We start from the raw sequence: 111,300 nt of genomic DNA on the forward strand, positions 1-111,300 counted from the left end.
GTGCCGCCGGGACGTTGCGGCGCCGGGTTGTGGCAGAATGCGCCGCACAGGGAGGTGCCACGATGCCTTTCGGAAGCTTGTGGGTCCCCGTCATCGTCTCCGCGATCGTCGTCTTCGTCGCCAGCTCGATTCTCCACATGGCGCTCAAGTACCACAAGGCGGACTACAAGGTCCTCGCGAACGAGGACGCCGTGCGCGAGGCGATCTCCAGGGGAAACCCGTCACCCGGGATCTACGTGACGCCCCATTGCGCCGACATGAAGCAGATGAAGGACCCGGCGATGCTGGACAAGTACGCGAAAGGGCCCGTCGCGATCCTGTCCATCCTTCCGAAGGGCGCGCCGAACATGTCGAAGCACCTGTCGCTCTGGTTCGGGTTCTGCGTCCTGGTGAGCTTCGTGTCGGCCTACGTCGCCCGGCACACGCTGACGCCAGGCGCCGACGGGATGCTGGTGATGCGGATCACCGGCACGGTCGCCTTCGCGGGCTACGCGCTTTCCGAGCTGAGCGCCTCGATCTGGAAGGGGCAGCCGTGGGCCAACACGTTGCGGCACGCCCTCGACGGATTGATCTACGCTCTTCTGACGGGTCTGACGTTCCGTCTCATGTGGCCGGGGGCATAGCCCCGGCCACAAGCCGTTGATTGGCCCCCCGGCAACGGGCGCCGTGTCCATGCGATCGACACTTTCTGTACGGCGTCTGGACGGCTCCCGCTAAGGGCAATCCTCGCTGCAGTTAGGGACCCCCTGGAAGCGTCCCCCGCCCCCGGTTTGTCGGGAATCCGCACAGATCAGGCTATTCAGGTGGGTCTCGCATCCTGCGCGGCCCGCCCCCTGAAGCCCATGCGCGCCAAGGAGTTACGCGAGGCTTCGGGTTGAACGCAGCGCTGGCAGGGGCCTTGCAGTTCCTCAGGGCGCATGACACCTCACCGCCGCATGCCATCGAAGCCAGCTGTCTTCAGGGTCATCGCCCTGATCGTCACGCTCCTGTTCGGCCAGCCGGCACAGGCGGGTCTGCTCGACCCGCTTTTGGACACCACGCAGCAGCTCCTGTCGCCTCTGGACCCCCTGCTTTCCGGCGTGACGGGGATCCTCGGAAAGTTGTCGGGTGACCTGCTGGCGATCCTCGACGGGCCGGCCGACGAGCAGATTCCGGTCGTCGTGCAGACCTATTCGGCACCCGACTCGGGCACGCTGAATCTCCTGGGGCTCCTCGGCGGCGTGCTGAAGTCGAGTTATTCCGCCATTCCGGGATACTCCGGCACGGTCCCGCGAGGTTCCCTCCAGCAGCTGGCCTCCGATTCGAACGTGGAGCGGATCTCTCTCGACGCCCCCGTCAAGGCCCACCTGGACGTGGCGGCCCGCGTCGTCAGGGCCGACCGCGCCGCCACGCTGTCGGGGTGGTGGGGCGCCGGGCTGACCGGCCGCGGGATCGGGATCGCCGTGGTCGACTCCGGAGTGCAGCTGCACCAGGACTTCAAGCGCCCGTACGGCGCGAAGCAGGCCATCGAGGTGGAGGTCGTCGGCCACGAATCCGGCCTCGCCGACTATTTCGGCCACGGGACGCACGTCGCCGGAATCCTGAACGGCAACGGCGCCGCGTCGAGCGATGCCCTGTCGTTCCGCACCTTCAAGGGGATCGCGCCCGGGGCCCAGCTGATTTCGGTGCGCGCCCTGTCACCGGACGGCACGGGCTACACGTCCGACATCATCGCGGGCATCGACTGGGTGGTGAAATACAGGAGCAGCTACAACATCCGGGTTCTCAACCTGTCGCTCGGGCACCCGGTCTACGAGTCGTACAGGACCGATCCCCTGTGCCGGGCCGTGGCGGCGGCGGTCAGGAAGGGAATCGTCGTCGTGGTCGCCGCCGGCAACGACGGATCGGTCGGGACCGGGTTCGGCACCATCACGAGCCCCGGCAACTCCCCCACGGCCGTCACGGTCGGCGCGCTGGACGACAAGAATACCGTCCCGACGACCGACGATGTCCTGGCCTGGTACTCGAGCAAGGGCCCGAGCCTGGTCGACTTCGTCGTCAAGCCGGACCTGGTCGCCCCCGGGACGTGGATCGTCTCCGCACGCGCGGTCTCCTCGTGGCTCGACACAGCGCACCACGAGCTGACCCTGCAGATCGCCGACTACAAGAACGATCCGGCCCATGCCGCGCAGGACGGCGCCTACTACACCCTGTCGGGGACCTCGATGGCCGCCCCGATGGTCGCCGGCACGGCGGCCCTGATGCTGCAGAAGGACTCGACCCTGTCGCCCGCGACCGTCAAGGCGCGGCTGATGAAGTCGGCCGTCAAGGACACCCGGCTCGTCTTCCAGACCGGCGCCGGCATGCTCGACGCCTACGGCGCCCTGAATGCGACCGGCACCGCGCAGAACTCCCCCTCGCCGCTCGCCATGGCGGCCAGCGACGGCTTCGTGTACATCCAGGACACCGCGATCCTGTGGGGATCGACCTGGTCGCAGGGGGCCATCTGGGGCGGCGACAAGGGCAAATCCTACGGCGTGACGCTGACCCCCGTGCCGCAGGCGATCACGTCCGGCAGCGGCGCCATCTGGGGCGGCGGCGCGGGCGCCAAATCGACCCTCGACAACGCGGCCGTCACCGGCTCCGGGGCCATCTGGGGCGGCGACCGCTGCTCCCTCGGCTCCACCTTCGGCTCGGTCGAGGGGGACGGGGCGATCTGGGGCGGCGACAACCGCAAGTGAGCGCCCGCTCGGATATCCCCCTGGCCGACTGACACCACCCGCAAAGCGAAATCCGGAACCACGTTCCCCGACGACACCCCCCCGGGCCGCCCTGTCGGCGGGTCGGCGGGTCTCTTCCTTCGAAAGGACGCTTGGTGATACTCTTTTCGCGGCGTCCGGGCCTCCTCCGCCTCAGTTTCCACCGAGGCAACCGGGTTTTCGGAACGACCTCGAGGATGCTCGACGCCTTCTCTGCGTTTGCGGGATGCGGGCCAGACGGCGGGAGAGTCCACGGCCATGAAGATCGTCGCTCCACGGGAGACGCGACCGGGAGAGCGCCGGGTGGCGATCGTTCCGGAGTCCTGCAAGAAGCTGGCCCAGGCGGGCTTCGCGGTTTCGATCGAGAGCGGCGCCGGCGATGCGGCCATCTACCCGGACGAGGCCTACCGCGAGGCCGGCGCCACGGTGGAGACGAATCCCGCCGCCCTGCTCGGCTCCGCGGACGTCGTGCTCAAGGTCAATCCCCCCGCCGACACGGCGGACCGGACCGAGATCCAGTGGATGCGGCCGGGGGCGATCCTGCTGGGATCGCTGATGCCCCTGCGCCATCTGGAGGCCGTCCGGGCGCTCGCGGCGCGCCGGATCACCGCCTTCTCGACCGACGCCATCCCGCGCACCACCCGGGCCCAGGCGATGGACACCCTCTCCTCGATGGCCAACATCACGGGGTACAGGGGGGTGCTCCTGGCCGCGGCGGATCTCGGCAAGTACTTCCCGATGTTCATGACGGCCGCCGGAACGGTCTTCCCCGCGCGCGTCTTCGTCATCGGGGCGGCGGTCGCCGGCTTGCAGGCGATCGCCACGGCCAGGCGGCTGGGCGCGAACGTCCTGGCCACCGACGTGCGGCCCGAGGTCAAGGAGCAGATCGAGAGCCTGGGCGCCAAGTACGTGGGGGTCGAGCTGAAGGAGAACGCCTCGGCCGGCGGCGGCTACGCCCGCGAGCTCACCGACGAGGACAAGGCCCGCCAGCGGACCGTGCTCGCCGAGCAGTGCGCCGCCGCCGACGTCGTGATCACCACGGCGCTCATCGGCGGGGTCCTCGCGCCGAAGCTGATCACCGCCGAGATGGTGCGGCGGATGCGGCCCGGCTCGATCCTCGTCGACCTGGCCGCGGACGGCGGAGGCAACTGCGAGCTGTCGCGGCCCGGTGAGACCGTCGTCGAGAACCGCGTCCGGATCCTGGCGCCCTTGAACCTGCCGTCCTCCATGCCCACGCACGCGAGCCTCCTGTTCTCGCGCAACCTGGCCGCCTTCGTCCTGGCGTTCACCCGTGACAAGGCGTTCCATCTGGATCTGGGAGACGACATCCAGAAGGGCTCCATCATCACGCACGAGGGCGAGATCGTCCATTCCAGGACCCGGGAGGCGGTGCAGACCGCCAGCGCCGGCGGCCTGCGGAGCTGAGAGCCCGCAACCCGGCTGCCGTGGCAGCGGGTCCGAGTCCTGCCGATCGGAAAGGAGACGAACACGAATGTCCGGACAGCAGATTGCAAGGCTGGCGGTCCCGCTGATCGCCGCGGCCCTGGCCGTCGTGGCCTTGGCGCAGGGGCCTGCGCAAACAGGGACCGCGCCGGCGGCCGTCCTCGCCTCGGCCCCGCTGCCCGACGCCTCCACGCCGTCCCCGGCGGAGGCGGCCGCCGAGCCTTCCGAGGGGGCCCGGCAGCCCCTGGACTACTGGTCCATGCTGTTCGTTTTCATGCTGGCCACGTTCATCGGGGTCGGCGTCATCCGGCGCGTCTCGCGGCTCCTGCACACTCCGCTCATGTCGATCACCAACGCCATCTCGGCGATCGCGGTGGTCGGATCGATCATCGTGACCGGCTCGGATCACCCCCTGTACATTCGTGTCCTCGGGGCGGTCGCGCTGTTCGCCTCCATGACCAACATCGTGAGCGGATTCCTGATCACGGACCGCATGCTCAAGATGTTCAAGCGCGACGGAGGGCGGAAGTGATCAACGCGCTCACCCAGCTGTCGTATCTCCTGGCGACGGCGCTCTTCGTCCTGGCCCTCCACTGGATGAACGATCCGAAGAGCGCCCGCCGCGGGGTGTTCGCCGGCGTCATCGCCATGCTGATTGCCATGCTCGCCACCTGGGCGCAGCCGCAGATCATCGTGCACCACGTCTGGATCGTCCTGGCCATCGCCGCGGGATTCCTGGTCGGCTGGCCCCTGTCGCGGGTCCCGCTGACCGCGGTGCCGCAGCGGACCGCGCTGTCGCACGCCTTCGGCGGCCTCGCGGCCGGCCTGGTCGGGACGGCGGAGTACTTCCTCTGGCTGGGCGAGAACCAGGCCCACCTGACGCCCTTCCGCATGACCGCGATCCTCGCCGAGATCATCCTCGGCTACCTGACCTTCACCGGCAGCCTCATGGCCGCCGGCAAGCTGCAGGAGATCCGCTGGGTCCCCCAGAGGCCCGTGACCTACCCGTTGCAGAACGTCACGAACATCGCCCTGTTCCTCCTGGCGCTCGGACTCGGCGTGGCTCTCGTCCTGAACCCCGCGGCGCCGTGGTCGTCCGCGATGTTCCTGGCGGTCATCGGCCTGGCGCTCCTGTTCGGCGTGCTGCTGATCATCCCGATCGGCGGAGCCGACATGCCGACGGTCATCTCGATCCTGAACTCCTACGCCGGCCTCTCGGCGGTGGCCATGGGATTCGTGCTCGACAACAAGCTGCTGATCACGGCGGGCGCGCTGGACGGATCGAGCGGCCTGATCCTGTCGATCATCATGTGCAAGGCGATGAACCGCTCTTTCGCCAACGTGCTCTTCGGCGCCTTCGGCTCGGTCGAGGCGGCCAAGGCCGGAGGCGAGCAGAAGGCCTACAAGTCCGAGACGATCGACGGCGCGGCCCAGCTTCTCGAGCAGGCCAGCCTGGTCGTCATCATCCCCGGGTACGGCATGGCCGTGGCCCAGGCGCAGCACAAGGTGCGCGAGCTCTACGACCAGCTCCGGAAGCGCGGGATCACGGTGAAGTTCGCCATCCACCCGGTGGCCGGGCGGATGCCCGGCCACATGAACGTCCTCCTGGCCGAGGCGGACATCCCCTACACGGACCTGGTGGAGATGGACGAGATCAACCCCGACATGCCGCAATGCGACGTCGCCCTGGTGGTCGGGGCCAACGACGTCGTGAATCCCAAGGCGCGCTACGACAAGGGGAGCCCGATCTACGGCATGCCGATCGTCGACGCCGACAAGGCCCGCACCGTGTTCGCCATCAAGCGCAGCAAGAACCCCGGCTTCGCCGGCATCGACAACGAGCTCTACTTCGCCGACAAGACCTTCATGCTGTTCGGCGACGCCAAGGCGGTCGTCGGGGAGTTGGTGAAGCAGCTGTCGGGCGGCTCCGGCATGCACTGAGACGGGAGTCCCCTCCGCGTTTCTCCCTCGATCCGGAATCGGTAGTAAAATCCGCTCGCTCCGTCGGACGGAGAACCGATTCAAGGGAGGACTCCATGAAGCACGGACGCCTGCGTGTGTTTCTGCCTGCGCTAGGATGCGCGGCGATGATCGGGCTCTTCGTTGCGACTCCGGCGTCGATGATGCGCGACGGGGAGTCCGGTTTCGTCTACTCGACCCCCCGGTCGATCGCCGAGGCCCAGTCGATCCTCGTTCAGGCCGGATACCTCAATGCCTCGGCGTACAGGCAGGGGGAGCTCGACAAGGCGACGGTCTCGGCCCTCCTGGACTTCCAGCGCGTCCACAGCCTGCGGCGGACCGGCGTGGTGGATTGGGAGACGATGAGCCTGCTCCCGGCCCACGCCCATGGGAAGGGCGCGCGCCTCTTCGAAGGCAGCAAGAGATCCCTTGTCCTGGAAGGCGTGAACTTCGAGACGGACAGCGACACGCTGACGGCGTCCTCGCACGCGACCCTCGATCGCGTGGCGCAGTCGCTCAACGCCTACCCCGACATCCGCGTCGAGATCGCCGGGCACACGGATTCGCTCGGGGGCGCCGACCACAACATGCAGCTCTCCGCAGCGCGGGCCGACTCGGTCAAGCGGTACCTCGTGAGCCGGGGCGTCGACGGCTCGCGCCTGGTCGCCAAGGGGTACGGCGACAGCATGCCTGTTGCCGACAACGACACCGCCTCCGGGCGAGCGAAGAACCGCCGCGTCGAGCTGAAGCGGATCGACTGATCGGCACGGGAGCGTCGAGAGGGCGGGCTACCTCAACTCCAGCAGCCTGAGGAGGAAGCGGGCCGCCGCGATCCGCGGCACGTCCCCCTTCGGGTCGAAACTCACGGCCCCTCCCGAAACGACTGTGTCGATGAGGCCCCGCTCCACCGCGACCGCGACGTAGCCGCGGAGCGCCAGGGGGATCTTGTTCTGGTCGAGGAAGCCGAGGGACTCGCCGGCGCGAGCCTCGGCCTCGGCCTGGAGACCGGCGCCTCGCACGAGCGCGACCGCGAAATCGAGGCGGCTGACTCCGGCGATCGGGGCGAAGGAGATGGCGTTCTTCGGATCGATGAGCTTCAGCCGGGCGCGCGAGCCGGCAACGCTTTCGATGTAGGGAAAGAGGGGGTTCCCCGTGCCGACGTCGTTGAACGAAGGCCTGACGGGAATCCTCTGCGGCCGGCCGGCGGCCAGCGCGAGGGCGCGCGCCAGCTCGCCGCGCGTCAGGTCGTCGTAGGCGTCGAAGACGTTTCCGCGCCCGATCAGGACGTTCCGGCCCACCGCGCGCGTGACCGTGTCGCGGTCGTCGGGCGGAAGCCCCGCGACGTCGGTGTAGTCGGTCACCACGGCCACGGCGTTCTCCTGGCGCATCTGGAACTCCTGATCGGCGAGCCCGCTTCCGGGCTTGAAGTAGGTTTCCACGTCGAGCGTCTCGGGAATCGCGCCCAGAAGGTGCGCCCCCTCGGCACGACCGAAGAGCGACAGGCCGTCGAAGGAGTCGCCGCGCGCCAGCTCCCGCCCGGAGGGATCGAAGACGACCAGATCGAGATCGTTCAGGCCGGGGAGCGTCCCCCAGGCGAGGAGCGCCTGCCAGGACAGGGCGCCCGGCTCCACGGTGACCGGAAGCGACAGCCGCCCTCCCGCGGGCAGGACCTCGCGGGTCACGATCGCCGGCCGGTGCTCGATGCGGTAGGGACGCTCGTCGAGCCAGCCGGGGATGTGGGTTCCGAACGGCCTCGCCGGATCGACTCCTCCCGTGATGGCGGCCCAGGCATCGAGCAGGCCGGCTCCGACCTCCGAGCGGTCACGGACCAGGACCGGAGTGGCCGTCGCCTGCAACAACCGCTTGATCGCCCCCGGGGTCAGGTCGGGCCGTGCTTGCAACATCAGCGCCACGACCCCCGCCACGTGCGGGGCGGCGAACGACGTGCCGCTCTCGGTTGCATAGTAGGCTCCGCCATTGAGCACCACGGGGCTTGCGACGGTGATCGCCTCGCCCGGCGCCATGATCGTCGGGTGGTAGAGCACCTCCTCGAAGATGCCGCGCGAGGAGAATGCCGACAGCCGGCCGTCCTTGCGCGACGAGGCGACGCCGATGACCCAGGGGGCCGCCGCGTAGGGATTGAGGGTGTCGGCGGCGGGTCCCTGGTTGCCCACGGCGAAGACCACGGTGATTCCGGCGTCGTACAGAAGGCGCGTGGCGATGTTGACCGGATCGTCGGGATCGAACCAGCCCTCGGTGCCCCACGAGCAGTTCACCACCCGCACGCCGTAGCGCGCGGCGTTTTCCAGGATGTAGTCGAACCCCTCCAGGACGTGCACGATGAACAGGTCCCCGGCGGAGAGCCCGAGGATCGACGCTCCGGGAGCGACGCCCCGATGGACCCCTCCGCTCGCCAGCCCCGTCCCCGCCGCCACCGAGGCGACCGCGGTGCCGTGGCCGAGCACCAGGTCCGTGTCGGGGAGCCCCTCCACCGCCACCGGGTAACTGAAGCCAAGGCCGACGCCCGTGGCGGGGGCCAGACGCACGTTCCCGGTGACCTTGCTCCCGAACGGCAGGTCGGGGTGCGTCGCGTCCACTCCGGAGTCGAGCACCGCGATGGTGACGCCCGCGCCCGACAGGGGCAGGCCCCCCGGCCGGGGAAGGGACAGATCGGCCGCGACCTCGTCCAGGCCGATGAGCGCCCGGCTTTCCGCGTCGAGCCACGACAGCGTGCGATCCGCGAACACCGAACGGACCGCCGGCAGGGCCGCGATGCGGACAATCTGATCGCGCGTGGCGTTCACCACGACCATCGGAAGCCGGCGGAACCGGGTACCGCCCAGGATCCCCAGGGCCTGGAGATCGGCCAGGTCGGACGCCGTCGGCGCCGAGCGGTAGGTGACGATGACGTTGAGCCAGGATGTGTCGGGCAGGAACGACAGCCGGCTCAGGAGCTCCAGGTCGATGCTCGCGATTCCGGTCTGAAGGGCGCCATCGAACAGGAGCGCGCCGACGTCGTTCCAGCGGATTCCTCCAGGATCGTTCCAGTGAAGGCCCGTCGCGTCGCTGAACAGGAGACCCCCGGTGTCGTTCCAGCGAATCCCTCCGGTGTCGTTCCAGCGGATGCCTCCGGCGTCGTTCCAGCGGATCCCCCCGGTATCGTTCCAGCGGATCCCTCCGGTATCGTTCCAGCGAATGCCGGACGTCTCGGTGACATAGGGCCCGGCCAGTGTCGGCGGGGCGAACAGCAGGAGCGAGGTGAGCAGGTGGCCGAGCACCAGGGCCCGACCACGCGAGCACAAGCGAAGCATCATGGTTCCGCCATCCACGCCGTCTCGGTAGGCAAGACGGCCGTCAGGTCCTGGCGCCATCCGGGCGTCTGCGGAGCGCTGGGCGCGCCGGCTTCCGGGCCGCGGGCACCGATCGGCCCCGTCCCTCCCTCATTCTCTTCAGCACGTCCTGGTAGGCGCGGCGTGTCCCGGCGCGCGGCCCCGCGCCCCGGTCGTCGGCGAGGGCCTGCCTGAGCCGGCTGAACTCCCTGTCCAGCCCCTCGCGGTCGCCGATCTCTCCGAGGGCCCGCATCAGGCGACACGAGACTCGCTCGTCGAGCGGGTTCCGCTCGACGATGATGCGGAAGCAGGCGGCCTCGCGCTCGGCATCCTCGCGCCGCAGACGAAGGGCGGCCGCCTCCCCCAGGGCGGCAAAATACAGGGTCTCGTAGAACGCCCTCGGCGCCCCGATCCAGTCGTCGCGCTCCCCGTCCATCAGCGGACCGCGGTGAAGCGCGATCGCCGCCGCATAGTCGGCGAGCGCCCCCGCCGCGTCCTGGCTCGACGCGTTGCGGCGGGCGGAGCGCACGAGCTCCTCGAAGGTCTCGACGTCGATGTCGTAGCGGTAGGCCGGGTTCAGGAGATAGGCCCCCTGCTCGCAGCGGATGAAGTTCTTCGGAACATGGTGACCATGGTTGAGCGCCCGGCGCAGCAGGGAGATGGTCGAGTGGAAATTGCGCTCGATCGCGGATGGCCGCGCATTTCCCCACAGGGCCTCGGCGAGCTGTTCCCGGGTGACGCGATGGTCGCGAGCCACGGCGAGGCAGCAGAACGCCCCGAGCGCGCGCCGGACGCCCGGGTCCCCCGGGATACGGTGAGCCGCGTCCCGGTACACCTCGATCGGCCCGAGCAGCCGCACCGTCAGGTCGACGGCCCCGACGGCATCCGCCACCATGACGATCGCGCCGGGCACGCCGGATGATGGAGTCGCCACAGGCCTCGCGGCGCCGGCTTCCCAAAGGCCTCCGGCCGAAGCCATCTGGAGGTAACCCGGCGCATCCGCGAGCGACGCCAGCAAGTCACGGAAATCGGCGTCCTGGGCCGCGATCCGCAGCACCTGCGCCCGATAGTCATAGCGCGCGGCGATCTCCAGCGCCCTCAGGGCCTGCGCGACGGCGCGGTGCCGATCGCGCTCCAGCTGGCGGGCCAGCGCGAGCCAGAGCCGGGCCATGCATTCCTGGTACGCCCGGCCGCTCGCGGAGAAGTAAGCGGCCGCTTCGGCGAGCACCCGGATGGCTCGCGAGGCCGCACGGGCGCAGACGCGCACCTCGCCCAGCGCCAGGAGCGCGGCGGCCACGCCCTCCTCGTCACCGGCGGCGCGCCGGCGGGCCACCGCCTCCGCAGCCAGCGTTTCCGCCTCGCCATGGTTGCCGCGTCGGGCGGCCAGGATCGCCTCCTCGCCCGCGAGGCTGTCGAGCAGGTCCTGCCGTCCGAGGTCCGACAGCGCGGCCCCTGCCCGGGCGTACCGCTCGCTCGCCGATTCCAGGTCGCCGCGGTCGCGACAGAGGTTCCCTTCCTCCTCGAGAACGTCGGCGAGCAGCCCCTGAAGCCGTCGCATCTGGGCGATCTCGCGCGCGTCGCCGAGAAGCGTCGCCGCGCCGACGTAGTCCCCCTGGAGCCTCGCGATGCGGGAGAGGTTCAGGTAGGCCGCCCCCTCCTCCGGCCCCAGCCGCGGATTGTCCGGGCCAGTCAGGCTGCGGAAGCACTCCCTGGCGCGGCTGAAATCGCCGGCCGCCGCGTGCGGCAGGCCGAGATTGTGGGCGATCATGAGGACGAGATGGTCATCCGCCGCCTGCCGCGCGAGGACCAAGGCCTCCTCCCAGAGCGCGAGGGCCTCGGTCAGGCGCTTCTGCCGCCAGCGGACGAGGGCCAGCGTGTTCAGGACGCGAGCCCGCAGGCCGGGGTCCTCGCTCCCGACCTCCGCCAGGGCCTGCGCGGCGCTCACCTCCGCGCGCGCCATCTCGCCGAGCCTCGACAGGGAGTAGGCCAGCCCCTGGAAGGCGGCGGCCCGATCGTGGCCGGTGATCTCCCCGGCTCCTTCGCCGCGCGCATCCAGGGCGGCCTGGAAGTGCGCGATGGCGGCGGTGTGGTCTCCCGCCAGCCGGCAGGCCTCACCCAAAAGCGCCGCCGCGATCGGCGGTCGCGCGCCGCGCAATGAAAGAAAGAGCGCCGCCTCGCGGACCGCTCCCGACATCCCGGCGCGCAGCAGAGCATCGCCCCGGCGTTGCAGGAGATCGGCGGTCTCCTTCAGGCTTTCGGCCGCCAGGAAGTGCGCCAGGGCCCGGGGAAAGTCGCCGCGCTGCGCGAACGCCCTGCCATAGCGCAGCTCGAGCGCCCTGCTCCCTTCGGGGCCGCGCGCGGCGCGGAGCTTGCGGCGCAGGAAATCGTGGAACAGGGGATCGTAGGCGTAGTAGCTTCCTCGGCCCTCCAGGGCCGAGATGAACATGTGCCGGCGCGCCAGATCCGCGAGGAGGCTGCCCGCCTCGAATTTCTGGAGGACCTCGGAGCAGACCTCGGGGTCGACGACCTGGGGCGGGCAGGATCCCAGCAGGAACTCCCGCACCTCGACGGTCTCGGAGGCGAAGACCTCCTCGCTGAAATAGTCGAAGATCTCCGATTCCGTGCGCGCGAACAGGCCCTCCGGCGGGTCGGTGGCGCTCGCTTCGAGCCGTGCCGTCTGCCGCAGGAGCTGCAGGGCCGTGACCCAGCCGCGGGTGCGGGCGTGGATCCGGCCGACGGTGTCCGGCCGCACCCGGAGGCCGAAGGCGTCCCGCAGCAGCGTGCGTGTCTCGTCGAGCGTGAACAGCAGCTCGTCTCCTTCGATCCGAGTGACCGCGTCTCCCGCCGACCCATTCTCGATGCCGACGTCCGGCAGCGAGCGCCCCGCCAGGACCAGGTGAATGGCGCCGGGCAGGCAGAGGGCGAGCCGCCGCAGCGCCTGCACGCAGGATGAGGAGCCCTCGAGGTGCTCGACGCCGTCGACCACCAGGACGATGCGTCCGCCGAGCAATTCCTCCGCGTCGTCGATGAAGACGTCGGCCAGGCGCTCGGCTTCCAGCGGATGGGACCGCAGGTCTTCATAGGCTCTCAGGCTGCGCTCGCCCATTTCCGGCACGTGTTCCGCAAACCCCTGCACGATGTTGCGGAAGAATACGAAGGGGTCGCGGTCGGACGGGTCGAGCGAGAGCCAGACCGAATCCTCACCGGATTCCCGGAGGAAGAGCGCCAGGAGAGCCGTCTTGCCGTACCCCGGCCCCGCCAGGACGACCGTGGCCCGCTTCTCGAGCCCGGCGTGCAGCCGATCCATGAGCCGCGGGCGGCGCAGGTGGAGGGGGCCGGTCGCGGGAGGCTGGAGCTTGGCGACGGGCCGGGTCGAGGATTCGCTCATGGGTGCGGCTCCTCGGTCGCCTCGAGCGACCACTCCTCCAGCCCGGCATAAAGGCTTCGCGGGCTGACGCGGGCCAGTCGCAGGCGGCGATCGACCGCGTGCAGCCGATCGCGCTCGAAGAGGAAGGTGTACGGCTGATCGCGGACGATGATGCGCTGCGCCGCGATCCAGAGGGGCCGCGCCGCCCGGGGATCGCGCTCGGCGCGCGCCCGATCGATGAGCCGATCGAGGTCCGGGCTCGAATATCCGCCGTAGTTGTATCCGGCGTCGCGCGAGGCGCTGTGGAAATTGCTCTTCAGATCGACCTTGGTCGACTCGCGCCACGATCCGACGAAGGCATCGAATTCGTGCGCCTCGTGCCGCGCGACGAAGGCCCCCGATTCGAAGAGTCGCGGCACCGCCTCGACTCCGATCCTGCGGAGCTGGGCGACTGCCATGCGGGCGACCGCCGACCGCTGGCCGGAGGCCTGGTCGGTCTCCAGCTCGAAGCGGAACGGCCGGCCGTCGCGATCGATCAGGCCGTCGCCGTCCCGATCCCGCCAGCCCGCCTCTTCGAGAAGGCGCCGGGCGGCGTCGGGATCGAACGGCACGGGCTCGAGCTCGGGATCGCGCGCCCACATGAAGGACAGCACCGGCCCGGCCGCCGGTCGTCCGACTCCGGGCAGAAGACCCTCGATGATCGCCTCGCGGTCGATCGCCATGGTCAGCGCCCGGCGCACGCGGGAATCCGAGAACAGGGGCCGGGCCGTGTTCCAGCAGATGAACGTGTACGACAGGTCGGGGACGCGCACCAGGCGGAGCCGGGGGGACGCCTGGACGCGGGCGGCGGCGCCGGGGGGCACGTTTTCCATCACATCGATGCCGCCGGAGACGACTTCATTGAGGAGGGTCTCCTCGTCGGGAATGACGCGAAAGACGACGGAATCGAGCCGAGGCAGCGGAGCCCTGAAATACAGGGGGTTGCGCGCCAGCTCGATCAGCGCGCCACGCTCGTAGCGCTTCAGGACGAACGGGCCCCCGGCGACCGGAGCCTCCAGGAAGGCGCGCTTCGGCCATTCGGAGAGGGGCGTCTGGTCGAACACGTGCGCCGGGAGGATGTTCCCCTCCACCGCGTCCATGAGCTCGTACGGGTAGTCCCGGACGAAGCGGTAGGTGACGGCCCGCGGATCGGGGGTGGCGACGCCGTCGATGAACTCCTTCACGTCGATCCCGGCCCAGGCGACGTCCGGACTGCTGGCCGCGCGATGCGACAGCAGGACGTCGTCCGCGGTGATCGGCCGCCCATCGCTCCAGACGGCCCGCGGATCGAGGTGGAAAGTGAGGCGCGTGCCGTCGGGAGACTGGTCCCATGACGACGCCACCCCGGCGCGGAAGGTCGGCGGCCCCTGCCGGAAATCATCCTCCTCGTAGGCGAGCCTGGGATAGAGAAGATCGGCGATCTCCTGGTCGAAGGCGCTGGCCGCGGTGTACACGTTGAGGGACGTCACGTCGCCGCGCACCCCGATCACCAGGCGGCTGGGCCCGGGACGGCGCGCCGCGGGACCGCCCCCGATGCCGGCGAGCAGCACCGCCGCGAATCCCAACACCAGCAGGATCCCATACCGTCGCATCGACATCCCCGCGTTCACCCCAAAGAATGCACCGGAGATTCCCCGGGGGAAATCAGGTGAACTCCCGAAAAGACCTCGGGGAGATCATGGATGGGTCCGGATCTGCGGGCGGGGCGCCCCGGACGCACCTTGACGGCAGGCGGCCTGTGCGCCGAATATCTCCGCGTGATCGGGTTCGTGGCTCGCCGGCTGCTGTCGACCATTCCATTCGTCTGGGCGGCCACCACCCTCGTTTTCCTCCTGGTCGAGGCTGCGCCCGGCGACCCCTTCGACAGGCTTCGCGAGCCGGGCGTCAGCGTGAGGACGGCCGCCCGCCTGCACGAGGCCTTCGGCACCACCCGACCCTTCCACGTGCGATATCTCGATTGGCTCGGGGGCCTGCTCCAGGGGGACCTCGGTACCTCCTGGTCCTATCGACAGCCCGCAGCCGGCCTGGTCCGCGACGCGGCCCTCAACACCCTGGTGCTTGCCGGACCGGCGCTCGTCCTGCAATTCGCCCTGGGGCTCGCCGCCGGCGTCGCGGCGGCCCGCTCGCGCTCGGGCTTCGCCGACCGCGTCGTGTCGCTGGCCGCTGCGGCTCTCTACGCCGTCCCCTCCTATTGCCTGGCGCTGCCGCTCGCGTGGCTCATGGCCGTGAGGCTCGGCTGGCTCCCCGCCTCCCAGATGCATTCGATCGATTCCGTGGATCTTCCGGCCCTGTCGCGGCTCCTCGATACGCTGCGCCACCTGGCGCTTCCCTGCCTGGCTCTCGTCCTGCCGGCCGCCGGCGGGATCGCCCTGTACGTGCGCGATCAGATGCGCGACGCGCTCGGGCGCGGTTTCGTCAGCGCCGCCCGCGCCCGCGGCCTGGGAAGCAGGCAGGCGGACATGCGGCATGCCCTGCGGGCCGTCCTGCTTCCGGTCGCGGCGCTGCTCGGCGTGGCGCTTCCGGGGCTCCTCGGAGGAAGCGTGGCGATCGAGGTCCTGTTCGCCTGGCCCGGGCTGGGGCGCCTGGCCTACCAGGCGGTCCTGGCCCGCGACGTGCCGCTCATCCTCGGATGCACGTGTCTTTCGTCGCTCCTCGTCGCGGCCGGTGGCCTGCTGGCGGATCTCGCGGCAGCCGCCCTCGATCCGCGGGCGCGGGAGGCCCAGACGTGAGTCCGGGGCCCGTGACACACGGCGCCCGGCGTCTCCGCCGGAGGAGCCCCTGGACGATCACAGTGGTGGCCCTCCTCGCCCTCGCCGGGCCCTGGATCGCGCCCTATCCGCCGGAAGAACAGGAAGACGTCGCGGGGGCCCGCCTGCTTCGGCCGTGGACCCGGGCCCAGGCTCTCGCGGCGGGACCGCACCGCACGCTCATCGTTACCGGCCTGCACCAGACACCCGACGGCTGGGCCTTCGACCGGGCCGGTCGAAGGCAGACGCTGCCCGCTGCGGACGTCACGGAGAAACCTTCGCCGCGCTTCTATCTGCTGGGAACCGACGCGCTGGGACGGGACCTCCTGAGCCGGCTCCTTTACGGCATGCGGCACTCGGTCGGTCTCGCCGCCCTGTGCGTCATGCTGGCCCTTCTCGTCGGAATCGGCGCCGGCGCGCTCGCCGGGCTCGCCGGGGGGCTGTGGGACGAGATGCTGATGCGCGGCGTGGAGGTCCTGATGTCCATTCCGCGACTGCTCCTGGTTCTGGTCTGCGCCGCCCTCTTTCGACCCTCGATCCCGGTCCTCGTCCTGGTTCTGGGCGGAACGACCTGGACGGGGCTCGCCCGGATCGTCCGCGCCGAGGCCCTGGCTTTCCGGGAGAGCGGCCCGGCGCAGGCGGCCCGCGCCGCAGGCAGCTCGGTCCCGCGCCTGGTCCTCCGGTACCTCGTGCCTCAGATCGCCCCGGTGCTCGCCGTGTTCGCCGCGCTCCGGCTTGCCGACACGATCGTGCTGGAGTCGGCGCTCTCGTTCCTGGGCCTCGGGGTCCCGCCGCCCGCCGTCTCCCTCGGAGACATCCTGGCCTCGGGTCGCGAGGTGCTCCAGGAAGCCTGGTGGGTGGCGGCGGCGCCGGGAGCGATGATCGCCGCGATCATCCTGATCGTGCGCTCGGCCTCCCGCGATCTCGTCCGCCTGCAGGATCCGCCTTCGATGACCTGACGGCCGCGTGGGCATCACGGCCTCAAGGACGACTATCCGCGCACGGTCCGGTCGAGTAACATGGCGGCTTTCCCAGGAGGACAGGATGCGCCGACACTCCGCGGTCTGCACCATGCTGCTCTGTCTCGTGCTTGTCTTCGCCGTCTCGAGCTCGACCGCCGCCGGGACGAGGCCGATCACGGAACAGGATCTTTTCCGTTTCGTCTGGATCGCCGACCCGCAGATCTCGCCCGACGGCTCGCGCGTGGTATTCGTGCGCGTGCAGGTGAACGAGAAGAAGGACGGGTACGCGACCGAGATCTGGACGGTCTCGACGAAGGGGGACGCGCCGCGACGGCTGACCGGCGGCCCCCGGGACGGCGGCCCGCGCTGGTCGCCGGACGGCACCAGGCTGGTGTTCGCGCGCTCGGCTGAGAAGGACGGCAAGCCGCAGCCCCCGCAGCTGTTCGTGCTGCCGATGAGCGGAGGGGAGGCGTGGCCGCTCACCTCGCTTCCCAAGGGGGCCGGGGCGCCCGCCTGGTCCCCGGACGGCCGGACGATCGCGTTTCTCAGCAGCACCACCGACGAGGACCTCGCGAAGGAAGCGAAAAAGAAGAAACTCGGGGACGGTGAACCCGAACGGGAGAGCGACGTGCGGGTCGTCACCCTGGCGGTCTACCGCGAGGACAACGACGGGTACTTCGATCCCGATCGCCACTCCCACATCTGGACCATCGCGGTGCCGGCCGCCCCCGGCGCGGACGCGTCGCCGAAGCGGGTCACGTCCGGTCCCTACGACGAGGGGCCCCCCGTCTGGTCGCATGACGGGTCCCGGATCCACTTCACGTCCGATCGCAGCCTCGAGCCGTACTACCAGCTTCCTTCCTCGGCCCTGTACTCCGTGCCCGCGTCGGGCGGAGAGGTCTCGCGCCTCGTCTCGATGGACGGGACCGTGGGGGCGTTCCGCTTCGATTCCGGCGGACGCCGGGTCGCCTTCGTCGGAGAGATCAACCGTCCGCCCCGGTCCTACGATCAGTCGAAGTTGTTCGTGGCGGAGCCGGGGCCGGGCTCCAGGCCGAAGGCGGTCGCTCCCGGCCTGGATCGGGAGGTGGGAGGGGGGATCATCAGCGATCAGCACGCGCCGCGCGGCGGGGCGCAGTCCCTGCCGTTCTGGGCCGACGAGGGGCGCTCGGTGATCGCCCGGGTGGCCGACCAGGGGACCGCGAATCTGCGGCGTTTCGACGTCCGTAGCGGCCAGGCGCAGATGGTCACCGCCGGCAGGCAGGAGGTCTCCGCCTGGACCGCCACGCCGGACGGCTCCCGGATCGTCGCCCTCATCACGACGCCGACCGATCTCGGGGACCTCCACCTCGTCGGGGGGGACGGCAAGCTCACCCGCCTGACCCGCGTCAATCAGGAGCTGTTCTCCGGGCTCCGCGTCACCGAGCCGGAGGAAATCTGGTACCCGAGCTTCGACGGCACGAAAATCCAGGCCTGGGTGCAGAAGCCGCCGGATTTCGATCCCCGGAGGAAGTATCCGCTGATCCTGAACATCCACGGCGGGCCGCACGCCGCCTACGGCTTCAACTTCTTTCACGAGATGCAAACGATGGCCGCCCGGGGCTATGTCGTCCTGTATCCCAATCCCCGGGGCAGCACGAGCTACGGCCAGGAGTTCGGCAACGTCATTCAGTATCGCTATCCCGGCGACGATGCCCGGGATCTGCTGGCGGGCGTGGACGACCTGGTCCGGCGCGGCTACGTCGACGAGCGCCGGGTCGGGGTCACCGGTGGCAGCGGAGGAGGAGTCCTGACCAACTGGCTGATCGGCCACACGTCCCGGTTCGCCGCGGCGGTCTCGCAGCGCTCCATCGCCGACTGGTCGGCCTGGTGGTACACCGCCGATTTCACGCTGTTCCAGCCGACGTGGTTCAAGGGGGCGCCCTGGGAGCAGGCCGACGATTACCGCGCCCGTTCGCCGCTGAGCTACGTCAACGACATCAAGACGCCGCTGATGCTCATCGAGGGGGAGGCGGATCTTCGAACGCCTCCGGCCACGGGGGGGGAGCAGCTCTTCCGCGCCCTGAAGTACCTTCGCCGCCCCGTCGTCATGGTCCGCTTTCCGGGCGAGTCGCACGAGCTGTCGCGCTCGGGCGATCCCTGGCATCGCGTCGAGCGCCTGGAGCACATCACGAACTGGTTCGACATCCATCTCCAGGGCAAGGAGCTCCACGTCTACGACCTGCCCGGGAGCGCGGCGGGATCGAAGACGGCGACCTCCGCCACGGGCGATCGGCGGGGGGATGGGGCGGCCGATCTCCCTTGAGGGGGCCAGCCTGCCCTCTGCTCCGCCCCAGCGCGAGGGGCGCTCGCTGGCCCACTTGACAATTCACCGGGCGGGCCTTACATCTGACGCATCATGGGGCGGACGCGGCGAGGGCATGGCCTGGGGCGGGCCGGAGCTATCCTGCTCCTCCTGGCGGTCACCGCGTCACCAACATTCGCCGCCGAAAAGCCGGTCAAGGTCGACGTGGGTGGCGGCGTGGCCATCCAGGACTTCGCGAGCGACAGCGGGGGGGTCGGCCCCGATCCCCGGGGCATCTTCATGACGGTCGGCCTGGTCCAGCGGCGCGGCATCTACTTCCGTGTGAATGCGGGCATCTCGTCGGACGAGGTGTTCGCCTTTACCGACCTGGGCCTCGGCGCCGAGCCGGCCGTCGACTCCTACGACCTGACGCGCCTCGAAGCCAGCGTAGGCTACGTGTTCAACCAGCGCGGCGTGGTCCGCCTGTTCGTGCACGGCGGCTATTCCCTGATCAGCGTGCAGGAGAAGCTCAAGGGGAAGCTGTCGGGTCTCGGCCGGACGCAGATCGACGACAGCGCCACCGCGATCAGCCTGGGGGCGGGAGTCGAGATCGGCGACGGGCACCACATTCTGATCTTCGACCTCGGCGCCGATCCGCAGCTGGAGTTCAAGACCAGCCAGGGCACGACGGCCAAGTTCAGCATGGGCGGCGTCTACGCCGGCTACGTCTATCAGTTCTGAGTCGCCCGCCAGCCTCGACACGGCACCAGGGGCCCTGCAGCAACTCTCCCTGCTGAAAGCGAGGCCGGCGGCACCGCCGGCCGCTTCTCGCGCCCCGGCGCCGAGCCGACCGTCGACGCCGGACCAGGCAGCACGATCGGCGCGCGCAGACACCCGTCTTGCAGTAGCATGGGCGCCAGTCGAGGCGCTCCAGAAGCAGCCCTTCCTTCCAAGTCTTCGGGAGCAGCGCCTGTTCACGTCGGGAATCGCTGGTCCACCGAGGCGATCGCCGGGATGACACGGGACCTCTCATCGCCGTCACACTCCGAGCCCGCCGGCGTCGCCCTGATCGAAGTCCTCATCATGATCCTCGTCATCTCCATCATGACCTCCCTCGCGGTGAACGCGGCCATGACAAAGCTCCAGAAGGCGCAGCTGGCGCGCTGCTTTGCCGAGCTTCGATCCATCCAGGCCCGGATCGATGCCGACCTTCTCGAAGGCGGCCTTCCGGCTCCGGACACCTTCTGGAAGGTGTACTGGCACGGCGTGAAGCCGGGCCCCTATTACTAGCTGATCGATGACAACGATCCCGGCAGCGGACAGGGTGGCGATCTCGACGCGTTCAACGAGAAGGCGCCGGGAGGCGCGCCCCGATCGGGGAAGGACATCCGGTTCGTCGTGCTCTGCCAGCACGACCATGGCGACCTGGCTCTGTACGTCTATGTCGAGGACGACGGCCCGCCGACCGTGGCGGATGCGGCCCACAATCCGCACTACGACCTGCACATTCCGAAGGCCAGCCGATGAGGAGGACACCATCGATTCGATCGAGCGAGACTGAGGCGGGCGCCTCGCGAGCGGCGGGACCCGATCGGCCCGCGGACAGTCGCCTGTGGAGCTGGCTCATCCCCCGAAGACGACGCTACATCGTGAACTGGAAGTACCAGCTGCGGGCCACCCTTTTCATCGTGAATCTCGCCCTGATCATGCTCTTCCTGGTCAACCTGAACGTCCATTTCACGAACAGGGCGAGCACCGAGTCCATCCTGGTCGTCAATCCGGAGCTGCGACCCTCCCTCGAGGCGAGAGACCGCCGTCAGGGCTTGGAGCTGGCTCTGGGTTCCGTGGTCATGATCCTGGGCGTCTTCGCGCTCGGTATCTTCCAGTCCCACAAGACGGCCGGCGCGGGGTTCAGCCTCCGGCGGACGTTGCTCCAGCTGCGTGACGGCCGCTACGACGCGGCCCCCCGGCTGCGGCGCGACGACAACCTCCAGGAGCTGCTCGCACCGATCAACGACCTGGCCCGCGCTCTCCGCGAAATCAACGCGTCCGAGATGGAGACCCTGCAGGCTGTCGTGGAGACGCTCCGGAGAACGACCGCCGATTCGTCGGGGCGCGAGGTGACATCGAAGCTGCTCGACCTCATCCGGGCGAAGCGGGACAGGATCGCCCGGCCCGGCCCCGGCAGCCAGGCTCCGGCCGGCGCCCCGGGCGCCGGGGGCGGGCGAGGCGCAATCTCCTCATCCTGACCGTGGGGTTCCGGCGCGCGGCGAGGAACTGATCAGGGCTGCCGCCTGGCGACCTTGAGCTCCTCCAGCTGCCTGGCCACGTCCTCACCCGCCGACGAGGGCTTCACGCTGCGGTCGATGCGCAGGATGCGGCCATCCACGCCGATATAGAAGGTGCGCCGCGCGGCATAGCCGTCCTGCAGGACGCCGTAGGCGCGGGCGGTCTCCTTGCCCGGGTCGCTCAGGATCGGGTAGTCCAGGCCGAGCGACTCGGCGAACTTGCGGTTGGTCTCGGCGTCGTCGATGCTGGCCGCGAAGTACGCGACCTCGAACGACCGGATTTTGTCGCCGCTCGCACGGAGCGCCGCGCATTCGGCCGTTCAGCCACCCGTGAACGCCTTGGGAAACCAGGCGAGGACGACCGCCTGCTTCCCCTTGAAGTCCGCGAGACTGTGGCTCTTCCCGTCCGAGCCGGGGAGGGAGAACGCCGGCGCGACGTCCCCCACACCCGGCGCCTTCGCCGCCGCGCCGAGGGCGGCTGCGGCGAAGCCGAGTCCGACGAGCGCCATCCCCGCCATTCTCATGAGTGATCCTCCTCGTTTCGTCCGCATCATGCACCCTCGGCCGGAGCTTACGGGCTCGGAGTGAATTTATCCCGGGCACGATCGCGTTCGGCTTTCCGCGTCACCTCGCAGGGAGGATGCATGGTCCTGCCCAGGCGTCGGTCCGAAAAGCCCAGCCTGAGGTGACACACTTCGCAGATCATCGTTCCTTCGAGTCAGGATTGGAGGCGCCGCCGGGATCGGGCCAGCTCCTTGGCGCGCGAGATCGCCACGGCAATCCCCTTGGCATCACGGACCTCCCTCACCTGCGCCTTCTGTCTCGGCTTCAGCTGCCGCATGTAGCCCATGTAGCGGCCCTGCAGGACCATGGAGGCGCGGGCCTTGGCGGAGAGGCGGGGGCGGGAGCGCCCATTGTCATTTGCCGAACCGTTCAAGGAAGCCCCTGCCGACAGCAAGGGCGTCAGGCGACGAAGAGAACGGTCGAACGCCTTGAGTGTCTGACGCAGGGTCATGAGTTCGCTGCCGACACGACGATGCAGACTGGCCAAGGATCATCCTCCTATTCACGCGACGAAGTATTTGGATCCCTACACGCCGAACCGACATTGATAGTGTACACGCAATCGAGCTGCAGCATCGGCGCGGGCGCGATGGGCGAGGTGTATCGCGCGAAGGACACGGGACTGGGTCGCGACCTGGCGATCAAGCTCGTGAACGAGAGCGAGTAACGACTTCCGGGAGGGCGGACCGGCTCAGGGGCGCGAGCGCCCTCCCTCCGCGCGGGCCGGCTCGGCCCGCGGGATCGTCTCGCCCACCGTTCCCGGACGAGGAACGGCGGCCTCCATCCACTTGCGGATCCGATTGGCGTCCCCGAGGCGCGTGTACTTGCCCCAGGAATTGAGGAGCACGATGACGATCTGCCGCGCCGCGATCTCCGCCTGCAACACCAGGCACCGCCCGGCCTCGTTGATGTAACCGGTCTTCGACAGGCCGATGGTCCAGGTCTTGTTGTTCACCAGCCCGTCGGAGTTGCGGAACTCCAGCACCCGGCCGTCGGCGAGCGTGACCGAGTGGAAGGACCTGGTCGTGGCCTCGCGAATTGCCGGGTACCCCGCCGCGGCCAGGACCATCCGGGACAGGTCCTCGGCGCTGGACACGTTCTCGCCCGAGAGGCCGGCCGGGTCGGTGAAGCGGCTCCGCAGCATCCTCAGCTCGTTCGCCTTGCGGTTCATCGCCTCGAGGCACGCCGCGGTCCCTCCCGGATAGGTCCGCGCCAGCGCGGTCGCCGCCCGGTTCTCGGATGCCATCAAGGCCAGCACGAGCAGCTCCCCTCGCCCGAGCTGCGCCCCCACCGGCAGCCGCGAGCGGGTGTGCTTGCGAGTGTCCACGTCTGCGCGGTCGATCTCGATGGGCTCGTCGAGCGGGAGCTGCGCGTCCAGCACGACCATGGCGGTCATCAGCTTGGTGATGGACGCGATCGGGGCGACCAGCGCGGAGCGTTTCGCGTACAGTGTCTCCCCCCGCTCCGCGTCGATCACCAGCGCCACGTTCGATTTGAGATCCGGGCCGCGGTGCCGTTCCACCCCGGGGTTCACCACCCTCGCGCCGCCGGCCGCCGGCGGACCGCCGTGGGCGTAGGCCGCCATCGAAGCGCCGATCACGCAACCCACCGCCACCGCCCGCACGATCCGACCCAGGGGAGCCCCCCTCTCTTCCTGTCGCTCACACCGAACGACGCGCGCCAATGCTATCTCCTTCTCGCGACCACGAACACGACGGCCGCCGTCCACGTCGGGAACAGGTTGGCGAACGGCACCAGCTCCCCCAGGAACGCCGGCAGGAACGCCACGTGCCAGCCGAGCATCGCGACCATCGTCGCCCCGACGGCAATATCGAACGCGTCGTTCCAGGGCGCAAGGGCCCCTTCCATGAAGAGGGGCAGCAGGCCGATCTGCACGGCATCGGCGGCGAGGGCGATCGCCAGCGCCGCGAGATGGCGCCGATCGCGCCAGCGGCCGCCCCTCGGAGGTGCATCGACCGGCGACCGCAACCTGCCTCTCCTTACGATCCTGTCCCGCCTGTCTTCACTTCTCGCTCTGGACATTCTACACTTGGGCGCGCCGGCACAGAGGAGAGGCGAACGATGAAGACCGTCCTCCTGGCAGCAGGGATCTCGCTTTTCGCGACAGGCGTCCACTCTCAACAGCAGGCCGTCGACACGAAGCAGTCCACCCTGAGCATTCACGTGGGGAAGGCCGGAATCTTCTCGGGGCTGGGTCACGAACACGATATCCGCGGCCCCATCCACATCGGCAGAGTGGTGACCGGCGCCCATCCGTCCGTCGAGGTGCACGTCGATGCGCGCGCCCTGAAGGTGATCGACAAGGACGAACCCGAAAAGGATCGTGCGGCCGTGCAGAAGACGATGCTGGGCCCCCAGGTGCTCGACAGCGAGCGGTTCAATGACATCATCTACAAGTCCGCCTCGGCCGAGCCCACCGGCGAGGGGCAATGGGTCGTGCACGGCGACTTGACGCTCCGCGGCAGGAGCAGGCCGGTGAACGTGCAGGTGAGGCTGAAGGACGGCCATTACATCGGCGAAGCCGTCGTCAAGCAGACCGATTTCGGCATCAAGCCGCCCGGGAAGATGGGCGTCCGGGCCGCGGACGAGGTCCGGATCGAGTTCGACGTTCTGCTCGCTCGTTGATCCAGCGGTTACGGGGTCTGCCAGCTTCCCTGGAGATCCGCCGCGACCCTGGCCACCAGGAAATCGACCAGATCGCCGTAGGCGCGTTCGGGATCGTCGGCGTCGAAGACGAAGTCCTTGCCGCCGAAGACGCTCACCTGGCCGACGGTGCGGGTCGCGCTGGCGGAGCGGCTCCAGATCGATGCGCCGGTCTCCACCTCGATCATCTCCACTTCGAGCGTCGCGTCCACCTGCGCGGTCACCTGTCCGGAACGGAACAGGGCCGAGATCTGCACGCTGGGACGGACGCCGGAAACCGTGAGCTTGCCTTGGAACATCGTCTGCACGCCGTGCTTGTGGCCGACCGCCCGGCAGCTCTCGGGGTTCCATTGACCCATGCCGACCGACGCCAGAGCCGCCTGCTTTGGGCCGATATCGACCATCCGCACCATGTCCTGGTCGCGGCGGGCGGCTTCGGCGAAGCGCCGTGTCGTGAGCGCCGCGAGCTTCCCCTTGCTGGGCGACGTGAACTCCACCATCCCGATGATCTCGTACGGCTTCAGGTCGACACGCGGAGCCACCCAGGCACGGCGCACGGGCGGAGTGCTCGCGCAACCGCAAAGGAGGATCAGCGACAGGACGGCGATGGAACGGGCAGGCATGTGCGACATGGCTCTCCTCCTCGAGACGGGCACAATCTAGGTTCCCGGCCCGCCGGAGACAAGGAGCTCCATTACGAATTCGTCACGACTCCCCCCGCAGGATGGCGACCCCCGACGACGTCGCAGCCTTCAGCGGCCCCTGACCGTTCTCGTCGTAGATCCGGAAGGTGCCCGTCATCGAAAAGGAGACCCGATCCCCGTCCACCGAGTCGATCGTGACCCAGGCCTCCTCGGCCCCCGCGAGCCCTCCCATGCCGACGAAGCAGAAGTTCGCGTCGTCGCCGTCGCCGGTGAAGTCGATTTTCAGGCGCTTGCCCGCCAGGTCGGCGGTCCCGCGCACGGATGAAGGTAGGTCGCCGTAGAGGCCGAGGCCGCCGTCCAGCCCAGGGACGCAGTCTTCGTCCGGGTGCGTGGCGGGCTCCCCCTCGATGCGGAACCACGCATCCTCTCCCCGCTCGAGCGTCATCGACACATCGCGCACCTCGTAGCTCGTGCCGTCGAGGGACACGCGGGCGAATCCGCCCGAGCCGGATCCGGACGACACCGATGCCGAGCACGCCGCAGCGAGCGACGCGAGGGCGACAATCAGAATGGGTGCATTCGCGAAGCGCATGGGACCTCCCAGCGGCACAGAGCGCCGCGGACCCCTCTAATATGGAGACGAGGGGCGGTCGTGTCCAGGCGAAGCCGGCGCATGCGATTTCCCCCGCCCGTCAACCACTGCGTGTTATCTGCGGTAGACAAAGTCGACGACTATCGTGAAGTAGACATCGACCGGCCGGCCGTCCACCGTGGCGGGCTTGTAGCGCCACTTGCGGACCGCTTCGATCGCCGATTCCTCGAACCCACAGTCACCGCCTGCACCCTGCCTGACCTCGATCTCACCGACGGTGCCGTCCTTGTGGACCACCGCCCCGAGCACGACTGGTCCGTAGGCTCTCTTGCCCTGGGCGAACCTGGGAAACCGCGGCTCCACCCTCGAGGAACGGATGGGCACAGGGTTGGTGACGCCGCCCTCACCGGCCGCCACCGTGCCTGCGGGCACGCCCTCCTCGATCGGTCTGGACGGCATCGGTGGCAGCACCGGCGCGCTCCACAGAGCAGCGATTCGCCTGAAGTTTGCCAGGTCGTCAGCAGTCATCGTGTAGTGCACGGTGTGCTGATAGCCCACGAGAGCGATGCTGGCCTGTGTGGCATCGGCCAGTTTCAGCACCGACGAGGCCTGGTTCTGCAGGAAAATGGTCTGGGTCACGCGGCAGCCCGAGTCGTGAGTCTTGATTTTCTCCGAATCCAGGACCGGGACGATCCAGGCCTCCTCTCCGGCTTCTATTTGAAGCGACGTTGGACGCCCCTTGGAGGGATCCTTCACAATGATGACAATGAGGAGCTTCCGTGGCCCGTCGTCCGCGCGCGCGATGGTGGGGTAGATCCAGAAATCGAGCATCCTCCACGGTTCGATCTTCGGACTGTACCAGGTGATCTTCTGGCTATCCTCGTAGGTTACCTCGACGCCGTCCAGGGCGGACGCGCCGGGGGCTGCCGACCCCGTTGCAGCGGCTGAAGCCGATGGAAACATGACTTGAGCCGCGGCTGCGCAAGCAAGCGCGCCGAGGACAGGCACGACACTGAAGACAGAGCACAGCCGATATCGGCGCATTGCGTTGGTTGGCCGCACCCATGCCCGATCTGCAACCCGCGGCTCCGCGAAAGAAGCGCTCACTCGTTCGCCCGGATAGCGGGCTGGGCCCTCGTTGGGCCGCTTTTGAGACGCTCGAGGTTTCCCAGGGCGGATTGGTTGCCGGGATCGATCGATAGCGCTCGTTCCCAGGCGCTGCGAGCACCTTCCAAGTCTCCCGACCGCGCCAGCATCACTCCGAGGTGGTTCCAGATTTCGGCGTCGGAAGGATCGAGCTGGGAGGCGAGCTCGGCCTGCCGCAGGGCCTCCTGGGAGTTCGTTCGGCGTGAAGCGATCAATGAAAGGTAGAGGTGGGCCCGAGCGAGTTTGGGGTCGAGATCCATGGCGTGGCTCAGATCCGCCTCGGCTTGATCAAGGGCGCCCAGACCGAGTCGCGCAACACCGAGGTTCAACCACCCCTGCGCAAAGCCCGGGTCGATCTGCAGCAAGCGAAGCGCCTCCGATTGCTGTCCTGCAAAATCTCCGAGACTCCCCTTCGCCGTTCCGAGGCTCAGAAGGGCCTCCGTGTTGTTTGGATCGGACTCCAGGGCGCGTTCCGCGGCATCCTTGGCTTCCTGGTAACGGCCGGCGCGGACGCAGGCAATCGAGAGATTGGTCCAAACGTAAGACGGCCCTGGATCGGCGGCAAGGAGCTTCTGGTACATCGCAATCTGGCTCTCCGGGGTCTTTGCTTCACTTCGGATCCGCAGGTCCGCAGCGAGCGCTGCTGCCCCATGATCGAGAGGGTCGATGTCAATCGCCTGCCTCGCGACTCCGTACGCTTCATCGAGGCGGCCCGCTTCGTCCAGGACATGGGCCAGGATGAGGCGCATGATCACCGATCGCGGCTCGAGCGCAATCCCCGCGCGGGCGAGGGACTCGTTGTTCCTCCACATGGTCGCGGCTGTCATCGTCCAGGCTGCCGCAGTCACACTGACGAGGACGCACCCCGCGGCCAAAACGTTCCGCGTCACAGGACCCGTGAGACGTCTCCGCACCCAGGCCAGGGCTTCCACCAGGAGCAGGCACGCGCCCAGCGACGGGATATACAGGTAGCGGTCAGCTTGGGCGCTTGGGCCCACGTACTGGACCTGCAGCGCCGGCAAGAGCGGCAACACGAGAAGGCCGATCCCAAAGGTCGCGGTTGGCGCGGATCGGCCCAGGGCGACAGCCGCCGCCAGGGCGCCAGCGAGGATGAGTGCCCCCATCACTGCAGCCGGGTCAAGAAGGCTGGCTACGGGAACAAACACGCGGTCCGGCATCAGCTTCCAGGGAAAGAACGCGAGCACGAGGTAGCGTGGCACCAGGGCGAGACCGTTCGCCACAACCTGGGGCATCGTGAAGCCCGCGTGCCTGACCAGAGGATGCAGGCCGCCCAAGGCATGCAGGCGAACAGGAACGTAGAGAGCCAGGGCGGCTCCGAACGACATCATGACCCACGCCGCCTCGCGCCACCTGGCGTTGACGCGTTGCGGGCGGGCCCGCGAGCTGATGGGAAGCAGACCGAGCGCCAGGATCGGCGTCACGACGGCGGTCTCCTTTGCCAGGAGGGCGAGGAAAAACAGAAGCCCCGAACACGCCACCAGGGCCGCCGGGCGACGCACGGACGCGTCATGTGCGCGGGACCAGGCCAGCAGGCATGAAAACACGAGCAGCGCGCAGTCGACATCGGTCGAGCCCGCGATCCAGGCGACCGATTCGACATGGGCCGGGTGCACCGCGAAGAGAACCGCGGCCAAGGCCGCGCGTCTCTCTCCGGTGACCCGGCGCAGGAGGAGAAAAGCCACGGCCGAACAGAAAGCATGGACCAGGACGTTCGTGAGGTGAAAGCCGAAGGGATGTCGCCCGAAGATCTGCGCATCCAGGAAATAAAGCAGAACCTGAACAGGACGGTAATAGTTGGAAGGCCCGGTATCCTTGAACGACCAGACGGCCTTCGTGAAGAAGTTGAGCAGAAAACGCGGGTTCCAGATCCAGGGATTCTCGAGAATCTGATTGACGTCATCGTAGACGAAATCGTAGCCAAGAGTCCCGGCATAGACTGCAAATCCCACGGCGCCGATGACCGCGGCAGCAAGGCGAGGGGAGGTGAGCTTGCGAAGGTCATTCGCAGGATCCGCCATGAGAAATCCTACACCCGGGGTGTCGAGGATGCGCCTGTCCCTCATGACAACTCCGTCCACCTGCGGCTCCCCCGACGCGGCACACCAGGCGAACCGTCTATAATCGTCGGCATCATGGCGCTCAACGTCGCGAGCAGGCTCGGACCTTACGAAATCCTCGCCCCCATCGGGGCCGGCGGCATGGGCGAGGTCTACAAGGCGCGCGACACCCGGCTCGACCGCATCGTCGCCATCAAGGTCCTGCCGGCGCACGTCTCGTCGAACCCCGATCTCCGGGCGCGCTTCGAGCGCGAGGCGCGGGCCCTGTCCGGATTCCAGCACCCGCACATCTGCAGCCTGTACGACGTCGGGCGCCAGGAAGACCCCGGCGGGTCGGTCGATTTCCTCGTCATGGAGTACCTCGAGGGGGACACGCTCGCGGCGCGCCTCGCACGCGGCGCGTTGCCGACGCCGGAGCTGCTGCGCATCGCCATCGCGGTCGCCGATGCCCTCGACAAGGCGCACCGGCAGGGCGTCGTGCACCGCGATCTCAAGCCGGGCAACATCATCCTGACCAAGGGCGGCGCGAAGCTGCTCGACTTCGGCCTGGCGAAGGAGCGGCGTGCAGGCCTGGCCGTCGACTCGATGACCGCGATGCCGACCCAGGCGCAGCCGCTCACGGCGCAAGGCACGATCGTCGGCACCTTTCAGTACATGGCGCCGGAGCAGATCGAGGGCGCCGAGGCCGATGCGCGCGCCGACATCTTCTCCTTCGGCACCGTCCTCTACGAGATGGCGACCGGCCGGTGTCCGTTCGAGGGGAAGACGCAGGCCAGCGTGATCGCCGCGATCCTCGCCGCCGAGCCGCCGCCGATCACCGCGCTGCGCCCGGCGGCCCCCGCCGCCCTCGATCGCGTCATCCGCACCTGTCTTGCGAAGGATCCGGACGAGCGCTTCCAGTCGGCGCACGACCTGCTGCTGCAGCTGCGCTTCATCGCCGCCGACAGCTCCACGCCGGCCGCGGCCGCCGTCGCCGGACGGCGCGGGCGGCTCCGGGGCGACCCGCGTCTCGCCTGGGGTGTGGCCGCGCTGTCCTCGATCCTGGCGGTTGCGGCGGGCTTCATGCTGATGCGCGCCCCCGGGCCCGCGCCGCAGCCGGTCCTGCGCGCCGTCATCCTGCCGCCGGAGAAGGTGGCCCTCGACGTCACCGGCGATTTCGCCGGACCGGCGGTCATCTCGCCCGACGGAAGGCAGGTCGCCTTCGTGGCCCGCGCCGACGGGATCAAGTCGATCTGGGTGCGCCCTCTCGACACCTCGGCGGCGCACCGCCTCGACGACACCGAGGGGGCCTCGTTCCCGTTCTGGTCCGCCGACAGCCGGCAGATCGGGTTCTTCGCGGAGGGCAAGGTCAGGCGGACCCCGGCCGCCGGCGGCCCGACCGCGATCGTGACGGATGCGCCCAACGCACGCGGCGGCTCGTGGAGCAAGGACAACGTCATCGTCTTCTCACCGGACTACCAGGGCGGGCTCCTGCGCGTCCCCGCCTCCGGGGGCGCCGCGGTGCCCGCGACGCGCATCGATTCGCACAAGCACTCCACGCACCGCTGGCCGTTCTTTCTGCCCGACGGGAGGCACTTCCTCTACCTCGCCACCAATCACGCCGGGGGCGATCCCCAGTCGAACGGCATCTACCTCGCATCGATCGACGGCGACGAGCCGCGATTCGTGATGCCGTGCGTCTCGAACGCCGTCTACGCCAACGGCCGGATCCTGTTCCACGCCCAGACGGCCCTCATGGCGCAGCCATTCGACCTGGCAGGCGGGCGCCTCCTGGGCGAGCCGACCGCCCTGGTTGACGGGGTGCAGTTCGATCCCGGCGTCTGGCGGATGGTCGCCAGCGTTTCCGAGACCGGGACGATGGTGTACATCCGCGGTTCGGCCGTCCTCGGTTCCGAGCTGGCCTGGTTCGACCGCAACGGCAAGGAGGTCGGGTCGCGCCTGCCGCGGGACAGTTACCGCGACCCGAGCATCTCCCCCGACGGCAGGAAGCTCGCCGTCGCCCTCGGCGATCCGCTGCGCACCATCTGGATCATCGATCTCGCCCAGGGCACGCGGGCGCGCCTGACGTTCGACACCGCGATTCACATCAATCCCGCCTGGTCGCCCGACGGCAGGTCCGTCGCCTACACCTCCGGCACGCAGCCCGGCGCCAGCATCCACCGGAAGGGCGTGGACGGCACGAAACCCGACGAGCTGCTCGTCGAGGAGAAGGACGCCACGCTGCAGTGGCCGGCCTTCTCGCCGGACGGCAAACTCCTCGTCTACCTGCGGGCGACCGGGCCTTCGGGCAACGGAGTCTATGCCATGCCCCTGACCGGCGAGCGGACGCCGCGGGTCGTGGTCCCCTCTCCGTCGGCGCAGACGCTGCTCAATTATCCGCGCGTCTCGCCCGACGGGCGCTGGCTGGCGTACTCCTCCAACGAAAGCGGACGCTCCCAGGTCTACGTGACCTCCTTCCCGGGCGGCTCCGGCAAGTGGCAGGTCTCGAGCGTCAGCGGCGACATGCCGGCCTGGCGGCGCGACGGCAAGGAGATCTACTTCGTGAGCGGCAGCGAGCTGCAGGCGGCCAACGTCAACGCGGCCGGCAGCCAGTTCAACCCGGGCACGCCCCGGACCCTCGCGCGCCTCGGCAACGCCATCGCGAACGGACGCATCTTCGACGCCATGCCGGATGGCAGCCGATTCATCGCGCCCATCGTGCCCACCGACACCGCATCCCCCATGCACCTCCTGGTCAACTGGCCCGCCGAGCTCGAAGCGAAGAGGTAGGCGCACGGCCCGGGTCGCGCTCATGTCGGAGGTGGCGCAGGGCAACGTCGTCAGGTCAGGCAGCGATCGATCGCCGTGAGCGCCTGCTGGATGTCCTCCGCGTCGTTGTAAAGATGCGGGGAGAATCTCAGGACGTTCCTGCGCGCCGACACGACGATCCCGGCTTCGTTCAGACGTTCGGCCAGGATCCGCACGTCCGTGTCGGCGAACCGGGTTGCGACGATCGAGGAGCGCGCGCCGTCGTCCGTGGGCGACAGGATTTCGGCATTCCGTTCGCGTAACCCCTCGATCAGGAGATCGGCGAGTTTCTTGTTCCGGGAGAAGATCCGCCCGACGTCGAGGCGCAGCAGGTAATCGATCGAGCTGGCGAGGGCCGGCGCGCACCCGTAGGCCATGGTGCTGAACTCGAAACGGTGGGCGTTCGGGGGAAGCTTCAGTCGATCGGCGCGCAGATCCCACATCCGCTCATGGGATCGGAATCCGACGAGCCCCGGCTCGAGCCGTTCGTGAAGGTGGGGCGCGAGATACATCACGGCCACGCCGAACGGCCCGCACAGCCACTTGTAGGAGGCGGTGATCAGGGCGTCGGCCTCGAGCGCCCCGACGTCGATCGGGATCCCGCCGGCCGACTGCGTTGCGTCGATGACGAGCAGGGCTCCGCTCCGGTGCGCGGCTTCAGCCAGCCTCGCCACGTCCAGCCGCCGGCCGGTGCTGTACATCACGTCGGAGACGCAGACGACGGCGGTCCCTCGATCGATCAGACCGATCAGATCGTCGGCCAGCGGATGATCGCCCTTCATGCCGGCGAGCCTGATTTCGGCTCCCGTGTGGCGCGCGACGCGCGCCCACGGGTAGAGCGTGCTGGGGAACTCCAGACCGGTGCTGACGATGTTGCTGCCGGCAGCCGGCGCGACGGCCCAGGCGAGGGAAGCCAGCAGCTCGGTCGCGCTCGATCCGACCGCGATCTCCTCGGGACGGCAGTTGAACAACCGCGCGGCCGATGCGTGGAGTGTCGCGAAAGCCCGCTCCTCGGCGGCCTCGTCGAAATGGATCGTTCCGTTCTCGGCCAGATCGTGCGTCCATTCGACCACCGCCCGCTCGGCGCCGCTGTACATGAGGCAGACGGAAGCGGTGTTGAGGTAGACGCTCTTCCCGCTCGCGGGAAAGTCGCCCGGTGCGACAATGGGGGTCAGGTCGGACAATGCGGTGTCGCCTCCGATGGGGTTGTCCCTGTCGTTGCAACCTTACGCCCGGGGAGGCCCCGGTGTCCATCCTCCGAGTCAAGGTGAAGACAGGGCTCGACGTTATGGCCCAGAGCCGTACGCTGGCACTCGAGGGACACTGATGCAATGAGCCTCGCTCGGCGTTGACAAGCCTTGGCGGCCGGGTGTAAGACTCCGAGCTAATTTAGAGGATTGCGATGGCCACTTTCCAAAGAGTTGCGGCGGTGACGGACCTGCCTCCCGGCAAGAGTATGGCCGTTCAGGTGGGTGGACAGAAGATCGCCCTGTTCAATGTGGGCGGGACCTTCTATGCGATCGGGGACACCTGCACTCACCGCGGAGGCCCTCTGTCAGAAGGAACGATTGAGGGGACCACCGTGATCTGCCCATGGCACGGAGCCTGCTTCGAACTGGGCAGCGGCAAGAACCTGACGCCGCCCGCGCCGGCCGCGGTGCCTGCCTATCGCGTGCGCATCGAGGGGACCGACCTCCAGGTCGAGATCTCCTGAGGCCGCCCGGCCGCCCGCGCGTGGGCGCGAACCTCAGGCGGACTTTCGACCCGGCGCCGCCGAAGATCCGCGCGCCTTCAGGCTTGGCGCGGAGTGTCTTCCTGCATCGGGTCCGAGCGGGCGCGCTCGCGCCGCGCGAGCATGATGAACGGCAGTCCGAGCACCTCGACAACGGCGCCGACCAGGTAGGAGGTCGCGTAGCCCCACGCGTCGGCGGCCCTGCCGAGAGCCGGCTGGACGATGACGCCTCCCGACGAGCCGAGGAGATTGTAGGAGGACAGGACCGTGGCCCGCTCCTCGGACGGTATCAGGCCGTTGATGAACGCCTGGCGGACCGGCATGGTGGCGGCGAACACGACGGCCCACAGTCCCATCAGCGCCAGGGCCGCCACAAAACTCGGCACCAGCCCGATCAGGGCCAGCGTGGCCGCGCTCGTCACCGTCCCGGCGAGCAGCAGCGTCGTCCTCCTTCGAAATACCCTGCCGGCATGGGGCACGAGGGCTCCTCCGACGATCTGGGCGCCCGCGACGATGGCCGCAGCCAGGCCGGCGACCGCATACGATCCGCTGCGTCCATAGAGCTCGAGAAGATACGGCTGCATCGCGTAGAAGGCGTAGATCCCGACGCCGGCGCTGAACGGCGCGGCCAGCATCAGCCAGCGCACCGGCGCGTTGCGGAAGCCGTGCTGAAGCGATGATCGCAGAATGCGCCGGATCTCCTCCGATATCGAAGCGCTTCTCTTCGGCGTGAAGCCGACGTCGCGCATCGACACGAACGCCACCGCGAACGTCAGGCCGAGCATGACCGACCTCAGGAGATACGGCACGCCGAGATTGGTGGCCTGGGCGACGACTCCACCGGCCAGCGTCCCGGTGAGCATGGCGACCCCCGCCGCGATCTGGCCTCTGGCGAAGGCTGCCTCGAGGGTCCCCCGGTAATTCGCGAACCTCAGGCCGTCGACAAGCCACGCCTCGGTCGCCCCCGAGAAAAAGGTGAAGCCGAGACCCAGGAGAATCGAGACGAGGGCCCACGCCGGGAACGGACCGTGGAGCCGCCACAGCAGGAGGTAGAGGAGCGTCGAGACGAAGAGCGTGGCCGAGCCGAGCAGGTAAGAGGCGCGTCGTCCGAGCACGTCGGCAACCACGCCGGTCGGAACTTCGAACAGCACCTGGCCTGCCGTGAAGAAGGCGTTCGCCGCGAAGGCCTGGGTGATGCTCAGCCCCGCATCGAGCAGGAACAAGGTGTTGATCCCCCAGATGAACGAGGCCGCGAACGTTGACAGAAGAGTGAGGGTGACGTAGGTCCTGAGGACCCCGACGTCTGTAACGCGCTTCTGTTCACCCGGGCCGGAGGCGGCCATGATCGTTCAGATTAAGGCAGCCCGACCCTCCTGAGCAACCCATGGCACCTCCCGCTGATACGACGTGGCGCCGGGGGTGGGAGTCGAACCCACGCAGGCCGGACGATCGCCTCTCGCCCGGCGGCGGCTGGATCCGCGGCCTCTGTCCGGTTGCGGAATGGCGGATCCCGCAAGCGGACAATTCCACAGGAGCTTTCAGTCCCCTGGATCGCGGAGCGGCCCGGTATCGCGGCGTTCCCGCGCGCGCGGAGCTGGTCCGGAACTTGCACTCGACAGGGAGGACACTGCGACGAATGGATCGGGAAGGGCAGCCATGAGATGGATCCTGCAGGATGGGAGAGTCGGCCTGCGGATGCTGCTGAAGAAGCCCGGATTCACGGCGCTGGCGATCGTGACCCTGGCCCTGGGCATCGGCGCCAATACGGCCATCTTCAGCGTCGTCGACGCCGTCCTGTTGCGGCCCCTGCCGTTCCCGGAGCCGGAGCGTCTCGTCACGCTCTGGGAACGCAATCCGAAGCAGGGATACGAAGAGAACGTCGCCTCGCCGCCGAACTTCGTCGAGTGGCGGCGGCAGAGCAGGGCGTTCGAGCGCCTCTCGGCGTTCACGTTCGACGCGCGATTCAACCTCTCGGGCGACGAGCGGCCCGAGCCGGTCCAGGGGACCCGGGTCTCGGCGGATCTCTTCGCGACGCTCGGCGTCGATCCCGTCCAGGGCCGTCTCTTCCTGACGCAGGAGGAAGAGCCTGGCCGGGATCAGGTGGTCCTCCTCGGGTACGGCCTGTGGAGCCGACGATTCGGCGGCGATCCAGGAATCGTCGGCCGGCCGATCACCGTCGACAGCCGCAGCCTAACGGTCGTAGGCGTGATGCCGCGCGGTTTCGATTTTCCGGGAGGCACCGGCGTCGTGCTCGACGCTTTCAGCAATCCGCCGGCCGAGCTGTGGATCCCGCTGGCGCTGGATCCGAAAGACCTCGCGCAACGCTCCAATCACTGGCTGCAGGTGATCGGCCGTCTCAGGCCGGGCGTCACGATCGAGCAGGCCGGCGCCGAGATGGACGCCATCGAGCGGGGCATCGAGGAGCGCAATCCCAAGGACTACGTCGGCTCGGGCGTCAAGCTCGTGCCCTTGTACGCTCAAGTCGTCGGCAGCGTGCGGCCGGCGTTGCTGATCCTCCTGGGAGCCGTGGGCTTCGTCCTCCTGATGGCCTGCGGCAACGTGGCGAACCTCTTGCTGGTGCGCGCCACGGCGCGGCAGCGCGAGATGTCGATCCGCGCCGCGCTGGGCGCCAGCCGCCCGGCCCTTGTCCGGCAGTTGCTGGTCGAGAGCCTTCTGCTGTCCGCGTGCGGCGGCGCGTCGGGGGCGCTCCTGGCTCTCTGGGGCCTGGACGCGCTGGCCGCGATGATCCCGCAGAGCATCCCGCGATCGGGGGGCATCGGCGTCGACGGCCGCGTGCTCGGCTTTACGCTGATCATCTCGATCCTGGCCGCGCTGCTCTTCGGGCTCGCTCCGGCGCTGCACGCCTCGCGCGGCAACCTGACCGAAGCGCTCCAGGAGGGCTCGCGAGGCTCCGCGGGCGGGCTGCACCGCAACCGCCTGCGCAACGGGCTGGTGGTCTCCGAGATCGCGCTGGCGCTCGTGCTCCTGATCGGCGCGACGCTCATGATCCAGAGCTTCGTCCGCCTGCGGCGCGTGAGCCCCGGATTCGACCCCCGAAACGTGCTGACGATGGAGCTCTCGCTGCCCCGGGTCCGGTACCCGCGGGCCGCGGAACGCGGCGCCTTCGTGCAGAGGCTCGTGGAGGACGTCACGAAACTGCCCGGCGTGGAGTCGGCGGGAGTCGTCACGCACTTGCCCCTGGCCGGAGGCAGCATGAACTACGCGTTGACGGTGGAGGGCTACGCGTCGCCCGATCCGGCGAAGGCGCTCTCGGCGGAATACCGTGCCGTCAGCCCGGGCTATTTCGCGGCCATGGGCATCCGGCTCATGCGAGGCCGGCCCTTCACCGACCGGGACACGGCGGCGGCTCCGCACGTCCTGATCGTCAACGAGACCGTGGCGCGCCGCTATTTCGGCGGCCAGGATGCGCTCGGCCGGAAGCTGACGCTGGGGTTCGACGGCTGGACGGGCGAGATCGTCGGGGTGATCAGGGACGTGCGGCACACGGCGCTGGATGCCGGGGTCCTGGACGAGGTCTATGGTCCATACGCCCAGACCCCCTTCTGGCCGTTCATGAGCCTGGCGCTCCGGACGAGAGTCGATCCGCTGACCCTGGCCGCAGCGGTGCGGCAGCGCGTGCTGGCGATCGACCGCGACCAGGCCGTCGCCCGCGTGCGGACCATGGACCGGGTGCTCGCCGAGTCCGTCGCCCAGCCGGATTTCCGCATGCGCCTGCTCTCATTGTTCGGACTGCTGGCGCTGGTGCTGGCGACCGTGGGCGTCTATGGCGTGATGTCCTACACGGTCACCGAGCGCATGCGTGAGATCGGCGTGCGCATGGCACTGGGAGCGCAGCGGCACGACGTGCTGCGGCTGGTCCTGGAGCAAGGGATGCGCCTGACCCTGGCCGGCGTGGCGGCGGGTCTGGCCGGGGCTTTCGTGCTCGCGCGGGTGCTGCAGGGCCTTCTCTTCGGCACGAGCGCCACGGACGTGAAGACCTTCACCTGCGTCGCGCTGGGGCTGGCGGCCGTCGCGCTGGCGGCCTGCTGGCTCCCTGCACGGCGGGCGACCCGAGTCGATCCGGCGGTGGCGCTGCGTTATGAATAGCTCTCACATCTAGTCGACGGTTTATGTCCGCACGGACTTTAGCGCCGCGCTGTGCCGCAGAAGCTGCGGCGACCCTGGACGATGGAGGTCAGAAGATTTGGACGGCGGGCCGCTGTCAACGGCCCGCCGTTTCGAGCGGAATGTGTGTCTGGCGTGGGACTGCGAGGGAACCGAGGCCGTCGGCGGTGTACCCGGCGATCTTGCCGTCGTTGTTGATATCCGCCGCGATCGTGAGGACCGGTGCGCCTGGCGCCAGGTCATTGAGTTTCTGGACCGGGGCCGTGGGAGTCTGCCAGATCACCGCCCGACGGCCGACGCCGGCGATCGTCACGCGTCCTACGATCTGATTGTCGTCGTTGATGCCCGGCGCCAGGCTGCGAACCGTGTCCGGCATTTGCGGCATTTCATCCAGCTTCTTGATGCCGCCTTCCTTGGTCCAGCCGCCGCACGGTGCGGCACAATCAGATATATGTGAACAGAGGTGGAAAGCCGATCACGACGATCGCCGCCCACACAAGATAGACCGGCAGGTAATCCGTCTGCCACCGTTCCAGACCCGAGAACGAACCGCGCCCGCGCAGAAAGCGAATGTATAGCAGGGCGGACCACGCCAGATTGACCAGGAGAACCACGTTTTCGCCCAGGGCGGCCACACGGTTAGGGCTGAACCCGAATTCGGAGATTCGCGCGATGATGGCCCACAGCGCGACCGCGTCGGCCAGGAGCGCGCTGATCACCAACACGACCTGCATCACGTCAAAGGCGCCGGGAGGCAACCGGGGGTCGCGGGCCGACAGGGAATAGAGCAGCAGGCCCAAGACCACCACCAGGAGCAGGTCGAACGCGATCAGCACGTTGCGCTCGATGTCGACTCCGCGTCCGGTCCACAAGACGGTGCCCAGAAACGCGATCAGGAGGGCGGCGAAGAGCGGCGTGAAGAGGCGCGTCAACACCGGCGCCATGTTCTCGATCACGTTCTGCTTGGCCTCCACCAGCCAGGAGCCGATCATGACCGCCCCTGCCGCGCCACACGGCAGCAGCCACGACTGCAAGAAGGGCTCGACGTCGATCCCGATCGCCTGGAAGGTCATCGCCATGAGTCCCGTGAGGACGCCGCCGCCGAGGGCGATCAGCACATAGTAGATGAAGAGCTCGCCCGAGAATCGAATGAAGTCCATGCGGCCGTCCACCTGCCGCCACCGGCCGCCCGCGTACCCGGTGCCCACGACCAGCCAGAGGGCGATCGGCAGGTGCAGCGCCGTCAGCCTCTCCGTGTAGCCGACGGGGGCGAACGGATAGACATTGGCGAAGACCCCCGCCGCGACGAACGCGATGGAGAGCCAGCGGAGTGTTCGGGTGTCGAGCCGCCGTTTCCAGACGAAATAGCCGGCCAGGAGGGGCAGCACGAAGAGACTCGCATTGCGGGCGTAGAAGCCGGCGTCCTGGTTCAATTGGATCCCGAAGAGCGCCGGCACTTTGACGAGCACGGCCGCCGCCACCGCAAGACAGAAGGCGACGATGGCCTCCGTTCGAGCCTGCGCTCCCCGCTCCCCGGAATCGGAGGGAACGACGACGAGCTGCTTCCAGAGACGCTCCGCGTGCTCGCGCGCGAACTCCCGTGAGAGCGCGTCGAGGTTGCCCATGCGCTTCACCGCCACCAGGAACGCTTCATCGGTGGCGAGCCCCGCGTCGACCAGGACAGCCACCTGCTCGCGCAGATGGTCTTCCAGCTCCGCGACGTCGACGGAGTGAATCGCCTGCCGGCGGCGGAGGTAGCTCCGCCATTGGTCGATCTGCTCCTCAAGCGATACCGCGTCAGGTGAAGCCTGCATTCTTCAGGCTCCCTGTGGAAGCGGCGCGGCTGACGTCGGGTGACCGGCCGGGACGGAAAGGGAGAGCGCCCGCCAGATTCCACGCAGCGTCGCGTCCACCGCCTGCCACTGCCGGCGTTCCTCGGCGAGCTGAGACCGGCCCCCGGCGGTGATCCGATAGTACTTGCGACGTCGGCCGCTCTCCGCAACTTTCCACCGCGCCTCGACGTGGCCGAGCCGCTCGAGCCGATGCAGAACGGGGTAGAGCATCCCGTCCGTCCACTCCATGCGTCCTCCGGACAACTCCCGGACCCGCTTGAGGATGGCATAGCCGTAGCTGTCCCCTTCGGCCAGGATGGCCAGGACAATCGGGGTCGAGGACGCGGCGATCAGGTCCTTGTTGAACTCCATGCTTTCGCTCGCCGCGTCGCGCTCATGAGATCGAATCCTCGTGTGCATAGCGGCACTATACATTGCAGTGCTAGGTATGTCAACGTCGCACGAGGGGGAGCCCGCCGGCAGAAATGAAACAACCCCTCTAGACAAAAAAGTGGCGACCGGTGCAGAATGCCCCCATCAGAGTGGCATCACTAGCCCGGCTTCTTTGGGGAGCGTTTCATGGACTGCAACGCGAACCTGACGCGTCTGCTTTGCCCACAGCCCGCTCGTCCGCACTTCACGCACGTCCGTCCCAAGGAGGGAACGCGATGAGCCTCTTTTCGCTCTTTTCGCACCGGAACACCGTCCCGTCGTGGAAGCTCTGGCCGATGCTGGCCATATCGCTCGCTTTCGCGGGCTGCGCGCTCTCCGACGCCGACATGGGGAAGGTGAAGAAGCAGCAGCCGGACGAGCCGCGCAAGGTCGGCAGCGGCAGGTCGTTCGTCGGCCAGACGGAGATTACCCTGGCGCCGATCCCGGCAGCCGCCCCCGGGTGGTTTTCAGAGGCCGCCGCGAGCGGACAAGATGACTGGGAGCCCGCGATAGCGGTCGATCCCGGCAACGCCAGCCTCGTCTACCAGCTGATCACCCGCTACACTGGCCCGAAACCGTGCGGCAACTGCAAGCTGCCGTCGATCATCCTGAGACGATCGATCAACGGCGGTGCCACCTGGCTGCCGGATCAGTGGTTGAAGCAGACGACCAAGGCGCAATACGATCCGCAGATCAAGGTAGACATCGGCGGCAACGTCCACGCCGCCTTCCTGAACGGCACCACCCCCGGCACGACCTACGTGAAGTCCACCGACCACGGAGTCACCTGGTCGGCCGGCATCGACTGGTCGGGCCAGGGTCGAAAGCCGCAGTGGAACGATCACCCGTGGCTCGGCGTGTCCCGCGACGGCATGCACGTCTACATCGGCTTCAACTCGTCCGATTCCTACGCCGTCGTGTCGCACAACGGCGGCCAGACCTTCTCGACGCCCGTCAAGATGAACACCGACAGTCGGTACTACTTCCACCAGGGGGTGGCGATCAGCCCGACGAACGGGAACGTCGCCTACATCGCCACGAGCGACTTCAGCAGCGGCAACACTTACAACGGCGATGCCTTCGTCCGGGTGTGGAAGACGACGAACGGCGGGACGTCATGGGGGACCGCTACGCTCATCGACACCTCGCGCGACGTGCCGCCCTGCCCCTGGGCGGCCGGCTGCTACACGGGCTTCCTCGGCTCGACGCCGAACATGGCGATCGACAGCGCCGGAAAGCTGCTCATCGCCTACCACGTCAACAGCACGCCCGGAGTCCCGGAGCAGATGTACATCCGCACCTCCACCGACGGCGTGGCCTGGACGCCGCGGCTGCAGATCTCCGTGGCCTCGGCGACTGTGCACAATGCCTTCCCATCGGTCGCGGCGCATCCGACCACTGCCGGCGACTTCCGGGTGACGTGGCAGGACGACCGGCTGCAGAGCCAGACCGGATGGAACACCTGGTACAAGCGGACGACCAACGGCGGCACCTCCTGGAGCGTCGATATCCGGGCGTCGGATCTCGGGAGCGGCGCGCCCTACAAGACGGCGAACGGCTACGCCTTCCCCTACGGCGACTATCAGGATCTGGGGGTCGGTCCGGACGGCATGAACCAGCTCACCTGGGGCGAGGGGGCCTCGTACACCGGACCCGGCGGCTGCTGGCACGCGCGCGGGCAGTAGCCACGGGCCTGGTCGTCGATTTCCACGGCGCGGGAATAAGGGCGTCCGTCGCGGCCCTCCTGGCATGCGTTCCCCTGCTTCTCGGGGCGCATCTCGGAAGGGACGCGGCGGACGACCCCTTTCCCGTGTCCGACGAGTCCGAGGAGGTGCGCGACTTCTCGTGGCGGCTTCAGCGTTCAGGGGGGCAGCCGCCCCTTGAGGTCCTTCGCCTGGAACGGCCACGGCGCTCGAGCCGGGCGATCCCCCCGCTCACGAGGCCCGGCCGCTACTCGACCTTCCTGAACACGATCGTCTCCGGCACGGCGACCTCCACTCCGGTCACCGCACCGTCCTGCACGACGAAGTGGTACGTCCGGTCGGAGTCCTCTTCGAAGAAATCGGTCTCCGATTCCGGCATCAGGTCCCGTAATAGTCCCTGGGTCTTCGCCTGGAGCCGGCCGGCGGGACCGAGGACGCCAATCGCGAGCCTGTCCTCCTCAAGCCGGTAGACGCCTGCGAAGCGCTTCACCTTCGCGGCGTCGAGCTTCACGCCCTTGCGTGGCGGAGGGACCAGCGCCGCGTCGTACATTCCCGCCACCCTCCGCGCGATGTAGGAGGGCGTCGCGCCCGCCATGTTGCACAACACCGCCACCGTCAGCCGATCGTCGGGATAGCGCCCGATGTACGTCTGGAACCCCTGCCAGGAGCCGCTGTGATCGATCAGCCGGTGTCCGTTCGCGGCCCGGTGGATCCCCCAGCCGAATCCGTACGGCTCGCTGCTGCCGTCGTTGAGCCTCACCGGCGACCACATCGCGTCGTAGCTCGACCGGCTCACGATCTTCCCCGCTTCCAGCGCCTCGTCCCATTTCGCCAGGTCCAGGACGGTGAAATACAGGCTGCCGTCGGCGGTCGTGTTCAGCGAGGGGGCCACCCACTCCTGGTTCTTGATCTCGTCGTCGACGATGCGGTATCCGGCCGCGCGGTCGGGGACGATGTCCGACTCGCTGATGATCCGCGTCCGTGTCATCCCCAGCGGGCGGAACACGCGCTCCGCCAGCAGGTCGCCGTAGAACTTGCCGCTCACCTTGTGGATCAGGACGCCCAGCGTCAGGTAGCCCAGGTTGCTGTACGACCATTTCTCCCCGGGCGCGAACAGCAGCTTCTGCGCCATAGCCATCTTCAGCTCTTCGTCCTCGGTGGCGTCCTTCTGCATCGGGAAGTCCTCGGGGTAGTCCCCCAGCCCCGAAGTGTGCGTCAGCAGGTGCCGCACCGTGATCCCCTTCCACTCGGCCGGCGCGTCCAGATACTTCGACACCGGGTCGTCGAGCGCCAGCTTGCCCTCGTCGACGAGCGTCATCACGGCCATCGCGGTGAACTGCTTCCCCATCGACCCCGACTGGAACACCGTCTCCGGCTTCACCGGCACGCGATGCTCCAGATTCGCCATGCCGTACCCTTCCGCGCGGACGACCCGGCCCTGCCTGCGCACCATGAGCGCCACGCCGGGAATCCTGTTCTTCGCGATGTAGGCTGTGACGAAATCCTTGACGGGGTCGCGCTCGGCGGCCTGCGCCGAAGACGCGACGACGAAGAGCAACGGAAGGACCAGGAATCCCGCTTTCATCCCGCCAAGGCTAGCACATCCCCGATCGGCTCGACTTCCACGTCTCACGAGCCGGTACGCGCCACGCTTTGCCCGATCCTCTCGCCCAAGGGACGCCGGACCAGCCATCCGGAGCCTCGGCGGCCCATTCGTTGCCCTTTTCCCGTCCATATGGCCCGAGGAGTGGCGTAGAGTTCGAGGGGTATGGGCACCCAGATGGACACCTCTTCTCGCCTGGGCTCTGACCTCGACGCGTCATGAATCGCTCTGCAGCCTCCCTCCCCTGGCTCAACCGAACCGTGATCGGCATCGGGCTGGCGAGCCTGTTCAGCGACTGGTCGCACGAGACCGCCACCACGCTCCTGCCAGCATTCCTTGCCACGATGGGAGGCGCGGCGGCGTGGCTTGGCCTCATTGAGGGGGTGTCGGATGGCCTGTCGAGCTTCGCCAAACTGACCTCCGGCTACTTCACAGATCGCTTGCCCCGTCGCAAACCCGTCGCGGTCGTGGGATACCTCGTAACGGCGATCGGTACGGCCTCCTTCGGATTGGCGACTGCGTCTTGGCACGTCCTCCTGGCGCGCGCCAGCGCGTGGCTGGGTCGCGGCGTTCGAACGCCGGTGCGGAAGGCGCTCCTGGCCGGGGCCGTGACTGCCGAGACTTACGGCCGTGCCTTCGGTTTCGAGCGCATGATGGACACGATTGGTGCAATCATCGGCCCCGCGACTGCGGTTGCCCTCCTGGCCGCGATGCATGGAAATTATCCCAGGCTCTTCGCGCTGACCCTTGTGCCCGGCCTCGTGGCGGCGGCGCTGATCGCTCTGGTCGTGCAGGAGAGGGATCGCCGGCCGGTGCCGCATCTGTCGCCGACCGGAAGCTGGCGCGCGCTCCCGGCCGACTTCAAGCGGTTTCTCGTCGCGGTGGCCGTGTTCGGGTGCGGAGACTTCGCCCACACTCTCCTGATCCTCTTCGCCGCCCAGCGTCTCTCGCCGTCCCTCGGTTCGGCCAGGGCGGCGGCCATCGCCACGAGCCTCTATCTGCTGCACAACACCCTGTACGCCGGGTTCGCGTTCGTGGGGGGCTGGCTGGCGGATCGCTGTCCTAAACGGCCGCTGCTCGCCGCCGGGTACGCTCTCGCGGCCCTCATGTCCACCGTCCTGCTGGCGCTGCCGGCGAGCGTCGGCTCCTTGTTTCTCGTGTTTTCCCTGGGGGGGATCTACGTCGCGCTGGAAGAGACGCTGGAGGATTCGATCTGCGCTGAGCTGGTCTCGCCCGACCAGCATGGGATGGCGTTCGGATGTTTGGCGACCGTCAATGGCATCGGGGACCTGGCATCGAGCGTAGTCGTCGGGGCCCTATGGACCGCCTTCGGCACCGGACCGGCCTTCGTCTACAGTGCAGTACTCTCCCTGCTCGGCGCAGGACTGATGCTGCTTAAGCGCCTTCGGTGGCGCTGAACGCCGCACTGGAACGCGCCCTCCGCACCCAACTTTATTTGGTTGCCGCTCCGGTCGGAGTCTCAATCTTTTCGACCAGCAGGTCTGTCTCCGGTTCAGACAACCAACGTCCTTGGATCGCGATGGCGTGAGACGTGCTTTCGGACAAAGCTCTTTTTAGAGCGTCCCCAGTTGAACCGGGAGACAGGCGTAGCTCCTTCGCATTCTTCATCTGGTCCAGCACGAGGACAAAACGGTCATGTCGCAGATCGAGCCTGCCGGTCACGGTGAGTCGAATCTCCTCAGGGACCGGCGTGAACCCCGAATCACGGATCGCGTCCAACATCTTCTGCGGCTCGACCCAGGCACCTGGCTTCAAAATGATCTCCAGATGGGGAGGGTCAAGAAACAGCTTCGCGTTTTCAACGCCAGCCTGGCGTTTGAGCCCCTTGACGAGGCTATACCCTCACGTCGCTCACGTTGCGCCTTTGACGCCGAGACGCACTCCCTTGACGTCGGCGGCGGCCGGCGCGAAAAAGAGCACGGCGAAAGTCACTGCCGCAAGTACCCTTCGAAAGTCCGGCATTCCAGGTTCCTCCTGTTGACGGCTCTCAGAAAAACATCTCCCATCCGGCACGCACTTCGTAATTGAAGTCCGTCTCCTCCTCGTCACCGCTCTTCAACAACGGCACGAACACTCCGACGCGGTACTGGGCTCGACCTTTGGTGATGATCGGAGTGACCTGCACGCCCGCTACTTGATGAGCGTTCTCGGCCGAGATTGCCCCTTCCAGGCGATCGTCTGCCATCGCCTCGGCATGAATTCCGACTGCCAGGTTGATCCCCAGATCCTCCGCCACGTTGGGACGCACGATCCAGCGACCGTACGCCGCATCCAGCTCGACCGCGTCGCCGCGACGGAAGCCATCGCCGAACTCATGCGTATAAAAGACGCTGGCCCAGGCCGAATCGACAAGCCGCTCGCGGTCGACTGCATATCCCATCTCGAGGCCGTGGCGGCCGCTGCCGGGTTGATCCCCGGGGGGCAGCCGAATGCCCGTGGAATCGCGTCGGTGGCTGTCGCCGGTCGGGAGCTTCCAGCCGATGATCAGTGCCTGAGCCCTTTGAAACCCCGTGTCCTGGCGCAGATGGAAGCGGTACTTCACGGAAAGCAATGCGTCGCCGACGCCGGACACCCGTGTCCGTTGAGTGATACCGCCGACCTCCTCCTCAAGATTCGTCTGTATGGCGGGTAGCGAAAGACGCACGTTCACGAAGCGGTTGATACCGTATTGCAGGCCGTATTCGGATTCGAGCTCGCGCGAACGCACGCCGTCCGACCCGGGAGGGCCGCCGTGGCGCGTGAGCCCTATCCGGATCTCGGGATGGAACACGCGCGGCCCGAAGATGGCAGGCGTCTCACCCCACAGCGGCTCGTGGGCGAAGGTCACCGCCGCGGAGCCGAGGAGGAGCCCTACGATCGCCGCGACATGGAGACAGCGCTCTGAGGCGGACAAGGATCCGGGGCTCGACCTCGTGTGCTTCGTCACGGTTTACGCGCCTGTGGGTGAAGCGGCTTTCCGCCGGCGTCCAGCGCCTCCCTGACCGCCCGCTCGATGTCCTTCTCCTCGCCCTTGAGGTAGCCGGTGTTCACGAAGCGCACGATGCCGTTCGCGTCAATGAGCACGGACGTCGGATGAGCGACGATTCCGTAGAGGTCGCCGATCCGCACCTCGGGGTCGAGCAGGATAGGGTAGGTGACGCGAATTTCCTGGATGAAGCGTGCCACTTGGTCGCGCTCCGGGTTCATCTGGGTGATCCCTATTAGCCGCAACCCACGATGTTCGTAGCGTCGGTGGAGCTTTTCGAGCTCGGGCATCTCAATGCGGCAGGGCGGGCAATTTACAGCCCAGAAATTGAGGAGGATGACATGACCGCGAAGCGCCTCCAACCCAAGCGTGCCTCCATCGATCCGGGCGCCGGAAAAAGGCGGCGCGGTCATCCCCGGCTCCACTCCGCCGGGCGAGGAAGCGGCGAAGCCGTCTGACCCCGTCAGCAAACCCAGGCTGAGGGTGAGAAGCGTGCATCTTGCTTGATGAAACTTGACCGATCGGACCCTCGGAATGAACATGGTTCTGCTCCCAAGACATCGAATGCCATCAAGCCACGCGTGGCGGGTGCCTTTGATGCTACAAGTCTGGTAGTTAAGAGGGTTTAGGAGACGGGTGGAGCGCGACTGGCACGGTAGGTCGGAGGTGGATCCGGCCGCAAATCGTCCGCTGATGCCGGCAGCTGCCCTTCAGAGGGTTGTTCGCCCGCGGACGACATCGAGGCCGGCAGGATCGCCATCTCCGGTCCATCAAGAAGCGGCGCGAGGTTCCAGACGTACGAGAAGGGCTGGCCATTGATGACCGGCTGGCAGCAATCCCGCTTCCCAGCATCCAGCTTAAGCGTCTGTACCCCAGCGGAATCCATCCCGACCGAACAACAGGGGCTCGTCGCGGCGCAGCAAAAGCTAGACACGGGGAGACCAGTTAGGAGGACGGCGATCGCGACCAGACAAGCCGCCACATGCCTGGTCCAGGATCCCCAACCGAGTCTCGATACCATGAATGGAGAATACCGCAATCGACCCGGTTCGGCAACTATCAGCCGTGGAGGGGTCAAATGAACCGAATCATGGACACGATCCGGGTTCATGAGCGCCTCAACTTCCAGCCTGTCGATCTGGAGGCCGCCACACGCGACGTGCGAGGGCTCAGACCCCAAACCAATCGGGATTATTCCTCCCAGGAAATCAGTAGATCACCCGACAGACAAATGGAGGTGTTCACCGCACGTTCCCCGTGCAAGCTCGCGAGCTAATCGATCAAGGAGGAAGGGGAGAAGACGTCCACCCTGTCCTGATGGGGCGCCGCCGGATTTCGAAAGGCGCTCTGCCGTCGACCGCCTTATCAGAGGACAGCTATGTCCCGAAGTCCTTGTACCTGTTCAGGGCGCCTGGGAGGTCGCCATGCCGCAGAACGCGTCGGTACGCTGGTCCTTCTGGAGGCTCAGGATCCCTCCACTCGCGCTCGCCACCGTCATCTTTGTCTTTGCGGTGGTGGGCCTGCCTCCGGCGATATTCCATACGACCTCCTCTCTCCCGCCCGGCGCCGCGACGCCTGCTTCTGACGAGAAGCCGATCGGTCCGCTGCGGGCGCTCGTCGCCAGCCATTCGACTCTCGCGTCCGTCGTCTATCCACAGTGGCTGCGCGGCTACCTCGAGAATGGGGGTGACCGCAACGTCGTCGTGGGCCTCGGTTCGAGACTCGGGCTCTCCACGGAGCCAAGCGAGGCCCGGGGAAGCGTCGCCCTCGACCTCGTCGGAGGATCTCTGACGGCCCGCGTCGAGGGTCTCGGCGATCAGTCGGCGGATCTCTGGTTGATCGATGACTCTGATGCGCCCGGGCTGACATCGCTTCCGGAGCCCGGCGACCACATGGTCCGCGTCGGACGGCTCGAGCAAACGGACGAGGGCGCCCGCGTTTCCGCCCATCTCGGCGCGGGGTTCTTCGGGAGCTTCGAGCTGGACACGGTGGTCGTCTCCCGGGCGGGCAGCACGCCGGCCGAGAGCCGCATCCTCCTGGGCACCCGGCCCTTCTTCGAGCGGGTCTATACGAAAAGCCGCTTGGCGGCCGAGGCCAGCCGGCCCGGAGCCCTCCACGCCTCGCTCGAATCCCTGCTGGAACCACGGCCTGCCTTCGCGGATTCCACCCAGGTCCTCATCGCCCACGGCCTGGTGAGCCAGGCGGTCGGCAACGGGGCGGATCTCTTCTTCCGCGGGACCTTCAACGGCAACGGCCGCACCTGCGGCACCTGCCATCGAGTGGAGAACAACCTGGTCGTCGAGGCGGCCTTCATCGGCACCTTGCCTTCCACCGACAAGATCTTCGTGGCCGAGTTTCCGTCGAGCCAGGGAGGTGTGCCCGGCCTCGAGCGGCCGGCGCTCATGCGCGGGTTCGGGTTGATCCTCGAGAACGTGGACGGGTTGGAGAACCCGACCGTCAAGTTCGTCATGCGCGGCGTCCCCCACACGCTCTCGGTGGGCACGTCCGTGCGGCCGCCCGCGGACGGCCGGAACGCCGTCGAACGAACGGGCTGGAGCGGCGACGGGGCTCCCGATTCAGGCGCCCTGCGTCTGTTCGCGAACGGCGCCGTCGTCCAGCATTTCACCAAGAGGCTCAACCGGGTCGTCAACGTCGACTTCCGCCTCCCGACACAGACCGAGCTGGACTCCATCGAAGCGTACCTGCGGTCCACCGGACGCACGAACGAGCTGAACCTCGCCGGCGTGAGCCTGTCGGACCCGGGGGCGGAGCTGGGCCGCAGGATCTTCAACAACAATAACACCGACCCCACCATCGGCAGCGGCAAGTGCCTCAACTGTCATCGCAACGCCGGCGCCAATCTCGGGAACGGGACCAATGGCAACTTCGACACCGGGGTCGAGAACGTCCCGCATCCGGCCAGGAACACCGAGAGCTTTCCGTTCGACGGCGGCTTCGGAACGGCCGCTCGTGACTGCAACGGTGACGCGATCAATGACTGCTTCGGCGACGGCACCTTCAATGCGCCTCCGCTCATCGAAGCCGCCGACACCCCGCCCTTCTTCCACAACAACGTGGCGAGGACCGTGGAGGACTCGGTGGCCTTCTACTCGAGTCCCCAGTTCCAGGCTTCGCCGTCCGGCGCCATCGTTGGCGGCATCGCTCTCAGCGCTCAGGAGACCCAGAACGTGGCAGCGTTCCTCAGGGTCATCAACGCGGCATTCAACGTGGACATGGCGATCCAGCGCAACGATGCCGGCATCGCTCTGGAGAACAGCGCCCCTCTTGGCACCTGCTCGGGTGGCGAGCCCGTCCTCCAGAGTGACCTCTCACCCAGCGGTGATTCTCCCGGCGTGGACTGTGCGGCAGGAGGGGATGAAACGGGGAAGCGGGAGACCATCAACAAGCTGCTCTCCCTGTCGAATGAAGAGGCGCAGGACGCAATCGACGTCCTGAACGCTCGGAGCCTGCATCCGGACGCAGTGACCCTCCTCCAGAGCGCGATCAACAAGAACAACCAGGCGATCGCCACCTTCGCATCCCAGCAGCGCAAGGACCTGATGCAGAGCGCGCGCAGTGACCTGAGCGCCGCCAGGCTGAGGTTCGGCACGGGGATCGGCCTGACGATGGGCGAGGGCAACCTGCTGTTCTAGAGCGGCAGGTGACTCCGCCTCGTGTTCGTGAAGTCCCCGGCCGGGAAGTGGAGACGTCCCGGCCGGGGATGGCGCGCCCTCAGCCCTGCGCGTCGGTCCATCGCCCGTCGACGAACCCGTAGATCGGCCCGAGAAAGAGGTTCATCGGCGTATAGTAAGGAATGCGTGTCATCGAAGGAGGCTGGCCATCGTGAAGCCTCGTTTCGGTCCGATGGTGTTGGCTGTCCTCATCGGCTCCTCGTCGGCTTCGGCGCAGACATGGGTCACGACGACCGAGGACTACATCACGGATCAGATTCGCGACGTGGTCCAGACGCGCGATGGGCGTTTTCTGGGGGTCGCCGACACCGGACGGGCGCTCGCACTCATCAAGCGCAACAGTGACGGAAGCCTGCTCTGGCAGCGTCTGTTGATGGGGTCCCCGACCGGCGAGGGCGGAAGCGACGTCCTCGAGCTGCCGGACGGCCGCATCGTGGCGGCCGGACGCGTCTTCGTCAATGCGCACGGCAACACCGACATGGGATGGGCGATCCTCTCCCCCGACGCCGGGACCGTGCTCGTGCAGCGTGCGTACGGCGGTCCGGAGGGAGATGACCGCGCCCTGGACCTGGTGGCAACGCGGGACGGCGGCTACCTGCTCCTGGGGGAGACGCTCTCGTGGGGAGGTCCCGGCAGGAAGATGCTGGCCGTCAAGGTCGATCGAATCGGGGATCTCGAATGGGCCAGGGCGTTCGGATCGCCGGGCATCGATGATGTCCTTTACTCCGGCGTGGAGGTGCCGATCGGAGGGTACCTTGTCGCGGGAAGCTCCGGGTCGATCCTGCGCCTCGGCTCGAACGGCGAGCTCGTGTGGTCGCGGAATTACGGCCTCACGGCGAGCCGACAGATCGTGCCCGTGTCGGACGGGAACCTCGTTGTCGTCGGCTGGCGGGCGATCGGCGACAAGGACGCAGCCGAGATCGTGAAACTGGACGCGACCGGCGAAATCCTGTGGCGCGCGTCTTACGGGCAGACGGGCGTGGCCTACCGCCTCTTCACCGTACTGCCCCTGGAGGACGGCGGATATCTCGCGGGCGGGGAGATCAACGGACCCGGCTTCACCGATCTCGACGGCTGGCTGGTCCGACTCAACCCCGCGGGCGACATCGTCTGGCAGCGCCATCTGAACGATGGCGGCGGAGAAATCCACGCCCTGGCGGCGGCACGGGACGGGAGCTTCGTGGTGGGCGGCCATCGGCAGAGCTTTCCACAGATGATGATGGCGCGGGTCGATTCGACAGGCCAGGTCTCGAGCTGCGCTCTTCCCGTCACGCAGGCCGTCCGGTTGCTCTCCGGCGCCGGCTGGTCGAGCGAAAGCAGGCAGGTGATCGACCCGGCGACCCTCGCCGTCACCGATACGAACAAGCCGGTCCAGGACGCGCCGTTTCCCGAGAACCGATTGGACTGCCAGGGTGGTCCGACCTATCCTCCGAGCGAGGTCTCCCCGCCCGCCGCGTCCCGCAGCCCGCTGCTCTTCGAAGACGAGAGGACGCTGGTCTGGGAGGACGGCGCGCCAAGCTCTGCCACGCGCTTCGACCTCTACAGGGGAACTCTCGCCGGCCTGCGTTCCGGCACGGGGCCCGGCTGTCTCATCGGCAGTATGGCTCTGAACCTCGCCTCGGACGCTGACGCTCCTCCGCCGGGCGCCGCGTTCGCCTATCTCGTCGCGGGAAGGAACGCCACGGGAATCGGGACCCTCGGCCACTCGTCCGACGGGGTCGAGCGGATCCCCACTGCGGCCTGCGACTAACCCCCGGATCCTCTCTTTCCGGATTTTTCGGTTAGCATCCCGGGGAGGGTGCAGCGGAAGGAGTTCTTGCACGGCGTCGTGCACGAGATTGCTTTCGATCCGGACGCCGCCACGGGGCTCGATGGCGCTGCGCTGGACCGTGAGTGCTTTGATGCGTGCCGAGAAGAAGTTCCGCCGAGTGAAGGGTCACGCCGACATGCCGCGCCTGGTCGCGGCTCTCGACGCAACCATCGGCGGCGTCGCTCTGGACAGGCAGGTCAACATCGCGTAGAACGTGAACCCGAATCACCGTCGACTTTCAACGGAGGGCGGGACAACCCCTCAAGCCGAAGGGCGGAGCGAAGAACACCCCGCCCGACGATCCGGGGAACCTGACCGTGGACTTCCGGGGACAGAAGCGCTCGAACGAGACGCACGCGTCGACCACGGACCCGGATGCGCGGCTGTATCGCAACGCTCGTTGCTCAGCCCATGGGCCCGGGCGAACTAGGTTCACGGCAGGATCCCTCTCCTCTCTATTGCTATCGTGGCCAGGCACACAAAACTAACAACCGCGCTGATAATCGCGAGCGCAAACGCAGCTCGGAAATAAATGCGCAGTTTCCCGCTCGGATATAGCCTCCGGTATTCTCTGAATATCCGCAGCATCTTCGGGAGAGTGTAGCCGAAATAAGACTCAAGATTTCCGTCTGGCCTCTTCCGATTGATCTCGCCGATAATCATAATAAGGAACATGTTGGCAAGCACTACACCACTGACGCCGGTGCAAAACGCAATGATCACAGTAATCACTCTCGCGTTCATTTGCAACCTTGTCTCACGGCATAGTTGACCCAGTCGTTTAAGGTGAACGCCCAGAACTTGCCTAGCTGATGGGGATCTGAGTAGGTCGTGCTTGATCCGCCACCCGTAACGCCGGTCATGAATGACCCTCCGCCGCTTAAGCCAGCTGTGAAGACGTTACCATTTGGCAAGAGTCCTCCCAAACCATGAGGATCATTTGCAACACGCAATAGACATTCCAGCGGGAGAGAGCACAAGCCCTTTGTTGGACGCGAGTCAACGGGGAGACGATCGAGGACGCCTTCCTTCCTCGCGGAGAGAATTCGTGGCGACGAGCTTAGCCGCAGCTTCGAGGAGTCTTGCGTCTGGCTCCCCAAGCGTAAGTCTCTTCGAACTCTGGGACGACTCCGGTTAACAGGTGGAGAGCATTCACAATCTAGGCCGCCAGGAGAACGAGGCCTTCGCTCCACCGATTTATCTCTTATTTGAAGGACGAATTTCGGGAGGGTGGACAGGAAGTTCTCTGAGGCTTATGTCCTTCCAAGCGTTTCCTTAATCCCGTCGTCGCTGGGAGCGTCCAGAACCTCGCGCACCTTGCGCGCCAGGGACGCCAGTGTGAACGGCTTCTGAAGGCAAGCCCCTTCCACGTCCGGCACTCCTAGATGGGCGAGTGCGTTGCCCGTATACCCGGACATATAGAGGATTTTAATCTGCGGGCGCAGTGTAGCCACGCGCGCAGCCAGTTCCGGGCCGCTCATGTGGGGCAGCACAACGTCCGTCAATATCAAATGAATCTCGCCTTTGTGCAACTCGCAGACCCGCAACGCCTCCGGGCCGTGTTGCGCTTCAAGAACGGCGTACCCGCGGGCCTGCAGAATTTGACGGGTCAATGAGCGGACGATCTCCTCATCTTCCACCACGAGAACCGTCTCCGAACCATGGACCGCAACCTGAAGTGGTTTGGCTGACTCTTCGTGCTCAATCTCATTATTGACCCGGGGCAAGTATATTTTGAACGTTGTGCCGCGCCCGGGCTCGCTATAGACCCAAATGTAGCCGCCGCTCTGCTTGACGATGCCGTAGACGGTGGCGAGTCCAAGACCGGTTCCCTTGCCCTTCTCCTTGGTGGTGAAGAACGGCTCGAAAATGCTCGCTTTCGTCTTCTCGTCCATGCCGACTCCAGTGTCGCTGACCGCGAGCATCACGAACCGCCCGGGCCGGACGGCCACATGCTGGCGGGCATAGACCTCGTCGAGATCCACGTTCATGGTCTCCAGGATGAGCTTGCCCCCGCCGGGCATGGCATCCCGGGCGTTGACGGCGAGGTTCACGATGACCTGCTCGATCTGGCCCGGATCCGCTTTCACATGACCGAGACCGGGATCCGGCACGTTGACCAGCTCGACGTCCTCGCCGATCAGACGTCGCAGCATCGGGAGGATGCCGACCACGACCGCGTTCAAATCGAGAACCTTTGGCTCCAGGACTTGCCGCCTGCTGAAGGCCAGGAGCTGCCGGGTCAGTGCCGCGGCCCGGTGTGCCGCCTTTAGAACTTCCTCCAGGTTCGACCGGAGCCGCTCGCCCTCTTTCAATGATGGCAGCATCAATTCGCCGTACCCGGTTATGGCGGTGAGGAGATTATTGAAGTCGTGGGCGATGCCACCGGCAAGCCGACCGACGGCCTCCATCTTCTGGGCCTGTCGGAATTGCATCTCCATCTTCTCTCGCTCCACTTCGACCCGCCTACCTTCGATGCCCAAGGCGACGTTGTCGGCGATGGTAGCCAACGCAGTAAGGGCGACCTCACTCAACCGGTGCTTCGCGAAAAGGGCCATGACCCCAACAAGCCGATCATGTGCGATCAGCGGGTGGCCGGCGAATGCCACCATGCCCTCGCGTGCCGCCCACTCCCTGTCGCCGACGCGAGGGTCGTTGAGAACATCGTTCGTCAGATGGGGCTGACGTTCCTGGGCGATGAGGCCGATCTTATACTTCCCAACCGGCACCCGACTGTGGGATCCATCGACGTGCGTGTAGAGACCGGCGCTGGCCTGCAACTCCAGGATCTGGTCGGCTTCGTTGAGCGTCCAGATACGGGCGAAGGCCGCGTCGATGTGCTTCACAATGGCTTCGGCGCAGCGCTGCAGCCGCTCCTGCAGGTTGCCCGGCTGGATGAGCGCCACGGCCACGTCGGCCGCCAAGGCGGCCACGGGTGCTCTCTGGATCACCTCCCGCTCGCTACGCTTCCGGCCGATGAACTGGCCCATCTGGCTTCCAACGGTTGACAGCATCGTCACGATATCGTCGTCGGGCTCCCAAATCTCCCGGCTGAAGAAGTCCATGACCCCGAGAACTTCCTCGCGAAGCATGATGGGAAAGCCGAACGCCGCGCGCAGCCCTTCCTGAACCGCTACTCGCGCACGCGGAAGATTGGGATCCTTCGCCACGTCCTGGATCGAGATAGCCCTCGCACTGGCCCAGACCCTCCCCGGCAAGCCCATGCCGCGAGCGAAGGTCATCTCTCGGCTGACCTGTTCCAACTGAGGGAAGCGGTATGTGGGGGAGTGCCAGATCTCCACGAAGCGGAGAAGGCTGGTCTGCCGGTCCACCTGCCAGAGCTCCCCTACTTCCCACTCCAGGACCTCGCCGATCGCCTTTAGGATGCGGGAAGCCGCCTCGGCCAGGGAAGTCGACTCGGCGAGGGCCAGGGCGCACGCGTACTGGACCGAGAGCCGTTCCTCGCTCCGGCGGCGTTGCACCACCTCCGCTTGAAGAGATTCCCGCTCCCTCTGGAGCGCCTCCTCGGCGCCTTTGCGCTTGCGGCGCTCCTCCGCCTCGCGCAGTTCCCGCTCGACCGCCGCCGTAAGCCTGGTGAGGTTGCCCTTGATGAAATAATCGTGGGCTCCTCGCTTCATGGTGGTGACCGCCACGTCCTCGCCAATCGTCCCGGAAACGACGATGAACGGTATGTCGAGGCGGGAGCGTTGGAGGATCTCGAGAGCATCCAGCGCCGAGAAGCGGGGCATCGAGTAATCGGAGACGATCAGCGACCAGCTCTCGCTCTGGAGAGCCTCCCGCGCGGCCTCAGGGGTATACACGCGACGGTGGAAGGGCTCGTAACCGCCGCGACGCAGCTCGCGGAGCAGGAGCTCGGCGTCGGCTTGTGAGTCTTCGAAGAGAAGGACGCGCAGCGGGACGGCCATGGGGCTCTATCTCCCGGAATCCAGGAGGCGGTCCAGAGCCTCGTCGTCAGCGCTGTTCTCGACCACCATGATCCACTTTTCGCCCATTGGACCCTCCATTTCTTACGGTGAAGAAGATGGTCGCGCCCCTGTCGGGAGCGCCAACGGCCCACACTCGGCCGCCGTGCCGGTCCACGATGCGCCGAACCGTGGCCAGGCCGATCCCGATGCCGGGGAACTCTTCCTGGTGGTGCAGGCGCTGGAACGCACCGAAGAGTTTGCCCGCGTATGACATGTCGAACCCCGCCCCGTTGTCGCGAACGAAGAAGGCTCTCTCGCTTGATTCCTCAGCGATCCCGAACTCGATCCTGGCGCGCTCCCGCTTGCCTGTGAACTTCCAGGCGTTCCCCAGCAGGTTCTGCAGCACCAGGCGGAGGAGGGCGGGGTCGCCCTCGGCTTTCGCGCCTTCGCTAATCACGCACTCGACCTGACGGTCGCTCTCGTGCTGACGGAGCTCGGCCACGATCTCGCGGGCGATAGAGCTTAGATCGACGCTCTGGTGACCGACATTTGCGCGCGTCAGGCGGGACAGATTCAGAAGTCCGTCGATGAGCTGGCTCATACGAGCACTGGCCTCGACGATTCGGTTAAGCGCGTCCCTGCCGCTGTCGCTCAGGTTATCGCGGCACTCCTCCATGAGGATGTGGCTGAAGCCTCCGATGCTGCGCAGTGGAGCGCGGAGGTCATGCGATACGGAGTAGGAAAACGCTTCCAGCTCCTTGTTCTTGCGTTCGACCTCCTCGAGGAGGACCGCTCGGGTCTCGGCGAGCGCCCGCGCCGCCCGCGCCTCGGCTGCCTCCATCTCCGTGCGCAGCAGCTGGTCGCGCATGCGCCGGTTCTCGTCCTCGAACTGGCGCCGCCGGATCTGGGCCCGCACCCTCGCTTTGAGGACCTGGAAGTCGCCCGATTTGGCGATGAAGTCGTCCGCACCGGCCGCCAGGCCCTCGATCATCGTCTGGCGATCCTCCACGGCCGTCAGCATGATGAGCGGAATGTCCCGAAGCGCCGTGGACGCCTTGATCCGACGGCAGGTCTCCTGTCCACCCAGGCCCGGCATGCGAAGGTCGAGCAGGATGCAGTCCACGGGCTGAACGGCGAGGTGCTGGAGCGCCGCTTCCCCTGAGGGCGCCAGGACGGTGTCGTAGCCCTCTCCCCGAAGCGTCGACGCCAGCTCCTGGAGGTAAGTCGGGCTGTCGTCAACGGCCAGGATCTTCTTGGGGCCGAGGAGACTCGCCGGCCCCGGCCCACAGGATTCCTGCCCGGCGTTGCGCAACACGGCGGCGAGCCGTGCGAGCATGACCGAGAGGTTTTCCTCCTTGCGGACGAACCCGTCGGCCCCGGCGTCGAGCGCCTGCAGCTCCATCTCCTGCGCCTCTGAAGCGGTCATGAGCAGGCAGGGGGTGCGCCTGAGAGCGGCGTCGAGGCGGAGGCGACGCACAACGGTGGCCCCGTCGATGCCTGGCAGTATGGCGTCCATCAGGATGGCGTTCGGCCTCGAGCCGCTGGCGATCAACAGGCCTTCCTCGCCGCTGGCGGCGACCGCGACCTCGTAACCCAGCGCTTCGAGGGCTTCCTTCAGCTGCCCGCGGACCGTCGGGCTGTCGTCGATAACCAGGACCGTCGCTTTCCCGGAACCGCCGGGAGCCTGTATCTGCCGCACAAGTTCTCTGGCTCTCGAGACCACATATCCGGCATCGTAGGGCTTTCCGATGTACTCGTCGGCGCCGCTCGAGAGGCCCCGGATCCGATCGCGCACCTCGGCTTCGGTCGAGAGAAGCAGGACGGGCGCCCCGGCGGCAGACGGAGAGGCCCGCACTTCCTGGAAGAACTCGATGCCGTCAGCGTCGGGCAGCAGGACGTCAAGAATGACGATGGCCACCCGTTCACGCGCCAGAATCTGGCGAGCCTCCCCGGCGCTTCCGCAGGGAAGGGGTCGGAAGCCTGCGGCTGAGAAGGCTTCGGCGAGATCCATCCGGACCGTGAGGCTGTCGTCGACGATGAGAACCGGGTCGTTCATTTCCGGAGCCCCGATTCGGGACGTACAAGCGATGCGAGAGCCGGTCCGATGTCACCCAGCGGAAGAACGTGCTGCGCCGCGCCCAGAAGCACCGCCTCTCTCGGCATGCCGTAGACGACCGATGTTGCCTCGTCCTGGGCGACGGTGTAACCACCGGCCCTCCGGATCGCGAGAAGGCCATCGGCGCCGTCCCTTCCCATCCCGGTCAGCAGGCATGCCGCACTCGCCTGGCCCCATTCCTTCGCCAGCGACGAGAACAGCACGTCTACGGAAGGTCGGCAGGAATGGCGCTCGGGGTCGGAGGTGAGAAAGAGCCTCTCCCCGCGCACGACAAGGTGCCGGTCTGGCGGGGCCATGACGACCCGACCCCGCGCGCCACCGAGAGGCTCGCCATCGCGCGCAAACGAGACGGGGTGAGAGGTCTGCCCGTCGAGCCATTCCGCGAACGCCGACCCGAACGGCTCTCCGATGTGAAGGACAAGGAGAACCGGCAGCGGGTAGACTGCGGGCAGGGCCCGCAGGATTTCGATAATGGCGGCCGGACCGCCCGTCGAGGCGCCCAACGCCACGGCGCGGGGCGAGGCTGCCGACGGGGGGACGTTTGGCGCCGGTGCGGCGATGCGCACCGGGGCCGAGCAACCCAAAGCCCCGAGGCGGGCGCGGGGATGCGTGATGACCCTGATCCTGGAGACGAGCCTGACCGTGGAAATCAATCGTTCCGCCCATTGTCCATCCGGCTCGGCGCCCGAAGGCTTCTCGAGCACCTCGACCGCCCCCGCCGCGAGCGCTTCGTAGGTCTTGAACAGCTCGCCGCGGTTGGTCGACGAGGACACGATCAGGATGGGTGTGGGGCAGTGGGCCATGATGTATTCGGTCGCAGCCAGGCCGCTCATCGCCGGCAGCATCATGTCGAGCGTCACGACGTCGGGCCGGAGGTCGCGGCAGAGTTCGATACCGCGCCGGCCATCTTCGGCCTCTCCCACGATCTCGATCCCTGGATCGGCCGCGAGCACCTCGCAGAGTCGCCGGCGAACGGTCAGCGAATCCTCGACGACGAGCACGCGGATCTTCGACACGGCTACCCCGCAAGCCTCCGGATCGTTTCGAGGAGGTGGGCTTGGTCGAACTCATTCTTGGTGATGTAGGCGCCCGCGCCAACCTCCCGGCCGCGCCTGAGGTCATCCGGAGCGCTGCGGGACGTCACGAGGATGGCGGGAACCTCGCGAAGCACCGGATCGGCGCGGGTGCGCTCGACGAACGCGAACCCGTCCATGCCGGGCATTTCCACATCGACGATGAAAATGCGGTACCGCTGGCGCCTGGCCTTGTCGAGGGCCTCCTCGCCCGAGACGGCGATCTCCACCTCGTACCCCGCGGATTCGAGGATGCTCTGCTCCAGCATGCGCGTCGTAAGCGAGTCGTCCACGACCAGAATAGGCAGACGGGGCGCAGCCTCGGGCGTCGCGACGGCACCCTCCTGAGGGAGCGAGGGCGAGCGCAGCCCTTCGGGATCGATCAGGATCTGCGGGGCCCCCTCGGCATCGAGCCAGACCCCGGCGACGAGCGGTGCGGCGGGAGCGAGTACAGGAAGGGGCCGGAGGATGACCGTCCTGGCTCCAAAGACCCGGTCGACGCCAAGCGCCGCCAGCGCCGTGCCGCAGTCCACCACGACCACCGAACAGGACCGGGCCTGAAGCGTCGGCCGGACGTCTGGAGCGAGCGACCGTGACAACAGAAAGAATGGAATGGTCTTGCCGTCGTGCAGGAACGAATTTCCCTGGGCCGTTTGTAGGATGTCCTCTGCTCGGACCCGGACCGTCCTCCGAACCGCGTCCAGCGGGATCGCCGCGGCCACGCCCGAGCAGTCCACGAGCAGCGCCTCCAGAGAGGACAGGGAGACCGGGACGATAAGCTCGAGGGTGGTCCCCCGGCCTGCTTCCGTGCGGAGGGCGACGTCGCCACCCAGCCGTGCAGCCGCCTCACGCACCACGTCGAGGCCAATTCCCCGGCCGGAGACCTCGGTCACCTCGCCCGAGGTGGTGAGCCCTCCCTTGAGCAGGATCTGGATCATCGCCTCCGGTGACGGCGGCGCCCCGTCCACGAGCAGTCCCCTGCTCTCGGCGACCCTACGAACAGCCTGGACGTCGATGCCGCGCCCATCATCCTGGCACTGAAAGACCACCCGCCGTCCGCGGCGCAGGACTTCGAGGACCACGCGCCCTGCGGGTGGCTTGCCCGCGCTCGTCCTCTCCGACTCTGGCTCGATCCCGTGAGCCACGGCGTTACGGACCGCCTGGATGAGCGCGCCCTGGATGCCTCCAAGGACGTGGGCGTCGAGACGGACGTCGCCTCCCCTGGGTTCGAAGCTCACCCGCTTCCCCAAGGCCTGGGCGGCGTCCCTGGCGGTCCGTTCGAGCGACGCGAACAGCACGCTGGCTGGAAGGAGACGCAATCGCTCTGCAGTGTCACGGACCTGACGCATTTCCCGCTCGACATGCTCGACGCCGCTCACCAGGGTCTGTTCCAACCTCGCGACGACCATCCGCAGATCCTCGGCGAGAGATCTGGTTTTGGGCGAAACGGAGGCATGACCCGGCCGGTTCGCGTCCGTCGCCCGGCGCGAGACGAGCTGCTCTCCCAACAGGTCGGCGAGATGGCGCGCTTGCTCGATCGCCTGAATGCCGCGCCGCATCGACCCGAGCTGCACGCTGGCGGCTGAGATCCCGTCGAGGAGAAAGTCCATCTCCGCGATATCCGTGCGGACGGTCTGGAGCGGTTCTTCCGACACCGTTCGCGACCGCACGGGCGATTCGACTCCGGCTGCCGCAGTGAGCTGGCCCACGCGTGCGCCGATGGAATCGATGAGCTTCAGGACAGCGTTGACCTGCTGAGGCTGGGCCTGCTGCGTGCTCTCGCGCAGGGGCGCGAGAGCGTCCTCGACGGCATGGGCCATTTCGGCGATATCGGGTAGACGTACCACGCGCGCCGCCCCCTTGAGGGTGTGGGCCATGCGGAGAAGCCGGGGGACGAGGCCGGCGGACGGGGGCCCCTTCTCCATCTCGAGGAGACCCTGCCCGAGCGTCTCCACAAGCTCGCGGGCCTCCACGCGAAAGTACTTATAGGGATCGTGTGCCATCCTAGGTGGTCGCTTGCGACTGAATCAGACGAAGGAGGTTGCGCGACAGGCCGGTCAGCTCCGAAGCGGTCTGAAACGTTTGACCCGAGCTGGCCTCCGTCTCCTTGGTCGCCTGTGCCACGTTCGAGATCGCAACGTTGACCTGCTCGACCGCCGTCGCCTGCTGCTTGGTGCTGAGCTCGATCTCGCGCGCGGCCTGTGTTGTCGTCGCGAGCAACGAAGCAATCTGCTGGAACACCGTTGTGACTTCCGCGAACTGCTTCGAGCCGTCCTCCACGACCTTGGAGCCGGTCTCTGTTGCCATGATAGTGGTGTTGACGGCACCGCGGACGTCCTCGATGAGCCCGCGGATCTCCTTCGCCGACCCCGCGACGCGGTCGGCGAGCTTGCGGATCTCGTCCGCCACGGTGGCGAAGCGCTTGCCGGCCTCGCCGGCCCCGGCGGCCTCGATCGTGGCGTTGACGGCGAGGATGTTCGTCTGCTCTGCCAGCTCCGAGACAATCTCCACGACCGAGCCGATCTGCTGTGATTTCTTGCCGAGGTCGAGCATGTGGTTCACGACGAGATCGACCTGTCGGCGGATGCCGGTGATCGACTCGTGCGTCCTGCCCACGGTACCTTCGCCCTTGTGCGCGCCGCCGGCGGCCTCTTCGGCGATGTGCGCCACATGCTGCGCGCTTTCGGCGATCTGGCGTGACGTCGCCAGAAGCTCGCTGATGGTCGTGGAGATCTCGCTCATCGCGGAAGCCTGCTCCTTGGCCCCGGTGGCCTGCTGATTGGCCGCTGCCTGCAGCTCCGCGGAGGAGCTCTGCACCTGTCCGACCGCGGTCCCGATCTGCCGTGCAAGTGATCTGGCCAGAAAGAACGCAACGGCTGTCGCCAGCAGGATCGCTCCGACGACCATCGCGATCACCAGGCTGGTAGCGAGCCTGGCCGTGCTGGTTGAAGCGCTCTTCGCCTCCTGAAGAAACTGCTGCTGGCTCTCGACGAACTGCTGCACCTGATGGTTCAGGGCCACCCGCTTCGGGGTCACCTGTTCCTCGAAGGAACGGGCGACCGTCTCTAACGTCGCCCCGGTTCCACGCTGGGAGATGAGCCGTTCTGCGGCCGCCTGATGGTCCGCCTCCGCCCGGTCGATCACATCGAGCTGGCGCCTGCCCTCCTCCGTGGCGACGGTCCGTTTCAGCCGGAGCATTTCATCGGCGAACGCGCTGCGCGCCAGGCGCACCTCCTCGAGGTACTGCTCCTTGGGCGTCAGAAGATAGCCGCGGAAGGCGGCTTGCTTCTCCACCACGGCGGCCTGCAGCTGTTCCGCTCCGATCAAGATCTGGGCGTTGATCTCGATCACGCGATCCTTGCTGCCCACGACGCTGTTTAGCGCATAGACCGCCACGATGCCGATCACGAACGTAATCGCGACGGTCGCCGCAAAGCTGAGGCCGATCTTCACTCCAAACGTCAGGCTTCGGGACATGGTCATCGCTCCTTCGACGGACCGCCCGGGCGGATCCGTCTCCTGATTGCGTCAACAATAGAGGAGATGTCGAGGACCGGGCGAGCCGACTCTCCGTGACGTGCTACGTCGCGCACATGCTGAGGCAGCATTCCGGACTGATCCGAGGCGGCCACCTGGGAGCTCGGAATGCGCAAGTATCCTTCGTACTCGTCGAAGGCGAGACCCAGGCAATCTCCCGACGCGGCAAGAACTGCCCAGCGCAGGTTGTCGTGCCGGGGATACCCGAGCAAGACGCGCAAGCTGTACACGGGGACGATGAGGCCGCGGAATCCGACGATCCCCAGGAACTCATGGCACGCGTTCGGCAACTTCACGGGCTTTCGGCCGGCCAGGAGACCGCTCACCTCGATTCTCCTGAGCGCGAATGGAGCGCCGGCGATCCGTACAACCAGGAAATCCTCGGATTGCGGAGCGTCGGTCTTGGGGGCCAGCGCGAACGATTCGTCGAAGTGTCGCCGCATGTCCGCTGCCCTGTCGTCGAGGCCTGGCGGATGCCCGCCTGCGCGGCTCCCGTCGCCGAGAGGTCGCACGTTCAAGGCGTACCTCCGCAGGCTCCAAGCTCGGAGCGGCACAACGATACGAGTGATTCGCGGCTGAACCCTCCGCCGAAGAGAAGCACCCGCGACGAGTCCTCGCGCTGGAACAGCAGGAAAGCCTGGCCAAGCTCGCGCCGCGCGGTCTCCGGCTCGCCCGCCCGGCGGGCGAGAAGCCCGAGATGCAGCCGGGGCATCGCGAAGCCCGGATCCAGATAGACCGCGACCTGGTCGTGTTCGATTGCGCCTTGCCGATCGCCGAGGCCTTCGCGACAGATGGCGAGCAGGTAGTGTGCGCCCGCGTTCATCTCATCGAACGCCAGGAGTTCGGCGCAGACCCTTTCCGCCCCGGAGAGGTCGCCGCTCTGTGTCAGGAGGACGGCTCGCAGGAGGAGAACGTCCGGATCACCGGCCGATTCCGGAGGAAGCGCGCCGACCAGGGCCAGGGCCTCGGCGAAGCGCTCCTTGCGGAGCAGTTCGAGCGAACGATCGAGGTCCCATCGAGGGGAGACCGCGGGCGTTCGATCGCTCCCCCGTTGAGCCGGGGCTCCCGGGGCGGCGCGGTTCTCGCTCAGCGTCTGGATTCGCCCCGCGGCGCGACGAATGGTATCCACCCACGAGTCCGCCGCCTCGACGACCGACACAAGAGGATCCTCGAGCGCGAGGAGCGCGCCGGGGGAAGAAGCGGGGCCAGTCCATGCCACAGTGGTGATGTCAGGCGGCGAGCATTCGGTGTCGCCCTGCTTGCGCTGGTAGTAGAACGTGCCGTGGGTGTGTCGCAAATGGAAGTCCTGCGAGAGTCCCCGTAGGTTCTCGGCGTGCCCGAGAAACAGGTACCCGCCCGGCACGAGAGCGCGCGACAGTCGGGTTACGATCGCTCTGGCCATCTCGGGAACGAAATACATCAGGACATTTCTGCAGAAGATGATGTCGAAGGTCTGGGGCAGCCAGAACGAGGGATCGTCCTCGATGAGGTTGCGCAGTTCGAACGTGACCATAGCGCGTATGCTCTGGTCCAGGTCGAACTCGCGCCCCTTCACGCGAAACCAGCGCTGCTGGAAGTCCGATGGCATCTCTCGAAGCGACCAGGCCGAATAGTGACCGCGTCGAGCTTTCGTGATCATGGCTTTGTTGATGTCCACGCCACGGATTGTGACGTCCCAGCCCGCAGCCTCAGGCAGGTGCTGGCGGACCATGGCCGCCAGCGAATAGGCTTCCTCACCCGAGGCGCAGCCTGCGGAGAGGAGTTGCAGCGAGCGCCGCGCCCGCTGTGCACGCATACGATCCGGGAGTGCGACTTCGATCAGGGCCCGGAACTGATCCATGTTACGGAGGAAGTATGTCTCCGTAACCGTGAGCTCCTCCGCCAGCGCACCGATCTCCTCCCGGGAGTTCTGTGCCGCCGTGAGCCTATCCAGGTACACCTCCGATGGAATACCGCTCGCGTCGATGCGGCGCTTGAAAACTTCGGCCAGGAGGCCGAGCTTCGTGTCGTCGAAATAGAGGCCGAAACGGTCGGCCACGATGGCACGGAATCGCTCGACGTCGAGGGACATCACACCAGCGGACACAAGGTGTCTCCCTCGCCGGCGAGCGATTTCCAGGCCCAGTCGGGAACGATTCGAGAGTCTTGCAATACGATCAGGAGGTGCGCGTCGAGCCCGCCTACGAGCGCGATCACCCTGGACTTCGCCCGGTGCAGGAGCGGCGGCAGAGTCTCCAACGAGACCGATGAGAGCGCGCGGAATCCGACGATCTCCTCGACGGCCAGAGCCACCCGGCGGTCTCCCGTCCTGAGGCTGATGAAACGAGTGGCCTGTCCACCGGTTGGAAGGCCGAGGAGCGCTCCAACGTCCACCACGGGGATTGTGGCGCCCCGGATGACGGACAGGCCGAGCACGAAGGGCGGCATGCCGCCGAGGGCCTTGATCGGCAGCGGGCGCATCGTCTCGACGACGTGCGACAGGGGGAGGGCGCACACGATCGTGCGCGCGCGACAGAGAAGCGACCGGTCCTCCCGGTTGACCTGATGGTTCAACGCCCGTCTCCCAGGGACTGGACGGATCGTGCCTAATCGAGGGCCTCTACTGCCTCGAGGCCATCGTGCAGGTCCTGGCTTCGGGCCTCCTGGAGCCAGACCCCTTGCGATCCGCGCCAAACCCATGGCGTCGGCTTCCACGAACCCAACGATCCAGGGTTAGGCTTATGTCGCAGAGGAGCTCAACCACTGGAGTCGGACCACACTCTCCGCCCACCCCGAGGACCGCGAGAGACACATCATCCTGGAGCAGCCCGTTCTCTCGCCTGCCCTATGTGAGCAACATAGGCAAAGAGCGCCAAATGTCCAGGGGTCGATTTCAAAAACGAGTTCCGCCGTCAGACCGCCGAAATACTGCGGATGTGGCCGTTCTGGGCAGGAGTCACAGCGTATTCGAATGCTGACGGACAGCTTGTCGCGTGTGAGGCCGTGCAGGCTTTGCGCCGTCGATGCTTGCGGGTCGTACGTGCGGCGATGCGCCACTGTGGTGCTTGCCGCTGTTTGCCTCCGGGCGTGGCATCGGGTTACAGGCGGCGCCACACCAAAGTACCTTGCCACACGTCGGCCCATTCGGAATCGACACAGCGGCTGGAAGCTGGACACGAGAACCCGGCCAGCCATGGACTCCGCGGCCATTGCGCCTTCGGCATGCTCATGATCTTGGAGACCCAGATTGACACCTCACCTTCGGCGCCGCTCCCGTCTCCTTTCAAAGGGTGCCGGGGGCCCGAGACACACTATTAAAGACGTTTCGATCCAAACGATTGGACGGGTTCATCCTGCCGCGGGAGGCCTGGAGGGTTGCTGCCTGAGTCTCACGGCCCCGCAGCGGGCGCCCATACCAGACTGTGGTTCAGCAGTCACGACCCCGGCCAAGGTCCGGATGGAGGCGCACCAGATAGACGACCTGCCGCCCTCCGAGAGAGGCTTTATCTCCACCAATTCATCTTCCTATTTGAACGACGAATTTCGGGGAGGTGGACACCCGGCCCGGAATGGACCGGATGCGCCACGAAGGTGTCCTTCTTGGTCGCGGTATAGGGGAAGTCGTGGGTTGGCGGCAGCAGCCCGTCCGGGCGCGCGCCGCCCGCGGCGGATCCCGGGCGTGGTCTGACAATTGTCACATTCGCCCACTCGCGAGGGCGAGCAGGCCGTAGAGGAACGCGTACTTTGGGCAGTCGGTGACGCAACCCGAAGGACCTCATGTGTGGATGAGAGGTACTCCCACGCGCCGGGCGAGGGCCCGGAAGCGGGGATCGGAGCGCAGCGGGTCGAGGCGGGGATCGACGCTCAGGTAGATAAGCCAGGCGGCGCGCTCGGCGGCGGCGCGTTCGAGCCACGCGAGGGCCCGCGCGCGCTGTCGAAGCCCCGCGTGGACTACGGCGTAGTCGTAGGGCGAGACGTAGCGTGACCTGGCCATGGCGTCCAGCTGGCCGAGAACGGCGCGGGCCTCGCGCGACCGGCCGGCCGCCGCCAGGGCGTGGCCGAGTGCCGCCAGGGCCTCCGGGTTGTCGCGCGCCAGATTGGTCGCTTCCCGGAGCTCGGCGATCGCCTCGTCGAACCGGCCCAGCCGCTCCAGCGTGCGGCCGGCCTCGATGCGCGCGCGCAGGAAGCGCCCGTCCATCTCCAGGGTCCGCCGGTACTGCGCGAGCGCCTCCTCGTAGCGGCGGTCGAAATAGAGCAACTCCCCGACGTCCTTGTTGATGCTCAGAGAGATCGGATCGAGCGCCAGGGCCCGCGCCATGGCCGCGTGCGCGGTCTCGATCCGACCCGTGAAGGCGAGGTAGAACGCGTACCACTCATGCGCGACAGGGTAGTTGGGCGCGAGGTCGAGCGCCCGCTCGAAGGCCTTCGCGGCCCCGGCCCAGTCGAAGAGATGCATGGCGATGTGGGCGCGCGAGGCGTGCGCCTCGCCCAGGTCCGGGTTCAGCTCGAGCGCCCGGGAGACCGTGAGCGCGGCCCGCTCGAACGCCGCGCGCGGCGGCGTGGTCGCGATCCCGACGTCGCCGAGGAACGCGTAGGCGTCCGCCAGCCCGACGTACGCCTCCGCGCAGCCAGGATCCAGCCGCACCGCCTCCTTGAACTCCCTGATACTTCGATCGGTGTCCTTCGCGGTCCGCTTGTTCCAGAAGAACCGTCCCCGCAGGCAGGCCTTGTAGGCCTCGGGGTGGACCATTCCGGGCCCGCCCGGCGCGGCCTTCCCCTCAGGGGCCAGTCTCCGCAGGATCGGCCCGGCGATCGCGCGGGCGATGTCGGCCTGCAGCGCGAGCACGTCTCGCAGCGGCCGATCGTAGACGTCCGCCCACAGATGGGTCTGATCGGACGCGCGGATCAGCTGCGCGCTGACCCGGACGCTCTCCCGGGTGGCGCGCACGCTCCCCTCGAGGAGGTACTGGACGCCCAGCTCGGAGGCAATTTCGGCGACGCTCCGCGTCACGCCCCTGTATCGCATCGCCGAGGTCCGGGCGATCACGCCCATCCTGCGCGGGTCCAGGCGCCCCAGGCGGGTGATCATCTCCTCGGTCAGGCCGTCGCTGAAGTAGTCCTGCGCGGGATCGCCGCTCAGGTTCTCGAACGGGAGGACCACGAGCATGACGCGGTCGCGTGCCGCGCGCGGATCGGCGGGCCGGGCGGCGTCTCGCGGGAAAGCTGGCCGCGGCGCCGCGGCCTCCTCCTCGACCGTCGCGATGAACCGGTACCCGCGGCGGGGGAGCGTCTCGACGTAGCGGGGAGCCTCGGCGTCGTCGCCGAGCGCGGCGCGGATTTTCCGCACGCAGAAGTTGAGCGCCTGGTCGAACTCCACGAACGTGTCGCGGCCCCAGACCTGCTGCCGCAACTCCTCGCGCGTCACCAGATCGCCGGGTCGGCCGGCCAGGAGCGCCAGGATCCTCGCGGGCTGGGGAGGCAGGCGGACGGTCGTCCCGTCCCTGGTGAGCTCCGCCGTCCTGGGGTCGAGGGCGAACGGCCCGAACCGCAGCCTCCGCCTCGTCGCTGAATCGCGATTCAAATCATCTGCTCCTGAAATCGGCCGTTGGCGCGGATTATACTGCCGCGCCGCCGCTCATCGAAACCTCAGCGAACGCTCATCGTCCGCCCATTGGCGCGAACCCGTCCCGGGGCGTACACAGTAGGCGCACCGTGGGCAGGCCACGGAGCGTGGCAAAGGAGGCGTCATGCGTCAGACACGAGCGTTCTTCGTCGCCGTTTCCGTTCTCGTGACCGTCGTCCTGTCGGGTGTGGCCGTCTGGTCGGGCTCCGGAGCTGGCCGCGGGCAAGACAGGAACAGATACCTCTACATCTGGGCCGGAGACCAGGCGCGCGCCACCGCGGACTTCCTGGCGGTCGTGGATTTCGACGAGCGCTCGCCGGGCTACGGCACGCTGCTCCGGACGGTGCCGCTGCCAGGACCGGACAGCGCCGGCAACGAGCCGCACCACGTCGGCCTGTCGAGCGACGGCAGGGTCCTTGCCGCCGGCGGCCTCCTCAGTGTCCTCAAGGGACAGAAGGAGGTCTTCTTCTTCGACCTCTCGGACCCGGCCTCGCCGAAGTTCCTGGAGGCGGCCGATCCGCCTCTCTCAGCGATCACCGACGAGTTCTACCCGCTGCCCGGGGGAGGGTTCCTCGTGACCATGATGGGGGGCGCCGACGGCGGCCACCCGGGACGCGTCGCCGAGTTCGACAGGCACCTGAAACTGATCGCCGAGCACCCGGCCCAGCCGCCCGATGACGGGTTCAATCCGCACGGCATCTCGGTGCGCCCCGAAGCCAATCTCATGGTCACGAGCGATTTCATCTGTCCCTCGACGACCTTGCACGCGGTTCCCGGGGACCCCGTCCTCCGGGGTGGCGTGCGGGTGTGGGACTTCCGGGCGCGACGGATCGTCCGATCGATCCCGATCCCTGGGGCCGGCGGCACCATCGACGTGCGGCTCATCCCGCGCGACCGGCGGATGCGCGCCTACACCGCGGGCATGGCGGGCGACACGCTCTACCTCGTCGAGACCGCCGCCGGAACGGCGAAGCCCGTCTTCGATTTCTCCTCCATCGCCCCGGGCGGCTGGCCGCAACTGATGCGGATGACCGCCGACGGCCGACGGCTCTTCATCTCGATGCATCTGGCCGGGAAGGTCGTGATGTTCGATACCACCGACCCGGAGGTTCCGAAGGTGCTGAAGGTCCTCGATCTCGGGCCGGGCTCGGGACCCCACTACATCGCCCTCACGGGCGACGAGGGCCGCCTGGTGATCACCGACTATTTCCTGAACGAGGACGGTGCCGGGAAGGTGCACGCGGAGGGCGACCACAAGGTCCACGTGGCGCGGGTCCTCGACAGGGACCTCGTGCTCGACGATCGGTTCCTTCTCGACATGAACTCCGTGTCGCCCGCCGGCCCGGCGCGCCCTCACGGCGTCGCGTTCCGCTGATGTTCGCACAGGGCGGTTTCGTAGAAGTGGTACAGGTACATCGGGCCGGCAAGGCAAGTCACGTCTCCAGCTACGGGCGCGAAGTCGCCGGCCTCTCCATGAGGCCCGACTGGAGAAGAGGCCACCACGGACGCCTAAGCCGAGTCCGAGCAACTCGTCGGGGTCCAGACTATGGTGTTCGGCGTTCCCGTCGTCGCGCAGCGGTTCCTGGCTTGGGGAGGGTGCCAGAGGTGGGAGTCGAACCCACATGACCCGGAGGGTCAAGGGATTTTAAGGTCACGGGAAAAAGGCAGCGAACACAGGACTTGGCTGATTCGTTGCCTTTTCCCGTGTCCGAGGAGTCCGAGGAGCGTCGTAGAGACCGAGGATTATGGACACCCGGATGGACATCTGAGTCGGCTCTCGATGACGGCTGAAGGCCGAGTTGGTTCGCCGGAATCGCAGTGGCATGTTCCGCTCCCCGGTAGCCGGATAATATCGAGGCAGTCAAGCACCCCGGCCGTGGACCGCGACTCGGCGCAGGAACAGCTCGAAGGTGTCGGTCGTGACGATCGGCGGGTCGCGGCAAGCGCCGCACGGACCGATCCCCTCACGCCCGACTCCACCAGAGGAGCGACAGCCGCGCCACCCCAACCACGGCGCCGGCCGAGAGCACGGCGCCGTGGTTCACGAAGTTCTCGGGCTACCGATCTGGCTCAGGGCTTGCCGTACTCGTCGTGGCGGCGCCACCAGATGCCCGTCTCGTTCCGCCCCTTGGGTGCGCGGTCGAGCCACTGGTACATGCCCCAGAGGCCGTCCACTCCGCGCGCATAGGTGGAATAGGCGTGGTAGACAACACCGTCCTCCAGCGCGAACGCGCTCATGCCCGGCCGCTCGCGCGTGTAGGTGGCCTGGTCGGTTCCGGTCATCGCCGCGATCTCGGCGACGGGCCCCTCGCCGCCGGTCTCCTGCGGACGCCACTGCCACGCCTCCTCGCGCCGGTAGTTGTACTCGATGCCCTCCTTGCTCTGCTGCTCCTGGGTGAACCCGACGCTGAAGTCGAAGTTGAAGTCGCTGCCGAACGAGGACGCCCAGGGAAACGTCCACCCCATCCGCCGCTTGTACGTCTGCAGATTCGCGAGCGGCGCCCGCGACACCGCCGTCAGCATGACGTCGTGGTTGGCCAGGTGGACGGCGAAACCGTCGAACCCGTCCGCGATCGTGGAGCAGGACGGACACCCCGCCTTGTAGTCGGGCCCGAACATGAAGTGGTAGACGAGGAGCTGCGAGCGCCCTCTGAAGAGGTCTCTGAGCGTGGCGCTCCCCTCGTCGGTCTTGAATCGGTACTCCTTGTCGATCCGGACCCACGGCAGCTCTTGCCGTCGCCGTGCCAGCTCGTCACTGCGCCGCGTCAGCTCCTTCTCCGCCCCGAGCAGATCGAGGCGGGCCGCGAGCCACTCTTCACGTGTTCCGGTCTTGTGCATGGTCATCGATCTTCTCTCCTTTATGTGACTGCACCAGAGACATCACTCAATGTCGGCCGCGCTCCGTTGGCGCGAAAGCCGCGAACTGGCGCTCGACCTCCTATCCGTTTGCGTGCTGGTGACTGGCGGCGGTAGCGGCCTTGGTCCGCACCTTCGTCACGAACAGGGTCATCAGGCCGCCCGCCGAGCCCGCCCCGGCGGCGATCAGCGTCACGGTGGTCAGACAGGCTGGACACATGGGCTCCTCCTCGGGCCGGGAGTTCTCGTTCTGTTCCGGCCTCTGCCCCCATGACGTGCGGGCGGGACTGATTTCGACAGAGTGGACGGCGGAGCAACCGGGAGATGTCAGGGTTGGTCGCGGCGGGCGAGCAGGAACTTCCGGACGGCTTCGTCCTCGGTCAGGCCGATGGCCCGGTCGAAGGCCCGGGCGGCCGGGGCCAGGCGGCCCAGGCGCTGGAGGAGATGTGCGCGCACGGCCCAGTAGGGTTGATAGGCGACGACGGCGTGTCCCTCGAGCGTGTCGAGCATCGACAGGCCGGCCTCGGCTCCCAGCGTTTCCGCCACGGCCGCGGCCTGCCCGACGCGGACCCCGAGGGTCGGGGCCAGGCGGACGAGCTGCTCGTAGAACGTCACGATCGCGCTCCAGTCGGTCCGGCCGCTCCGCGCCCGATCGCAGTGGACGGATTGGATGGCCGCCTCGAGCTGGAATCGACCGATCCGGCCCATCCCCGCCGCGGACGCCAGCTCCGATTCCGCCTCCCCGATCGTCGCGATCGACCAGCTTGCGGGATCCTGCTCGGAGAGAGGAACGTAAGCACCGCCCGGCGTGCGTCGGGCGTTTTGCCTGGCGTCGCAGAAGAGCATGAGGGCGAAGAGCCCCCGGGCCTCCGGCTCCTTGGGCATCCGCTGCCGCAGCACGCGGGCGAGCCAGACCGCCTCGTTCACCAGATCCCGTCCGCGAGGATCGGCGCCGACGGCTTCGTCCCACCCAAGACCGTAGGCGGCATAGACGGCTTCGAGCACCGCGGTAAGTCGCGCCGGCCAGTCGCGCTCCAGGGGAATCTCGAAGGGAATCCCCGCCTCGCGGATCTTTTTCTTGGCACGCGATAATCGCTGCCCCATGGCGGGCGGCTGTACGAGAAAGGCCTGAGCGATCCGCGCCGCGTCCAGTCCGAGCACGGTCTGCAGCATGAGCGGTGTATGCAGGGCATGGTCGATCGCGGGATGCGCGCAGACGAAGAAGAGCTTCAGCCGCTCGTCGGGCCACTCGTCGGCCGAGCCGGTCCCGCCCGAACCTTTGAGGAGGAGTTCGAGCGCCTCGGCATGTTCCTCCCGGACGCGCGCATGCCGGGCGTGGTCGACCAGCCGGTTGCGGGCAGAAGTGAGCAGCCAGGCCTCGGGGCTTTTCGGTACGCCGTCCCGCGGCCACGTGTTCAGCGCCGATAGGAGGGCATCCCCGAGGGCGTCCTCCGCACCGGCCACGTCCCGCGTGCGGGAGGAGAGATAGGCGAGCAGGCGGCCGTACGAGGAGCGAGCCACTTCCTCGATGGTCCGCCGCGCCTCCTGCATCGAAATCAGGGCTTCACGACGTATTCGAGGTAGGCGACGTCTATCGGCCGGACCTCGAGAGCGCCAGTCGCGGCGGCGGGACAGCGCGCCGCCCAGTCCAACGCCGCGTCGAGGGAGGGCAATTCCAGGATCATGAACCCTCCCAGTTGTTCCTTCGCCTCGGCGATGGGACCGTCCTGGACCTGCCGCTTGCCGTTTCTCAGGCGAACCGTCGTGGCGATGCCGGCTTCGCGGAGCGGCGCGCCGTCCACGTAGACTCCTGCCTCGATCAGCGCCTTGTGGTAGCTCTTCCACGCCGCTACGTACGGCTCGCCCGCGGTGTGGTTGCGGGCCTCCACGTTGGCGGGCGTCTCGTAGACCAGCATCACGTATTTCATCTTCGACCTCCTAAGCGGGCCTTCCGGTGGCACACATTTCATCCCCACTCAAATGAATGACGGCCGACCCGTCGCGATTTCGACAGGTGACTAGGATACCCCGAGCCCGGGATGCGGCACCTCTGCCCCGCTACGGTCTGGAGGCCAGCTGCCTAAGTTTTCCTGAGTGGCTGGAACCGTTGGTGCCGGGGGCCCGAGACGCACTATTACAGATACTCAAGTCCGAGAGGTCGGACTGTTTCGGCTTTCCGGCGGTCTTTGCGGGGTCAGCGTCGACGGATCACTGGGACGTGCCTCCCGGTCGCATCCGGACCTGTCCGCGGCCGTCCACGACGTCGAATGTGAAGCGGAGGTCGAGGTAGGACCGGACGGGCGTATCCTGCGTCACCACGTCGACATCGGGCCTGCCGTCATGGTTGATGTCCTCGCCGCCCACGAAGGATCGGATGATTGCGGGCTTATAGCTCCAGCCCCGCAGGGCTTCCTCGACCGCGGCCCTGAATACCAGAGCAGTCGATCCGGCCTCATACGGGGCTACCGGACTATCGAGGACGCCGAGCACATTCCCCTGCTCGCCGATGACGATCCGGATCACGACGACGACCGGATGCATGCCATCCGCCAAAGCGACCGCCGGAAATGCAGGAAGGGGCGTCTCGAGCGGAACGGGCGCCAGAAAGAGCTGCCTTCCTCCAGCGAGCGGCGGAGTCTTCGCGGCGGGGTCCGGCAGAGTCTCGACCTCAACCCTGCCCGCGACGCCCGGGTCGACGGCCAAGTCGGGCGGGCGATTCCTCGCGGCGCAGCCGAGGCCGTGGACCAGCAGGGCCATCATAAGAAGAGCCGACCGACTGGAGGTGCGGCCGGACTCCTTTATCCGCGTCGTTTTCATGACAAAACGGGCACAATAGCTCAACGCATAGTCGAACCAAGGTGTATCTTACGCCCGACAAGGCCTGTTCCGTCAAGGTGCCTCCGGCTGTCAGCGCTGGTTCGAGGCGGGCGCGCCGCTGCCGCTCATCCTGCGAGCCGCGACACTCGACAACGCCGTGGCCTTCGGCCTGGCCGGGCAGATTGGGTCGATCGAGCCCGGCAAGCGGGCCGACCTCCTGCTCCTCGACGCCGATCCCCTCGCGACCATCGCGGCGTACGACGCCATCGAGACGGTGTTCGTGGACGGCGAGCCGATCGCGCGGGGAGCTCTCATGGACGGGCAACCTTGAAGCCGTCCCCGATGGGGCCCTTGACCGAGCGCTTGCCCTACGCTATTGTCGGAGCAAAGGAGGAAAAGCATCATGACGAAGAGAATGCTCGCCGTGCTGCCCCTGCTTTGCGTGCTGATGGTTGGGATGGGCGGGAGTGGAACCGCACCGATGTCGGCCGCGCCGATGACCCCGTCGGTGTCGTCGCCGACCACGCAGGCGATGAGCGAACCGCCGGTGCAGGATCCGGGATTCGGTGCCTGCCGCTGGTATTGCGGATCGAGGTCGTACGCGACCCAGGCCCAGTGCCAGGCGAACTGCAGTTCCGAGTGCGATCAGATCTGCTGAGCCGGGTTCGAGTGAGAAGGGCAGCCTTTCCGGGCTGGCCCCAGGGAATGAGGCTCGCGGGATCGCCGGGCGATCCCGCGAACCTCCGCTTGGCCTTTCGAAGCTGAAAATTGAAAGCGTGCGGCGGCCGGGCGGGCTGAGGCCCAGGCGAGTGACTTCGTCATCCGCGTCCCCGCCCGGACCCGGAACGTTCTACGAGCTGCCGGTAACGTCTTTAATGGTGGTGCCGGGGGTCCGAGTCGAACTGATATGGAACGACCTCCCGTCAAGACGACGGGCTGAGAGCTTCACGGTGATGAACCTCCTCTGCCGGAACGCCGGGAGGCGCAGGCGGCGGACAAGGCAGGGCGCTTCGACGACGAGTCACTCTGATATTCGCGGATTACGCCAGTCGCCCGGCGCAGGGCCGCATGACCGTGCTCCGTCGGGAGAGAACGCTGTTACGGCACATCGTCGCCGCGTGAAACACCGCCTGGTTCACCTTCACGAACCCGAAGGCTTCCGCCCGCTCGTGTCGGCCTCCCGCGCGAACCAGGCCGCGGCTTTTTTTAGAATCTCCCGCTCTTCACGCAGCGTTCGGTTCTCCCGGTGCAGCCGATTCAACTCCTCCCGCTCGGCCGTGGTCAACCCGTCGGCCCGGCGGCCCTCGTCCAAGTCAGCCTGCCGGACCCAGTTCCGGATCGACGGGGCCGACACCTCGTACTGCCGAGACAGCGACTCCGGAGTCCTGCCGGCGCGGACCAACTCGACAAGCCGCCGACGGTACTCAGGTGGATACGCTCGGTGTGCTTTCGCCATCGTGGACTCCTTCCTCCCAAAGGATCAAGTGTCCACAAAAGCGGGTCAACTCCAGGTCATCACGTCGTCTCCTTTTGAAAGAGTAGACACTCTCACCAACAACATCATGACTGGCCTACCGTTATAGCCCCCCGGGGCGACCCCGGACATCGGGAGCGTCCTGATTCTCGGGGAGGAAGGATTTGAAGGAGCGTAGGGTTCAGCCCTGTGAACCGCAGGCCGGTCGAGAAATTGAGGCACCGACCAAACGGGGATCCCGCGCCACAGGTGGCGCGGGATGCCCTCTTGGGCGGGAACTTGTCCGTAGAGGCAGGATGAGGGGGAAGGAGTCAGGGGGTTCAATCTTCATGGGCTGACACTACGGCGTTCCGATCGGAGTGACAACCCGGAGTCTCCTGAATCGAACGCAGGAATTCCCTCATTGGCGCCCCGGGATGATCCTGACAACCCCAGCAACTGCGCTGTGAACGAAAAAGGGGAGGTCGCCCGGGTCCCTGGCGGCCTCCCCCAAGAGGATCCTGTCCGTATTACGTGCGGTACTGCTTGCCTGTCGATCCGCTCCGCTCCCGGTCGTTCCTGGGGGCGTCGCCACGGTCCGGGTCTCTCTGATCGTTTCCGATATCAGTGTCGGTATCGGGATCGCCCACGGTGCGTGGGTTCTGCTTCTGATTCGGCTTGGGTCGCTGTTCATTCATGCTCGGCTCACCTCCATTAAGAGAATTGTGAACATCGCTGCTGATCAGCATCGCAAGAAACTCTACGATGCCCCTGCGAGCCAGACAATCAGACGATGCCTGAATCTCGTGTCGGGCGTTTGCCCGACCGGGAGGGGGTAATGGTTCAGAGCATCTCTCTGCGCGCCTGCTTGGCACGCGCAGCGCCGATGGCCGTCTCGACTTCCTTCACCTCCTCCGGGGGAGGCAGGACGGCCGGGAGTCCCAATGACTTGACCCACAGCTCGCGGGTCCACCCGGTCGTGTGGTAAAGGTGCTCGTCCTCTTCGTCCTCGACCTCGTCGTGAGCCTCTTTGAGTGCCTTCGCCATGGTCCCCTTGGACGCTTTGGCCACCATGCCGATGAGCTCCCAGTTGAGGTGGTCCTTGGTCTCGGCCGCGATGACGCACTCCCCGGCGACCAGCTGGGCCGCTTCGCGACTTCCGCCCTTCAGCGCCAGCTCCATGGCCTTCACGAGCGACTCGCCGATGTGGTGGACGACTTCACGTCCGGGTGTCTGAATCGCCGGATCGATGTTGAGCTTCTTGAACACCTCCAGGAGGACTTGCTCGTGGTTGCGTGTCTGATCGAGATAATTCCGCCACTCCTCCTTGAGGTCCGGGTTCGTCGCGCACCGGAGCGCGGTCTCATAAACCTCGACGCCGCCGATCTCCGTCTCCAATGCCTGGATGAGAAGCTCCCTGACCTGTTCGGTTTCCATTATCATTGCTCCTTTCATGCGGATGTCCTGGGAAAAGCCGCCAGGAGAACGGGCGCATCGGTCGTGCGGTCATCCTTGACGAACGTGCACGAATCCGTGAAGCGTGGTTGCGGCGACCGGCCCGATCTGCCAGAGCGCCGCCGGATCGCAATGGCTGTGACATGCATTCTTTCTCGTGATCCGAAATCACCCGCCCATCTGCCGCCGGACCGGGTATCCGCCCGGCGGCAGCCGGACGAGGGTACTAGGCGGCCGTCCCGGGTACTCCGGGCTGCCGGCGTCGTAGATCACTTGGGGGTGTTGCCCCCATAGGCCCCAGCGCGCGCCGGGGACGTGGGGTTGTAGTGCGACTCGGATTTCGACGCGGATCCCGTTGCCTGCCGACTGGCCTCCTGCGCGGCGCCCTGGTGATTCGTGTCCTTGTCAAACGCCTTGGAGAAGCCCTCCTTGATCGCCTCCGCGCCGCGGGTGTAGGAGTCGGCCACCGAAGCCGAGACGTCCCCGGCCTTCTCCCTGACCTGCTGCATCGCATCCTGCAGGCGCCGGCGCGTCTCTTTGCCGCTGCGCGGCGCGGTCAACAGCGCCACGACGGCCCCGGCCGTGGTCCCGAGCGCGAACATGAGAAACCCGTGGCCCCCATTACCTCTGTGCTCACTCATTGTGCTCCACCTCCTGTCAACTGGTTAAAGAACTGAACGTCGTACGATGAACGAGTCCTGCGTACGGCTAGCACTCTACTCGTGCTTCCTGGCAATTCCATTCGGGCCCGGGCGTTCGCTTTCAGCGCAGCCCCATTACACGGCGTGTCGTCGACCCCGAAGGAAGTGAAACACGAACGACACGAGCGCGAGAATCAGGAACAGGTGAACGAACCCCCCCAGTGTGTACGCCGTGACCATTCCGAGCAGCCAGAGCACGACCAGGACCATCGCTAATACTGCGAGCATTGTCGGACCTCCTTTCACCATGACCCGGCGGGAAACCACCGCCGTTATGTAATTCGGTAAGGCTCGTACTCATCATGGTATGAACGCTTATACCCCCGCGTCCCGAGGCGGACAATTCAGGACGTTCCTGAATCAGGCCGCTGCAAGGTCTGAATTGACAGTCAGGCGACCACCGCGTGATGCCGCGCGGTATGGACCTAGATGCAGTAGGGACACTGGGTCGTGCACGCCACCGCGAGCGCGATCAGCTCGCGGTGCTTCCTGGGGATCGCCCTGTCCGCCCCGCGCAGGGAGGATCCCCTCGACGGCGTGGTAGACTGCCCGATACCTGCCGTGCGGTTCGGTCCCGCCGTCACGAGCCCGAGTCGTGGCTTGCGGAGCGTTGGGAGAATTTCGATGTCGCGTCCGGCACGAACGATCGCAGTCGCCCTCCTCGCTCTCATCGGCTGTGGGTTGAGCATCCTGTCCAGTGCGGAGACGACGGAGCCTCTCCGGCCCGCGGGCGTGTCCGTCACCGGCAAGCCGCTGGGCGAGGCGCCGTTCACGCTGCACCGGAACGCGATTATCGGCCCGCACGACGGGGTGCTGAGCACCGCCTTCTTTCGCGATCTCGTCCTGCAGATTGACTATCCGTCCCGCGTCGTACGGTTCTAAGTGTAAGACATTCTATCGCACCTCTGGGACACGGGCGCTGTCACGGCGCCCCTGAGGAGGTGCGGCCGGTGCGCGCCAGGTGCGAAACCCCCCTTCCCGACCCGTGCAATGCGCCGCGGTGAGGGGCGTGGTGCTGTGGGGGGCCACTCCTCGGGGTTGTCCCGGCGCGACGATCCCGATCGCGAGCACACCTCCGGCAGGCGAGGGCGCGTGGGTCAGGTCGGGCAGGTCGGTCCCGTCAGGATGATGCGTGGCGTCGCGGCCACAGCGTCGTCCGCGGCAGCGCGGCTCACCCACCGGGCGGCGCGTGCGCGCGGGCCTCGGGCCGGGGGCGGTGCTGGAGAATTTTCCGGATCACCTTCGGGTCGAGAATGACTGCCACCACCCGCATGGTGCCGCCGCAGGGGCAGCGCAGCGGGTCGACCTCGAACACCTTGGCGATGAGCCGTGCCCACTGGCGGCGGCGCTGACGTTGCGAGGGTGTCAGAGCGATCGTCTCGCTGTCGGGCGCGGCCAGGGCAGCCCCGGGGCTGCGCCGCGCCCGTGCGCCGCGTGTTCGGTTGGCGTAGGCGCCATACAACCGTGTGAGATGGAACCCGGCCGGCGGGATGTGTTGGCACAGCCGCGCCAGCATCTCCAGCGGGTCGAGCGTGACGCTAAGCTCGCCGGTCACCGGATGCACACGCCGGCCGCTGTAGGTGGTCCGGGTCCCGTCCTACCGCAGCCGCCCCAAGGCGATTGGCGGATGCACCAGGTAGCGGCACAGCCGCTCCACCCCCGCCGCGTCCCACGGCTCGACCCGGATGGCGCTGTGCACCGAGAATCCCGAATGGCATCAGGCCGTTGCCGCCGCGCCGGCCCGGACGGGTGCCCAGGGCGGCGACGAGTCGAGCGCCCGCCACCGGCCACAGAGGGCCTGCAGGGCGATGCGGGCAGTCCCCCGGAGCCTGGGCGCACGGCTGACGCGACACGCGGCGCGATACAATTCCCTATCCTTGCGAGATCCTGGCCGCCTACATGCGTCTGCGGCGCGCCTTCCGCACCGACTCCCCCGCCCTGCTGTCGCTGGATTGCGAGGCCGAGCGCCGCGCCGAACTGGCCGCGATCGAGCAGGCCTTCCGCGCCCTGTCGCGCACCCCGTCCTTGGCCTTCATCCGCCCCGCCAGGCCCCCGGCCACGCAGCCTTCCCACTGAACCGGTCCCATCCCCGGTCCCGACCCGAACGGCGGTTGCGGAGTTCCCTAATGATGGTGCCGGGGGCCCGGCACACACTATTACAGACACGCCGATCGACATGGTTGGATAGGTTCTGCCTGCCCGCGGAGGCATGTTGGCGGCCCAAGGTCAGGAGAGTATTTCCGCTACTCAGCAATGTCGACGTGTACTAACACTATTTGAGCACGGCTCCCATCTACACATGTCCTCGCACCCCCACGCGGCCGCATTCAGGGAAAACCACTTTCCAGCCGAGACGTCAATTCGATGTCCGTTCCGCCCACCCCTTCTTGCCAACCGAAGAAACACGAGTCAACACCGCGGCTAGCACGAAGTATTCCACTCCCGCGATCGGCCCCAGCATGATCAATGGCCACGACACGAGCAATTTCAGTACCACCCATCCCAGCCCGGCATGTACACACACACACAGGGACAGAATTCCCCAAAAACTTCGCTTCCGCCAATTCGGACGATTTCTTCGGATCAAGTAGCCGAAAACGAGGACCGTGAGGGCCGCAAATCCCATCCATTTTAGAGGCAGAGTCGGCGATCCACCCGATCTCGCTTGATGAACTGCGTACAGTTCTGCCCCCATAACGGCGATCACGCCGATCACGACATAGAGAAAGACATCCTTCAGCCGTTGACGCCCGCGGTGAACTGTCACGGATTCCTTCCTCACACAATGGCACTCATTGACATTGCCCGTTCCACATTTGATATCCCTGGACAACGAGTGCCTGATACTCTGCCAACACCACGCCAATAAGAAGCCCAAGCCCAGTCGCAGCCTCCGCGTCGGTCGCTATCGTCCTGACTGTGCTCGACCTTAGGGGATAGAGAAGCCCTTGACCGCCAAGAGAATTCGGTCGTGACGCTGCGTAGGACATGGCGCTGCTGAAGCGAGCAGCGCCATAGGCCGAACCCACTACGTCGCCAAATGACGCGGCGCTCGGGGCGATCGGAATGAGCGCATCATACCATGCATCAAAGAAAGCTCTATAGCACCCGCCCGTCTTGAATTCGTCCATCCAAAACTGTGTGGAGAAAAGATTAGAGAAAAAGTTACTGATGACTCCCCCGCCCCCGCCCCCACCTCCCACACCTACGCTTGAGTACGAAATGTTTCTGAAGCCTATGAAGGTTACCTCCATGTCCGGTGACTTAGCTGTGACTGTGATGCCATCAGTACAGGGCAGCGAATGACCAGGTTGGGTGGGTCCTTGTTGACAAGCCGGCGGTCCCGCAGAATACATACCCGTTGGATCGTAGAAGTTTACCGGGTTATTCAAGGCGTAGAGATAGCCTCCTCCAAGGGAGTCCGGACCGAGCCACCTCCCCTTCGAGGCTGAATGATAGCGGGCCCGGCTGTAATCATTGCCAGTCTCGGAGTCTCGTTCATAACCTGCAAAGCGATACGGGTCCAGCGTCTTCATAGGCTGGATCTCTTCACCATATGGCAGGTACTTGTGTTCCGTCACAACGACGCCGAGCGCGTTGGTTACTAGGCGAAGACTGCCAAGATGATCTGAGTGGAGAAACAGCACGTTCGCGCCAACCATCTGTCCCGCGGTCGCGTACGGGCTGATCGCCTCGCTTCCTTCAGCCAACCTGTCAGACGCAGGCTCATCCGTCCCCTGCCATGAGCCCGGGGTGATGTTCATGCCCATGCCAAACGACTTGGGTTTCGCGCTGACCTGATTCGATTGTGTCGACTTCCAGCCCGCCGTGTCCACGGCGCGCACCTTGTAATAGTACGTAGTCCCATTCGTAACGTTCAGGTCTGTATAAGCCTGAGTTGTTATGGGCGCGCTATTCAGGGCTGTACCGTAAACCTCTGTTCCCAGGCTCGTTAGACTGCGGTACACATAGTATCCAGCAAGATCGGGTGGGCTTGTCGACTGAGCCCAAGTCAGGCTTACGTAGGCATTCCCGGCGGTTGCCGCCAAGCTACTGGGCGCAGGTGGAGGCGTCGGCGTGTTGCCAGTGATGATGATTCTCTCGGGCGACGCATTGCCCTGATTCCCCACATTGTCGATGGCCACGACCTTGTAAGTGTATGTCTGCTCGTTGCTGACTTGTGTATCCAGATACGTCGTTCCGGTGGTCGTTACGGGCGTCGTGCCAGGCAGTATGGGGTGAAACTCGGTATCGGACGGACCCTTCTTCAGGACAAGATAACCATATGCGTACTGCACAGGGTACCACTCTAGCGATATTTGTGTAGATGTCGCCTGACTAGTCTTCCACGCGACCGCGAGTGGCAGGGGGGTCTCGACCATATTGACTCGGCTTCCGCCGAAATAGACATAGTCTCGGTCCCATTGCGGCACTATTTCAGTGACATTCGCAGGGCGCGAGTACTGGGAGAGGACATTCCCATCGGCATCCCGAAAATAGAACACCTCCTTGCCATGATCTTCCTTCCGGTACACTCTAAGGCCAAAGGCATCGTATGAGTAATTGCCCTTGTCCAACCCGCCGACCTGCACCTGCTTCAAACGCCTGGCATTATCGTAGTTGTACTGGAACTGATCGTCCTGCCTCAAGGCACCATCGCTGTCATAGGCCCAGACGGCCGGGGACCCAAGAACCCCGTCTATCCGATTTGTTGCCGAGTTGACAATGTATCCGGTAATCGTCGTCCCGGGGCCTGGTGTCAAGGTTTGGCTGCGACTATAGATGTTGCCGAATGGATCGTACGCAAATGTTTGTTCATACATGGTTCCCCCGGAGGGCGCCATCAGCCGCGCCTCCTTGAGGCGACCAATCGAATCATAGGTGAAGACATCGGACCCGACAGTCTTGATGTTCCCACCACCGTCGTACTGATAGACTCCGGATGTCCATAGCTGCCCATTGCTGCCATTTAATACCTTCACCTCGTTGACGCGCCGGCTATTCATTGAGTTGGGTTGAATGATCGTCTTTATTCCTGTGCCTGCCACCCATTGCTTAAGCCGCCCCGACTCAGCGTACAGAGCGCTGTCAACGGCAGAATAACCCCGACTCGATCCAATGTGCGTGATTTGCCCATGTACCCGATCCATCGATAGACAAGTAGCATTCGTGCAGCCTGGCATCCCAGTTGGGTCAGTCGTCGCGGTCGTCGGATATACGATCGATGACACCTGTCCTAGTGCATCGTAATTGTAGAAAATGCTGTGGGCGCCTCCTGCCCACTTGCCCAGGGTCGTCGTCATCTTGTTGAATCTGCCATACTGGCTCTCCTGGTAGTAATAGTCGACAGCCGCCACCGGCGGGCTTAGGGTCCCGTCGTCTTCATAACTGCGGGCGGAAGTGATTTGGCCGAGCTGTGAATTGCTATTTCCGTGGGTTGCCTCGTCGTATCCGTAATCAAGGACCCGGGTCCTCAAGCTGCTCTGGTCTTCTTCCTTCTCGACCATGGTCAGCCGTCCGGCCGGATCATACGATTTCAGATAGTGAAATGGAGGCGCCGAGCCAAACCCGTTCGCGTCTGCAAATCGCACCACGTTTCCCATTGCGTCATAACCGGTACTGGTGTCGACGCCCGTCCCGCCTTGAGTCACGGTGCCAAACCACATCTTGCCTCGTTCCGGCTCTTCCAAGGTAGCGATCCTGCCCAGGTGGTCATAAGTAGTCGATCGTAGCTGGAACACAGGAGCAGCTGGAACCCGACGGTCCCAAGTCTTGGCGAGAGTGGGATGGTTCATTTCGTCATAGGAGTATTGCCTTTCCAAATCGAAGCTGGTGGCACCGGCTGCCTTCGTGGTCATGCCAATCAATCGACCTAGGACATCAGCTGTTGACACCGTCACGGAGTCTATTGTTGTGGGGGAGGCTACGGAGCCACTTTGAATGCCCTGGACAGTTCTTGTCGTCACGAGGCCCTGATAGCTGGTTAGCGTGGTTGCCCCATCTGCGGCAATCGTTTTCCGCACCCTAAGAAATGGATCCACGTAGACGGTAGCCGAGCCGCCGTACGTGCCAGCCCGGATGGTGGTCGTGATCGGACCCGTTGTTCCCACAGGTGCCCACTCTGACTCGGTCATGACGTTCCCGACGGCATCATAGGTGTACTTCTTCGACACCCACTGAGCGGCACCCTGATCGTCTGTCTTGAGAACCTGCTCTTCCGTGACCCTCCCCAATCCATCAAGAATCGTCTTGCTCTGGATTGACGTGACTAACAGTGGATCGCCGCCGATCACTTTTGTAACCATCAGCGAATCGTAAAATCCCGGCTTTTGAAACGTACCATACGTGATGCCAACGGGAGGTTCCCCAGATCCCGCGAGAGGTCCAACCGTGGTGGGCCTCCCGATGCTATCGTATTCCACGCTGACCCCAGTTCCGGATGGCCCACGAACCGCTGTTGCAAGACCCCAGTTCGGCTCCCGATCCACATCCAAGGAGTACCAAGACAGACCATTTGCTTGCTGCTTCGTCGGATATCCAGCATCCCACAGCAAGGTGTTCGTCCCAAGATTGACCCCCTGTCGCGGAATCTGGCTCAAGACCGCACTCCGATTGCCCGACGATGAAGCATAGCCAAACGTGGTTAGCAGGTCATCTTGACTCGTGGCAAGCGGAGACGCTCCTGGGGCGAACAACCTCCGCGCCGAGGTCATCCTGCCGTAGGAATCAAAAGCAAAGTCCGTCTCCTCCTTAACGCTGTCATTCCCATCAAATACCCGCCGCCACAAGACCGGAGTCAGAATCCACTTGTCAGGCCCCGTGACGACGCTGTAGCTCATCTTTGTCTTTCTGTAGGGAATAGTCGCCCCCGCGACGTTCGGGTTGGGGATTGACTCGATGGTGTCCTGGAAGCGTCCAAAGTTCGTCGTCAGCATCGTCCAATTTGTGTAGTCAGTCACCTTCAGGTCGTGCGGGTTCTTACCATCGTCGTCGAACGATGTGGTGTCTCTTATGAGCCGCACATTATCTGCATAGTGACCCTTTCTGAACGCCCCACCGACCATGCAAGGCGTGGTGTGGTCGTATTCGTACGATGTGGTGCGCAAGCGAGGCGCAGTCACCTCCGTACCGGCATACGCTTCAATCTTCGCCAGCGTACCATCGTGTGGCCCCGGAGTCCCAGCCGACTGAGGCGTGCCGTTATAGGTGTAAACCGTGAGGCTCTTTGCGACCGTGGAATCCTCCAGCTCGTAGGGCCCTCTCACCGAGACTGTCTTGGGTAGTACATAACAATTCTCCGGATGCAATTGGCTACAATTCACAGCGTTGCTGCGATCGTAAAGCCAGTAATAGGTCTTTCCAGCAACACCAATTCCGCGCCCGGTAACGCCTAGAACAGGGAAAAAGCCGAATTGCCCAGACCGCGCACCTTCGAAAATGTTTGGATAATCGTGTCGCCACACATTCCCAATCCCGTATTGATAGCTTCGGCCTCCCCCAAACGGGAAGCTAACCGATTTGAGGAGCCCAGCATTCACGTTGGGAAGGCCCGCCGTATCATAGAAGAACCAATACGTCTGAACTGGATTCACTCCCACAGCTGTCAGGCTAGTTAACGTCAGAATGTATCCGTAGGTCGAAGATCCATTGAAAGGATCGGTGATGGTCGGCTTTGAATAGGTGAATTGATATACTTGCGTACTCGATGGAGTAGTTGGAGCGGGTACCTCGATCGACGTGACTACCCCGTCGTGGTAGGTACCTATGGAATAGTACTGGGGACCGTCGTTGTAATATTGATCCACAGCGCATGTGAACCGCACCACTCGCGAGGGATTGTCCATATCCGTAACCGTGTCTGGACACATCGACTTTCCTGAGGCTTGAGATTGGTAGGTGATGGCAATACTGTATCGCGAGGTTCCGTTGTTTTTTGGTTGCGGACCCGTGATGGTGGTTGTATCCCATCCATCGTACGCGGCTTCAGGAAATCCCCCCCAGGGACGAACGTTTGGGTCCATTTGCCGGTGACGGCCCATCGACAGAGTTGTTCCGTCTGGAAGCCAAACGGTCCAACCTGAAGAGTTGGATTGGGCACGAACCCCAGATCCGTCGAACGCGTACCAGTAGGGTGTGGGCTGGCACTGGCCATTTTGGTCGGCGGCCTCCTGAAACAGTCGGTGTGTGTCCCCTCGTTGGCCTTCATAGAAGTAGCGGGTCTCGGTTGTACCCCCACTCGTATAGGCCAGGGAGTAAACTCTTCCAAATCCGATTCTCCATCCAAGTCCCACCGGACCGAAGCCGGTGAAATGCCGTGCACTAGGCGTATACGGATAGTTTGAGTCCGTTGCGTCCCATAGGTTGCTATTATAGGAAAGCCCCACCGACCATTCAGCCATGTCACCTGAGTGGGCGGTGTAGAGAGGAATATAGAGATTGACGGTCCCGGTGAGAATGTCGATGCTTTCCTGATCCCATGCGCTGTTCACCCCCGTAGCGCCGGGCGCCGCGGCCGCCGCGCTTTCCGCCTGAGCCAGAAGAACCGAGGGGGCCAGATTGCATACGAAGAGGATCGATGGCAATAGCTTGAGGGTTTTCATGGTTCCCCGCATTGTGGTAGGTCGTTCGGTAATTCTCATTGCCGGTCTGTCGGTCTTCATCGGGTCTGATCTCGGTTCAGCCGAGCCCCCCCAAGGAACATGCATTCCCAATTGCGCCAGCATTCTCGACCTTGCAGGCCCAACTGCCGCCGAGGAGCTGCACGGGCTGGCGAACCTCGTCCTGGATCGAGTACGGGCAGCCGGAAGTGGTCAGGGAAAAGTGGAGATTCTTAATCAGTTCTTTTTCAGGGGCCTCAGATTTCAGTCGGAGGATAACGCCGAGTTTCCGGAAGGCCTCCTTCCTGCAGATGTTCTTTCGCGACGCAGCGGATCGTGTGTTGGCCTGGCCGGAGTGTACCTGGCGCTGGCTTCTTTCCTTGACTTGCCCGTTGCGGCAGTCAGCGCGCCGAATCATGTGTTTGTCCGCTTTGATGACAGCCACGCGAGAATCAACGTCGAGTTGCTCCAGGCCGGCAAGGCATTGCCCGACGACTGGTACGTTCGCACGCACAAGATCCCTGCCTCGTCCATCGCTTCTGGTGTCTTCCTGAGATCTCTTGGCGAACGAGAGTTTCTCGGCAACGTCTATGCCAACCTTGGGACCTTCTATTCCAAGCATGGTGATTTCAACAATTCGCGGGTCCTCTACGAGGCCGCTCTCCGGGATGCCCCGCAGCTCCCGAATGCCAGCTATAACCTAGGGAACGACCTCCTCAGCCAGAGGCTCTACCGTCAAGCCGCCAAAGCCTTCGATGCTGCTCTGACTCTCTTCCCCACCGATGTGATGGCCCTCAATAACCGGGGCATAGCACTGTGCCGGCTGGGCAAATCCAGACGGGCCCGCAAGGACTTCCAGGCTGCCGTTGACCTCGACCCGGCGTTCATCCAGGCCCAATCGAATCTTGTTAAATTGAATTGCGGGTTGACGACAAATCCGGGGCCCTGACGTCTTGCGCATGAAATCGTTTGCCCGAGAGCGAATCAGGGTTGCATTGCATCGTGCCCCGAGGGAAGAACGAGGCGCTGACGAGACGGAGCCGCGACTGGCGAGCACTTGGCTCAAACCCGCGAGCACTGAGAAAGCCCCGCCCAGTTCTGGGTCTGGACATGGACGCGGATTGCTGGACACGGGCTACCTGCTGCCTGCCCGGCAGGCCTAAGCCGCGTTACGATTCGTGCCGCAACTGCATCTGAGAGAAAACCAGCTCAACTCGTTGCATGCAGTTGTGGCGACTAGTTGTGCGGAGCTATATACCCTCTTCGTGGAAGACTGACAAGATGTTTTTGCGAGCGATGACACTTTCCTGTTTTTCAGTTGTCCCATTTCTCCTCAGTGTTTCCTCGTACGTGTCAGGCACGATTCCACTGAGGGATGAGGGACATTGCAACACGCAATAGACATTCCAGCGGGAGAGCGCACAAGCCCTTTGTTGGACGCGAGTCAACGGGGAGACGATCGAGGACGCCTTCCTGCCTCGCGGAGAGAATTCGTGGCGACGAGCTTAGCCGCAGTTATGAGGTGACTTGCGTCTGGCTCCCCAAGCGACAGTCATCTCGAACTTCTCTCGGTCCGAACCTCGATCTTCGACCTGCGCTTAGGGCTTCCACGACCAGCCCTCCAGTGGCCCTAACTGGTTGGAATACCAGGAGATCGCTCGACGGAGCTTCGGGCCAGGGTTCGGTGTTACGCTAGGGCGCCTGTCAGCTTGCGTCAGACCATCCGGTAATGGCTCGGAAGGGCCATCGGTCTTCATAGGCTGTGACCTGCAGCGGATAGGCCGGCGCGCACGGACAGCATGCAGCGGACGATGCGCCGCCGCTGACGGCGGGCGTTGCCAGTCCTGAGGGCATTGTCTTCATCCGCCGTTGATGACGCCTCGCGGCGGACCTCGCAACGATCGGAAGATTTGAGTAGTCGATGCCAAAACATCTCACGCAGGAGGACGCACTCGCTCGATTCCACGATAGGCATGGCGATCGGTACGACTACAGCCGAGTCGACTACATCAACACCCGCGCGAAGGTCGTCATCGTCTGCTGGAAGCATGGACCATTCAAGCAAGGCCCCGCCGAGCATTGGAAGGGCCAGGGCTGCCGGCACTGTGCCAGACCACGGCAGACGGGGGCTCCGGCCCGACCATGGGACAAGGTCGAGCCACGCTTAATCGCTGCGCACGACGGGAAGTACACCTACGATGGCTCTAATTATCGGAACTCGAACTCCAAGATCAGGGCCACCTGCCCAGCACATGGCGACTTCTGGCCGCAGGTCGCCTCCCATCTCCGGGGGAAATTCGGCTGCCGGGAATGCAGCTACATAGAACTTGGGCAGGCAAAGCGGGTGAGCTTCGAAGAATGGCTCAGATGCGCGCGGGAGCGATTCGGCCATCGCTTCGAGTACGACCCCGAGAGCTGGAACACACACAGGAACATCGGTCTGAAGAAGCTCCGGTTCCGGTGCCCGGATCATGGGTCGCAGGAGATGAAGCCCAACTATCATCTCCAATCCCCGATGGGCTGCCCTACGTGCGGGCGCTTCCAGGGTGGCGATAAGCGACGGCTCACGACTGAGGAGTTCATCGCGAGGGGTACGGCTCGATTCAACGGGAAGTACAGCTACGAGAAGACTGTCTACCGAAGCGCCTATGAGAAGGTCGTCGTCACCTGCCCCGAGCATGGCGACTTCTCAACGCTCCCGAACAACCACACCGCCGGACACGAGTGTCCGCGGTGCGTGCCGGGGGGCTTCGACGTGAATGCCCCCGGAATTGTCTACTATATCCGCATCGACGCACCGGACGGCGTGTTCTACAAGATCGGCATCACCAACCTCACCGTGTGGGAGCGCTATCCGAACTCATCAGATCAGAACCGCATTACGATCTTGAGGGAGTGGCCGTATGGAGAGGGTGCCGCCGCCGCCGTGCACGAGCAGGAAGTCCTGCGTAAGTACGATGCGTTTCGGTACTCCGGCCCACCTGTACTGCAGGGTGTGGGCGTGACCGAGGTCTTCACCTGCGATGTCCTCGGCTTGGACGGCGGTAATCCGCCTGACCCGCCTCAGTTATCGCTGTTCGATTGAGCCGTTGATTGCGGCCGCCATGGTCAACACGGTAGGCACAGGATCCAATGCGGGCGTGGGACCCTTCGAGCGGGTCATCCGGGGCTGGATCAGGCTCTCGACGTCGGCGCCGAAGAGCGAATCCTACTGCCTCAAGTCATCCAGAAACTCGGACGCCGGATCGACCCCGGTGATCAGGAGATGGTCCCGCGCGCGCGTGCACGCCACGTACAGCAGATAGCGCTCGGTGTCGTACACTTCCTTCAGATCGGAGTCATCCCCCACCGTTTCGATTCGCTCCTGCGACGGGATCACTTCGTCGTCGCAGGCCATGACGGCGACGGCCCGGAACTCGAGGCCCTTTGCCAGGTGCATGGTGCTGACGGCCACGTGTCCGCTGGCCGTTTCGACATGGTCGTCGAGGACCTTCCACGGCAGAACGGCTGCCTGGATGGCCGCTGTTGCGCGATCCAGTTGCGCAGCCGAGCGGACGAAGACGCCGATCTCGTGGGGCTGCAGTCCCGCCTTCGTCTCTTCCCCGAGCCACTGTCCAACGACTGCCCGCTCCTCATCCGGATTCGCAACGACGCGGATCATGGGCGGCGCACCGTTGAACACCGAGATCGTGTCGCTCCTGTTTTCCACGTTGCCGTCCACGTCGACGATCTCGGGACCCAGCAGGCGGTCGGCACGCTCCCGAATCTGATGCGAGGTACGGTAGTTCACGCGCAGCGTCCGCGAACGGCCACGGATCTCCACACCCAGGGACCTCCAAGAGAACGGCTGCTGGAAGATGCGCTGCCCCAGGTCGCCCGCAAAGAAGAGGCCATCGGGGCGCGCGCCCAGCATGGCGGCGAGGAACCGCATCTGGGTCACGGTGACGTCCTGCGCCTCATCGATCACGGCATGATCGTAGGGTGGGTTCCGGCTCTCGGGCATCTCGGTGGCGAGGGCCTCGAATACGGCGGGCTGCGTTGTCAGCCCCCGTATCCGGAGGGCCTCGCGCACTCGCTCGAAGATGACCCACAGCGTCTTTCGTTGCGCCTCGGGCAGTCGTGTCTTCCGCCCGAGCCGGGCGACATCGCGGTAGGCTTCCCAGCCGTGTAGCTGCCAGCCATCGACGACCTGCTCCCATTCGGTCATCAGGAACTGGAGACTGAACTTGTGCTCGCCGACCGCTCCCGACGCTGCGCGCATCAGGTCGCGCACTACCATCGGGGTGGCCAGCTTGACGGGGCCGAGAAGCGCCTTGTGCAGGCGCAGGCCAAGAGCGTCCAGGGAAGTGACATCGATCCGCTCGGCGATTCGCGGCTCGTTGCCGACCAGACGCCGCAGACGGGTCCGCAACGCGCTCGCCAGCGCATCCGAGAAGGTCGCCAGCAAGACGCGCGCGCTGGGATGCCGGCGAGCCAGTTGAACGGCGCGATGCAAGGCCACAATCGTCTTGCCCGTTCCGGCGGACCCGGTGACCCGAGCCGGTCCGGAATAGTCGCGCTCGACCCACTCCCGCTGTTCGGGGTGCAGGAAGACGGTCCATCGCTCCCACGGGAAGTCGAGCGCGCGCTCAAGCTCCTGCACGTTGGTCATGACCCGGAAGCGCCGCTGTGCGTCGGGATGGTCGAACGGGCCGACGGCAGTCGGCATCGGCACGGCGACCCGTGGCTGCCCCCCAGTCGCCAGCTCGAGCAACGCCTCGGCGGCCTCCGCAGGCAGGTGGTCCGCCAGGAGCAATAGGCTGTCTTCGTCCACCTTCCGGACGTCGTCCAGCCACTCCCGGGGCACGCCGTAACCAAACAGCACATCGTCGGGCTTGTCGGCGAACAAGCGCGGCTTGGCAGATGCCTGTGCCTCCCTCGCGACATAGACCGGCACGACGATCTCCTGGACCGTCTCGCGTAACTCGACAAGCTGGGCCGCCCCGGTCTTCGGGTGGATCTCCAGCTTCCGGCGTTCGGCCCAGGAATAGGCACGGTCGTGGTGGTCGACGTAGCAGAGCGTCAAGCTGTTTGCCAGGCGATGGACGATCAGGCGGATGTCGCCGCTGACCCTCACCGACCAGAAGTTTCTGTCCTTCGCCTTGTCCAGCCTGTGAAAGCGCAGACCTGGGCTGGCGGGGTTCATCTGCAGGTCGAAGGCGGTGGTCTTGACCGCCTTCTGTTCCTCGCCCGTGAGCTGCGCCAGGCTGGCCGTGAACGTGTCGGCGATGCGGAATTCGGCGCCGCTCACATCCGGAACACTTTCATCACCTCGTCGCCCAGGTGATTGATCACCTTGACGGCGATGCGCCCGCTCTTCGGCTTGTCGAACGGCCGCGACACAGCGCTGTTGAGGCTGGCCCACGCGTCGGCATCGATTTCCGCCTTGAGTGAAGTCTTCAGAGCGCTGTACGGGTCGTTCTGGCCGAGAAAATACGCATGCCGGACGAAGAAGCTCTCGCCGTTGTAGTCGGTGTCGATCATCCAGCAGGCGATCCCTTCCGCCGAGTCACTGCGGATCTCGCCGGTCGTGGGGTCGAAGACATCGACCCCCTTCACCGTGACGCGCAACTTGCCGTCCTTGACGCTCTCAACCTCGATGTCGGGCTCGCCGAAGATGACAAAAAGGTTCCCTTTCCCCGTGGTCTTGAGATCGGTGGCCATGTGCAGGTCGGCGTTCATGCGTGCCTTCAGCACCGGCACGCGGCCGAGCTTGTGAAACTCACCCGCGTGCGCGTCATAGTTGAAGGCGCAGGCGATGACCACGTCAAAGCCTGCGTCGCCAGCCTCTCGCGCCGACTCGACGAGGTCGGGGCGTGAGACGGTGCCGAACTCGGGACCGATAAAGATGCCGGCGCGCTTCTCCCGGCCCCCTTCGCGGTAGCGCCCCTCTGCGCAGATCCATGTGCCAGGCCAGCCTGTAAGGGAGATGAATTGAATCTTGTCCTCCTTGTGCGCCTGCTGGACGCCGGCTGTCTTGAGGTTCTCCAGAATTATCTGCTCAAAGGTCTGCCCGGCGCCGTACCCAGGAGCGCCATCCGTAGCTTTGAATGGGTCGATCAATTGGTCGTCCTCGTCCACGCCGAGCACCCGATGGGGACTGAGGCTCTCGACGGTGAACGGACCGGCGACGCGCACGATCTTCTTGTCCTCGTACGGCTTGTCGTAGAGATCTTCGAACTCCCCCTTGGCGGCAATCGAGGCGTCGATCTCCTTTTGGCGGGCGATGCGCGCCTCCCACCAGCAGGCGTGCGCCTTCTTGGCCGCGTCCGGCCACGTGGCATTAGCCTCGCGTGGAATCTCCCATTCCCGCCATTCTCTGTTCAACGCGACACTCAGCTTCTCCCGCAGCGGCTCCAGCGTTGTCTGCCACTTCTCCCAGATGACGTCGATCTCCGCGTTATTGGCGATGGACTTGAGCGTAACGTGTGGCACGCGCTCGTAGACAAATCCATGGCGGATGTTGCCGTGCACGGGCCGGCTGCCGGGCGCGGTGTGGGTGATTTCAGCTTCCTTGAGCTGGCCCTCCCGCGAATCCGCGAGCAGATAGTACGGGTAACGCGCCCCCATGATGCGAGCACGGGCCAGAGCCAACGCCACTCGGGACGTGTCAATCGTAATCCAGCGGCGGCCCCACTTTTCACTGACGGTAGCTGTTGTGCCTGCCCCACAGGTCGGATCTAGCACGAGATCGCCCGGATCCGTTGTCATCAAGAGACACCTCTGGACAATCTTTACACTTGTCTGAACGACGTAGATCTTCGGGTCAGCCCGGTCTTGCACCGCGCCTGCAACATCAAACCAGGAGTTCGTAATGGGGTTTTGATCGAAGTCGCTGAGATACCGCACATAGCGCAATTTGCCCTTCGGGGTAATCTGCAGCCGATTTGAGGAAGCTAATCGCCTCATTCCTTCTGGAACAGGGGCCTTCCAATGGTTAGCCTCCCCAGGATGAAATATGCGGCCGTGATACAGGAACTCGATTGTCGCGGCGCCGGTTCCTTGGCTAGTTGGGTCGCCATCAGTGAACGCCCGTGAACCATCTGGCAGAACACTCGGATCGCGTTTCTCTTCAGCCGACATCGCCCTTCGTTCCAGCGAGGCCAACTCGATCTGATCGTAAGCATTCTGGACCGCCTCTAAGGAGTCCTTCCTCACATGCAACTGGCGGTACTTGACCCGTGAGATGTCTCGCGAATACCAGAGAAGGTAGTCCCCAGTTCGACTCAGTGTGCTTGCTGAAGAGAAGCCTCCGGTCGTTGAATAACAGATGAGACTGACAAAATTCGCATCGCCAAACACTTCATCCATCACTGCTCTGACCCTATGGACATTCTCATCGCCAATCTGGATGAAGATGGAGCCGGAGTCAGTAAGGAGGGCACGGGCCACTGTGAGCCGGTCGCGTAGGTAAGTGAGGTAGCTGTGTATGCCGTCGCGCCAAGTGTCCCGGAAGGCCTTGACCTGTTCGGACTCACGCGTGATGTGATCGGCCTTCTCCTTCACGTCGCGACTCGTCGTTGACCACTGGAAGTTGCTGTTGAACTTGATGCCGTAGGGGGGATCGATGTAGATGAATTGCACCTTCCCTTGCAGCCCCTCGCGCTCGGCCAGGCTAGCCATGACCTGGAGGGAGTCACCAAGGATCATGCGATTGGACCAGTTCTGATCGTGCTGGTAGAACTCGGTGCGGTCGACGCTTTCGGGGAGGCCATTGAAGTCGGCGAAAAGATCAGGCTGAGCGGCCGGCGGCTGCGCCGCTTTGGTTTGTCGCAGAAGATCGTCGATCAGCACCTTCGGATGGATCTTCTCCTGGATGTAGAGGGGCGGGGCATGGACGACGAGGTCGCTCCAGTCCTGCTCGTCCTTGCCGCGCCAGACAAGTTGCGGATCGAGGTCGGCGTTTCGAGGATATCGCAGCGTCAGGGGCTTCCTTTGCTCCCGATCTATTACAGACTCGTGCTCCGCGGTCGGGATGTTCTTACGCTTGTCGTCGGCATGGCGAAGCGCCTCGACGGATTTTCCTTTGGGTTTGGCTTTCTTCGCCATGTTCACTGGCCCGATGTTGGCTGCCGGGTCATCGCAGCGTCGATGATCTCGTTGAATCTCTTCTGGACCTTGTCCTTGAAGTCCGATTCGATCGTGTAGATGTCGGTGAACTCGGCACAGGCCCAGCGCCCATACGTTCCGAGGTTGTTCACCCCAGGAACCCAGTAGGTCTCCATCGTAGATTTCTTTTCCTTCGCGTCCTCGCGGCGGTAGCCCTTGATCTCGACGACAAGGTGCAAGGGGTCCGGGACGTCCTTGCTCCTATCGCCATCATCGACCACGACAATGAAGTCGGGAATGTATTTCCTGGTTTCTGAGCCGTAGCGATACGGAACCTCGAGCCCAAGGTTGTGATTCTTCGTGTAGGCGATCACCTTGGGGTGGGACTCGGCGACCCGGCAGAACTCCGCCTCCCAATCGCTATCGAGCACGACCCAGTTGACGTGGTCCTTCGGCGGCGGGCCGGCCGTGTCCCAACGATTCGTGCGAGAGGTCGCGAAGCGGACGTGCGCCGTAGACCCGGTCGGGTTGTACGGGTCGAGAAGTACCTTGATCGGCCGCTTGCCCTCGAGCGCGCGCGTGATGCCGGCGGTGATTCGATTGCAAGCCATGTCGGCCAGCTCCTGGTACATGAGCAGCGCTGGGTAGGTGTCGCCCTTGCACACGAGACAGGTGTCGAGCCACTGCTTGGTGATCCGTTTGAGCTGGCCGAACAGATAGAGCTTCGGGTCCTCACCGGCGTCGCGCCACTTGGTGTAGAGAAGCCGCTGGGTCAGGCAGAAGAGCAGCGTCGAGTGTCGCGTGTCGCCCAGGTGTTTCAGGTCCAGATCGACCCCTTCGCCGATGATGCCGGCGTTGCGCGTCTTCGACGGGCCGACGATGTCGGGGGTCAGTTCCAGGATGGAGTCGTCATTAAACGAGGCGGTCAGGCGCTCCTCTGGGAGCTCGACCCGGTAGCCCTCAACGCGCGGGAAGCGGATTTCGAGCGCGTCGCGGTCGGGCCTTACGGCCTTGACGAGGACCGTCTCCACCGGTGGCTTCGGTGGGGCGACCACCGGCTTGGCCGTGAAATCGAAGGGGACACCGAAGATGTCCGCGTACTCCACGTCGAAGAGGCCCTCGTCGTTCAGATCGTAGGACTGCCGCCGTAGCGCTCGCCCAATGACCTGCTCACAGAGGAGCTGGGTGCCGAAGGCCCGGATCCCAAGGATGTGCGTGACGTTTCTGGCATCCCACCCCTCGGTCAGCATGGAAACCGATACGACGCAGCGGATGTCCGCGCCGAGCTGCCCCGGTTTACCGACCGTGTTCATGACCTCGCGCAATAGGTCCTGGTCCGATAGCTTGTCCGCCGCCCGCCTGTCGCCGGTGCGCTCGATGATGTCGCGGCGAAAGCGATCGATCTCGTCGGCGGCCATCTCGCGGAAGTTCTCGTCCAGGGCGTTGCCCGCCTCGAGTTGCTCCGAGTCGATGAGCAGGGTATTGGGCCGGGCGAGCGGATTCCCCGTGGCCTCGTCGAAGTTCCGGAACAGTGCCAGTCGACCGTTCTCTAGCGTCGAGCTTCCGTCTTCGTTCTGGCGCTGGAAGCCCGAGACATAGTCGTAGACCAGCTTCGAGATCGAGGTGTTCTGGCAGACGATGATGAAGCAGGGCGGGACACGGAGACCCTGCTCCTGCCAGAGCTTGAACGTCTTGTCGTAATGCCCGTAGAGCGCTTCCAAGGCGGTCTTCAACCTTGTGGGCAGTTTGAGCGGGTCCAGCGCGCCGCCGCTACCGCGCCCCTTCTTCGGCATATCTTTCCGGATATGCTCCCAGAGGTTGCGAAAGACCGGCATCTCGTCGCCGGGGATGTTCTCGGCGACCGGCACACGGGGCAGCTTGACGATCCCGCACTCGAGGGCGTCCATCAGAGAGAAGTCGCACATCGTCCAGGGGAAAAGGGTGCCCTCGGCGTAGCCTGACCCGCGCAGGAAGAACGGTGTCGCCGACAGATCGAAGACCCGGGCCAGCCCGAGCTTGCGCTGCACACCTTCGAGGCCGTTGATCCAGACGCGTGCCGCCTCGTTGTTCTTCTCCGCCTCTTCCCGTTCTTCCCCTTTCAGTTGGGCGTCGTCCGACTCGGGCGGTTTCTCTCGGTAGCAGTGATGCGCCTCGTCGTTGAGGACGAGGATGTTCTTCAGGCCCATCAGATCCGGCATGACGCGCTGCAGCATCTGGCCCTCGGTCTCGGCGGTCTGAAGCTCGTCCCCCCGCCGGCCCTTCAGGAGGGCCCGCCCGCCGGCCGACAGCTCCAGCCGCTCTCGGAGCCTGAATGCGTGGTAGTTCGTGATGACGATCTTCGCGCGTCTGATGTCGTCCACGAGGTCGGTCGGGACCAGCTCGAGGCTGGCGTAATAGCTGTCCGGGTCGTTCGGCTGTAGCACCCGCAGGCGGTCTCTGATAGTCAAACCGGGCGCAACGACCAGAAACCCCCGCGTGAAGTGCTTGCTTCCAGGGCGGCGCACCGCGTTGATCGTGTGCCACGCGATCAGCATCGCCATCACGGTCGTCTTGCCCGCCCCTGTGGCGAGTTTGAGGGCGAGCCGCTGGAGTTCGGGATTGGCGTCCTTGTTCGCGCTTGCCAGGTGGTCGACGAACCGCTTTCCGGACGCGAGGTGAGGGGCGACCTCCGTGAGCCAGATCGCGGTCTCGACGGCCTCGATCTGGCAGTAGAAGGGGCGAATTGGTCCGAAGCGATGCCCGCGCCAGTGCGCCAGGAGTCGCGCCGTCTCCGGCGTCACGTGCCATTGGCTCGCAGGCAATGCCCGCCATATGTCAACCTGTTGTCGAACTCCGTTGATCATGGAGGTGAGGTCGTATTGCTGCTCCTTCGTTGAGAGACCCCGCCCCTCGTCGAACACGAACCGTTCTTGTTGCGCCGAAGACTTGCGCTTCTTGGGCTTCGGGATAGGCGTGATGAAGTCGGCGGGACGGCGACTATCGAGGATGCGCTGCGTCGGCTGCCCGCTCTCATCCAGCTCCCAGTGACGTCGCGGGTACTCGTAGGGGGAGTTGATGATTGGGTGATCGAAGAACGCGTTTGACGTGTTGCCCACGGTCATCGCGATCCACTCTTTGGAAATCCGCGATGGGCTGCCTCTAGCCCGGCGCCGGCACGAAGAACCGTAGCGTTTGGGCACGCGGCACTTCGCGCTCGGGTGCCCAGTAGGAGCAACTGCCTTCGAGGAACAGGCCTCGCTGAATGCACTTGACTTCTCTGCCCCTTCCAAGGCTGAATCGTTGCTGAGAGGAGGCGCTCATGCCCCACCTCAGCCCGCAGACTCTGACGCAAGACGAGCAGCGAGCAATCCTGCGTGCAACCGCCCGGAATCTCCGGGACCACCTGATCTACTCCCTGGCATTCGGAACTGGACTACGGCTGGCCGAGATTGTAGGACTCGACGTGGGCGATGTCTACACGCCTGATGGCAAGCCCCGGAACCGGGTACGCCTGCGGCCCGAGATCGCCAAGAACGGCACGGCAGGTGACGTGTTCCTGCCCGACGCCCTGCTGGCCAAGTTCCGGAGATTCTGGCGGCACAAGGTCACTAGGCGCGAGGGGCTACGGCCTGGGGATCCGCTCTTCTGCAATCAGAGCCGCGCCCGCATCTCACCCCGACGCGTCCAGTTCGCTTTCCGGACCTGGCAGGTGAAGGCGGGATTCGATCGGCTGTACCCCTTCCACGCGCTACGACACACGGCGGTCACGAACGTCTATCGGGCGTCGAGGGACCTGTTCCTGGCGCAGCGGTTCGCGAGGCATGTGTCGCCGCTCACGACGACGCTGTACACGCATCCATCGGATCAGGAGATGTGGGAAAAGGTCCGCAGGTTGTCCTGCTAGCAGCTCACTGCGCCACTTCGACCGACACCTTGGCAGCCCCAGTCTCGTCGTAGCTCAACCTCACACGGCAGGGCCGACAGCAGACCTGGCAATCCTCCACGCACTCCTGCGCTTTGCCTCCGCCAGGGTCCAGGCCGATCACGATCGTCTTACCGCAATAGGGGCACGCGACCTCGGCCTCGGTGTCGAGCACGACATCGTCTGTCAGGGCATCAGGGCGGGCATGACCGGACTCATCATCGCTATCGTTGCCGCTGAACATGGCAGATTACTTTACCATCCGCCGCGTCCTGCCTTCGTGTATTCTTCGATCGCACGAAACCCCCATGGAGGACACAATGGTCCGTCGTGCTGGAGTGGTTGTCGGCGCGACATTTCTCACGCTCTCCTGCGCCACACCGGTCCATCAGACTACCGGTCAGTGGGCTCCAGGAATGGCGGTGGTCGCTACACCGAAGGTAGTACTTCTCGATATTGCTGACGGCCAAGAGCGCGGCCAGGAGGCAACGACGGGAAGCGGTCAGGCCATGGTCGGCGCACTGCGTGATCGCCTCATGGGTCACACCATCGCCGTTCAGACCATTCAGTCGGTAGCGATTGAGCAGGGCTACGAGGAAGCAACTCGGCTAGGCTTCGATTATATGCTTCGCGGGGTCTTCACGAATTGGGAGGACAATGCCACCGCTTGGAGCGGAAATCCAGATCGTGCCGAATTCGCGATCGAACTCTACAGCGTTCCGGACAAGCGTCTGGCGGGAAGCGCCAGCCACAAAGTGCAAGCCTCCGGATTCACCCTTCTGACCGGCACGCCGATGCGCTTCATCCCGGAGCTCGCAGACAACACTCTCGGAAGACTGTTCGGCTGGCCTACCGTGGAGTAGCCCGCGCTGCGTGACACTGCGGTAACGAGCGCCTACCGTGCTTCTTGCGCCCTTCTCCTAGTGCAGAGGTGTGCGAGGCACGTGTCGCCGCCGACCACGACGATCTACACCCATCCTAGTGATCAGGAGTTGTGGGCCGGGGTTCGCCGCCTGACGTGCTGAGGCGCCCCGCCTTGGGACGTCCCTTTTCCTCTTTCGGAGTAATCGCCTTCAATAGGAATTCGGCTTTCTCGACCGCTCCGAGGCTGCGCAGGTCCACGGCAGCTTGCTCAACGAGAGTTCTGAGGGTCCGAATCTCTTCCGCACGATAGTTGTCAATTTCGGCCAGCCGGGTCCAGAGGAGATTCAAGTTCGTCTCGACGCGCTCTCGAATCTGGTCAAGGGGTGTCGCCCTACTTCGCTCTTCGCTCGCAGTCTTCGCCCACTCAAGGGCAAGCGCCCAGCCGACCCGCCACTTCCGGAAGAGTTCAAGGGTTATGTCGTCTTTCCTCGCTTCCTCTGTCCATTTCTTCTGCGCTGCGTTGACGTGCAGGGCAACCAAGCCCGACTCTGCAGCGGCAAAGCCCTGCGCCAGCTTGATCGCACCTGATAGCGACAGGTGAAAGACGCCATGCCGATCGGTGTACGCAAGAGGGTCAAGGGCGAAGGGGTCTGGATCGAGATCCGTCTTCGCGATGACTCGGCGCGTTCCATTCAGACTGAGCTCCGCCTGCCCTGCGGTCGGACCCATGTCCTTGAAACACCAGTCACCGACTTCGCCCGTGGATTCCAAGACAGCATTGACCGCCTGAATTCGGGGGTCGTCCTGGGTGCCGTCCCAAATGGCGTTTGTGGCTTCGATGACCTTCATGAGTCTCGCTTCGTCCGCAAGGAAGGCCTCGTGCTCCGCCCAAGTGGTTACGATGTTGCCGGACCGAACGTAGTCCACTAGACCAGGATGCGGGTCTTCTAGAAAGCGGACCTTCCACTTACCGGGCCTCACCTTTTGGATGATCTCGATGCGGTGGATGGGTGAGCCCCGTTGACGGTGGTTCTCTCGCCAGCCGTACTGATGTCCGGGTTCGAGGCTCAGCCTTTCCACGACCACCTCCCTCTATCACGACCCTCAACTGCGGTCTGCGGGAACCCGAGCGGCCAGGAGATGTGGAAGAAAGCACGCGGCTTGACATACTAGCCCGATAGCGCTCATGCCTCCTTCTCCTTGACGACCATCTGCTCGAGGTGGCTCACAATCAAATCCCTCGCAACTTGGTCCAACAGGTTCGCCAAGAAGACTGTCGCGTGATAATCGTTCCAGTCATCGGGATTGAGCGAAGGCTCTGTCTTCGGGAATGTGTGAGAGATCCGTCGGCGATGTGTTCTGTCGAGGTACTTGTACAGCTCACCGAAGGACTTCCCTTCCCAAGCAGAGGCCCACTCTGGTGGTGCCAGCGCGAAAAGGAGCATGTCCTTCGTGATACGTGTAGGTGGCTCTCTGTACTCCACTCCACGCCTGTCCAGGTTCTCCTTGAGTGAACCAATCAAGATCGTCTTTCTCTCGTAGAATCCCTCGAGTACCTTGAAGAACATGAGGAATTGGAAATATGGGCTCGGGCTCGCTTTCCCCTCCCGATAGAGTCCCAGGATGACGTGCCAGTGCTCTCCAAGTTGCAACCCCATTGGCAGCCAAAACCGTTCAGATGCGGCATGCTGTGGTCGCGCCTCATATTTCGCGTTGTGCTTCTCATCGAGCACAGTCATCCCATAGATCCCAATGGGGATACCCATGATCGACGACCAAAAGCTCACGGTAGACATCACAAGCGGATATGTTGTCGCGATTGCTAGATTAGGTGATGGCACTTGAGGCAAGAATGATATCGCTCCGAGACGGCCCTCCTCATTGCGTTCAAACCGCACGGGGATTTTGATTTGATCCGTTCCTTCCACGTTGCGCTGTGTGTTTGCTTCTAGGGTGACCTGAGAGTCTCCGATCCGCCTAGTTGCTGGGTCCTCCAGAGCGTAATGCACGACAAACCGTCGAATATCATGGTCTCCACGTGAGGCTGCGTACTCTTTTGGCCCTGCGCCCTTTTGCCAGAGGGATAGGCCGAAATTTGGAATCCACGGCATGGGTGGGCTGGATCTCCCTTCCGCATAGCGCTTTCGCTACTTGAGCTCCTTCGCCCTCGCGATCGCCGCTCTCACGCCCTTTACCGCTTTGACCTCCCTCACCTGCGCCTTCTGCCGCGGCTTCAGCTGCCGCATGTAGCCCATGTAGCGGCCCTGGAGGACCATGGAGGCGCGGGCCTTGGCGGAGAGTCGGGGACGAGAGCGACCGTTGGCTTTCTGGGCTCCGTTCAATGCCACCCCTGCTGATAGCAACGGGGTCAGGCGACGGAGAGAACGATCGAACGCCTTGAGGGTCTGACGGAGGCTTAGGATTTCATTGCTGACACGACGGTGGAGACTGGCCAAGGATAGCCCTCCTATTCACCAGACTAAGTGTTCCGATCCCGAACTGACAATGGGAGTGTACACGCAAGGAAGCAATTAGTCGTTGCCGCCAGGATCCAAAAACACCCGACCGGGCGAGGCCCGAGTCCGGCTGGTAGCCAGCCTAGGGGGTTGTCACCGCGCCAGGAGCGGTGCGATGGATGGCTTGTGTCCGTGCAGGACTAGCCTTGTCACCAAACTCTCGCCTGAAGCGCCCCTTGTATTCCTTTACCAAGTCTCCTCTATGCCACTTGAAAACCCCATTAGAAGCGTTGAATGCATCGAGGAGACAGACATAGGCAATCTCAAGAGTCTTCCTCTCTTCGGTGGTTGGCATGGAGGGACCGTCATCCATTCCTTCTCCAACGCGCAGATAGGAATGCACTGAGCGTGGATCGGTGTGCAGCATCTGGCAGGCGAGAACATAATAGAAATACAGGTTCTTGCAATTCCCGTCACGGGCACGCTCTGCTATGCCCTCTGAGGACCAACTCCTGGTGAGCCCCTTATAGTTCGGACGCCTGGAGAGAAGAGCGGTGTACTCCGCCTCAACCTTCTTCATCACGTGCGGAGGAATAGGATACTCATGGAACGCCTTCTCCATTCGTCTCATCCAGTCACGCTTGCCGATGACGATGTAGTCGGCGAATTGGCGCCCACGCGTTCCCGGCTTCCGAAGGATGTAGAACATGTCGATCACACCTTCGGTGAGACCTCTCAGTAGACTCTGCGCATCCTGAGCAAACCCGCTCGAGAACAGTGTGTAGGCAGCCTGAGTTGTCTTGTATGCGCGGACGAAGAGATGAAGAACCACAACCTTTTGCGCACTACGAGGTTGCCAGCCCTCGGGGAGTTTCCGCAAGGCTTGTCCCACATCCGCCATCAAGTCGTATAGAGCAACCAGAGGCTGGTGGTGCTCTTCCCAGATCTTCTCAATCAAGGCATCAGGTGGCCAGTTCGGTCTACCTATCATCTGGTGCGCTCTCGGCACGTGCCCAACTCAACAGAATTGCCGCGACAGCAGCGGCAATCCTCGAGGCGTCAGGGCATCCAAAGTGAGATGGGAGATGTAGCCTCCTATGAACCCTGCGGCGAATCCGGCAAGCAGCCTCCAAAACAGTTCGGCTAGAAAGTAGACAATTGTCTTGACTGGATGGGTCTCAGCGGCTCGAAGCGTTTGATACTCTCCGGCCAAGTGTCTACATTCCTTCTCCCAGGCACCTACAGTCTTCAACGTCCTGATCGCCAGAGCCTGGATCGTCAGGCTGTGGCAAACGTCGCGGTGCCAGGAGCTTGTTGCTGGCTCGAGGACGTCAGGAGTGATGCCGCCGAGCCAACCGCCCAAAGTCCCGCCGCCAATCTCAACGATCTGATTAAAATCGCCCTCACCGCTGCTGCGACAGGCAGTGATGAGGGTTCCAATGAGCGCTCCGGTCGTCGCATGATCTCGGCGGCAGGCCAAATTTATCCTCGTCCCGACTTATTCTTGGTTCTGTCAACGATCTGGTAGCCACCTCCGGGCTTAGGCGTAGGCGGAAGAGGCCTACCTTTTGGAACAGTAACCTCATGTCCGGTTTGGCCACCACGCGGTCCAATCCTTTCGTACTGGCCGGAAGCAGGGGCGTTCTGTCCAGGTCTTAGCGGCTGCTTGCTCATTTCGCTTCGCCTTTCATTGAGGGTTCGGGTTGTGTGGAATCCTTCGGTCCCGCATTCAACCGGAAAACTGGAGCAACTATTCCTGGAATACCCAGCCTGCCTGCAGTGTTCTGAAGCAGCTCACGCCAGTATGGCCACGCGTTGTATACACCATTCGTTTCGGCGAAGGCCTGAACCGCTTCTGGTCTAAACGACTTCAGAGATTCTCCCGGCACGCTGTAGCGCAAGGCAAGGGTGGCGGAGATGTCCGCAACGCTTTCCGCGGGGTCAGCACTGAACTTGAGCACGCTCAGAGCGAAGCGCACGAGGACGATGATCTGTCCGGCAGTCTTATCCCTCATTCCCGTCGCTTCGGAGCTCCCTGTGCATCGCACCTGCGTCGGGATGTCGGCGATCTCGGTATTTCGCTTCGCGGAGATTTCCCGGCAATTAACACTGACGAGGTTGACGACATTCGAAATGGCGACCACTTCAGCAAAGTCCAGCGTGGGGTTCGACATATTTCTCCTTTACGCGGCCACAGCTATGTTTTTGCGAAGCCGCTTCGGGGGATTAGGGAATTCAGCCGAACATTGGATCTCCGACTTAATCCTAGGAGTAACCTCTGGCTGCATCTCGTAGGTAAAGTCGGCTCGTTTGATTCCGGCAATCCTGGCGATACTGACGCGGGCTTCGAACCCAAGGGCGGTGAGAGCCCCCGCCCATGTGCGCAGCGTCAGGTTTCGGGATCCCGTGAGAATCTGTGTAACGAAGGCGCGGCTCTTGCCGAGCGCCTCCGCCAGTTCGGCCCTCGAGACATCAGCCTGCTTCATTGCCTCAGAAATCGACTCCGTGACCTCCAGGATGAGCTTCTCGTCCTGGTACGTCCGTCGATACTCAGCATCGGCAAGCAGATCCTCTAGGCCTTGACCGTGAGGCATTGCTCCTCCTTTGTCTTGCGTAAGGCGTTCATGATCCGTAAAGCTCTCTGAATCGTTTCAGGTCGCAGCTTCCATTTCTTTTTCCGTTCATAAGCTGCGATGACAAACCGCCGGGCCGGCAAGAACCCGCCGAGAAAGCGGTGCTGGTTCTTCCTGAACTCCCAAAGCCCGGATCCTGTGACGGTCCGGAAGCGTTCATCGTTTTGTAGTCGACCGAAATCGGCCAACCTTTGCATCGCCACGTGCAGCGACGCCTTTTCATGACGCACCAGGGAATCGAACACTGCTCGCGTCTCCGATTCGCCATCGGCGTCGGCCGCGAACTCCACAGTCCCCCACCGACCAGTGGTTCCCGGAATCGTCACTTGTTAATGTTAACATAAACATATGTTAATGTACGCCAAGGAAGTGCCCGCGCAACAGGAATCCGCCACGGTCAGCCATTGGATGAAAACAACCCATCGGGCGAGCCACCGAGGCAGTGCAGCACATTGAATGTAGTCGTATCTACAACATAATAAATAACATGTCGCCTTCCGCTCCAAGGACGACATGCGGCGAACATCCACCGGCACTGAAGCGGCAGATCTGGCCGGTTTCGGGTTCCCGAGCGGCAGGCAACCGGCATTCAAACGGCAGTCTACGGGGCTAAAACAGGGGGTCGCTGCCGCCTCGGCAGGCAGGTGGCTCCGTGCCTACGCATTGAACCGACGAGACTTACGGCCCGAGCGTGCTTCCCATGGCAACCGGCAGCGGACCAGAAAAGGCCAGTTCGATGCCGCTTCCTGGGCCTTTTTCGGGAGGTCGATGCCGCATAAAGGGCACCTCCGGAGAGGGGTATGCCGCTAGACGGTACTTTGGCGGGAGGTCGATGCCGCTAGATCGACCCTGGCGCGGAGGGCGATGCCGCTTCCTGGGCCTGGCCTATCCGGTCAATAAATCACTGGGGCTTCGTCCAGGACAGGACGCCTCGTCCAACAAATCCCGGGCACTTTTACCCAACTCACCGGGATTGCTGCCGGTCCACCTCAAAACCAGATGATCTTCGGGTCCCACATATCCGCTAGGCGATTGGCCGCCATCCAGGCGTAGGTGAAGGCCAGGGAGAAGTGGTCGGGCCCGGTGCGGATGTATCTGAACCTCTGGGCTCCCGTCTCTTCGTCCTCGTCCAGGATCTTGGCGTCCGCCGCCATGTGCTGGGCGAACTCCACGACGATGGGGGTCTGACGAGGCAGGACCACCCTTTGCCGCCGAACAGCATCCCGGGAGGCGTCCAGGGCCTCGGTCCGATTGACTTGGACCATCATGGTTCTGTAGTCCCAAAGGGTTGAGCCCCGTTGATGCTCGTTGAAATAGTTCATGTAGACATGCCCGAGGTGACGCAAGGTGAACTTCCGTGTCTCGTGCGTCTCGGGCAGCCCATCGATGACGCACCTCTGCACCTTGAAGCGAACCATGAGATCGTCGAGGCCCGAGAAGTCGTGGCAGACGGCCAGGTGGATGAGGTGCTGGCGAGACTCGTCCTTCTCATCGCACCAGAGCAGGACCGCGTGGAGCTCCCGGCCGGTGTCGACGCCCATGACGCAGCGAGATTCTCCTTCGACGCGCTCGCGCATCGTGGCCTCGCCGCAGAGGTTCAGGACTGACATGATGTCCAGCCGGCGCTCGAGGTCGGCCCAAGGAATCCCGATCTTCAGGTTGTAGAACCGGTCTGGGTAGCGGGTGGTCCGGTACTCCTTGAGGATTTCTCCGGGGTCCACCTTGCTAGAGAAGAGCTGGGAGATGCGGTAGCCGTGTATGGGGCGGTCGGGGAGGTCGGCCACCCACTCGCCCTGGTCGACGTCGAGCGCGGCCTGGCAATGCGGGCAGGCCAGGATGCACGACCCGTCCTCGCGGGGCAGGATGATCCGGACCTCCTCGCCGATTTTCTTCGGGAACTCACGCTCCGGGGCGGTCCATTTCCCGCAGGCGGAGCATTTCAGGGTCCAGTGCCGCTGGTCGCTCTTCTGGTAGCTCTCGTCTACGCCGTAGTCCGGCAGGGAGGGGTTCGACACCTCGATGACTCGCTTGTAGTCGCTGTGCGACAGGCGTTCCAAGGCCAGGGCCTTGTCAATCGGGTCCGTCTCGTCCAGCTCATCGAAGATAAGCAGATCGGCAGGAACGGACTTCATCCCCACAGTTGACTGCATCCCCCGCATGTAGAGGTGGGCGTCACCAATCTTCTTCAGGCCGGTCGTGTCCGTGTCGGTCATCATCCGGGACAGGAACGGGTTGTCTACCAGGAGCGGCGTGACCCGGCTCCGGCTGAAGTCCAGAACATCGGTGCGGGTCGGGAAGAAGTAGATGACGTTCAGCCCGGTCGCGCACGCGTGCAGGCTCCGGAGAATGGCGTAGGTGCTGCCGCCGACCTGAGCCGCCTTGCTGACCACGACGTGGGGCGACTGGTCGTCGTAGATGGCCCGCAGGTATTCGTGTCCCTTGAAGCTGAAGGGCCGGCCCTCGAGGCGGATGCGCTTCAGGGCCCAGGCGGCCAGGGGGTCAGTGAGCGACCTCGTCGCCGGGCTCGCCAGTTCCGTCGTCCTCCGCTTGAGGTAGCGCGTCGAAAATGGCACGACGGATCCGATCGCGGGTTTCTTCATCTGCCACGTTCTCCTTCACCGACTCGATGAAAGCGTCGATCAGACGGCGGATTTCTGCCTGGGCCTGCGCCCTCACTCCTTCCTCCGTCTCGCCGTTGGCGGACATCCCCTTGGCCACGCGCTGGCCTCTCTGGGCCCGCTCCAGGATGCCGGCAAGCCGATCCATGTCCCGCACGGACATCGCCTTCTTAGCCTTGAGCTCCTCTGCGAGCTTGGCCAGCAGGACCTCCCAATAGCGGAAGTGGCGGACGTTCAGGGTGACCCGGTCGGTGGCGATCTTCTCGACGAACATCTGGGCCGCCCGGCGATCGATCTTGAGCAGCAGGCCGTCCCAGTCCTCTTGACGGCGCCACAGGCCCACCGTGTGCGCTTTGACGGCCAACCTGGCGGCGATCTCGGAGTTCAGCCGAATCTCGCCGGTCAGGAACAACCGGCGGGCCTCTTCACGCGTCTTGCTTGATACCTTCGCCATCCGACCTCTCCTGCAGGAATCGCTTCGCCAGGTTGGTCAGCCCTTTCGCCTTCCGATCGCGCCCCGGCGTGCCGTCGCTGGCAAGCTCGACCGCCTGTTCGATGAGCTCCTCCTGCTCGGGCGTGACGACGAAGTTCATCACCCGCGGCAAGACCTTCTCGGCTGCCTCGGCCTGGTCGTCGAGGAAGGCGGCGACCTCTTCGGCGGGGAACTCCAGCAGCGCATGCAGCTCCTCCAACTGCTTGTCCGTCTCGGGGAGTAGGCCGGCCAGGTCGTCCAGACTCATCTCGCCCAGGAGTTCGTGGACGAGCTCGGCGCGTCTGAGCGGCTGGTCCTGCCCCTGCAGGCGATTGAGCGTGGCCAGCAGCAGCCTCGCCTCGCGGTCGTTGACCTCCCAGACGTCGCAGCGGGCTTCGGTGTGCCCGAGGTCCCTGAGCACGGCAACACGGTGGTGGCCGTCGAGGACCTGGTACTTGCCGGGCTCGTCGGGATGGGGCCGGACGACCAGGAAGGGGTAGCGGCCCGTCCGCTTGATGTGGGCCCGGAGCTTGGACTGCAGGTCGGGCGGCATGACGTTGCTGTTGAGCGGGTGCGCGACGAGATCATCCAGTGGGACCATGCGCGGTCCTACTCGAACCGGCGCCTTCGTCCCGGTGTCACTCATGGCGGGTTCCTCCTTGACTCCCAGGAGGCTGTGGGGGGATCTTCACGCCATGCTGAAACACCCCGGGCCTGCTCCCTTCATCGTCTCGGTGCACGGAGGCTTCAACGAGGATGGCGTCTGGTTCATCGATGCGCGGCTCAGGTTCCCCGGCCGCCGCAAGGTCGTCGGTGCCCTTTTCGGTCGCGGACTCCATGCCCTCCTGGAGGCCATCTATCGAGAAGAAAGGCGTGGGCGGGAGCAGGGTGCCCTCTGGGTTCGCGTCCACCTCGAAGCCGGAAAGCTCGTGAAGGACTTCCCCGTGGAGGACGTCCTGCCTGATTTCGACTCCTTCTTCTAAGCCCCTCTGGCACAACGCAGCATCCCGGTCCCACCCCACCACCAAGCGCTCCCGATCCCGCTCGTTCTTGACTTCGCGTGCGTCGAGAGGGAGAGTGGATCGATGCCCTTCGACAAGAGGAAGTTCGATCCCTTCAGAGTCTCGGTGGAATCCGCGTTCACCCAAGAGGGTGTTTGGTTGATCGAGGCTAGTTTGCGGTTCCGCGATGGCCCGCCCGCTTTGGGAAGCGACCTTCTCGGTGCCGGCCGAGTCGCACTCCTCGAAGCCATCGCTCGGGAAGGCATGCGGGGTCGCTCGCTGGGGGCTACCAAGGTCCGAGTCACCCTGGAGGGACACGACGTCTTCGCTCCCTCCGTCGAGGATCCCGACGGCGGCCTGCCCGTCGCCTGAGTTCTCCCGCACGACAGCAGCATCCGCGTCCCATCCCACCACTAGGAACTCCCGGTTCTCCCGCTTCTTCTCCTCCGTGGCCACCGCCGGCAGGTGCTGGTACTTGATGGCGATTGCCTTCGTCTGGCGCCCGAGCTTCGTCATCTTCGCTTCCAGCTCCTCGATGGTCACGACCTCATTGCCGAGGCTCAGGATCCAGAGGGGGATGTGCGTCGCCCGCACGAACAAGCCGTCCAGCATCGACGCGCCGGTCTTCGCGGTGAATGGGCTCGTGGCCCGCGTCGTCCCCTCCAGGAGCTGGTCAATGACCCGGTACTCCTTCTCGTAGCTCATGACGCCCGGATACGGCGGGTCGAAGTAGGCGACGTCCGTCTGGATGGTTGGCAGCGCCTCGAGGATGTCCGCCTTCATCACTCTGGCCTCGCCCTGGAAGACGCCGGCGTTGATCTGCTGAGCTAGGTCCCAGAGCCTCGCAGGAGTAGTTAGCCGGAATGCCTCCGTGTAGTGATAGAGGCAGCTCTCGGTGATCGACTCCCACTCGCCCGTGCTGGCTCGATGAGCGGTGCCCGGGCGGACCTGGCTCATGGGGTGCGCCAGGAGCGCCACGCGGATCGCCAGGAGCCGCAGTAGCGCGGCCTTCGCAACATCAGCCGTGCACCCGGCCGTCTGGAAGGCCGAATCTAGGAAATGCCCGACGTTCGCTGTGAAGACGGACGGGACGAGCTGCGACTCGATCCTTCCAGGCGGGCCCGATCGGGGAGCCAGCAATCGCAGAACGTCCTCGCGGCTCAACCTGACCCTCGAGTTCTCGATAACGGCCTTTCCGACGACGATCGACCGCTCGGCGATGTCGGTGGCGATGACCTTGAACCCCTGCGCCTTGGCCCCGAGCGACACGGAGCCGCCACCGAGGAACGCATCCAGGAACGTCAAGCTGGGCCACAGCCGCCGAGGGACGACACGGTCGATCTCCCGGAAGATGAGCGGACACAGGCGGCGCTTCCCACCGAGGTAGGGGTATAGCGCCGACCACATCTTCAACTTCCTGCCGCGTCGCATCGTTGACCTCAGGAGGCGAGCGACTATCCGGTCAATAAATCACGGGCAGGCCGTGGCGGATAGGACGTCTCGCCCAAGAAATCCCACGCAAATCCGCCAAACTCGCCAGCTTGCTCCATTCCTCCAGAACCCGCGCCATGCCTGCACTTCGGCCTTGACTTGTTCCCCACGCAATGCCCTGCTTGTCCGCGACGCGGGATGCTCCCCGCGAGAAAGGAGGAGGAATGGACAAGCGCATCAACCGTGGGACGGAACGCGAGCAGGCCGTCTTCTTCGGCAAGCTCTACGGACGTCTCGTCGGCGCGACCGTGGTGGCCTTCGAATGGGATGGCGAGCTCCCAATTTTCATAGTCCGCCTCGCGAACGGCCAGCGGCGAGAGATCGCCATTCAGCAGGACCCCGAAGGGAACGGCCCCGGCTTTATCGCGGGGCTCGAGGACTAACCGCACCACCAACAAGGAGGACACGCACATGGAACCGAGCACCGAGAAGGCCAGCAAAAAAACCGCGAAGGCTGCGAAGCTGAAGACGCAGAAGGAGCCCAAGCCCAAGAAGGAGAAAGCGCCCAAGGAGCCGCTGGTCGTCTTCGCGTTCCGCCTGAGCGAGGCCGATCGCGACCGCATCCACAAGGCCGCGGGGCCAGCCAAGGCGACGAAGTTCGTCCGCGCCGCAGCACTCGCCGCCGCCAACCAGGACAGCAAGGTCTTCGACGAGCTTGTCGCGCAGGCCAAGACCAACCTCAAGTAGTTCCCGCCTCTCTGCCGCCCCCGCGCACGATCGGGGGCGGTTCTCCGGTGAGCGCCGACGCACTCTCGTCATCGCCAGCCACGACCGGGATGCCGAGTCGACGGGCCTCGGCGATCTCCAGGCGCATTCCCTCTGTTGGCACTCCGTAGGTCATCACCTCGTCAGACAAAGCGATGAGCTTCAAGCAGAGACGAAGTGCAAGATCTCGCTCTGTGCCCTCATTTAGGAATGCGGACAAGAGAATCTGGGGTGCAAGCGGGAGGTGCCCCTGCAGTGCTAGTCGGCGAGCAATCAGTTTGACCAGCGCCCGGTTGCGATCTGGGTCGCCCCCGTAGGGATGGGAGATAAATATCGCTTGGCCTCGCGTATGTCACCTCGGGGGAACCTTCCGGAGCGCTCGGCCATGAGATACACTGGCCCTAACAATCTCGACAACGACTCCCAAGCCGGAGAGCGCCAATGCCCAAAGGAAACAGGAGACCTCGAAGGCTCTCATTTGAGATTTCCAGTCAGCTTGCTTTCAACAAGCCCCTGCTTCTTCAGGCGAGAATGACCGGTCGGATGACAATAACCATCGAATGGGATCGCCACGTATCTCACGAGAGGTCCGTTAATCAATTCGCCCAGATGGACAAGGCAATCCGCTACAAATTAGACAGGCTCGATCAACTAGACCAGGAGGTCAAAGTGAGCTTCCCCCGATTGAGTGGACACTATCTGAAAGGCGGATAAGATGTCCAGCATGCAAACATCGGCGAAGGGAAGACGGTCACGGCGGCAGTTCACCTCCGTGTTCAAGAATGGGGCTGTTCGCCTGGTCCTGGACGAGGGGAAGACGATTGGAGCGGTGGCGCGGGAACTGGATCTGACGCCGTCGGCGCTCGCGCATTGGGTGGCGCGAGCCCAGGCCGATCGCACGAAGGGTCGGACCGGCCTCACGAGCGAAGAGCGCGCGGAGCTGGCGCGGCTGCGCAAGGAGAACCGCGAGCTGCGCATGGAGCGCGACATCCTAAAAAAAGCCACGGCCTTTTTCGCCAAGAACCCCGCGTAACGTTTGCCTGGATGAACGCGGAGAAGGCCGAGTTTCCGATCAGGAGAGTCTGCCGCGTGATGCGGGTCTCCCCCAGCGGCTTCTATGCCTCCCGGAGACGTCCGGAGTCGACGCACACGCGAGACGATCGAAGACTGCGTGTTCTCGTCCGGGCGTCGTTCGACGAGAGCCGGCGGCGCTACGGAAGCCCTCGGGTGTATCGGGATCTCGCCGAGCAGGGCATCCAGGTCAGCCCGAAGCGCGTGGCTCGATTGATGCAGGAAGACGGGCTGAAAGCACGGGCCCGTAAGCGATTCAAGATGACGACCATGAGCGACCACGATCAACCGGTCGCCGCCAACCTTCTGGATCGCCAGTTCGAA

At 65.2% G+C, this 111,300-nt stretch carries 92 protein-coding genes and 1 pseudogene; 35 read left to right on the top strand and 58 right to left on the bottom strand.

The genetic code is table 11. The annotated features are described in order from the left end of the window. Positions 1–62 precede the first annotated feature (62 nt). The 6 genes from VGV60_10795 to VGV60_10820 all read left to right on the top strand — a co-directional run bounded on the left by VGV60_10795 (position 63) and on the right by VGV60_10820 (position 6,901). Positions 63–623, top strand: a complete 561-nt coding sequence (locus tag VGV60_10795) for a hypothetical protein (GenBank protein ID HEV8701746.1) — start codon at positions 63–65, stop codon at positions 621–623. 312 nt (positions 624–935) lie between these two features. Further along, the gene (locus VGV60_10800; GenBank protein ID HEV8701747.1) at positions 936–2,720 is read left to right on the top strand and encodes a S8 family peptidase; all 1,785 of its coding nucleotides are present in this window, start codon (positions 936–938) and stop codon (positions 2,718–2,720) included. 276 nt (positions 2,721–2,996) lie between these two features. Further along, the gene (locus tag VGV60_10805; GenBank protein ID HEV8701748.1) at positions 2,997–4,163 is read left to right on the top strand and encodes a Re/Si-specific NAD(P)(+) transhydrogenase subunit alpha; all 1,167 of its coding nucleotides are present in this window, start codon (positions 2,997–2,999) and stop codon (positions 4,161–4,163) included. 67 nt (positions 4,164–4,230) lie between these two features. Then, complete coding sequence (locus VGV60_10810) at positions 4,231–4,713, top strand: proton-translocating transhydrogenase family protein (GenBank protein HEV8701749.1); 483 nt, start codon at positions 4,231–4,233, stop codon at positions 4,711–4,713. Next, on the top strand, positions 4,713–6,122 hold the full coding sequence (locus VGV60_10815) for an NAD(P)(+) transhydrogenase (Re/Si-specific) subunit beta (protein ID HEV8701750.1): 1,410 nt from the start codon (positions 4,713–4,715) through the stop codon (positions 6,120–6,122). Before VGV60_10810 ends, VGV60_10815 begins: the two co-directional genes overlap by 1 nt. Before the next feature lie 95 nt (positions 6,123–6,217). After that, the gene (locus VGV60_10820) at positions 6,218–6,901 is read left to right on the top strand and encodes an OmpA family protein (GenBank protein HEV8701751.1); all 684 of its coding nucleotides are present in this window, start codon (positions 6,218–6,220) and stop codon (positions 6,899–6,901) included. Positions 6,902–6,928: 27 nt separating this feature from the next. Here the strand turns inward: VGV60_10820 and VGV60_10825 are convergent, their stop codons facing one another. From VGV60_10825 to VGV60_10835, 3 genes are read right to left on the bottom strand one after another with little or no spacing between them, the layout of a single operon-like run. Then, entirely contained in the window at positions 6,929–9,454 is a 2,526-nt protein-coding gene (locus VGV60_10825; GenBank protein ID HEV8701752.1) for a S8 family serine peptidase, read from the bottom strand. Positions 9,455–9,494: 40 nt separating this feature from the next. Further along, the gene (locus tag VGV60_10830) at positions 9,495–12,857 is read right to left on the bottom strand and encodes a tetratricopeptide repeat protein (protein HEV8701753.1); all 3,363 of its coding nucleotides are present in this window, start codon (positions 12,855–12,857) and stop codon (positions 9,495–9,497) included. After that, positions 12,854–14,467: an ABC transporter substrate-binding protein gene (locus VGV60_10835; GenBank protein ID HEV8701754.1), complete on the bottom strand. Its 1,614-nt coding sequence runs from the start codon at positions 14,465–14,467 to the stop codon at positions 12,854–12,856. Before VGV60_10835 ends, VGV60_10830 begins: the two co-directional genes overlap by 4 nt. A gap of 90 nt (positions 14,468–14,557) precedes the next feature. Between VGV60_10835 and VGV60_10840 the strand changes: the two genes are divergently transcribed. From VGV60_10840 to VGV60_10870, 7 genes are all read left to right on the top strand, one after another. Continuing rightward, entirely contained in the window at positions 14,558–15,604 is a 1,047-nt protein-coding gene (locus VGV60_10840) for an ABC transporter permease (GenBank protein HEV8701755.1), read from the top strand. Beyond that, positions 15,601–16,581, top strand: coding sequence for an ABC transporter permease (locus VGV60_10845; GenBank protein ID HEV8701756.1), 981 nt, complete (start codon positions 15,601–15,603; stop codon positions 16,579–16,581). Before VGV60_10840 ends, VGV60_10845 begins: the two co-directional genes overlap by 4 nt. Before the next feature lie 85 nt (positions 16,582–16,666). Then, positions 16,667–18,886, top strand: a complete 2,220-nt coding sequence (locus tag VGV60_10850) for a S9 family peptidase (GenBank protein HEV8701757.1) — start codon at positions 16,667–16,669, stop codon at positions 18,884–18,886. Between the two features lie 93 nt (positions 18,887–18,979). After that, positions 18,980–19,606, top strand: coding sequence for an outer membrane beta-barrel protein (locus VGV60_10855; protein HEV8701758.1), 627 nt, complete (start codon positions 18,980–18,982; stop codon positions 19,604–19,606). A 273-nt stretch (positions 19,607–19,879) separates the two neighbouring features. Next, positions 19,880–20,155: a type II secretion system protein gene (locus tag VGV60_10860; protein ID HEV8701759.1), complete on the top strand. Its 276-nt coding sequence runs from the start codon at positions 19,880–19,882 to the stop codon at positions 20,153–20,155. 108 nt (positions 20,156–20,263) lie between these two features. Beyond that, positions 20,264–20,392 carry a hypothetical protein gene (locus VGV60_10865; GenBank protein HEV8701760.1) on the top strand — a complete coding sequence of 43 codons (129 nt, stop codon included), beginning with the start codon at positions 20,264–20,266 and terminating at the stop codon, positions 20,390–20,392. Between the two features lie 122 nt (positions 20,393–20,514). After that, a complete protein-coding gene (locus VGV60_10870) occupies positions 20,515–21,114 on the top strand; it encodes a hypothetical protein (protein ID HEV8701761.1) in 600 nt (199 codons plus the stop codon). A gap of 32 nt (positions 21,115–21,146) precedes the next feature. Here the strand turns inward: VGV60_10870 and VGV60_10875 are convergent, their stop codons facing one another. The 4 genes from VGV60_10875 to VGV60_10890 all read right to left on the bottom strand — a co-directional run bounded on the left by VGV60_10875 (position 21,147) and on the right by VGV60_10890 (position 23,706). Then, a complete protein-coding gene (locus VGV60_10875) occupies positions 21,147–21,707 on the bottom strand; it encodes a peroxiredoxin (GenBank protein HEV8701762.1) in 561 nt (186 codons plus the stop codon). 164 nt (positions 21,708–21,871) lie between these two features. Next, on the bottom strand, positions 21,872–22,204 hold the full coding sequence (locus VGV60_10880) for a hypothetical protein (protein HEV8701763.1): 333 nt from the start codon (positions 22,202–22,204) through the stop codon (positions 21,872–21,874). 204 nt (positions 22,205–22,408) lie between these two features. After that, complete coding sequence (locus VGV60_10885; GenBank protein HEV8701764.1) at positions 22,409–23,317, bottom strand: serine hydrolase; 909 nt, start codon at positions 23,315–23,317, stop codon at positions 22,409–22,411. Between the two features lie 86 nt (positions 23,318–23,403). Further along, entirely contained in the window at positions 23,404–23,706 is a 303-nt protein-coding gene (locus tag VGV60_10890; protein HEV8701765.1) for a hypothetical protein, read from the bottom strand. A 93-nt stretch (positions 23,707–23,799) separates the two neighbouring features. Here VGV60_10890 and VGV60_10895 point away from each other — a divergent pair, with 93 nt between their 5' ends. Continuing rightward, entirely contained in the window at positions 23,800–24,363 is a 564-nt protein-coding gene (locus VGV60_10895; protein HEV8701766.1) for a YceI family protein, read from the top strand. Positions 24,364–24,371: 8 nt separating this feature from the next. Here the strand turns inward: VGV60_10895 and VGV60_10900 are convergent, their stop codons facing one another. From VGV60_10900 to VGV60_10915, 4 genes are all read right to left on the bottom strand, one after another. Beyond that, the gene (locus VGV60_10900) at positions 24,372–25,004 is read right to left on the bottom strand and encodes a hypothetical protein (GenBank protein ID HEV8701767.1); all 633 of its coding nucleotides are present in this window, start codon (positions 25,002–25,004) and stop codon (positions 24,372–24,374) included. An 82-nt stretch (positions 25,005–25,086) separates the two neighbouring features. Continuing rightward, the gene (locus VGV60_10905; protein HEV8701768.1) at positions 25,087–25,617 is read right to left on the bottom strand and encodes a hypothetical protein; all 531 of its coding nucleotides are present in this window, start codon (positions 25,615–25,617) and stop codon (positions 25,087–25,089) included. 114 nt (positions 25,618–25,731) lie between these two features. Next, positions 25,732–26,580, bottom strand: a complete 849-nt coding sequence (locus tag VGV60_10910; protein ID HEV8701769.1) for an energy transducer TonB — start codon at positions 26,578–26,580, stop codon at positions 25,732–25,734. 140 nt (positions 26,581–26,720) lie between these two features. Further along, a complete protein-coding gene (locus VGV60_10915) occupies positions 26,721–29,054 on the bottom strand; it encodes a tetratricopeptide repeat protein (protein ID HEV8701770.1) in 2,334 nt (777 codons plus the stop codon). Between VGV60_10915 and VGV60_10920 the strand changes: the two genes are divergently transcribed. Beyond that, positions 28,983–31,610 (top strand): protein kinase, encoded by a 2,628-nt coding sequence (locus VGV60_10920; GenBank protein HEV8701771.1) that lies wholly within the window; start codon positions 28,983–28,985, stop codon positions 31,608–31,610. The genes VGV60_10915 and VGV60_10920 overlap by 72 nt on opposite strands. Positions 31,611–31,660: 50 nt before the next feature. Here VGV60_10920 and VGV60_10925 read toward each other — a convergent pair whose 3' ends face one another. Then, on the bottom strand, positions 31,661–32,812 hold the full coding sequence (locus VGV60_10925) for an aminotransferase class V-fold PLP-dependent enzyme (GenBank protein HEV8701772.1): 1,152 nt from the start codon (positions 32,810–32,812) through the stop codon (positions 31,661–31,663). Between the two features lie 218 nt (positions 32,813–33,030). Between VGV60_10925 and VGV60_10930 the strand changes: the two genes are divergently transcribed. Beyond that, positions 33,031–33,342: a non-heme iron oxygenase ferredoxin subunit gene (locus VGV60_10930; GenBank protein ID HEV8701773.1), complete on the top strand. Its 312-nt coding sequence runs from the start codon at positions 33,031–33,033 to the stop codon at positions 33,340–33,342. A gap of 77 nt (positions 33,343–33,419) precedes the next feature. Here the strand turns inward: VGV60_10930 and VGV60_10935 are convergent, their stop codons facing one another. Continuing rightward, positions 33,420–34,703, bottom strand: a complete 1,284-nt coding sequence (locus VGV60_10935) for an MFS transporter (protein HEV8701774.1) — start codon at positions 34,701–34,703, stop codon at positions 33,420–33,422. 313 nt (positions 34,704–35,016) lie between these two features. Here VGV60_10935 and VGV60_10940 point away from each other — a divergent pair, with 313 nt between their 5' ends. Then, the gene (locus VGV60_10940) at positions 35,017–37,467 is read left to right on the top strand and encodes an ABC transporter permease (GenBank protein ID HEV8701775.1); all 2,451 of its coding nucleotides are present in this window, start codon (positions 35,017–35,019) and stop codon (positions 37,465–37,467) included. A 115-nt stretch (positions 37,468–37,582) separates the two neighbouring features. Here VGV60_10940 and VGV60_10945 read toward each other — a convergent pair whose 3' ends face one another. From VGV60_10945 to VGV60_10955, 3 genes are all read right to left on the bottom strand, one after another. After that, complete coding sequence (locus tag VGV60_10945; GenBank protein ID HEV8701776.1) at positions 37,583–37,861, bottom strand: hypothetical protein; 279 nt, start codon at positions 37,859–37,861, stop codon at positions 37,583–37,585. A gap of 67 nt (positions 37,862–37,928) precedes the next feature. After that, positions 37,929–39,299 carry a permease prefix domain 1-containing protein gene (locus tag VGV60_10950; protein ID HEV8701777.1) on the bottom strand — a complete coding sequence of 457 codons (1,371 nt, stop codon included), beginning with the start codon at positions 39,297–39,299 and terminating at the stop codon, positions 37,929–37,931. A gap of 3 nt (positions 39,300–39,302) precedes the next feature. Then, the gene (locus tag VGV60_10955; protein ID HEV8701778.1) at positions 39,303–39,689 is read right to left on the bottom strand and encodes a helix-turn-helix transcriptional regulator; all 387 of its coding nucleotides are present in this window, start codon (positions 39,687–39,689) and stop codon (positions 39,303–39,305) included. A gap of 296 nt (positions 39,690–39,985) precedes the next feature. On the opposite strand from VGV60_10955, the gene VGV60_10960 reads away from it, so the two are divergent. Next, on the top strand, positions 39,986–41,434 hold the full coding sequence (locus VGV60_10960) for a sialidase family protein (protein HEV8701779.1): 1,449 nt from the start codon (positions 39,986–39,988) through the stop codon (positions 41,432–41,434). A gap of 265 nt (positions 41,435–41,699) precedes the next feature. Here VGV60_10960 and VGV60_10965 read toward each other — a convergent pair whose 3' ends face one another. Continuing rightward, positions 41,700–43,037: a serine hydrolase domain-containing protein gene (locus VGV60_10965; GenBank protein HEV8701780.1), complete on the bottom strand. Its 1,338-nt coding sequence runs from the start codon at positions 43,035–43,037 to the stop codon at positions 41,700–41,702. Positions 43,038–43,273: 236 nt separating this feature from the next. On the opposite strand from VGV60_10965, the gene VGV60_10970 reads away from it, so the two are divergent. Beyond that, positions 43,274–44,473 (top strand): MFS transporter, encoded by a 1,200-nt coding sequence (locus tag VGV60_10970; GenBank protein ID HEV8701781.1) that lies wholly within the window; start codon positions 43,274–43,276, stop codon positions 44,471–44,473. A gap of 34 nt (positions 44,474–44,507) precedes the next feature. Here the strand turns inward: VGV60_10970 and VGV60_10975 are convergent, their stop codons facing one another. From VGV60_10975 to VGV60_10985, 3 genes are all read right to left on the bottom strand, one after another. Further along, on the bottom strand, positions 44,508–44,831 hold the full coding sequence (locus VGV60_10975) for a hypothetical protein (GenBank protein HEV8701782.1): 324 nt from the start codon (positions 44,829–44,831) through the stop codon (positions 44,508–44,510). A gap of 232 nt (positions 44,832–45,063) precedes the next feature. Further along, complete coding sequence (locus VGV60_10980) at positions 45,064–45,903, bottom strand: hypothetical protein (protein HEV8701783.1); 840 nt, start codon at positions 45,901–45,903, stop codon at positions 45,064–45,066. Positions 45,904–45,998: 95 nt separating this feature from the next. Further along, entirely contained in the window at positions 45,999–46,583 is a 585-nt protein-coding gene (locus VGV60_10985; GenBank protein ID HEV8701784.1) for a TlpA disulfide reductase family protein, read from the bottom strand. Between the two features lie 882 nt (positions 46,584–47,465). On the opposite strand from VGV60_10985, the gene VGV60_10990 reads away from it, so the two are divergent. The 3 genes from VGV60_10990 to VGV60_11000 all read left to right on the top strand — a co-directional run bounded on the left by VGV60_10990 (position 47,466) and on the right by VGV60_11000 (position 51,754). After that, positions 47,466–49,694, top strand: a complete 2,229-nt coding sequence (locus VGV60_10990) for a hypothetical protein (GenBank protein ID HEV8701785.1) — start codon at positions 47,466–47,468, stop codon at positions 49,692–49,694. A gap of 190 nt (positions 49,695–49,884) precedes the next feature. After that, the gene (locus VGV60_10995) at positions 49,885–51,483 is read left to right on the top strand and encodes a hypothetical protein (protein HEV8701786.1); all 1,599 of its coding nucleotides are present in this window, start codon (positions 49,885–49,887) and stop codon (positions 51,481–51,483) included. A gap of 121 nt (positions 51,484–51,604) precedes the next feature. Next, on the top strand, positions 51,605–51,754 hold the full coding sequence (locus VGV60_11000) for a hypothetical protein (GenBank protein HEV8701787.1): 150 nt from the start codon (positions 51,605–51,607) through the stop codon (positions 51,752–51,754). A 221-nt stretch (positions 51,755–51,975) separates the two neighbouring features. Here VGV60_11000 and VGV60_11005 read toward each other — a convergent pair whose 3' ends face one another. From VGV60_11005 to VGV60_11050, 10 genes are all read right to left on the bottom strand, one after another. Continuing rightward, positions 51,976–52,287: a hypothetical protein gene (locus tag VGV60_11005; protein HEV8701788.1), complete on the bottom strand. Its 312-nt coding sequence runs from the start codon at positions 52,285–52,287 to the stop codon at positions 51,976–51,978. 509 nt (positions 52,288–52,796) lie between these two features. Then, the gene (locus VGV60_11010; GenBank protein ID HEV8701789.1) at positions 52,797–55,469 is read right to left on the bottom strand and encodes a response regulator; all 2,673 of its coding nucleotides are present in this window, start codon (positions 55,467–55,469) and stop codon (positions 52,797–52,799) included. A gap of 46 nt (positions 55,470–55,515) precedes the next feature. Beyond that, positions 55,516–57,525, bottom strand: a complete 2,010-nt coding sequence (locus VGV60_11015) for a response regulator (GenBank protein HEV8701790.1) — start codon at positions 57,523–57,525, stop codon at positions 55,516–55,518. Beyond that, positions 57,522–58,601, bottom strand: coding sequence for a chemotaxis-specific protein-glutamate methyltransferase CheB (cheB, locus tag VGV60_11020; GenBank protein HEV8701791.1), 1,080 nt, complete (start codon positions 58,599–58,601; stop codon positions 57,522–57,524). The genes VGV60_11015 and cheB overlap by 4 nt, the downstream gene beginning before the upstream one ends. A 2-nt stretch (positions 58,602–58,603) precedes the next feature. Then, positions 58,604–60,661: a response regulator gene (locus VGV60_11025; protein ID HEV8701792.1), complete on the bottom strand. Its 2,058-nt coding sequence runs from the start codon at positions 60,659–60,661 to the stop codon at positions 58,604–58,606. Between the two features lies 1 nt (position 60,662). Beyond that, positions 60,663–62,135, bottom strand: coding sequence for a methyl-accepting chemotaxis protein (locus VGV60_11030; GenBank protein HEV8701793.1), 1,473 nt, complete (start codon positions 62,133–62,135; stop codon positions 60,663–60,665). A gap of 2 nt (positions 62,136–62,137) precedes the next feature. After that, positions 62,138–62,707: a chemotaxis protein CheW gene (locus VGV60_11035; protein ID HEV8701794.1), complete on the bottom strand. Its 570-nt coding sequence runs from the start codon at positions 62,705–62,707 to the stop codon at positions 62,138–62,140. Positions 62,708–62,709: 2 nt separating this feature from the next. Continuing rightward, the gene (locus tag VGV60_11040; GenBank protein HEV8701795.1) at positions 62,710–64,266 is read right to left on the bottom strand and encodes a CheR family methyltransferase; all 1,557 of its coding nucleotides are present in this window, start codon (positions 64,264–64,266) and stop codon (positions 62,710–62,712) included. Continuing rightward, positions 64,266–64,748 (bottom strand): chemotaxis protein CheW, encoded by a 483-nt coding sequence (locus tag VGV60_11045; protein HEV8701796.1) that lies wholly within the window; start codon positions 64,746–64,748, stop codon positions 64,266–64,268. Before VGV60_11045 ends, VGV60_11040 begins: the two co-directional genes overlap by 1 nt. Before the next feature lie 1,201 nt (positions 64,749–65,949). After that, entirely contained in the window at positions 65,950–67,755 is a 1,806-nt protein-coding gene (locus tag VGV60_11050) for a tetratricopeptide repeat protein (protein ID HEV8701797.1), read from the bottom strand. Between the two features lie 166 nt (positions 67,756–67,921). Here VGV60_11050 and VGV60_11055 point away from each other — a divergent pair, with 166 nt between their 5' ends. Beyond that, positions 67,922–69,172, top strand: a complete 1,251-nt coding sequence (locus tag VGV60_11055; protein HEV8701798.1) for a selenium-binding protein SBP56-related protein — start codon at positions 67,922–67,924, stop codon at positions 69,170–69,172. 695 nt (positions 69,173–69,867) lie between these two features. Here VGV60_11055 and VGV60_11060 read toward each other — a convergent pair. The 5 genes from VGV60_11060 to VGV60_11080 form a co-directional block, all read right to left on the bottom strand. Beyond that, positions 69,868–70,641, bottom strand: coding sequence for a DUF899 domain-containing protein (locus VGV60_11060; protein HEV8701799.1), 774 nt, complete (start codon positions 70,639–70,641; stop codon positions 69,868–69,870). Between the two features lie 94 nt (positions 70,642–70,735). After that, positions 70,736–70,873: a hypothetical protein gene (locus VGV60_11065; protein ID HEV8701800.1), complete on the bottom strand. Its 138-nt coding sequence runs from the start codon at positions 70,871–70,873 to the stop codon at positions 70,736–70,738. A gap of 107 nt (positions 70,874–70,980) precedes the next feature. Continuing rightward, on the bottom strand, positions 70,981–72,204 hold the full coding sequence (locus VGV60_11070; protein ID HEV8701801.1) for a DUF6596 domain-containing protein: 1,224 nt from the start codon (positions 72,202–72,204) through the stop codon (positions 70,981–70,983). Between the two features lie 5 nt (positions 72,205–72,209). After that, positions 72,210–72,581: a YciI family protein gene (locus VGV60_11075; protein ID HEV8701802.1), complete on the bottom strand. Its 372-nt coding sequence runs from the start codon at positions 72,579–72,581 to the stop codon at positions 72,210–72,212. A 280-nt stretch (positions 72,582–72,861) separates the two neighbouring features. Then, positions 72,862–73,413, bottom strand: coding sequence for a hypothetical protein (locus tag VGV60_11080; protein ID HEV8701803.1), 552 nt, complete (start codon positions 73,411–73,413; stop codon positions 72,862–72,864). Between the two features lie 175 nt (positions 73,414–73,588). On the opposite strand from VGV60_11080, the gene VGV60_11085 reads away from it, so the two are divergent. Both VGV60_11085 and VGV60_11090 read left to right on the top strand, forming a co-directional pair. Beyond that, a complete protein-coding gene (locus VGV60_11085) occupies positions 73,589–73,801 on the top strand; it encodes an amidohydrolase family protein (GenBank protein HEV8701804.1) in 213 nt (70 codons plus the stop codon). Between the two features lie 72 nt (positions 73,802–73,873). Further along, complete coding sequence (locus VGV60_11090; protein ID HEV8701805.1) at positions 73,874–74,128, top strand: hypothetical protein; 255 nt, start codon at positions 73,874–73,876, stop codon at positions 74,126–74,128. 483 nt (positions 74,129–74,611) lie between these two features. Here the strand turns inward: VGV60_11090 and VGV60_11095 are convergent, their stop codons facing one another. The 5 genes and pseudogenes from VGV60_11095 to VGV60_11115 all read right to left on the bottom strand — a co-directional run bounded on the left by VGV60_11095 (position 74,612) and on the right by VGV60_11115 (position 77,588). Beyond that, positions 74,612–74,926 carry a transposase gene (locus VGV60_11095; GenBank protein HEV8701806.1) on the bottom strand — a complete coding sequence of 105 codons (315 nt, stop codon included), beginning with the start codon at positions 74,924–74,926 and terminating at the stop codon, positions 74,612–74,614. Positions 74,927–75,766: 840 nt separating this feature from the next. Further along, on the bottom strand, positions 75,767–76,366 hold the full coding sequence (locus VGV60_11100) for a ferritin-like domain-containing protein (protein ID HEV8701807.1): 600 nt from the start codon (positions 76,364–76,366) through the stop codon (positions 75,767–75,769). Between the two features lie 281 nt (positions 76,367–76,647). Next, on the bottom strand, positions 76,648–77,019 hold the full coding sequence (locus VGV60_11105; protein HEV8701808.1) for a YtxH domain-containing protein: 372 nt from the start codon (positions 77,017–77,019) through the stop codon (positions 76,648–76,650). A gap of 135 nt (positions 77,020–77,154) precedes the next feature. After that, the gene (locus tag VGV60_11110) at positions 77,155–77,307 is read right to left on the bottom strand and encodes a lmo0937 family membrane protein (protein ID HEV8701809.1); all 153 of its coding nucleotides are present in this window, start codon (positions 77,305–77,307) and stop codon (positions 77,155–77,157) included. Between the two features lie 200 nt (positions 77,308–77,507). Then, positions 77,508–77,588 (bottom strand): annotated as a pseudogene (locus VGV60_11115) (carboxymuconolactone decarboxylase family protein). Between the two features lie 115 nt (positions 77,589–77,703). On the opposite strand from VGV60_11115, the gene VGV60_11120 reads away from it, so the two are divergent. Further along, positions 77,704–77,961, top strand: coding sequence for a hypothetical protein (locus VGV60_11120; protein ID HEV8701810.1), 258 nt, complete (start codon positions 77,704–77,706; stop codon positions 77,959–77,961). Positions 77,962–78,250: 289 nt separating this feature from the next. Here VGV60_11120 and VGV60_11125 read toward each other — a convergent pair whose 3' ends face one another. Then, on the bottom strand, positions 78,251–78,634 hold the full coding sequence (locus VGV60_11125; protein HEV8701811.1) for a transposase: 384 nt from the start codon (positions 78,632–78,634) through the stop codon (positions 78,251–78,253). A gap of 344 nt (positions 78,635–78,978) precedes the next feature. Here VGV60_11125 and VGV60_11130 point away from each other — a divergent pair, with 344 nt between their 5' ends. Beyond that, positions 78,979–79,155 carry a hypothetical protein gene (locus VGV60_11130; protein ID HEV8701812.1) on the top strand — a complete coding sequence of 59 codons (177 nt, stop codon included), beginning with the start codon at positions 78,979–78,981 and terminating at the stop codon, positions 79,153–79,155. Positions 79,156–79,871: 716 nt separating this feature from the next. On the opposite strand, the gene VGV60_11135 is transcribed toward VGV60_11130, so the two are convergent. Next, entirely contained in the window at positions 79,872–85,679 is a 5,808-nt protein-coding gene (locus VGV60_11135) for an RHS repeat-associated core domain-containing protein (protein ID HEV8701813.1), read from the bottom strand. Here VGV60_11135 and VGV60_11140 point away from each other — a divergent pair. Then, the gene (locus VGV60_11140) at positions 85,678–86,625 is read left to right on the top strand and encodes a tetratricopeptide repeat protein (GenBank protein HEV8701814.1); all 948 of its coding nucleotides are present in this window, start codon (positions 85,678–85,680) and stop codon (positions 86,623–86,625) included. The genes VGV60_11135 and VGV60_11140 overlap by 2 nt on opposite strands. A gap of 1,395 nt (positions 86,626–88,020) precedes the next feature. Further along, the gene (locus VGV60_11145) at positions 88,021–88,761 is read left to right on the top strand and encodes a hypothetical protein (GenBank protein HEV8701815.1); all 741 of its coding nucleotides are present in this window, start codon (positions 88,021–88,023) and stop codon (positions 88,759–88,761) included. A gap of 123 nt (positions 88,762–88,884) precedes the next feature. On the opposite strand, the gene VGV60_11150 is transcribed toward VGV60_11145, so the two are convergent. The 3 genes from VGV60_11150 to VGV60_11160 form a co-directional block, all read right to left on the bottom strand. Next, positions 88,885–90,861, bottom strand: coding sequence for a UvrD-helicase domain-containing protein (locus VGV60_11150; GenBank protein ID HEV8701816.1), 1,977 nt, complete (start codon positions 90,859–90,861; stop codon positions 88,885–88,887). A gap of 101 nt (positions 90,862–90,962) precedes the next feature. After that, positions 90,963–93,764, bottom strand: a complete 2,802-nt coding sequence (locus VGV60_11155) for a site-specific DNA-methyltransferase (protein HEV8701817.1) — start codon at positions 93,762–93,764, stop codon at positions 90,963–90,965. Between the two features lie 2 nt (positions 93,765–93,766). Next, positions 93,767–96,865: a DEAD/DEAH box helicase family protein gene (locus VGV60_11160; protein HEV8701818.1), complete on the bottom strand. Its 3,099-nt coding sequence runs from the start codon at positions 96,863–96,865 to the stop codon at positions 93,767–93,769. Positions 96,866–97,062: 197 nt separating this feature from the next. Here VGV60_11160 and VGV60_11165 point away from each other — a divergent pair, with 197 nt between their 5' ends. Further along, positions 97,063–97,647 (top strand): site-specific integrase, encoded by a 585-nt coding sequence (locus VGV60_11165; protein ID HEV8701819.1) that lies wholly within the window; start codon positions 97,063–97,065, stop codon positions 97,645–97,647. Between the two features lie 4 nt (positions 97,648–97,651). Here VGV60_11165 and VGV60_11170 read toward each other — a convergent pair whose 3' ends face one another. Further along, on the bottom strand, positions 97,652–97,840 hold the full coding sequence (locus VGV60_11170; protein HEV8701820.1) for a CPXCG motif-containing cysteine-rich protein: 189 nt from the start codon (positions 97,838–97,840) through the stop codon (positions 97,652–97,654). Between the two features lie 55 nt (positions 97,841–97,895). Between VGV60_11170 and VGV60_11175 the strand changes: the two genes are divergently transcribed. Further along, complete coding sequence (locus tag VGV60_11175; GenBank protein HEV8701821.1) at positions 97,896–98,528, top strand: DUF4823 domain-containing protein; 633 nt, start codon at positions 97,896–97,898, stop codon at positions 98,526–98,528. A gap of 115 nt (positions 98,529–98,643) precedes the next feature. Here the strand turns inward: VGV60_11175 and VGV60_11180 are convergent, their stop codons facing one another. From VGV60_11180 to VGV60_11235, 12 genes are all read right to left on the bottom strand, one after another. Next, positions 98,644–99,609, bottom strand: coding sequence for a hypothetical protein (locus VGV60_11180; protein HEV8701822.1), 966 nt, complete (start codon positions 99,607–99,609; stop codon positions 98,644–98,646). A gap of 104 nt (positions 99,610–99,713) precedes the next feature. Continuing rightward, the gene (gene mauJ, locus VGV60_11185) at positions 99,714–100,640 is read right to left on the bottom strand and encodes a methylamine utilization protein MauJ (protein HEV8701823.1); all 927 of its coding nucleotides are present in this window, start codon (positions 100,638–100,640) and stop codon (positions 99,714–99,716) included. 36 nt (positions 100,641–100,676) lie between these two features. After that, positions 100,677–100,805, bottom strand: a complete 129-nt coding sequence (locus tag VGV60_11190; GenBank protein HEV8701824.1) for a hypothetical protein — start codon at positions 100,803–100,805, stop codon at positions 100,677–100,679. 322 nt (positions 100,806–101,127) lie between these two features. Then, positions 101,128–101,943: a DUF5677 domain-containing protein gene (locus VGV60_11195; protein ID HEV8701825.1), complete on the bottom strand. Its 816-nt coding sequence runs from the start codon at positions 101,941–101,943 to the stop codon at positions 101,128–101,130. A 524-nt stretch (positions 101,944–102,467) separates the two neighbouring features. Then, positions 102,468–102,659, bottom strand: coding sequence for a hypothetical protein (locus VGV60_11200; GenBank protein HEV8701826.1), 192 nt, complete (start codon positions 102,657–102,659; stop codon positions 102,468–102,470). Then, on the bottom strand, positions 102,656–103,159 hold the full coding sequence (locus VGV60_11205) for a hypothetical protein (GenBank protein HEV8701827.1): 504 nt from the start codon (positions 103,157–103,159) through the stop codon (positions 102,656–102,658). Before VGV60_11205 ends, VGV60_11200 begins: the two co-directional genes overlap by 4 nt. Positions 103,160–103,168: 9 nt before the next feature. Further along, positions 103,169–103,579, bottom strand: coding sequence for a helix-turn-helix transcriptional regulator (locus VGV60_11210; protein ID HEV8701828.1), 411 nt, complete (start codon positions 103,577–103,579; stop codon positions 103,169–103,171). Beyond that, positions 103,558–103,908: a type II toxin-antitoxin system RelE/ParE family toxin gene (locus VGV60_11215; GenBank protein HEV8701829.1), complete on the bottom strand. Its 351-nt coding sequence runs from the start codon at positions 103,906–103,908 to the stop codon at positions 103,558–103,560. Before VGV60_11215 ends, VGV60_11210 begins: the two co-directional genes overlap by 22 nt. 699 nt (positions 103,909–104,607) lie before the next feature. Beyond that, positions 104,608–106,218: a phage terminase large subunit family protein gene (locus VGV60_11220; GenBank protein ID HEV8701830.1), complete on the bottom strand. Its 1,611-nt coding sequence runs from the start codon at positions 106,216–106,218 to the stop codon at positions 104,608–104,610. Then, the gene (locus VGV60_11225) at positions 106,118–106,648 is read right to left on the bottom strand and encodes a hypothetical protein (GenBank protein ID HEV8701831.1); all 531 of its coding nucleotides are present in this window, start codon (positions 106,646–106,648) and stop codon (positions 106,118–106,120) included. Before VGV60_11225 ends, VGV60_11220 begins: the two co-directional genes overlap by 101 nt. A 13-nt stretch (positions 106,649–106,661) precedes the next feature. Beyond that, on the bottom strand, positions 106,662–107,309 hold the full coding sequence (locus VGV60_11230; GenBank protein ID HEV8701832.1) for a ParB/RepB/Spo0J family partition protein: 648 nt from the start codon (positions 107,307–107,309) through the stop codon (positions 106,662–106,664). 37 nt (positions 107,310–107,346) lie between these two features. Then, positions 107,347–109,140 (bottom strand): DNA adenine methylase, encoded by a 1,794-nt coding sequence (locus VGV60_11235; protein ID HEV8701833.1) that lies wholly within the window; start codon positions 109,138–109,140, stop codon positions 107,347–107,349. Between the two features lie 224 nt (positions 109,141–109,364). On the opposite strand from VGV60_11235, the gene VGV60_11240 reads away from it, so the two are divergent. The 4 genes from VGV60_11240 to VGV60_11255 all read left to right on the top strand — a co-directional run. Further along, the gene (locus VGV60_11240; protein HEV8701834.1) at positions 109,365–109,583 is read left to right on the top strand and encodes a hypothetical protein; all 219 of its coding nucleotides are present in this window, start codon (positions 109,365–109,367) and stop codon (positions 109,581–109,583) included. A 28-nt stretch (positions 109,584–109,611) separates the two neighbouring features. Continuing rightward, positions 109,612–109,887, top strand: coding sequence for a hypothetical protein (locus VGV60_11245; protein ID HEV8701835.1), 276 nt, complete (start codon positions 109,612–109,614; stop codon positions 109,885–109,887). A 742-nt stretch (positions 109,888–110,629) separates the two neighbouring features. After that, complete coding sequence (locus VGV60_11250; protein ID HEV8701836.1) at positions 110,630–110,938, top strand: transposase; 309 nt, start codon at positions 110,630–110,632, stop codon at positions 110,936–110,938. Between the two features lie 59 nt (positions 110,939–110,997). Beyond that, a partial coding sequence (locus tag VGV60_11255) for an IS3 family transposase (protein ID HEV8701837.1) occupies positions 110,998–111,300 on the top strand: 303 nt, incomplete at its 3' end.

The sequence above is a fragment of the Candidatus Polarisedimenticolia bacterium genome (assembly GCA_036001465.1).
Classification (GTDB): Bacteria; Acidobacteriota; Polarisedimenticolia; order Gp22-AA2; family Gp22-AA2; genus Gp22-AA3.

Coding starts and splice junctions, on each gene's coding strand:
- VGV60_10910 (HEV8701769.1), bottom strand. CDS start 26,580: ATGTTTCCATCGGCTTCAGCCGCTGCAACGGGGTCGGCAGCCCCCGGC.
- VGV60_11130 (HEV8701812.1), top strand. CDS start 78,979: ATGCGTCTGCGGCGCGCCTTCCGCACCGACTCCCCCGCCCTGCTGTCG.
- VGV60_10905 (HEV8701768.1), bottom strand. CDS start 25,617: ATGCGCTTCGCGAATGCACCCATTCTGATTGTCGCCCTCGCGTCGCTC.
- VGV60_11030 (HEV8701793.1), bottom strand. CDS start 62,135: ATGTCCCGAAGCCTGACGTTTGGAGTGAAGATCGGCCTCAGCTTTGCG.
- VGV60_10985 (HEV8701784.1), bottom strand. CDS start 46,583: ATGTTCATTCCGAGGGTCCGATCGGTCAAGTTTCATCAAGCAAGATGC.
- VGV60_11005 (HEV8701788.1), bottom strand. CDS start 52,287: ATGAACGCGAGAGTGATTACTGTGATCATTGCGTTTTGCACCGGCGTC.
- VGV60_11150 (HEV8701816.1), bottom strand. CDS start 90,861: ATGAACCCCGCCAGCCCAGGTCTGCGCTTTCACAGGCTGGACAAGGCG.
- VGV60_10805 (HEV8701748.1), top strand. CDS start 2,997: ATGAAGATCGTCGCTCCACGGGAGACGCGACCGGGAGAGCGCCGGGTG.
- VGV60_10970 (HEV8701781.1), top strand. CDS start 43,274: ATGAATCGCTCTGCAGCCTCCCTCCCCTGGCTCAACCGAACCGTGATC.
- VGV60_10825 (HEV8701752.1), bottom strand. CDS start 9,454: ATGATGCTTCGCTTGTGCTCGCGTGGTCGGGCCCTGGTGCTCGGCCAC.
- VGV60_10900 (HEV8701767.1), bottom strand. CDS start 25,004: ATGCCTGCCCGTTCCATCGCCGTCCTGTCGCTGATCCTCCTTTGCGGT.
- VGV60_11090 (HEV8701805.1), top strand. CDS start 73,874: ATGACGAAGAGAATGCTCGCCGTGCTGCCCCTGCTTTGCGTGCTGATG.
- VGV60_10835 (HEV8701754.1), bottom strand. CDS start 14,467: ATGCGACGGTATGGGATCCTGCTGGTGTTGGGATTCGCGGCGGTGCTG.
- VGV60_10820 (HEV8701751.1), top strand. CDS start 6,218: ATGAAGCACGGACGCCTGCGTGTGTTTCTGCCTGCGCTAGGATGCGCG.
- VGV60_10930 (HEV8701773.1), top strand. CDS start 33,031: ATGGCCACTTTCCAAAGAGTTGCGGCGGTGACGGACCTGCCTCCCGGC.
- VGV60_11205 (HEV8701827.1), bottom strand. CDS start 103,159: ATGTCGAACCCCACGCTGGACTTTGCTGAAGTGGTCGCCATTTCGAAT.
- VGV60_11240 (HEV8701834.1), top strand. CDS start 109,365: ATGGACAAGCGCATCAACCGTGGGACGGAACGCGAGCAGGCCGTCTTC.
- VGV60_11135 (HEV8701813.1), bottom strand. CDS start 85,679: ATGAAAACCCTCAAGCTATTGCCATCGATCCTCTTCGTATGCAATCTG.
- VGV60_11250 (HEV8701836.1), top strand. CDS start 110,630: ATGCAAACATCGGCGAAGGGAAGACGGTCACGGCGGCAGTTCACCTCC.
- VGV60_10940 (HEV8701775.1), top strand. CDS start 35,017: ATGAGATGGATCCTGCAGGATGGGAGAGTCGGCCTGCGGATGCTGCTG.
- VGV60_11015 (HEV8701790.1), bottom strand. CDS start 57,525: ATGAACGACCCGGTTCTCATCGTCGACGACAGCCTCACGGTCCGGATG.
- VGV60_11140 (HEV8701814.1), top strand. CDS start 85,678: ATGGTTCCCCGCATTGTGGTAGGTCGTTCGGTAATTCTCATTGCCGGT.
- VGV60_11075 (HEV8701802.1), bottom strand. CDS start 72,581: ATGAAATACGTGATGCTGGTCTACGAGACGCCCGCCAACGTGGAGGCC.
- VGV60_10960 (HEV8701779.1), top strand. CDS start 39,986: ATGAGCCTCTTTTCGCTCTTTTCGCACCGGAACACCGTCCCGTCGTGG.
- VGV60_10965 (HEV8701780.1), bottom strand. CDS start 43,037: ATGAAAGCGGGATTCCTGGTCCTTCCGTTGCTCTTCGTCGTCGCGTCT.
- VGV60_11055 (HEV8701798.1), top strand. CDS start 67,922: ATGCGTCAGACACGAGCGTTCTTCGTCGCCGTTTCCGTTCTCGTGACC.
- VGV60_11120 (HEV8701810.1), top strand. CDS start 77,704: ATGTCGCGTCCGGCACGAACGATCGCAGTCGCCCTCCTCGCTCTCATC.
- VGV60_10895 (HEV8701766.1), top strand. CDS start 23,800: ATGAAGACCGTCCTCCTGGCAGCAGGGATCTCGCTTTTCGCGACAGGC.
- VGV60_11000 (HEV8701787.1), top strand. CDS start 51,605: ATGGCGCTGCGCTGGACCGTGAGTGCTTTGATGCGTGCCGAGAAGAAG.
- VGV60_11190 (HEV8701824.1), bottom strand. CDS start 100,805: ATGGTCCTCCAGGGCCGCTACATGGGCTACATGCGGCAGCTGAAGCCG.
- VGV60_10950 (HEV8701777.1), bottom strand. CDS start 39,299: ATGCAGGCTTCACCTGACGCGGTATCGCTTGAGGAGCAGATCGACCAA.
- VGV60_11160 (HEV8701818.1), bottom strand. CDS start 96,865: ATGACCGTGGGCAACACGTCAAACGCGTTCTTCGATCACCCAATCATC.
- VGV60_11235 (HEV8701833.1), bottom strand. CDS start 109,140: ATGCGACGCGGCAGGAAGTTGAAGATGTGGTCGGCGCTATACCCCTAC.
- VGV60_10830 (HEV8701753.1), bottom strand. CDS start 12,857: ATGAGCGAATCCTCGACCCGGCCCGTCGCCAAGCTCCAGCCTCCCGCG.
- VGV60_11025 (HEV8701792.1), bottom strand. CDS start 60,661: ATGGCACACGATCCCTATAAGTACTTTCGCGTGGAGGCCCGCGAGCTT.
- VGV60_11010 (HEV8701789.1), bottom strand. CDS start 55,469: ATGGCCGTCCCGCTGCGCGTCCTTCTCTTCGAAGACTCACAAGCCGAC.
- VGV60_11165 (HEV8701819.1), top strand. CDS start 97,063: ATGCCCCACCTCAGCCCGCAGACTCTGACGCAAGACGAGCAGCGAGCA.
- VGV60_11065 (HEV8701800.1), bottom strand. CDS start 70,873: ATGTGTCCAGCCTGTCTGACCACCGTGACGCTGATCGCCGCCGGGGCG.
- VGV60_10935 (HEV8701774.1), bottom strand. CDS start 34,703: ATGGCCGCCTCCGGCCCGGGTGAACAGAAGCGCGTTACAGACGTCGGG.
- VGV60_11070 (HEV8701801.1), bottom strand. CDS start 72,204: ATGCAGGAGGCGCGGCGGACCATCGAGGAAGTGGCTCGCTCCTCGTAC.
- VGV60_10800 (HEV8701747.1), top strand. CDS start 936: ATGCCATCGAAGCCAGCTGTCTTCAGGGTCATCGCCCTGATCGTCACG.
- VGV60_11110 (HEV8701809.1), bottom strand. CDS start 77,307: ATGCTCGCAGTATTAGCGATGGTCCTGGTCGTGCTCTGGCTGCTCGGA.
- VGV60_11220 (HEV8701830.1), bottom strand. CDS start 106,218: ATGAAGAAACCCGCGATCGGATCCGTCGTGCCATTTTCGACGCGCTAC.
- VGV60_11095 (HEV8701806.1), bottom strand. CDS start 74,926: ATGGCGAAAGCACACCGAGCGTATCCACCTGAGTACCGTCGGCGGCTT.
- VGV60_10810 (HEV8701749.1), top strand. CDS start 4,231: ATGTCCGGACAGCAGATTGCAAGGCTGGCGGTCCCGCTGATCGCCGCG.
- VGV60_11105 (HEV8701808.1), bottom strand. CDS start 77,019: ATGAGTGAGCACAGAGGTAATGGGGGCCACGGGTTTCTCATGTTCGCG.
- mauJ (HEV8701823.1), bottom strand. CDS start 100,640: ATGCCGTGGATTCCAAATTTCGGCCTATCCCTCTGGCAAAAGGGCGCA.
- VGV60_11040 (HEV8701795.1), bottom strand. CDS start 64,266: ATGTCCCTCGACGTCGAGCGATTCCGTGCCATCGTGGCCGACCGTTTC.
- VGV60_10855 (HEV8701758.1), top strand. CDS start 18,980: ATGGGGCGGACGCGGCGAGGGCATGGCCTGGGGCGGGCCGGAGCTATC.
- VGV60_10840 (HEV8701755.1), top strand. CDS start 14,558: ATGGGTCCGGATCTGCGGGCGGGGCGCCCCGGACGCACCTTGACGGCA.
- VGV60_11245 (HEV8701835.1), top strand. CDS start 109,612: ATGGAACCGAGCACCGAGAAGGCCAGCAAAAAAACCGCGAAGGCTGCG.
- VGV60_10945 (HEV8701776.1), bottom strand. CDS start 37,861: ATGCCGGACACGGTTCGCAGCCTGGCGCCGGGCATCAACGACGACAAT.
- VGV60_10860 (HEV8701759.1), top strand. CDS start 19,880: ATGACACGGGACCTCTCATCGCCGTCACACTCCGAGCCCGCCGGCGTC.
- VGV60_10850 (HEV8701757.1), top strand. CDS start 16,667: ATGCGCCGACACTCCGCGGTCTGCACCATGCTGCTCTGTCTCGTGCTT.
- VGV60_11210 (HEV8701828.1), bottom strand. CDS start 103,579: ATGCCTCACGGTCAAGGCCTAGAGGATCTGCTTGCCGATGCTGAGTAT.
- VGV60_11155 (HEV8701817.1), bottom strand. CDS start 93,764: ATGGCGAAGAAAGCCAAACCCAAAGGAAAATCCGTCGAGGCGCTTCGC.
- VGV60_10795 (HEV8701746.1), top strand. CDS start 63: ATGCCTTTCGGAAGCTTGTGGGTCCCCGTCATCGTCTCCGCGATCGTC.
- VGV60_10920 (HEV8701771.1), top strand. CDS start 28,983: ATGGGCGAGGTCTACAAGGCGCGCGACACCCGGCTCGACCGCATCGTC.
- VGV60_11200 (HEV8701826.1), bottom strand. CDS start 102,659: ATGAGCAAGCAGCCGCTAAGACCTGGACAGAACGCCCCTGCTTCCGGC.
- VGV60_10955 (HEV8701778.1), bottom strand. CDS start 39,689: ATGGAGTTCAACAAGGACCTGATCGCCGCGTCCTCGACCCCGATTGTC.
- VGV60_11060 (HEV8701799.1), bottom strand. CDS start 70,641: ATGACCATGCACAAGACCGGAACACGTGAAGAGTGGCTCGCGGCCCGC.
- VGV60_11230 (HEV8701832.1), bottom strand. CDS start 107,309: ATGGTCCCACTGGATGATCTCGTCGCGCACCCGCTCAACAGCAACGTC.
- VGV60_11100 (HEV8701807.1), bottom strand. CDS start 76,366: ATGATAATGGAAACCGAACAGGTCAGGGAGCTTCTCATCCAGGCATTG.
- VGV60_10990 (HEV8701785.1), top strand. CDS start 47,466: ATGCCGCAGAACGCGTCGGTACGCTGGTCCTTCTGGAGGCTCAGGATC.
- VGV60_11080 (HEV8701803.1), bottom strand. CDS start 73,413: ATGATGGCCCTGCTGGTCCACGGCCTCGGCTGCGCCGCGAGGAATCGC.